The sequence below is a fragment of the Nitrospira sp. CR1.1 genome (assembly GCA_014055465.1).
In the GTDB taxonomy this organism is placed as follows: Bacteria; Nitrospirota; Nitrospiria; order Nitrospirales; family Nitrospiraceae; genus Nitrospira_A.
In genome coordinates, this window is sequence record WIAF01000003.1 from 403,701 (window position 1) to 495,847 (window position 92,147).

At 58.7% G+C, this 92,147-nt stretch carries 89 protein-coding genes, 2 rRNA genes and 1 CRISPR repeat array (1 of these 92 only partly in view); of the genes, 48 read left to right on the plus strand and 43 right to left on the minus strand.

All coding sequences use genetic code 11. The features are described 5' to 3' along the window. The 9 genes from lptD to moaC all read right to left on the minus strand — a co-directional run. Window positions 1–920: the 5' end (the start) of an LPS assembly protein LptD gene (gene lptD / locus GDA65_08595; protein MBA5862751.1), read on the minus strand. The gene continues 1,567 nt to the left of window position 1, outside the view; the window shows 920 of its 2,487 coding nt (coding positions 1–920); its start codon is at window positions 918–920; its stop codon lies off the left edge, out of view. A gap of 1 nt (window position 921) precedes the next feature. Next, window positions 922–2,226 (minus strand): bifunctional folylpolyglutamate synthase/dihydrofolate synthase, encoded by a 1,305-nt coding sequence (locus GDA65_08600; GenBank protein ID MBA5862752.1) that lies wholly within the window; start codon window positions 2,224–2,226, stop codon window positions 922–924. 163 nt (window positions 2,227–2,389) lie between these two features. Next, window positions 2,390–3,226 (minus strand): acetyl-CoA carboxylase carboxyltransferase subunit beta, encoded by an 837-nt coding sequence (locus tag GDA65_08605; GenBank protein ID MBA5862753.1) that lies wholly within the window; start codon window positions 3,224–3,226, stop codon window positions 2,390–2,392. Between the two features lie 10 nt (window positions 3,227–3,236). Continuing rightward, entirely contained in the window at window positions 3,237–4,025 is a 789-nt protein-coding gene (locus GDA65_08610; GenBank protein MBA5862754.1) for an MBL fold metallo-hydrolase, read from the minus strand. Between the two features lie 203 nt (window positions 4,026–4,228). Continuing rightward, on the minus strand, window positions 4,229–4,936 hold the full coding sequence (locus GDA65_08615) for an urease accessory protein (protein MBA5862755.1): 708 nt from the start codon (window positions 4,934–4,936) through the stop codon (window positions 4,229–4,231). A gap of 59 nt (window positions 4,937–4,995) precedes the next feature. Beyond that, complete coding sequence (gene moaA, locus GDA65_08620; protein MBA5862756.1) at window positions 4,996–6,060, minus strand: GTP 3',8-cyclase MoaA; 1,065 nt, start codon at window positions 6,058–6,060, stop codon at window positions 4,996–4,998. 48 nt (window positions 6,061–6,108) lie between these two features. Next, window positions 6,109–6,582: a molybdenum cofactor biosynthesis protein MoaE gene (locus GDA65_08625; protein ID MBA5862757.1), complete on the minus strand. Its 474-nt coding sequence runs from the start codon at window positions 6,580–6,582 to the stop codon at window positions 6,109–6,111. Between the two features lie 150 nt (window positions 6,583–6,732). After that, a complete protein-coding gene (locus tag GDA65_08630) occupies window positions 6,733–6,996 on the minus strand; it encodes a molybdopterin synthase sulfur carrier subunit (GenBank protein ID MBA5862758.1) in 264 nt (87 codons plus the stop codon). Window positions 6,997–7,031: 35 nt separating this feature from the next. After that, entirely contained in the window at window positions 7,032–7,532 is a 501-nt protein-coding gene (gene moaC / locus GDA65_08635; protein MBA5862759.1) for a cyclic pyranopterin monophosphate synthase MoaC, read from the minus strand. A 213-nt stretch (window positions 7,533–7,745) separates the two neighbouring features. Here moaC and GDA65_08640 point away from each other — a divergent pair, with 213 nt between their 5' ends. After that, the gene (locus GDA65_08640; GenBank protein MBA5862760.1) at window positions 7,746–8,057 is read left to right on the plus strand and encodes a hypothetical protein; all 312 of its coding nucleotides are present in this window, start codon (window positions 7,746–7,748) and stop codon (window positions 8,055–8,057) included. A 201-nt stretch (window positions 8,058–8,258) separates the two neighbouring features. Here GDA65_08640 and GDA65_08645 read toward each other — a convergent pair whose 3' ends face one another. The 10 genes from GDA65_08645 to GDA65_08690 all read right to left on the minus strand — a co-directional run bounded on the left by GDA65_08645 (window position 8,259) and on the right by GDA65_08690 (window position 21,170). Then, the gene (locus GDA65_08645; protein MBA5862761.1) at window positions 8,259–9,290 is read right to left on the minus strand and encodes a hypothetical protein; all 1,032 of its coding nucleotides are present in this window, start codon (window positions 9,288–9,290) and stop codon (window positions 8,259–8,261) included. 521 nt (window positions 9,291–9,811) lie between these two features. Next, window positions 9,812–12,402: a CRISPR direct-repeat array (repeat unit 29 nt; unit sequence CGGTTCATCCCCACTCGCGCGGGGAACAC). An 80-nt stretch (window positions 12,403–12,482) separates the two neighbouring features. Continuing rightward, window positions 12,483–12,794, minus strand: coding sequence for a type I-E CRISPR-associated endoribonuclease Cas2 (locus tag GDA65_08650; protein MBA5862762.1), 312 nt, complete (start codon window positions 12,792–12,794; stop codon window positions 12,483–12,485). After that, complete coding sequence (gene cas1e, locus GDA65_08655) at window positions 12,775–13,695, minus strand: type I-E CRISPR-associated endonuclease Cas1 (GenBank protein MBA5862763.1); 921 nt, start codon at window positions 13,693–13,695, stop codon at window positions 12,775–12,777. The genes GDA65_08650 and cas1e overlap by 20 nt, the downstream gene beginning before the upstream one ends. A gap of 24 nt (window positions 13,696–13,719) precedes the next feature. Further along, the gene (cas6e, locus tag GDA65_08660; GenBank protein ID MBA5862764.1) at window positions 13,720–14,394 is read right to left on the minus strand and encodes a type I-E CRISPR-associated protein Cas6/Cse3/CasE; all 675 of its coding nucleotides are present in this window, start codon (window positions 14,392–14,394) and stop codon (window positions 13,720–13,722) included. Then, a complete protein-coding gene (cas5e, locus tag GDA65_08665) occupies window positions 14,381–15,076 on the minus strand; it encodes a type I-E CRISPR-associated protein Cas5/CasD (protein ID MBA5862765.1) in 696 nt (231 codons plus the stop codon). Before cas5e ends, cas6e begins: the two co-directional genes overlap by 14 nt. Window positions 15,077–15,079: 3 nt before the next feature. Then, window positions 15,080–16,240 (minus strand): type I-E CRISPR-associated protein Cas7/Cse4/CasC, encoded by a 1,161-nt coding sequence (gene cas7e, locus GDA65_08670; GenBank protein MBA5862766.1) that lies wholly within the window; start codon window positions 16,238–16,240, stop codon window positions 15,080–15,082. Further along, window positions 16,237–16,755, minus strand: a complete 519-nt coding sequence (gene casB / locus GDA65_08675; GenBank protein MBA5862767.1) for a type I-E CRISPR-associated protein Cse2/CasB — start codon at window positions 16,753–16,755, stop codon at window positions 16,237–16,239. Before casB ends, cas7e begins: the two co-directional genes overlap by 4 nt. Before the next feature lie 10 nt (window positions 16,756–16,765). Then, window positions 16,766–18,265 (minus strand): type I-E CRISPR-associated protein Cse1/CasA, encoded by a 1,500-nt coding sequence (casA, locus tag GDA65_08680; GenBank protein MBA5862768.1) that lies wholly within the window; start codon window positions 18,263–18,265, stop codon window positions 16,766–16,768. Next, window positions 18,262–20,904, minus strand: a complete 2,643-nt coding sequence (gene cas3, locus GDA65_08685) for a CRISPR-associated helicase Cas3' (GenBank protein MBA5862769.1) — start codon at window positions 20,902–20,904, stop codon at window positions 18,262–18,264. Before cas3 ends, casA begins: the two co-directional genes overlap by 4 nt. A 20-nt stretch (window positions 20,905–20,924) precedes the next feature. Then, window positions 20,925–21,170 carry a hypothetical protein gene (locus tag GDA65_08690; protein ID MBA5862770.1) on the minus strand — a complete coding sequence of 82 codons (246 nt, stop codon included), beginning with the start codon at window positions 21,168–21,170 and terminating at the stop codon, window positions 20,925–20,927. A 512-nt stretch (window positions 21,171–21,682) separates the two neighbouring features. On the opposite strand from GDA65_08690, the gene GDA65_08695 reads away from it, so the two are divergent. The 9 genes from GDA65_08695 to GDA65_08735 all read left to right on the plus strand — a co-directional run bounded on the left by GDA65_08695 (window position 21,683) and on the right by GDA65_08735 (window position 29,249). Then, complete coding sequence (locus GDA65_08695) at window positions 21,683–22,594, plus strand: caspase family protein (GenBank protein MBA5862771.1); 912 nt, start codon at window positions 21,683–21,685, stop codon at window positions 22,592–22,594. 45 nt (window positions 22,595–22,639) lie between these two features. Next, window positions 22,640–23,158, plus strand: coding sequence for a hypothetical protein (locus tag GDA65_08700; GenBank protein ID MBA5862772.1), 519 nt, complete (start codon window positions 22,640–22,642; stop codon window positions 23,156–23,158). A gap of 169 nt (window positions 23,159–23,327) precedes the next feature. Further along, window positions 23,328–23,567, plus strand: coding sequence for a hypothetical protein (locus tag GDA65_08705; protein ID MBA5862773.1), 240 nt, complete (start codon window positions 23,328–23,330; stop codon window positions 23,565–23,567). A 130-nt stretch (window positions 23,568–23,697) separates the two neighbouring features. Further along, window positions 23,698–24,183 (plus strand): hypothetical protein, encoded by a 486-nt coding sequence (locus GDA65_08710; GenBank protein ID MBA5862774.1) that lies wholly within the window; start codon window positions 23,698–23,700, stop codon window positions 24,181–24,183. 106 nt (window positions 24,184–24,289) lie between these two features. Beyond that, entirely contained in the window at window positions 24,290–25,228 is a 939-nt protein-coding gene (gene folB / locus GDA65_08715; protein MBA5862775.1) for a dihydroneopterin aldolase, read from the plus strand. Continuing rightward, window positions 25,225–26,073, plus strand: coding sequence for a PHP domain-containing protein (locus GDA65_08720; GenBank protein ID MBA5862776.1), 849 nt, complete (start codon window positions 25,225–25,227; stop codon window positions 26,071–26,073). Before folB ends, GDA65_08720 begins: the two co-directional genes overlap by 4 nt. A 186-nt stretch (window positions 26,074–26,259) precedes the next feature. After that, window positions 26,260–27,669 (plus strand): protein kinase, encoded by a 1,410-nt coding sequence (locus GDA65_08725; GenBank protein MBA5862777.1) that lies wholly within the window; start codon window positions 26,260–26,262, stop codon window positions 27,667–27,669. Window positions 27,670–27,677: 8 nt separating this feature from the next. After that, window positions 27,678–28,502 carry a SpoIIE family protein phosphatase gene (locus GDA65_08730; GenBank protein MBA5862778.1) on the plus strand — a complete coding sequence of 275 codons (825 nt, stop codon included), beginning with the start codon at window positions 27,678–27,680 and terminating at the stop codon, window positions 28,500–28,502. 21 nt (window positions 28,503–28,523) lie between these two features. Next, window positions 28,524–29,249 carry an FHA domain-containing protein gene (locus GDA65_08735; protein ID MBA5862779.1) on the plus strand — a complete coding sequence of 242 codons (726 nt, stop codon included), beginning with the start codon at window positions 28,524–28,526 and terminating at the stop codon, window positions 29,247–29,249. Here GDA65_08735 and GDA65_08740 read toward each other — a convergent pair whose 3' ends face one another. The 3 genes from GDA65_08740 to GDA65_08750 all read right to left on the minus strand — a co-directional run bounded on the left by GDA65_08740 (window position 29,250) and on the right by GDA65_08750 (window position 31,560). Then, window positions 29,250–29,858, minus strand: a complete 609-nt coding sequence (locus tag GDA65_08740; GenBank protein ID MBA5862780.1) for a hypothetical protein — start codon at window positions 29,856–29,858, stop codon at window positions 29,250–29,252. A gap of 125 nt (window positions 29,859–29,983) precedes the next feature. After that, a complete protein-coding gene (locus GDA65_08745) occupies window positions 29,984–30,997 on the minus strand; it encodes a hypothetical protein (protein MBA5862781.1) in 1,014 nt (337 codons plus the stop codon). A gap of 149 nt (window positions 30,998–31,146) precedes the next feature. After that, complete coding sequence (locus tag GDA65_08750) at window positions 31,147–31,560, minus strand: YjbQ family protein (protein MBA5862782.1); 414 nt, start codon at window positions 31,558–31,560, stop codon at window positions 31,147–31,149. Window positions 31,561–31,844: 284 nt separating this feature from the next. Here GDA65_08750 and GDA65_08755 point away from each other — a divergent pair, with 284 nt between their 5' ends. From GDA65_08755 to GDA65_08780, 6 genes are all read left to right on the plus strand, one after another. After that, window positions 31,845–32,510, plus strand: coding sequence for a hypothetical protein (locus tag GDA65_08755; protein MBA5862783.1), 666 nt, complete (start codon window positions 31,845–31,847; stop codon window positions 32,508–32,510). Between the two features lie 134 nt (window positions 32,511–32,644). Beyond that, window positions 32,645–33,373: an HAD-IA family hydrolase gene (locus tag GDA65_08760; protein MBA5862784.1), complete on the plus strand. Its 729-nt coding sequence runs from the start codon at window positions 32,645–32,647 to the stop codon at window positions 33,371–33,373. After that, a complete protein-coding gene (locus tag GDA65_08765; protein MBA5862785.1) occupies window positions 33,370–34,311 on the plus strand; it encodes an ABC transporter substrate-binding protein in 942 nt (313 codons plus the stop codon). Before GDA65_08760 ends, GDA65_08765 begins: the two co-directional genes overlap by 4 nt. After that, window positions 34,308–35,183: a presqualene diphosphate synthase HpnD gene (gene hpnD / locus GDA65_08770; GenBank protein ID MBA5862786.1), complete on the plus strand. Its 876-nt coding sequence runs from the start codon at window positions 34,308–34,310 to the stop codon at window positions 35,181–35,183. Before GDA65_08765 ends, hpnD begins: the two co-directional genes overlap by 4 nt. Further along, entirely contained in the window at window positions 35,180–36,490 is a 1,311-nt protein-coding gene (locus GDA65_08775) for an FAD-dependent oxidoreductase (protein ID MBA5862787.1), read from the plus strand. Before hpnD ends, GDA65_08775 begins: the two co-directional genes overlap by 4 nt. Before the next feature lie 94 nt (window positions 36,491–36,584). Beyond that, on the plus strand, window positions 36,585–37,256 hold the full coding sequence (locus GDA65_08780; protein ID MBA5862788.1) for a uracil-DNA glycosylase: 672 nt from the start codon (window positions 36,585–36,587) through the stop codon (window positions 37,254–37,256). A 60-nt stretch (window positions 37,257–37,316) separates the two neighbouring features. Here GDA65_08780 and GDA65_08785 read toward each other — a convergent pair whose 3' ends face one another. From GDA65_08785 to tldD, 4 genes are read right to left on the minus strand one after another with little or no spacing between them, the layout of a single operon-like run. Next, window positions 37,317–37,772: a hypothetical protein gene (locus GDA65_08785; GenBank protein ID MBA5862789.1), complete on the minus strand. Its 456-nt coding sequence runs from the start codon at window positions 37,770–37,772 to the stop codon at window positions 37,317–37,319. 35 nt (window positions 37,773–37,807) lie between these two features. Further along, window positions 37,808–38,362 (minus strand): YbhB/YbcL family Raf kinase inhibitor-like protein, encoded by a 555-nt coding sequence (locus GDA65_08790; GenBank protein MBA5862790.1) that lies wholly within the window; start codon window positions 38,360–38,362, stop codon window positions 37,808–37,810. Between the two features lie 18 nt (window positions 38,363–38,380). Continuing rightward, the gene (locus tag GDA65_08795) at window positions 38,381–39,739 is read right to left on the minus strand and encodes a TldD/PmbA family protein (protein MBA5862791.1); all 1,359 of its coding nucleotides are present in this window, start codon (window positions 39,737–39,739) and stop codon (window positions 38,381–38,383) included. 2 nt (window positions 39,740–39,741) lie between these two features. Beyond that, on the minus strand, window positions 39,742–41,178 hold the full coding sequence (gene tldD / locus GDA65_08800) for a metalloprotease TldD (GenBank protein MBA5862792.1): 1,437 nt from the start codon (window positions 41,176–41,178) through the stop codon (window positions 39,742–39,744). A 191-nt stretch (window positions 41,179–41,369) separates the two neighbouring features. Here tldD and GDA65_08805 point away from each other — a divergent pair, with 191 nt between their 5' ends. From GDA65_08805 to GDA65_08830, 6 genes are all read left to right on the plus strand, one after another. Next, complete coding sequence (locus GDA65_08805; GenBank protein MBA5862793.1) at window positions 41,370–42,155, plus strand: isoprenyl transferase; 786 nt, start codon at window positions 41,370–41,372, stop codon at window positions 42,153–42,155. 43 nt (window positions 42,156–42,198) lie between these two features. Further along, the gene (locus GDA65_08810; GenBank protein MBA5862794.1) at window positions 42,199–43,047 is read left to right on the plus strand and encodes a phosphatidate cytidylyltransferase; all 849 of its coding nucleotides are present in this window, start codon (window positions 42,199–42,201) and stop codon (window positions 43,045–43,047) included. Window positions 43,048–43,079: 32 nt separating this feature from the next. Then, complete coding sequence (locus GDA65_08815) at window positions 43,080–44,240, plus strand: 1-deoxy-D-xylulose-5-phosphate reductoisomerase (protein ID MBA5862795.1); 1,161 nt, start codon at window positions 43,080–43,082, stop codon at window positions 44,238–44,240. Window positions 44,241–44,265: 25 nt separating this feature from the next. After that, window positions 44,266–45,657: an RIP metalloprotease RseP gene (gene rseP, locus GDA65_08820; protein MBA5862796.1), complete on the plus strand. Its 1,392-nt coding sequence runs from the start codon at window positions 44,266–44,268 to the stop codon at window positions 45,655–45,657. A gap of 6 nt (window positions 45,658–45,663) precedes the next feature. Beyond that, window positions 45,664–47,370 (plus strand): proline--tRNA ligase, encoded by a 1,707-nt coding sequence (locus GDA65_08825; GenBank protein MBA5862797.1) that lies wholly within the window; start codon window positions 45,664–45,666, stop codon window positions 47,368–47,370. Window positions 47,371–47,619: 249 nt separating this feature from the next. Then, window positions 47,620–49,932 (plus strand): general secretion pathway protein GspE, encoded by a 2,313-nt coding sequence (locus tag GDA65_08830; GenBank protein MBA5862798.1) that lies wholly within the window; start codon window positions 47,620–47,622, stop codon window positions 49,930–49,932. A gap of 28 nt (window positions 49,933–49,960) precedes the next feature. Here the strand turns inward: GDA65_08830 and GDA65_08835 are convergent, their stop codons facing one another. The 9 genes from GDA65_08835 to GDA65_08875 all read right to left on the minus strand — a co-directional run bounded on the left by GDA65_08835 (window position 49,961) and on the right by GDA65_08875 (window position 56,673). Then, window positions 49,961–50,920, minus strand: coding sequence for a tetratricopeptide repeat protein (locus GDA65_08835; GenBank protein ID MBA5862799.1), 960 nt, complete (start codon window positions 50,918–50,920; stop codon window positions 49,961–49,963). After that, a complete protein-coding gene (locus GDA65_08840; GenBank protein ID MBA5862800.1) occupies window positions 50,917–51,906 on the minus strand; it encodes an MCE family protein in 990 nt (329 codons plus the stop codon). Before GDA65_08840 ends, GDA65_08835 begins: the two co-directional genes overlap by 4 nt. 36 nt (window positions 51,907–51,942) lie before the next feature. Continuing rightward, window positions 51,943–52,674, minus strand: coding sequence for an ATP-binding cassette domain-containing protein (locus GDA65_08845; GenBank protein ID MBA5862801.1), 732 nt, complete (start codon window positions 52,672–52,674; stop codon window positions 51,943–51,945). Beyond that, window positions 52,671–53,471 carry an ABC transporter permease gene (locus GDA65_08850; GenBank protein ID MBA5862802.1) on the minus strand — a complete coding sequence of 267 codons (801 nt, stop codon included), beginning with the start codon at window positions 53,469–53,471 and terminating at the stop codon, window positions 52,671–52,673. The genes GDA65_08845 and GDA65_08850 overlap by 4 nt, the downstream gene beginning before the upstream one ends. 177 nt (window positions 53,472–53,648) lie before the next feature. Then, complete coding sequence (locus GDA65_08855) at window positions 53,649–53,981, minus strand: hypothetical protein (GenBank protein MBA5862803.1); 333 nt, start codon at window positions 53,979–53,981, stop codon at window positions 53,649–53,651. Between the two features lie 55 nt (window positions 53,982–54,036). Further along, entirely contained in the window at window positions 54,037–54,414 is a 378-nt protein-coding gene (locus GDA65_08860) for a hypothetical protein (GenBank protein ID MBA5862804.1), read from the minus strand. Between the two features lie 146 nt (window positions 54,415–54,560). Further along, complete coding sequence (gene lpxL, locus GDA65_08865) at window positions 54,561–55,499, minus strand: LpxL/LpxP family Kdo(2)-lipid IV(A) lauroyl/palmitoleoyl acyltransferase (GenBank protein ID MBA5862805.1); 939 nt, start codon at window positions 55,497–55,499, stop codon at window positions 54,561–54,563. Window positions 55,500–55,681: 182 nt separating this feature from the next. Then, the gene (locus GDA65_08870; GenBank protein MBA5862806.1) at window positions 55,682–56,062 is read right to left on the minus strand and encodes a hypothetical protein; all 381 of its coding nucleotides are present in this window, start codon (window positions 56,060–56,062) and stop codon (window positions 55,682–55,684) included. A gap of 164 nt (window positions 56,063–56,226) precedes the next feature. Beyond that, window positions 56,227–56,673 (minus strand): hypothetical protein, encoded by a 447-nt coding sequence (locus tag GDA65_08875; GenBank protein ID MBA5862807.1) that lies wholly within the window; start codon window positions 56,671–56,673, stop codon window positions 56,227–56,229. A gap of 129 nt (window positions 56,674–56,802) precedes the next feature. Between GDA65_08875 and GDA65_08880 the strand changes: the two genes are divergently transcribed. Together GDA65_08880 and GDA65_08885 are read left to right on the plus strand one after the other, a co-directional pair. Then, window positions 56,803–57,672 (plus strand): acyl-CoA desaturase, encoded by an 870-nt coding sequence (locus GDA65_08880; GenBank protein ID MBA5862808.1) that lies wholly within the window; start codon window positions 56,803–56,805, stop codon window positions 57,670–57,672. A gap of 298 nt (window positions 57,673–57,970) precedes the next feature. Beyond that, window positions 57,971–58,291 (plus strand): RNA-binding protein, encoded by a 321-nt coding sequence (locus tag GDA65_08885; protein ID MBA5862809.1) that lies wholly within the window; start codon window positions 57,971–57,973, stop codon window positions 58,289–58,291. Between the two features lie 74 nt (window positions 58,292–58,365). Here GDA65_08885 and GDA65_08890 read toward each other — a convergent pair whose 3' ends face one another. Beyond that, window positions 58,366–58,782: an aminoacyl-tRNA hydrolase gene (locus GDA65_08890; GenBank protein ID MBA5862810.1), complete on the minus strand. Its 417-nt coding sequence runs from the start codon at window positions 58,780–58,782 to the stop codon at window positions 58,366–58,368. 402 nt (window positions 58,783–59,184) lie between these two features. Here GDA65_08890 and GDA65_08895 point away from each other — a divergent pair, with 402 nt between their 5' ends. The 8 genes from GDA65_08895 to GDA65_08930 all read left to right on the plus strand — a co-directional run bounded on the left by GDA65_08895 (window position 59,185) and on the right by GDA65_08930 (window position 65,256). Beyond that, window positions 59,185–59,427, plus strand: coding sequence for a hypothetical protein (locus tag GDA65_08895; GenBank protein ID MBA5862811.1), 243 nt, complete (start codon window positions 59,185–59,187; stop codon window positions 59,425–59,427). A 323-nt stretch (window positions 59,428–59,750) separates the two neighbouring features. Beyond that, a complete protein-coding gene (locus tag GDA65_08900; GenBank protein MBA5862812.1) occupies window positions 59,751–61,994 on the plus strand; it encodes a PAS domain S-box protein in 2,244 nt (747 codons plus the stop codon). 68 nt (window positions 61,995–62,062) lie between these two features. Next, a complete protein-coding gene (locus GDA65_08905; GenBank protein ID MBA5862813.1) occupies window positions 62,063–62,707 on the plus strand; it encodes a response regulator in 645 nt (214 codons plus the stop codon). Window positions 62,708–62,956: 249 nt separating this feature from the next. Beyond that, on the plus strand, window positions 62,957–63,232 hold the full coding sequence (locus tag GDA65_08910; GenBank protein MBA5862814.1) for a hypothetical protein: 276 nt from the start codon (window positions 62,957–62,959) through the stop codon (window positions 63,230–63,232). A gap of 27 nt (window positions 63,233–63,259) precedes the next feature. After that, window positions 63,260–63,688, plus strand: coding sequence for a hypothetical protein (locus tag GDA65_08915; protein MBA5862815.1), 429 nt, complete (start codon window positions 63,260–63,262; stop codon window positions 63,686–63,688). A gap of 65 nt (window positions 63,689–63,753) precedes the next feature. Beyond that, window positions 63,754–64,071, plus strand: coding sequence for a DUF2934 domain-containing protein (locus GDA65_08920; GenBank protein ID MBA5862816.1), 318 nt, complete (start codon window positions 63,754–63,756; stop codon window positions 64,069–64,071). 43 nt (window positions 64,072–64,114) lie between these two features. Then, entirely contained in the window at window positions 64,115–64,522 is a 408-nt protein-coding gene (locus GDA65_08925) for a hypothetical protein (GenBank protein MBA5862817.1), read from the plus strand. Window positions 64,523–64,539: 17 nt separating this feature from the next. Then, on the plus strand, window positions 64,540–65,256 hold the full coding sequence (locus GDA65_08930; GenBank protein ID MBA5862818.1) for a hypothetical protein: 717 nt from the start codon (window positions 64,540–64,542) through the stop codon (window positions 65,254–65,256). A gap of 154 nt (window positions 65,257–65,410) precedes the next feature. On the opposite strand, the gene GDA65_08935 is transcribed toward GDA65_08930, so the two are convergent. After that, complete coding sequence (locus GDA65_08935) at window positions 65,411–66,037, minus strand: hypothetical protein (GenBank protein ID MBA5862819.1); 627 nt, start codon at window positions 66,035–66,037, stop codon at window positions 65,411–65,413. A gap of 132 nt (window positions 66,038–66,169) precedes the next feature. On the opposite strand from GDA65_08935, the gene GDA65_08940 reads away from it, so the two are divergent. Further along, window positions 66,170–67,477, plus strand: coding sequence for a DUF3393 domain-containing protein (locus GDA65_08940; protein MBA5862820.1), 1,308 nt, complete (start codon window positions 66,170–66,172; stop codon window positions 67,475–67,477). Between the two features lie 195 nt (window positions 67,478–67,672). On the opposite strand, the gene GDA65_08945 is transcribed toward GDA65_08940, so the two are convergent. Continuing rightward, the gene (locus GDA65_08945) at window positions 67,673–68,389 is read right to left on the minus strand and encodes a hypothetical protein (GenBank protein ID MBA5862821.1); all 717 of its coding nucleotides are present in this window, start codon (window positions 68,387–68,389) and stop codon (window positions 67,673–67,675) included. Between the two features lie 748 nt (window positions 68,390–69,137). Here GDA65_08945 and GDA65_08950 point away from each other — a divergent pair. From GDA65_08950 to GDA65_09005, 12 genes are all read left to right on the plus strand, one after another. Continuing rightward, a complete protein-coding gene (locus GDA65_08950) occupies window positions 69,138–69,803 on the plus strand; it encodes a hypothetical protein (GenBank protein ID MBA5862822.1) in 666 nt (221 codons plus the stop codon). A 6-nt stretch (window positions 69,804–69,809) separates the two neighbouring features. Beyond that, a complete protein-coding gene (gene treS, locus GDA65_08955) occupies window positions 69,810–71,486 on the plus strand; it encodes a maltose alpha-D-glucosyltransferase (protein ID MBA5862823.1) in 1,677 nt (558 codons plus the stop codon). 48 nt (window positions 71,487–71,534) lie between these two features. Further along, window positions 71,535–72,734 (plus strand): glycosyltransferase, encoded by a 1,200-nt coding sequence (locus GDA65_08960; GenBank protein MBA5862824.1) that lies wholly within the window; start codon window positions 71,535–71,537, stop codon window positions 72,732–72,734. Window positions 72,735–72,751: 17 nt separating this feature from the next. After that, window positions 72,752–74,071, plus strand: coding sequence for a glycosyl transferase family 2 (locus GDA65_08965; GenBank protein MBA5862825.1), 1,320 nt, complete (start codon window positions 72,752–72,754; stop codon window positions 74,069–74,071). After that, entirely contained in the window at window positions 74,064–74,765 is a 702-nt protein-coding gene (locus GDA65_08970; protein ID MBA5862826.1) for a hypothetical protein, read from the plus strand. The genes GDA65_08965 and GDA65_08970 overlap by 8 nt, the downstream gene beginning before the upstream one ends. Continuing rightward, a complete protein-coding gene (locus GDA65_08975) occupies window positions 74,762–76,837 on the plus strand; it encodes a DUF3416 domain-containing protein (GenBank protein MBA5862827.1) in 2,076 nt (691 codons plus the stop codon). Before GDA65_08970 ends, GDA65_08975 begins: the two co-directional genes overlap by 4 nt. Beyond that, window positions 76,722–78,578, plus strand: a complete 1,857-nt coding sequence (locus GDA65_08980) for a phosphotransferase (protein MBA5862828.1) — start codon at window positions 76,722–76,724, stop codon at window positions 78,576–78,578. The genes GDA65_08975 and GDA65_08980 overlap by 116 nt, the downstream gene beginning before the upstream one ends. Window positions 78,579–78,589: 11 nt before the next feature. Then, window positions 78,590–80,518 carry a 1,4-alpha-glucan branching protein GlgB gene (gene glgB / locus GDA65_08985; protein MBA5862829.1) on the plus strand — a complete coding sequence of 643 codons (1,929 nt, stop codon included), beginning with the start codon at window positions 78,590–78,592 and terminating at the stop codon, window positions 80,516–80,518. A 284-nt stretch (window positions 80,519–80,802) separates the two neighbouring features. Next, window positions 80,803–81,294 (plus strand): hypothetical protein, encoded by a 492-nt coding sequence (locus tag GDA65_08990; GenBank protein MBA5862830.1) that lies wholly within the window; start codon window positions 80,803–80,805, stop codon window positions 81,292–81,294. A gap of 138 nt (window positions 81,295–81,432) precedes the next feature. Then, window positions 81,433–83,118, plus strand: a complete 1,686-nt coding sequence (locus tag GDA65_08995; GenBank protein MBA5862831.1) for a hypothetical protein — start codon at window positions 81,433–81,435, stop codon at window positions 83,116–83,118. A gap of 6 nt (window positions 83,119–83,124) precedes the next feature. After that, the gene (locus GDA65_09000; GenBank protein ID MBA5862832.1) at window positions 83,125–84,678 is read left to right on the plus strand and encodes a GAF domain-containing protein; all 1,554 of its coding nucleotides are present in this window, start codon (window positions 83,125–83,127) and stop codon (window positions 84,676–84,678) included. Between the two features lie 358 nt (window positions 84,679–85,036). After that, the gene (locus tag GDA65_09005) at window positions 85,037–85,318 is read left to right on the plus strand and encodes a hypothetical protein (protein MBA5862833.1); all 282 of its coding nucleotides are present in this window, start codon (window positions 85,037–85,039) and stop codon (window positions 85,316–85,318) included. Between the two features lie 281 nt (window positions 85,319–85,599). Here GDA65_09005 and GDA65_09010 read toward each other — a convergent pair whose 3' ends face one another. After that, entirely contained in the window at window positions 85,600–85,947 is a 348-nt protein-coding gene (locus tag GDA65_09010) for a hypothetical protein (protein ID MBA5862834.1), read from the minus strand. A 28-nt stretch (window positions 85,948–85,975) separates the two neighbouring features. Then, window positions 85,976–87,271: a DEAD/DEAH box helicase gene (locus GDA65_09015; protein MBA5862835.1), complete on the minus strand. Its 1,296-nt coding sequence runs from the start codon at window positions 87,269–87,271 to the stop codon at window positions 85,976–85,978. Window positions 87,272–87,574: 303 nt separating this feature from the next. Here GDA65_09015 and GDA65_09020 point away from each other — a divergent pair, with 303 nt between their 5' ends. Both GDA65_09020 and GDA65_09025 read left to right on the plus strand, forming a co-directional pair. Further along, a complete protein-coding gene (locus GDA65_09020) occupies window positions 87,575–87,862 on the plus strand; it encodes a hypothetical protein (protein MBA5862836.1) in 288 nt (95 codons plus the stop codon). Between the two features lie 20 nt (window positions 87,863–87,882). Continuing rightward, window positions 87,883–88,320: a DUF3574 domain-containing protein gene (locus tag GDA65_09025; GenBank protein ID MBA5862837.1), complete on the plus strand. Its 438-nt coding sequence runs from the start codon at window positions 87,883–87,885 to the stop codon at window positions 88,318–88,320. Window positions 88,321–88,554: 234 nt separating this feature from the next. On the opposite strand, the gene GDA65_09030 is transcribed toward GDA65_09025, so the two are convergent. Continuing rightward, window positions 88,555–89,259 carry a uracil-DNA glycosylase gene (locus tag GDA65_09030; GenBank protein ID MBA5862838.1) on the minus strand — a complete coding sequence of 235 codons (705 nt, stop codon included), beginning with the start codon at window positions 89,257–89,259 and terminating at the stop codon, window positions 88,555–88,557. A 393-nt stretch (window positions 89,260–89,652) separates the two neighbouring features. Here GDA65_09030 and GDA65_09035 point away from each other — a divergent pair, with 393 nt between their 5' ends. Continuing rightward, window positions 89,653–91,302: an alpha-glucosidase gene (locus GDA65_09035; GenBank protein ID MBA5862839.1), complete on the plus strand. Its 1,650-nt coding sequence runs from the start codon at window positions 89,653–89,655 to the stop codon at window positions 91,300–91,302. 425 nt (window positions 91,303–91,727) lie between these two features. Here GDA65_09035 and rrf read toward each other — a convergent pair. Both rrf and GDA65_09045 read right to left on the minus strand, forming a co-directional pair. Further along, window positions 91,728–91,844, minus strand: a 5S ribosomal RNA gene (rrf, locus tag GDA65_09040). 126 nt (window positions 91,845–91,970) lie between these two features. Then, a 23S ribosomal RNA gene (locus GDA65_09045) occupies window positions 91,971–92,147 on the minus strand; the annotation flags it as partial.

A 92,147-nucleotide genomic window follows, 5' to 3' on the forward strand; every position in this document is an offset into this window, starting at 1 on the left:
CGCCGCTCATCCGAGCTGACCTGATCCACGCCCGACACATTCGGCAGTTTGGTCTGCTGCAGGAAACTTGCAAACCACTGCCCGCTGGATCGCCGATCGAGGTAGTAGCGATAGGTGAAATCGCTGCCGTAGCCGAGGTTGTTGTAGTACGAAGGCGCGATGGTCAGATCCTGGCTGGGGTTGATCGCCCAGAAATACCCCTGCTGATAGTGCAAGCCGAACCGGTTATCGTAGCCGGGCGTAGGGATGAGAAAGCCGCTATGCCGGTTGCTCAGCGGATACGTCAGGGTCGGCACAGGAATGAGCGGCGTATCGTTCGCACAGAGCCACGCGCGCTTCATGCCGATGCTTTCCCCCGCGTTCACATCGAGGTCCTCGAAGGTGAATCGCCAGGCGGGCACTTCGCCCTCCTTCGCATCGCAATTGGTAAACGTGCCTTCCTTGATCCGGTAGTGATCTTCTGAGAGTCTTCGGATGCTCCGGCCGGTGAAAAACGAATTGCTCGGCCGGATAAACATCGAGCCGTTGGCGACGACGCCGCCTTCGGTGTTCACATTCAATTCCAGGCGTTCCGATTTGAGATCGGAGTTCGAATCCCAGAAATGCACGTGGCCCGTCGCGGTCAGCCTGCCGGGCAATGCGTTGATCGTCACGTGGTCGGCAGTCAGCCGTAACGTTCCTTGCGTGACCACCACGGATCCATCCGCCTCGTAGACCTCCTGTTCCTGCAGATGATCGATGCGCTCGGCGGTGACCGTGAGAGGCTGGTTTGCGGGCGAAGCCACGGTCGCAGTTGATTGTCCTCGCGCCAAAGGCGTGAAGAACACCAGCAGACCAATAAGAATGGACAGGCGCAGGATGGACGGGAAACGGCTAATCAGGCGCTTCCAGGGTGAAACCGGATGACGGTCTGGCCCCATCTCAACCACGAACAGGTGAGAGGGAGTCCCCTCGAAGAAGGGCCTTGATCTCGCCGACCAGCATCAAGGAGCCCGTGACACAAATCAGATCGGACGCAGCGGCTGAATGCTTGGCCATGGCCAAGGCATCCGACGGGGTCGGCGCGACCTGCGCGAACGGTGCGTCGTCTTCGAGCAATAGACGGAGTTCCGCCCCGGTCGCGGCGCGCGGCAGATCCGCCTGCGTGAGGATCAGTGTATCGATCAGCGGCAGGAGCGGCGCAAGAAATGCTCGCGGATGTTTATCGCGCATCATCCCCACGATCAGGCTGACGCGCGCCGCAGGCCTCACACGCCGCCACTCGGCCAGATATTCAGCAAGGACCGCCGCAGCGGCGGGATTATGCGCCCCGTCCACCATCACCGTCGGCTCCTGACCGACAATCTCCAACCGGCCTTCCCACACAACCTGCTGCAGGCCGGCACGTACCGCCGTCTCAGACACCGTGACCCCCTTCTCATGAGCGAGTTCGATCAGAGCCAGGGAGCAGGCGAGGTTGTCGATTTGAAATCGACCTTGTAAGGGACAGGTGAGATGCTCAGCCCGCAGCGAGAGCCCGGTGTACCGGCAATCGGCCGGGGAGGCTCCTTCACAACGGAAGTCACGTTCCAGACGAAAGACCGTGGCGCCGACCATCGCCGCGCGGTCCTCGATCACCCGACAGGCCGGCTCGCCGATGCGGCCCAGCACCACCGGTACTCCCGGCTTGATAATTCCCGCCTTCTCCATCGCAATGGCTTCAATCGTGGCCCCCAGATAGGCCTCATGATCGAGTCCGATCGTCGTAATGGCGGCTGCGAGCGGCTCCACGACGTTCGTGGCGTCGAACCGTCCCCCCAAGCCGACTTCGAGCACAACCACATCCACCTGACATTCCGCAAAATAGTGGAAGGCCAGCGCCGTGGTGAACTCAAAAAATGTCGGGGCCAGATCAGGCCGAGAGGCCGTGCGCAACAATTCCACCCCATCGATCACGCGCGACTCGGGGATCATCCCGCCATTGACGCGAATCCGCTCGCGAAAGTCGATCAGGTGCGGCGAGGTATAGAGCCCCACCCGACGGCCGGAGGCCTGCAGGATCGACGCAGCCATCGCGGCAGTCGAGCCCTTTCCGTTTGTCCCGCCGATGTGCAACACCGGATATCGACGATGGGGATCGCCCACCCGCCCGAGCAGGGCGCGAATCGTGTCGAGCCCCAACTTGATCCCGTGCTGTTGCAAGCCATACAGAAATTGCACAGTGGAGGAATAGGTCATCGTGGTCATTCGAGAGACTCACCTAGCATGGTGAAATCGAAGCTTCCATCAGGATGCGCAAAAAGATCCTTCAACAAGGCCGCAGCGAACATGGGGAGAGGCGTACGTTGTTGGTACGTCGAGCCGCCGCGCAGAGCAAGAACGCCGCTGGAGGATCTTGTTGCGCATCCTGCTAGAAATGTCCGACCAGCGTGCTCACCGCCTCTTTCAACTGCTTCCGTTCAACGATCATGTCGATCATCCCGTGGTCGAGCAAAAACTCGGCGCGCTGAAACTGATCCGGCAATTGCTGCTTGATGGTCTGCTCAATGACGCGGGGACCGGCGAATCCGATCAATGCTTTCGGTTCGGCAATGATCACATCACCCAGCATGGCAATACTTGCCGTCACGCCACCGAAGGTCGGGTCGGCCAGTATTGAGATGAAGGGTAGCTTGGCCTCGCCCAATTTCGCGACCGCCGCGGACGTTTTCGCCATTTGCATGAGCGACAGAATGCCCTCCTGCATACGGGCGCCGCCGGAAGCCGTCACGAGGATCAACGGAGTCCGCGCTTCCAAGGCGCGATCGACCGCGCGGCAGATTTTTTCTCCCACCACGGAGCCCATACTACCGCCCATAAACCCGAAATCGAACACGCAGAGCGCCACCTTCCGCCCATTGATGACACCCTGGCCGATGACCATGGCGTCTTTCCGCCCCGTCTTCTCCTGTTGCGCCTTGATCCGGTCTTTATAGGTGCGGGTATCCTGAAACTGCAGCGGGTCCTGCGGCTCCAGCTCGGGGTCCCACTCTTTGAACGTGCCGAGATCGACCAGCAGATTGATGCGTTCAATGACCGAGATGGGAAAATGATAATCGCACTTCGGGCAGACCTTGTTGTTGCGGTCAACCTCTTTGCGATAGACGATCTCCCGGCAATGATTACACTTCAGCCACATTCCCTCCGCCGTTTTCGAGCGTTTGGGGGGCTCTGCTTCCTCGGTTTTGCCTTTTTTAAACCAAGCCATCTGTGCTCACCTATAGTACGAGGGTTTGGCCCTCTTCAAGCGCGGTCAAATGCCGAATGCCGAGTCGTCCGAGCTCCTGCCGAATCTGTGCGCGAAACCGCGGCTTCAAATGGTACGCATAGACCGGCAACTCCGGTCTCGCCATCTTGGCGAACTCCTCAGCCAGCAATGCCGGTGTGAGATGTTTCGCAACCCGTGCCAAGTCGGCCATTTCGTCGGGAAACGAACTTTCGATAAAGGCCGCTTGCAATCCGTGCAGGCCCCCGGCCGCCTGCCAGAGCGCGTCCGTCTGATAGGTGTCGCCGCTAAAAAGAACCGTCCGGGTCCCCTCGCGGAGAAGAAACCCCACCGTCGGCACCACATGGTTCACCGGAATCGGCGTCACCCCCAGCCCGCCGAGCATGGTCTCCTGTCCTGGGGAAAGTTCGCGGGACACGAAAACAGGCCTGGCAGGATTGGGCAGTCGAAAAAAGTCCGGATAGACCGTATCGTTAAAAATGTGCTTGCGCAACCCGTCCAGAACTTCAGGAATCGCCGCGACGACGACCGGCTCTTCGATCTCGCCGACCAAATTGTCGGCCAATGTCGGCAACTCGCGAATGTGATCAAAATGCAGGTGAGTCAGCAGCACCCCCCGGATGCGCCGTTGCTCCTCCAGAAAAAGCCTGGACCCGACCGTTCCGGCATCCACCAGCAGCTCATCATTGATCAGAAAGCCGCAGGTCCCGCACTGAACCGGCCCCGTCTCGCCTGGGATCAGCTGCCCCGACCCATGGCACCCCAACACCCGAACATTCATGGCCGTGGCTTTCCGGACCTGCCCCGGCGTTTCGGCATTCCTTCACAGTCTTGTAGACGAGTCCTCCACACTGGGCGGCAGAATACCATACCTCTGAAAAAGGCGCACACAGATTTACAGAGGTCATTCTTCAACCGGGGCTGGTCAAGAAGAGAGGGAGCCTGCTTGCGCGAGCGCAGGAGACTCGTTGACAAACCGGGTGGCTACGACCAGCCACCGCCCAGGCCGATTCGAACCATCATCACCACACCCAGGCCGATGCTGGCGAGACAGGCGAGTCCCTGCACCATCCAATAGGCGCGTGGTCCGACGGTCACGGAATAGATCACCGGGAGGCTGAGCACCGCCCCGACCCCCGCCATGCCGAGAATGGACCCGACACCGAATACGACAATATAACCGATCCCCTGGCCGATGCCCGTGACCGTGGACAACACCACCAACATCAACGCGGCCGAACCGGCCAGTCCATGCGCCATCCCGATCACCAGGGGCCGCATCGATCCCTGATACCAATGCCCATGGGTGTGATCAGCCCGCACGTGGTGACTATGCAAATGCACGTGCGGCTGCCCCCCATGCTCATGTGTGTGCACATGCCACTGCTCACGATACATCCGGCGAGCCAAGGACAGTCCCAGCGCCACCAGCATCCCTCCGACGGCAAACTCAAACAGGTTCGCCATGGATTCGGGAATCGTGAGGTTCAAGGCCAGCAAGAGGGTCCCGACGCACAATAGCATTAGCGTGTGGCCAAGACCCCAGAACAATCCGATCGCCGTGGACGCCTGTACGGTGGGTCGCTCGGCCAGCACCGTCGAAAGCGCGGCTAGGTGATCCGCGTCCAGGGCATGACGAAGCCCCAGCACGAATCCAAGACTGAGTATGGTCAGGGTATGAGGATCAAACATCACTGCTCACGGAGAGGTGCGTCGGCCGATCCGGCAACGGGAGCAGCACACACGGACGGTCATCCCCCTCGCGCATGCATTTCCAGGTGGGGATCTTCACGGAGCCGGTTGATTTCAATGAGGCGTTGTTCACGCAGCCCCAACACTTCCAGCGCCTTGCGTTCTTCCGCGCCTCGATCAGCCCGTCCCTCCCAGGCCGCGATGATCAGCGCTTTCAGTTCGTCCCGGGTGCGGCCCTGCCGGAGCGGCGCGCGGAGATCCAGGCCGTCCTTCGCATAGAGACAGAGGTACCACATGCCGTCCGCCGTCAACCGGCTGCGATCACAGGAACGACAGAATGGCGTGGTGGTCGAGGGAATGATGCCGAAGGTGGTCCCATCCGGCAACACAAACCGCTCTGCCGGTGCGACGCTATTCTCCACAACCGGTTGGACGTCGCCATAGTGGCGGCCGATCAGGTCCAGCATCTCCGCCCTCGACAGCACTTGCTTCATGGACCAATCCGTCGCGCCGCCGACATCCATATATTCGATGAACCGCACCTCACCGCCAACCGTTTTTCCGTACTCGATGAGGTCGATGAGTTCATCGTCGTTATAGCCCTTGATGACCACGGTGTCGAACTTCAGCGATGGAAACCCGGCTTGCACCACCGCCTTGATGCCGTCAAACACCTGGTGATGGAGATCCCGCTTGGTCAGGGTCCGGAATCGGTCGGCGCGGAGGGTGTCCAGGCTGATGGTCACGCGATTCAGTCCGGCAAACGAGAGATCCGCGGCCTGGTCTGCCATGAGGACGCCGTTGCTGGTGAGGGCAATCTCGGTGATTCGGCGATTTTCTGACAGCTGCCTGACAAATCTCGGCAGATCCCGCCGCAACAGCGGCTCCCCGCCCGTGAGACGAACCTTGTCCACGCCTAACTCGGTAAAAACCGCCGTGAGCTCGGCCATCTCCTCGAAGGTCAGAATGGTATCGCGCGGCAACCAGGCGTAATCATCTTCGGGCATACAATACTTGCACCGAAGGTTACAGCGGTCGGTCACGGAGAGGCGCAGGCTGCGGAGCGGACGCCCCAACCGGTCGTAGATCGTGGGAGCGGGTGTATCGAGCGCGCTGTGGTCCATAGTAACTCGAGGGCGAAGGCCCCTTCCCCTGTGGCCGGTCCGGAGTGGCTACGGGTGCTCCTCGACCCACACCTCTCCTTCGGGGGTGTGTTCGAGTTTCCAAATCGGCGTGATTTGCTTCAATTCGTCAATAGCCCATTTACAGGCCTGAAAGGCCTCGGCTCGATGCTCCGCGCCGGCGATAATCAACACAATGTTGTCGCCGATGCCGATCTCGCCGTACCGGTGCAGGATCAACAGTTCGATGATGCCAAAATCCTTCAGCGCGCGTTCGCGAATCTCACGCAATTTTTTCTGCGCCATGCCCTCGTAATGCTCGAAGGTGATGCCATCGACATCCTTGCCCTTCGAACGATCCCTGGCAGTCCCGAGAAAAATCGCAATGCCGCCGATGCGCTTGGAACGCGCGCGCACACGGCGGAGTTCTTCGTCGATCGAAAAATCTTCGCGCTGTACCCGCACCAGCATTGCGTCATCGCCGGTAACGGGCTGGTCGGCTTTCGTGACCTGTTCAAGACTCATCGATTATGTCCCTCCGGTTTGCCATGGGTTCTCTCAGGAAGGATGCTCAACAAGCCTGTCCGGCAAGGCCGCAGCACGCGCAGAGGCCGAGGGTACGATTTGGGTACGTCGAGCCGACGCGCAACGCGCGAACGCCGCTGGCAGGCTTGTTCACCATCCGTCACTCCCACCGGCAAACGGCGGTAATAAAGCAATTTCATCCCCATCCTGCACTTCAAGGTCCTCATGCGCAATATCCTGATTGACCGACACGAGGACTTTCTTCTTCTGCAGCAATTCGCCGATCTTCGGGTAGGCGGCCTCGATCACCGCCACCAAATCCTTCACACGCCGGCCATCGGGCAAGGCCAGCGAGAGGGCGCCTTGATTGCCCGCCAACATTTTTGTCATCCCGAACAGGCGCACCGTCACCATGGTACCGCTCCATTCTGATAGGCAACGGCCGCCCCTTACACGGGAACCGGGCGTTGATAGGTGCCGGATTTCCCGCCGGACTTGGTCAATAAACAGATCTCGCCGAAGCTCATCCCTCGATCCACCGCCTTGCACATATCATAGATCGTCAACGCGGCCACCGAGGCGGCCGTCATGGCTTCCATTTCGACGCCCGTCGGCCCCGTGGTCTTGGCCGTGGCCGTAATCAGAATCGAGCAGCGTCCCTCGCGATCCGGCTGAGTGATTTCTTGAAAGGAAATATCGACGCTCGTCAACATAATGGGATGGCACATGGGAATCAGATCCGGCGTCTTCTTCGCCCCCATCACACCCGCCACCTGGGCAACGGACAACACATCGCCCTTGGTGATCTTTCCTTGCTGAATCTTTTCAAGGGTTTCCGGCTGAAGAAACACGATGGCTTGCGCGGTGGCCAGTCGCTCAGTCGAGGCCTTGGCCCCGACATCGACCATCCGTGCCCGCCCTGATTCGTTGAAATGCGTAAACTCGGCCATTCTTTATGCCAAATCAGCTGGTTGTCGCATCAAAACCGCCGAATTATAGGAGCCGGTGAAAATGGGAGTCAAGCCACGTGCGGGGAACACCCCTCGGTAACCATGTGCCACGAGGTCACTCTTCTCCCAGGAGCCACCGCCCCGGTGCAATGCCGTCCGGGATCGAGTACAGTGGGCCACTGCTACACACTTGTGTCGGGGGGTGAAAGACGCATGTCGATGTTGAAACGCCCGGAATTGGAAAAAGATAACCCCGTGGCTCCCCAGATCTATGTCGGGCCGCGAAGAAAGCGGGCCATGGCGCGCGCGGCTTCGTTCGAGCCAAGGGGGGAGCAAGACGGAATCACAGCCAGGCTGCAACGGTTGGTAGAGGCGGCGGAGCAATTCGTACACAGCATGCCGCCGGTGCAGGAAACAGACAGGGAACGCACCGCGCTGCTGGAAGCGATTTCCCACGCCCAAGGCTGTCTATCGATTGAGGACGGCCATGTGACGCGCTCACGGCGGGCTTCAAAAAAACGCTAGCCCATAAACAACGGGGGCAGCCACCCGTGTGACTGCCCCCAATAGCAATACCGATCCGTTCACAATTCTCGAGGCCCGCGGGATGTTCAAAAATCCGGTCCAGCAAGGCCGCAACGAGGGAAGAGGTGAGCCCTACTCGTGCCGTACGTTGATCCTCTGAACGACGTGAGAACGAAGCTGGCGGGCTGTTTCAACATTCCGCTATGACACCTGCTGAATGGCTGACAAGAGCCACTTCCCCGCCCCGAACCGCATGAAGGTCCACACTTCCGTCGTTTCGACCGGCAGTTCAGCATTACCCTCGACGATGTACCCCGGTTCACCCGGCTGCTTCGCGAGAGAAATGGTGTAATCCCTGGCGCTCCAGCCAAGACTGACCGTGGCATACTGCGTCGCGCCTTCGCTCCAGGACTCGCGGACTTCCGCCCGTCCCAGGACCACCTCTTCCACACGATTCGCGACACCCTCGCTGGCCTGCTCGGCCAGACCGGTGCTGAAATAGTCCAACATTTCGGGTGTGACCAGTCGCCGCAAGCCCGCCAGATCCTGTTGGCTCCAGGCCGTTTGAATATCCGTCAGCGCCTGCTGAAACGCCGCCTTATCTGCCGGGGTGATCTCGTCTTCAACAGCGGCCGCCCCGAATCCTGCGCGCGACGATTCGGCCAGCAGCGAGCCGCTCGCGGCACTGGTTCGAGAAAGACCGGAAAAATTGGGCGCCGGCGTCCGCCGTGGTCGCATGTACCACCAGAGCGCCGCGCCGCCCATCACCATCAGCAGCAACATCATGCCACTGGAGCTGGAGCCTGAGCCGCCCGCCGCCTGCTCCCCTTCACCACCTTCAGTTGTGCGCGCGCTTGTGTCGGTCGCGCCAAAAATCATGTGTCCCAGCCACGTTCCCGCGAGACCACCGGCGATGCCGGCGAGGAGCGGATTGCGCTGAATCCATGACGGCTGCGCCGCAGGCGCCGGTCGGGATGCACTTGAGGGGTTGCCAGCCATCGAAGGCGGCGGGGCTGTCGAAGGCCTGGCCGTGGTGGATTGCTCAATCGGCTTGGCGCCATTGTCCTGGTACGTTCGCGATCCGCGACTGCCCATGCTCCCTGACGAACCACTGCTGCGCGATCCGCTGGAGAATCCTCCACCTGATCCCCCTCGCGCCTTCGCGAAAGAAATCGTCGGCACGCCGACCAACATCACCACGAGACATGCGGCTAGAAGCTTGGTTGTGTTCAAGTTGATATCCTTTCGCCAAACGATCAAGTCATTTCCATGCTGACTACTCCATCATCCTAGCAGGCTGGAACGGAGAACACCAACCGGTCAGCCAGTCCCACGACGCGAAGGCATGACGCGTGGCGTTCCGGTAAGGTAGCCTACACGCATGGCATGCAGTCAAGAGCAGTGAGCCGCGCTGCGACATTCCCAGAGAAAGGTGACGTCGTGAAACCAGGGTATCGCCTGATCGTGGTGGATAAAGATGGGGTGCTGGTCTCAGAATTTCAACTGACCGAGCAGGCGCTCGCTAGGCCCGAAGCCTTCGTGGCCGCGCTCAAGGACTCCATCGAGGAGATCGAGAACGCGGAACCGTGAAGGCTAAGGCTGCATGATCATCTGACGATACTAACCTCGATCATTCTCTCGAACGCTCCATAAATCTCTGTGCTACCTGGTCTGGCTCCCGGTGGCTATATTAAAGTGCTTCCCACCAGCGTGAGGAACACGTGTGTCCTCCATGTACGGAATGACCCGCCAACCGGTTCATCCCCACTCGCGCGGGGAACACTAAAAAAACTCGTACGCTATCACCCCGAACTACGGTTCATCCCCACTCGCGCGGGGAACACAAGAGCGGCACCGGCAAAACCACGCCGATTGTCCGGTTCATCCCCACTCGCGCGGGGAACACAATTACATAGGGCGATACAAGAAAAAGAAAGCCGGTTCATCCCCACTCGCGCGGGGAACACATTCACCGCCTGCACCACAAGAATCTGGATCTCGGTTCATCCCCACTCGCGCGGGGAACACTCGTTCACGGCTCTCGCCTATACGTTCACGTACGGTTCATCCCCACTCGCGCGGGGAACACGGTTTTATCGAACACGATCTTGACGACATCCACGGTTCATCCCCACTCGCGCGGGGAACACGTTAACGGGCAGATCCCGCACTATGACCCGGCGGTTCATCCCCACTCGCGCGGGGAACACAGACAAGCGATGAGTTATCGCAATTCGAAACTCGGTTCATCCCCACTCGCGCGGGGAACACAAGGCCAAACCGAGAAGTGGTTAGGTGAGCATCGGTTCATCCCCACTCGCGCGGGGAACACTGGTGCCTGTTTACCGTGGAACGTTACGCGGGCGGTTCATCCCCACTCGCGCGGGGAACACTAAATTCCCTGGCGCTTGGCCATGCACGATCTCGGTTCATCCCCACTCGCGCGGGGAACACGCATATTCGCCGACTGGAATCCCGCCAAATCACGGTTCATCCCCACTCGCGCGGGGAACACGGATAATAATCGTTGCATACTCCACCGTTCGCCGGTTCATCCCCACTCGCGCGGGGAACACTCAGCGAACCCAAGCACCATCTCCCGAAAATCCGGTTCATCCCCACTCGCGCGGGGAACACAAATCCACGGTGTACTCGACTTCCCCGGTTTCCGGTTCATCCCCACTCGCGCGGGGAACACCAATCGCGAGCGCGCATCGAAGAGAACCGCGGCGGTTCATCCCCACTCGCGCGGGGAACACGTTCCATCCCCGCGACTTCAGTCCGAACGGGTCGGTTCATCCCCACTCGCGCGGGGAACACGGCAATGCGAATGGCTCCCGCGTAATCAGTGTCGGTTCATCCCCACTCGCGCGGGGAACACCTGGCCGTTGACCCGGGCAGTGAGTCGTGACACGGTTCATCCCCACTCGCGCGGGGAACACGGCCAGGACGCGAACGAGGTCCTAGAGGAAGTCGGTTCATCCCCACTCGCGCGGGGAACACGTACATACAAAGGCTCTCACGCGCACTCGCGTCGGTTCATCCCCACTCGCGCGGGGAACACCCTCGCACTGTTGCCCTATGAGGGAGAATATTAGGTTCATCCCCACTCGCGCGGGGAACACGTGGCCCCCAATTCGCCGAGGTACTGTTCGAACGGTTCATCCCCACTCGCGCGGGGAACACTACGCCGAGATAACCTGTGGTGGTTGCGCGATCGGTTCATCCCCACTCGCGCGGGGAACACATATGCAGAACTGGACAGAGAAAATACGGCAGCGGTTCATCCCCACTCGCGCGGGGAACACGCAATGTGCCCCTTGTCCGGGCGGTGTCGATTCGGTTCATCCCCACTCGCGCGGGGAACACGAGACGGTCAGCAGCTGGCGCGTCTGCAGATCCGGTTCATCCCCACTCGCGCGGGGAACACGTCAAGGACATATTTTTGACGCGTCAATAATCCGGTTCATCCCCACTCGCGCGGGGAACACATTCGAGACGCCTACGGGGTGCATCAGTACTACGGTTCATCCCCACTCGCGCGGGGAACACGGCAATGTTGCGGGAAAGGTGCTGAATCATGACGGTTCATCCCCACTCGCGCGGGGAACACGCCAGCAACAGGGCGCATAATAGTAACGCCACCGGTTCATCCCCACTCGCGCGGGGAACACCACCACGGCCGCAAGGTCATCCGTCACGATGCCGGTTCATCCCCACTCGCGCGGGGAACACAACGCGGAGATCATAGAAGGCCCGCTCCAAGACGGTTCATCCCCACTCGCGCGGGGAACACCCCATCATGATCGTGGTGATTTGATCCCAGGTCGGTTCATCCCCACTCGCGCGGGGAACACTTAAAAGCACAGAAGCCTGAAGAAAGGCGTCTCGGTTCATCCCCACTCGCGCGGGGAACACATCGTCTGCCCCGGCGTCACGAAGAGTACAGCCGGTTCATCCCCACTCGCGCGGGGAACACAAGGTCCAACCGTCTCAGTTCGCCATCGACGACGGTTCATCCCCACTCGCGCGGGGAACACTGGTGCCTGTTTACCGTGGAACGTTACGCGGGCGGTTCATCCCCACTCGCGCGGGGAACACACGGCTCCGGCGTTGCTGCCCGCTGACTGGCCCGGTTCATCCCCACTCGCGCGGGGAACACGGGAGGATTGCATGCGAGGACTCACCCGCCTACGGTTCATCCCCACTCGCGCGGGGAACACGACTAACGATTAGCCCACAGGAGGAACTATGGCGGTTCATCCCCACTCGCGCGGGGAACACTATATCCAGCCGGCCAAGTTTTTGGTGGGTGGCGGTTCATCCCCACTCGCGCGGGGAACACACTTCCTTCATCACATTGATCTACCAGGACAAATCATTGCCCATAAATTCTACCGACTAACTTCGCGGCAAGACCCCCAGTTACGATGACGGAGGGTTCTGAATACCGGGGTCGCTTTCAGGGAGAAAACTCACCAGCTTCGCACCATCAATTTCAACAGGAATTCGCCGGTTAATTCCCAACGTGACGAAGTCGAATCCCGCTTCGCTATTCGTACGCCAAGCCATGACGGCATTCCCCTCCCCGATGCCGGTTTCAACTTGGCTCCAAATATGATCCCGCACTTTTATCGAATAGTTGCCGACATAGACTCCGGCCCGGATCTCTAATAACCAGACTGCGAGCCGTCCACGGAGTCGAGGTGGCGCATTTTCAAGTACGATGACCAGCATCACCGATATTCTCCTGATTGGGGATGGCTGGAGGCACTTGCTCTTCAAACGGAGCAGGACGCGGGATTTCTCCCGCCGCCAGCATCTCCTCAATGCCGGGAATGATGCGTTCCAGCAGCTTGGTCTGGCGGAAGCTGTCGCGACAGGCCAAGCGCACTTGCTGCTCGGCATTCAGCGGATTCTTGGCGGCAATCCGAAAGGCCAACGGCACGACCGTTTCAAATTTATAGATGTCGGCCACATCGTAGACGAACGACAGCGGCTTCCCCGTGTGAATAAATCCAATCGCCGGAGCATAACCCGCTGCCAGTACCGCCGCTTCTGTCACACCGTACAGACAGGCCGTGGCAGCCGAAAGACAGCGATTCGCGATGTCGCCCTGATCCCAATCATCCACATCATAGTTCCGCGCTTTCCATTGGACACCCACTTGCGCCGCTACACGCTTGTAGGTTTCACGCACCCGAGCGCCTTCGATGCCGCGCAACTGTTCAACAGAACGACGCTGAGGTGGTTCCTCGCCGAACCTGAGTGCATACATCTTGCGCACGACTTTCAGCCGCAATTCATCATCCAGCGCCAACTTGGCTTGGTACAGGAGGCGATCGGCGCGCGCGCCGCCGGGCTGTCCGGCCGAGTACAGCCTCACACCCGCCTCCCCGATCCATACCAATAGGGTTCCGACGCGGGCTGCCAAGGCACAGGCCGCGTGAGAGACCCGCGTGCCCGGCTCCAGCATCAAACACACCACGCCCCCGACAGGAATATGCGTCCGCACCCCGTTCTTATCCACCACCACAAAGGCGCCGTCCAAGACATCAAGGTGGCCGTACTCGATGTAGAGGACGGACAGCCGTTCCTTGATAGGAATGGGTTTCAGCGGGGGCAGAATGTCAGCCATGCTGGGACTCCAACTTTCTTCGCCTCAAGGTAGCGGCGCCACGGACAGGAGCCCAAGTCCCAACGCTTTGCCATGTCCGATACCTGCCTGCAGCACTTTCACAAATGCATCCGCGTCGGTGACTGTGATCACACCATCATACAAGACCGAGAATATGCGGATACTGTTTCCGTGATGCTGTCGGCCACTCAGCATCCGTTCTTGAGAAACCCGTACATCAGCCCGCTCTTGCCCTGTTTCCGAAGAATCGAAGGAGTACGGTTGTGGAAGCACAAACCCATGCGATTGCCCTTTTCGCTGAATCCAGCGTTCCTGCTCCAGGAGCTGAAGCAACCCGAGCCGCTTACCATTTCGAGTAACGCACGGATTCGCCCGCAACCTAAATCGAAAGCGCTGGCCGACAGTGAGTGCGTCGAGCTTTAGGCGGCTCTTCAGATCAATGGGGGGGTCAGCATGGGACAGCCAACCTTTTACGCCAATGCCATCCCAGTCTGGAATCGTGCGGCTTTGGACAAGCACGCGCGGGCATCCATCGGACCCGGTTTCCGGCTCAAGTCGCCACAGAATTTCTCCTTCGGGACATTTTTGGTCTGGTGGACTGAATGCTCGGCACAAGGTCGCATGTAGCTGATAGGGGTCAGCCAAATCACGTCTGGCCTCACGGCAGCGTGGGTCAAGGTGGATTCTATGGAGAAACATGAGTCACCTCTTTCGGAAAAGGGATCCATTCCGAGCACACAAACCGAGCGCCGAATTGCCGTTCAGCAAAGGAGGACAGCAGCTGGTCCATTTTGAGGACACCAGAGCCATCCCCGGATTCCAGGGAGATCAATAGTTTCTCAGGAAGCGCTTCCCATTTCCGTGGTGTAGCAATCCACGGCCACCGTGCGAAAGCCTCGCTCAGCGGAGCATCCTGCACTCCATGCTCCATCCAGATCGGCTCGGAAGGCACATAGGATTTCCGCCCCAGAGCCAGCGGCCAGACAGGATCACGCAACGCAGCGTGAACTCTCTCTAGAAGCGCACGGTCATTACCAGCCAACCCAACTAGGAATGCGGCATCCGCAAGGTAAAACCGATGAGAGACGACTCCATCCTTGGACTGAGTTCCATCCGCCTTGATGATAGAGTCATTTCCAGCGCATCCCGCTGTCTGGTACTCTCGCTTAGGAACTCCAGGCCGGTCGTGACGAACCCCCATCGACAAATGAGTGAGCGGCTGAAGATCGTCCCAGTTCTCACGGTCAATTCCCATCGCAGCAGCGAGTAAACCCACGACACCAGACTTGCTAGGTTCCTTCCCAGTATCACGCTGGTCAAAACGGCTGGTGGTCCCCCACGACTGCATGGGGCCGACCAGTCGAAGCAACAGGGTGGGCATGATTTACTCCTTCACGGCAGCGAGACTTTTCTCCAGCAATTCCTTCAAGCTGTTCACCGAGGTTCCAAAGCCATCGAGTTTGGTCTCCGTGAGATTCAATACAAAGGTCTGTCCGTCACCGCCATACACAGCTCTGAGCTTCTTTGATTTATCGACCAGCTTCTCTGCGGACACCTTGGTAAGTGATTCATCCTTGCGAACACGAAGGGCTGTTTCAAAGGCATTGGCAAGATTAGACGGCGCCGTATTGCGACGAATGGACACCGCCACAAACTCAGGCTGATTGTGTGCTGCAAAGGTGTTTTGTTTGCCGGTCGGTTCGGCAACAACGAAACCTTCCAGAAATGCCTTCAACCCTTTCTCCGCAAGCTCTGCGTCACTTTGCAGATTGTCGTTTAGTTTCTCCCAATCGACCACGGCATAGCGATAAAAACAGGCCGAGTTGAACTCAACAGTTCCCATCATATCTGCGCCAGCCGTGTCCTCCGGCTTCAAATCATCCACGGCCGTATAAAAATCGAACTCCCGCTCGACCGCATGGGTCGAAATCGCGTGGGCCACTTGGCAGGCAGCGTGCTGATTCTTCTCCGGCATATCTGCAAGCATGCGCCCAAAGAGCGCCACATCAAGGGCCTGGCCGCCATCAAATACTTTGTCGAGCGCCTTCTTGAGTTCAGGATCAGCGCCTTGAGCAGCTTGCTTCTTAGCTTTTCCGGCCTTCTTGCCCTCTACAGGAGATGCATTGGTTGCACTAATGGACTTCCATTTCTCATGGATGATTTCGGCAATGCTGGAGATTTCTCGCTCTCCTAAAAACACCAGATACTCGCTTTTTCCATCCTCCTTGATAGAGAGCTCCATTGCGGCTAGGGCCTGGCGTGTTTTCTCGTCAGCCTCGGCTTCATTATGTCCTTTCTCGACAAGAGATTTGATTATTCGCTCCAGGATACGTTTTGTACGGTGGGCCAGATCATCTGAGACCAGAGCCCCATTCTCGACCAATCCTTTGAAGTGTTGACGCACCGCTCGCTTCAGACACTGGCTGGAGACGCGTGCACGGCGACTGCCACCAAACCAAGCATCTTTGGGAGCGCCGGTATCATCGCGGTTCAAATTTGAGGGAGCAAAATTTTGCAGCGCGTGAATCTCGACCAAGGTCTTCATGCTGGTAGTTCCTCCTGACTAATAGGTTGTGCTTCTGTGTTATCGTTCAAGGTTCGATAGAAATCTTGTGCCCAGGCATTCTGGGTTCGCTTTTGTTCATCGTTCCAACACAGAAGACCGGTTAGAAGCGCATCAAAATCTATGGACTGTTCTTTAAGCAGCGCCATCATCTGACGCAGATGGTGTGGCAGCTGATCGCCGTCGGAATCAAGCAGTGTGATAAAGCGTCGTTCTACGCTGGTGGACCCACTAGCCGCCTGGTAAGCCGCGCAGGCCGTTCCAACAGTCGTTCCGCCATCCAGCCGTCCTTCTCGTAAGTGGGCTGCCCAAAGACCTGCGACCAGGTAGTACATCTCTCTCCGCCATGAATTACTTTCGGCCTTTATAAACGGCTCAACATAAGGATAGGCAGGCACGAAAGTCCCCGGATCAAACGCCAAGCTACGCCGTAGCACGGCTCGAACTTTGGTGTCCTTTTTGTTCAGACCCTCCAACCACTCGATGAATCTGCTCATGCTCCCTCCATTACCGGTGTTTGAGGATTTCCTCGTCGAGTTCTCTTAGTTTGGCTCGTATAGGCCCTTCGGCTTTTACTAGCGCCCGTATGGCCCATGCATCGCCCATAGACACCGAAGCGCGATGCTGACCCCAGGATTGGGCCACGGCATCTCGCACTGACCTGAGCCACTGACAAAGAATTTCATCAGGTTCTCGGTTGAGCTTGTATTCTTGAAGCATCTCGTGGAAGCGTGATTCCAAAACAGACCAATACCAAGAGTGGATGGGCATCTGTTGCACAATGCTTTGAATGTCTTTCTTGTCAGGTAGCCTGTTGCCACGGCTCAACACATCCCGGGCAAAATTCCTTGACGCTATCCACAAAGCCTTCTGGGATTCCTCTGCCCATAGAAGGAGCGTTTTAATGTCATGTCGGATGGTCTTGTTAGATCCTATGGCTAAGGGAAGGATAAATTGTTCCATCCGCCAAAAATCTACGTTTGCATTGGGGGGCGTGTATCGCAACCCAAGCACGAACACTGTTTTCGGAAACCCATCAGGGTTTGGGCCTGCTAGACGAAGAGCGTGCTGGATCGTTTGAGGCGCTAAACCGATCTCATCAGGCAGTAGTGAATCAAAATCCCGCCAAGTTCCTCTATCGGTTCTAAATTGGACCGGCAACTTTCCATGCTCTTTATCGACCTTATAGGGTTGCATTGGATCTGGCTGCCTAGATGGATTATCAAATCCTAGTCCCGCAACAAACCTCACTGATGCCACCCTGCCTGATGGCAGTTCTTCTAGCAAAATGAGACGAGGTTGCCACGAATAGAGATCCGCGTATCCCATGGATGGCCGTTTCGGCCTGGCCAATGGAAGAGGCTCAGGATTGCGCTCCCAGAGAGCTGAGTCTGCCATCTGGACTTCTCGATTTGGATATGGAATGAGCGCATAGCAAAGTGTGTCATGGAGAGTTGATCCAAGAGGGATACACAACATTGCATTGGGTGACGGGGACGGGTAATAGCCTCTTCCTCCGGAAATTGAGAAACCCATGGTAGTAATCAGCCACCGGCCGCACTCCTCAGGCTCTCGTGAACCTGGGCGATTCGTATCTGTGTGATCAAACAATACCTTGTTAGATGTCGCATTAAATTCGACCGTGAGTTTCGTCCAAGGCTCAATCTCATCTTTAGAGACATGATGGTTTTGTCCAAACGGATACTTCTCATCGAACAGCCAAAACCGTTCACGCCATTTGTTTAGATACGCCGTGATTTTCTCCTTCGGTAGACCATCCTTAAACAACTTTTTGGCTTGATCAATATCGGTTGGCCCCTCAAGTGCACGGTACAGGACGGCGAGCAAGAATCGGTGCAGACCAGCCACAACCAGCGGTGATTGATGTTCGATGGCCGCAATCTCCTTGGCTCGGAGCAGAGCATCTTGGATGCCCAGTTCCACACTGTTTCCATCGAGAAATCGAACGGGAATCCATTTCTCATCAATCAGATTGAATCGGCTCATGCGCTCTCCTTCGGCTCATACACCAGTCCTACGTCGTTATCGAGTCGTACATTAGCATCCTCAATCCATCGTCCATCCGCGTTCAATTGCAGTGGGAAACAGTTGCGCAAGAGCGGCGACTCCTTCCAGCCTTCCGGCATTCCCACCTTTCTCAGTTTTTGAACTACACCATTGCGTGCGAGACTCAAGGCTCGTAGGAACCACATTTTGGATCGGTCGAAATCTGGGGTGATTTTGAGGTCGAAGCTGTCCTCTTCCCATAGGGGAATCACAACAACCGAATCTTCACCCAGCCTGGTCTGGGCCATGAGGGTTCGATGCACGCCAGGTTCATCTTCGTCGTAGAGTACAAATCGCGCAGGATCATTCCATGACGCGTCATCGGGAAAGCCTATGATGGCCTGATTCGCCTGCCCTGTATGAGCGATTGTCTTTCCATCACTGGTCATCAAGGCTTTGTCCAATCGCTCCTGCGTTAACTCCGGCACATCTACCTTCTCTTCGTAGACAGCTTCCACAAGATGATCGATCTCATCCGGAAGCGTGATTAGCTGCTTCCCTCTCATAAGACTCCACGTACGCAACAGAACATCTTCGCGATAGACCGCGCCCCACCAGAGAGGCTTTCCGAAGGAGGGTGGCTCACTGCCGGTTAACCCAGCGACCAGAAAGGTGGGTTCTGAGACTGGCCGATTTGGTCGCGCATGCCTCCACAAACGCCCAGCCCGCTGCAACAGGAGATCGATCGGTGCAAGGTCGGTCGCAATGACATCAAAATCCAAATCCAGGCTTTGTTCTGCGACCTGGGTAGCAATAAGGATTTTCCTGCCACTTCGAGCCCCCAGCCTCCCAAAAGACTCCAAAGCCTGTTCTTCTCGCTGTTGTCGTCTGTCTGCCGGGAAGCGTGCATGAAAGAGAATCACTTCTGTGCCGTCCAAGAGACGTTTGCCAGTACGCTGACCTTCGCGCATCAGCAGCTCACCGTCCGGAAATAGCCGATAGAGGTCCTGGGCTCGCTGTACTGTGTTGAGCAACGCCAAGCCCATCCCGCCCCGAGTAAGACGTGTTTCTAGCTCGATATGCATGGCGGACAAGTCTGGGTCGATGGCCTCTAGGCGCACCGCCTGCCGACGGGCTGGATCAGCCCGAAAGGACTTCTGCTGTACTTTGTGTCCTTGCTGAAAAACCGACAGTCGAGGGTATTCCGCCTCTTGCTCAGGCAACTTGCTAGTTACAACTGTCGCCAGCTTACGGCGAATGGATGGAGGTAGAGTGGCGGACAGAAGAATTATCGATGATCCTAGTGCAAGGAGCCAGCGAAGGAGATGGAGAAGCAATGTGCCGGTATAGGCGTCATAGGCATGGATTTCATCAAAGACAACGACCCTATTTGCAAGGCCCCAGAGACGCACGAAGTTGTGCCGAACCGGAAGAATCGGCAACAGCGCTTGGTCCACCGTCCCGACGCCATACTCAGACAGTAGTGCCCGCTTCTTGTTCGTGAACCATTCTCCGGCTCGAACTTGCCCCTCCTTCTCGTCCCATATGCCGGACGGCTTCAATTGTTGGAATGCTTCATTGAGTAATGTCCCGCCATGCACGAGCTGAAAATCAAGCTGCCGGCTCATTCCTTGACCATTTAGAAACTTCAGGGTTCGTTCAAACATGGCATTGCCAGTCGCCTTGGTCGGTAGGGCGATGTACAGCCCTCGATGCCCGAACCGGCGCTGAAGTTCTAGATGAGCAAAAAAGGCAGCTTCCGTCTTGCCTTCGCCCATCGGGGCCTCAAGCAACAGAATAGCGGGGGGCTTTAACTCGGTGAGCGCTTCGGCAACCGCCTGCTGTAAGGGACGTGGCGCGAAGCCAAATACATCCTGGAAGGATTGTGGTTTTGAAGCCAATGGGCATTTAGGTTCCCATCCGATTGCATTCAAGGCTTGCTCGGCACAGACTCTCCTCTCTTCAAACCAAGATTCCAGGTTGTCACAATCGGCAGGGCTTCCAAATGCAAACCACTCTTCATTCGAACCGATCCAATCGGCAAAACTGGTAAGTCCCGCCAGCAACATAAAGTCGGGACCGGAAAGGCTTTCTTTCATTGGGATGAATGTTGGCTTCAGGACTTCTATGAGCGCGTTTACAATTTCATGCCGCGCTTTAGTCCACCCATCTTTTCCAATGGCATGCCTGTCTCCACTCAAACGGTCAAGGGTGCTTGGGGACGCCCGTTCTCCATGATGACACCCAACCGCATCGGCTACTAACTCCGATAACTCGTGTGGCCACCCTTGTTCCTGAAGCCACCCTGACAACGCAATCTGGCTGACAAACGCATGGTTGATGTCAGTGTTTGGGCTTTTCCCTGCATCCAGTCCAGATAGGTTTCTCCATTTACATTGAAAACCCGGACACGCCTTCCCCAAGTCATGGCAGGCAATCAAAAACAACAACCACGGTCTGGCTTGCTCCCAATTCAGCCCCAAGACTGCCGCCATTCTTGCGCGAGTCGATTCAGGCTCACGGGCCAGAACTACCTCAGCACTTGCCGCTACATCCAACATGTGAAGAGGAAGAGGATGCCACCCACTCTCATCAGTCTTTGAAGATTTTGCCCAGAAATGTGTCAGCGCTTTGTCCATAGCTAATTGCCAGAATTGCATCACTCAGCAGAGATGTTCTCCCACAGCCCCGTGAGGTCTCCCTCAGAAAGTTCCGGCAACGTGCGACAGGCGTGAAAGTTTCGCATGCCCTTCTCGTCCAGCAGCGGTGGTACACGTGTCGTCTGTTTCGGTTTCGGCTTCGACTCTGCTGCGGCACTTGTTGTGATCGATTTCGAAATGCCGACGAGTATCACGGCAACTGCCGCGTTACAGAGGCGGCGCCGGTTGATGCCGTCTGCGTGCATGGTTCTCCTCCTGCTGTGAATGGGCGGCGATCCACTACCCAGCTTGTGTCTGCGGGAAAACGCCGCCGCACTGTAGCAAGAACCGCGACGCTCGTCTCGTGCAAAGTCCGTCATTTCATCCTAGATAAATGCCTAGGGGCCCCTCATCTAGTGAAGCGTCTCTCGTCTTGCAGGCAGATGTTCAATTGAACATTGAGAACTGAGCATTGAACATTTCGGGGAGGCCCGAACGACGCTTCACGACCTCCCCCCTCGTACCCTCGGCCATACGCTATCAGCTCTTCATCGTGGCTCCGCGACCTTAGCACTGCGGTGTGACATCCGGGGTCACAGTTTGGGGCAATGTCATTTTCTTCTCATGACACAGCTTTCCCAGCCCCGACCCGCATGAAATACCAGCATTCGCCCCGCTCACTCCGTTGACAGATTTCTGCTTAAGGGCTACCGTACCGCCATCTTTTTGGCTTCGTCCTATTCATCCTGACCGTGTCCCGCCGACCAAGGAGGTACGTATGGCAAAGACCACGTCGTCATCCAGCAGTAAACCGAAGGGCCTCTCCCTGCACATCGGCCTGAACGCCGTGAGCCCCGCCGCCTACGGTGGATGGAGCGGCGACCTGGCGGCCTGTGAGTTCGACGCCAAGGACATGGCGGCCATTGCCAAATCGCAGGGCATGAAGTCCACCGTGCTCCTGACCAAGCAGGGCACGCGGGCGAAGATGCTGACTGCGATGCGCAAGGCCGCCAAGCAACTGCGGAAAGGCGATCTCTTTTTTCTGACCTATTCGGGCCACGGCGGACAGGTGCCCGACGTCACCGGGGAGGAAACGGACAAGCAGGACGAAACCTGGTGCCTGTACGACGGCCAGTTGATCGACGATGAGTTGTATTTCGAATTGAGCCGCTTTGCGTCGGGGGTGCGAATCCTCGTGTTATCGGACAGCTGCCACAGCGGCACAGTCACCCGGGCCGTGCCGCCCCCGCTTGATCGGACCAACGTGGCGGGACGCTCAAAAATGATGCCCCCTGCCGTCGCCATCCGCACCTATCGCGAACATCAGGCGTTCTACAACAAATTGCAGCACGATGTGGCAAAGGCCGCCGGCAAGGCTGCCGCCGCGGATCCGGACAGTGTGCTAGCCCAACTGGCCGTGAGCCCGCGTTTGACCGCAATCGCGAAGAAATTCAACGCCTCCGTGGTCCTCATCTCCGGCTGCCAGGATAACCAGACCTCGATGGACGGCGAGCACAACGGCGCATTCACCGAGCAGCTACTGAAGGTGTGGAATCATGCGACCTACAAGGGGACCTATGCCAAGTTCCATGCGGCGGTGAAGGCGGGGCTTCCGGCCAGCCAGACACCGAACCTGTTTACGCTCGGGGCGGCGGCGCGCTTTCTCCGCCAGCAGCCATTCAGCGTATAAGGGCAGCCCGGCGCGCGACTCGCCATCGCACAGGAGGGCAGGCTCATGACCATGAGACACTTCGTGCACATCGCAGCGATCATTGGCGTGCTCGCCGTGTCTGGCTCCACTGAAGCCGCGGAATTGGCCGGCGCATGGAAAGGCGTGCTGAGCAGCCCGGACGGCAGCCGGGCTGAAGTCCAGATCGATTTCAGCCCGCAGGGCCTGCCCCTCTATTCTTATACCAACAACCAGGGCGTGACACGCCAGGTGGAATTATCACACGTCGGGCAAACGATAGAATACGTACCTCCCGGCGGGGGTGTGCAACGGATGACCGTGAAGCGATTCGAGCGGGGACCGGGGCGGGTGTCGATCAGCATGATCGGGTCCTTCGAACGCGCCAGTCAGGGCTATATGGACCAACGGCAGGAAGCCGCCTTATTTGAGTACACGCTGGTGCCGGAAGGGATGAACATGCGCGTGACCACGCGAACGGCTTCCCACTTCGGCGATAAGGATTTCATTGTCGGTGGAGACCCGAGCTCCGTCGTGGCCGAAGGCGTGCTGCAACGGCTGCGCTGAATGGCAGCGCACGACAGGCGCGTCGCCTGTTGGTGACAGCTGCCCGCCGCCGGCTGACCTATTCGGAACATGTCGATCTCAAGGTTCTTCCGTGACCGGTACGCCACGGCCTGAGTGCTTCCCCCCGTTCATACGCGCAATCCGCAGACGTTGAAGAGACGCAGCCCGAATGACTGACAAACCCGCACGCTCCTTGTCCGAATCACTCACCCTCGAACGACGCATGGCCTTTTACGAACGCCATAAGCCCGTCGCCGTCTTCATGATCCTCGTCGTGTTCCTGCTCCCCTTCGCCGGTCTGTTCGTGTATGGCCTGCTCGGCGCAGTGGTGAGCGTGATCATGTCCGTCTTGGGGTATTACCTGACCCCCTACTTGATGGAGCGTCTGGGCCTGTCGGCACACCGTTAGGCGCGCAGAACCCATACGGGTAAAACTACCGAGCCGGCGCCCGCAGAAATTCCGTCTTTTCTATTCTGATTCCGCAACCTGCCCTACAATGCCTCCTGAAGAAGATAGGGTCACCACTGGAGGTAGCCGAATGTTTTCCCCCGCGCGCGTCTTCACTTCGAAAAACCGTCGCACCCCTCTGCCGATCATTCCCCGCCGGCCGGCCGGTCAGTCGATAGACGAACAGATCCGGGCAGTACAATCGGCATGGGCTGATGTGTTGTCGCTGCCCCTGTGCCTGGCGGTCCTGGCATGCTATGAATGGTGGCGGTGGTTGTTCTCGCTTCCCCCGAATCCGTGGCTGCTGACCGTGGTCGCAGCCGTGGCCGTTCACGCCGCCCGTCGACGCCGCAAACTGTACCGATCGGAGCTGATGCACCTACGTCATGCCTCCCCCGCGCAACCGGCCACGAATCAATTGCGGGACCTGCTGCGCGCCGTGGGCCTTCGTCTCGCGCAGGACGTGACAGTGCGCCGTGCCCCTGCGGCCATGGCCGCCTCACTCCGTCGCTTCCTGTCACCGGCCAACGGTCTCGCCAAACGGCTCGCCACGGCATTCATGAATCATCCTGGATAGGCCCCGCAAGCTGCGTTTCACTTGTTACGTTCCCGTTTTTCGTTTCACGTCTTACGTCCCCCTACCTTGCTTGACAGTCCGAAAGCCCATCTACGACAATGCCGCCATGGCAGAGCGGATCGTCATCGAACGCCTGGAGTTCTACGGCCGTTGCGGAGTGACGGAAGAAGAACGCCAAAAACCCCAGCTGATCGCCGTCGATCTCGAACTGGACGCAGCGGTTGAGGCCGCGACCGTGTCGGATCGCCTGCATGACACGATCGATTACGCGCGGGTGGCTGAACGGATCGTAGCCCTCAGCACCAGCCACACCTGCCGGCTTCTGGAAACCCTTGCCGAGCAGTTGGTTGGAATGTTGTTCGACGAATTTCCGGCTGATCGCGTCCGCATCTGGATTCGAAAACTCCATGCCCCGCTGGCCATGGTCGCCGGGTCAGTCGGTATCCGGTTTGAGCGCACACGCGCCGCGCACCAGGCAAAGCATCAGCACCCGAGCCCTGCCCCCTTTCTCGTGCAGCAACTCGCGCGTCTGCCCAAGGGCGACATCCTGGATGTCGCCGCCGGTCGCGGGCGCAATGCCTTGTATCTCCTTGCCCAAGGATCGCAGGTTGAGGCCATCGACCGGGACGCCGACGCCCTGACCGCATTGGAAGCGGCTGCGGGAACGCAGCGTCTCTTCGGCCTCACGACGCGCATGCTCGATCTGGAAGCCTCGGCGGATCACCCGCCCAGCTTAGGCCGGCACCGGTATGATGCCATCATCGTCTTTTTTTACCTGCATCGCCCGCTGTTCCCGGTCATCCTTGATGCCTTGAAACCGCACGGCATCCTTCTGTACGAAACCTTTACCATCGACAATTACTTCCGCCATCAGCATCCCCGCCGGTGGGAGTTCTGCCTGGCGCAGAACGAACTCCTCCGTCTGACCTCTCCGCTACGCGTCCTCCACTACGATGAGGGCGAACATGACGGAGGCCATGGCAGCGGGCCATGCTACACCGCACGACTGGTCGCGCAGAAAGCGGGGCCGGAGACATCACCATGAGCCGCATCGATCTTCATCTGCACACCACCCACTCAGACGGCAGTTTTTCCACAGGCGAGGTCATGGCTTTTGCCAAGCAGGCGGGTCTCACGGCGCTTGCGATCACGGATCACGACATCGTCAACGGCATTCCCGAAGCCACCGCTCTCGGACAAGAGCTCGGCATCGAGGTGGTTCCGGGCGTCGAAATCAGTTCGCGGCTCGGGGACAACGAACTCCACATCCTCGGGTATTATTTCAACTGGACCGATCCCCTGTTGGCGCAACGTCTGCGGACCCTGCGCGAGAGCCGCCACTTGCGAAACCCCAAGATTGTCCAGCGTCTCAACGAGCTGGGTATTCCCATCACCTATGACGAAGTGCGGGCTCTGGCAGGCACGGAATCCGTGGGACGTCCGCACATCGCCCGACTTCTGATGGAGAAAAACGTCGTCACGTCGGCGAAAGAAGCCTTCGACCGGTATCTGGCCAACGGCCGCCCGGCCTTTGTCGACCGCGAATTACCCGAACCGGCCGAAGCGGTGCGATGGATTCGCGAAGCCGGCGGCGTGCCGGTGCTCGCTCACCCGACGTGGGTGAGAACATCGGCCGATGGGTTACGCACGTTGGTCCGCGAACTGAAAGCCGCTGGCTTGGGAGGGATTGAAGTCCATTACAGCACCCATACGCCCAGCCAAACCACCGAATACCTGGATCTGGCCAAACAGTGCGATCTGCTCGTGACCGGCGGCAGCGATTTTCACGGCGTCACCAAGCCGGATATCGACGTCGGGATCGGGCGCGGCCAGCTCAAAGTCTCCGGAAAGCTGCTCGATCCGCTCAGAAAAGACGCCACCTGGTCCTAACCCGCCTGATTCACGACGGTTCGTCATGAATCAGGCGGGCGAAGGTCTTCTCGCCGCTCCATACGCCGCTCGTTTCCCTGACGGGGCAGAGCCATTCCCCATCCTGCCGGTGCATGATTCCCTCGTTTCGTTGACAGGGTAAGACCTTCCGTTACACTGGGACACAACGACGCGTCGCGCCAACACATGACCACATCCTGGGGCTGGATCGGCCCGTATTTCATCGTCATTCTCCTTGCGGTTCTGGTCGGGCCCTTTCTCGCGACCCTCCCGCTGTTTACCCACACCTTCATCCGGCCCTTGGGCATGAATGCCGCGCAAGCCGTACGGTTGATCGCCGACGGTATTTGCCTGCTCATGATCTGGGGCGCGGCCTCGCGCGCCAGACACGATCTCAAAGACAACGGCAAGGGCCAAACATTTCTTCGCGCCATCCTGTTCCCATCGGCATTGTTTCTGATCGTCATCGCGGCGGGCCAGGCCTATGAAGCGCACGGCATTTCCGTACTCGGCCCGCCCCGACAGCCGCTCTACAATTGGTTGATCACAGGCGGCCTGATCGGCTCGGCCACATGGCTCACGTTTGCCTGGGTCCGGCATGTCGACGCCCTGACCAGAATGTTTGCCGGACGCCCCCGCCGCCGGCCAGCCGTCGAAGACCGGGCGCAAAACGGCAAGGCCGGCGATGTAGGCGCAGCCGATGAAGCCGTCTCACCCGCCCCAACCCGCCCCGGTGCCAGCGTCGCCCTGCGCAATGGAAGCGGCGTGCCCGCCACGTTGGGCCGATATCAGGTGCTCAAGGAACTGGGCCGTGGCGCCATGGGCGTGGTCTACCTGGGGAAGGATCCGACGATCCAACGTTTTGTCGCCATCAAAACCATGCGGCTGGACGACATCGACAAGGACGACGAACTGAAAGAATTCCGGGATCGGTTCTTTCGTGAAGCCGAATCGACCGGACGTCTCTCCCATCCGAATATCATCACGGTCTACGACGCCGGCGAGCAGGACGGCCTGGCCTACATCGCCATGGAGTATCTCGAGGGGGTGCTCCTCAACTGTTACTGCCAGAAAACGACGCTGGTGCCAGCCAAGCAGGCCCTGCAGATTGTCGCAACCGTCGCCGACGCGCTGGACTATGCTCACAGTCAGGGTGTCATTCACCGTGACGTCAAACCGCCGAATATCATGATCCTCAAGCAACGCCTGGTGAAAGTCATGGACTTCGGCATCGCCAAGATGGCCAGCGCTTCGAAAACGCAAAGCAGCATGATTGTCGGGACGCCGCGGTACATGTCGCCGGAACAGGCCACCGGGAAAGATGTGGACGGCCGGTCCGATGTCTTTTCCCTGGGTGTCGTGCTCTTCGAACTCTTGAGCGGGGAACGGCCATTCGACGCCGAGAACATGCCGGCGCTGGTCATGCGCATCGCCAAGGCCCCGCACGCTCCGTTGATGAAATACCGCCGCGACCTGCCGACGCGCGTCCAAAGTATTCTGGACCGGGCGCTGCAGAAAGAGATTCAGAACCGCTACCGGTACGCCGGCGACATGGCGCAAGACCTCCGCGACGTCTTCCAGGTGATGCCGAGATAACCCCGCCTATGCACAGCTGGCACGTCACACATGGAGCAGCCTCGGATGTCGGCCTGGTCCGCCGCCTCAACGAAGACCGGTACCATGCCGATCCGGCCGCCGGGCTGTTTCTCGTATGCGACGGCATGGGCGGCCACCGGGCTGGCGAAATTGCCAGCAGCCGCACGGTTGAGATTATTCCCCGCCACTTGGCGGAAGCGGAGGCGGACCCGTCCCTGCCGCTGATCGGGCTGTCCCGACCAGAGTTCTCACCCGCCACCAATCGGCTGGCGAGCGCGGTGCGGCTCGCCAATCACCGGGTGCATCAGGAAGCGGCACGCCGCGCGGAATACGCCGGTATGGGGACCACGGTGGTCGCAGCCCGGCTCGCCGGGGCAACGCTGTCGATCGCCCACGTCGGCGACAGCCGGCTCTATGTGATTCGCGACGGCGCAGTGCGGTTGTTGACCGTGGATCATTCGCTGGTTCAAGAACAGGTACAGTCCGGGCTTCTGGCCGCCGCGGATTCAGCGCGCGCCGCACACCGGCATGTGCTCACCCGCGCGGTCGGCGTGCATCCCCTGGTGGACGTCGAATTGGGAGAACTTCCGGTATTGACCGGCGATATCCTGCTGCTCTGTTCGGATGGATTAACCGCCGGAGTGTCCGCCGAGGTCCTCCTGCGCGTCACCCAGGAATCGACCGACCCGCAGGTCATCGCAAACCGTCTTATCGCTCTCTCGAATGCCGCCGGCGGCAGCGACAATGCCACCGTCATCGTGGCGCTGGTGACGCAGCGGCACACAGGCTTCTGGAATCGCATCTACGCGCAGTTGCTCTCGCCCCCTGCATAAACAGTCTGTGAAGGAGCCTCCATGTCCCGGCAGCACCAGGCACCACCCCTACTCCTCGTGAGGGCGCCCCATGGCGGCACGAGAGAATGCGAGATTACCCGCACGCCCTTCACGATCGGGCGAACGCATGACAACGACCTCTGCCTGGAAGATCCGGCGGTCTCCGCCCACCATGCCCGCATCGTCAACATTCAGGACGTACTGTTTCTCGAAGACCTCAAGAGCACCAACGGGAGTTTCGTGAACGAACAGCCCATCGACCGACGGCAGCTTCAGGATGCGGACGGCATTCGGCTTGGCGCCCACCGGTTGATGTTTCGTGACAAGCAGGGAACCGCAACGGAACAGGCGATCGCCGGCGAAAGGCTCGTAGCCGATGAGACGATCGTCGTGCCATCCCCGGCTGGAAGCGAACCTCCGGCCCCCGCCTGCAAGGTGGGTATCGTGGAAATTCTCTCGGGCAAGACCGGGCAGTCTCACTACCCCCTGACCAGACATGTCTCACTGATCGGCGCGCAGGATGATGCCGTGATCACCCTCACGGGCTGGTTTGCCCCGAAAACCGCCGCCGTGATCAGTCGCCGGGGAGAGGCGTATGTGGTCAGCCAGACGGAAAGCGGGAAACGGATTCTGGTCAATGGCCGGCTAATTCAGCGGGAACATGCGCTTCGCCATGGAGATGTGGTGGAAGTCGCGGGGATTACGATGCGCTTTGTGCTGCGCGACGAACGGAGCCACGCCGCCTGACTAATTGAGCAGACGACCGCGCTTGGGGAGGAATTGAAAACATTGATCGGACACTTCCTGCGCATGCGACTCCAGGCATTGAAGCAGGATCTCCCCGCCCTCTGACGTCGCCTCGCGACAAAACTGCCGCCGGTCCGCTTCGCACGCCATCCGAAGGTGCTGCCAGTTCTCCTTCATGCGCGCCAGCTTGTCGCGCAGCATCGGCCGGCACGGCAGCGAGAGCTGAGCCGCCTTCCGTTGCAAACACGCACGCCGGTCCCCCTCCTCTTCGGGACAGAGCGCATCCATTTCGAGATCGCATTTGACCTCTCGCCCGATCGGCGCCCGTACAACCTCGGCGGCGGGTGGAGCTGAGGGTTGGGGCTGAACGACTGGCGGCTCCACCGGCCCAGTTCCCGGCTGAGGAGACCCGTCAATGACAGTCCGGACAGGAAGAGACGTGGTCGAAGGAGAGGAAACCGGAGGCGAGGGATTCGAGACCGGCATGGCCTCCGGCAGAGCCTCGCTTTGCGGCAGGATAAAAATGACGAGTCCCCAGACACCGCCCAGGACCAGACAACTGAGGAGGGTCACCAACACGACAGCGCCGATTCGCGATGGGCCAGCCAAGCAACTCCTCTATGAGAGTGTCCGAACCCGATCCGTCAGCAGAACGCTGCGGCGTGGAGCGGCCCTCTTACCGTCTGCCCGAGATGGAGACGGCGCTGCGAACAGTCGTCCCGCTCCAGCGGGGGTCAGTTCTCCGGCGCTTCGACGATGTGATTCTCAAAGCGGGTGCAGCCCTCGGCAAGCAGACGATTCGTCAGCATTTCCCCCGGCCACTCGATCGGAAGGTCGGCCGTAAAGACCCAGACGTCGGGCGAGGTCCATACCGGACCGTGGTCCTCCGGCAACTCGGGATCGAAGAGATCGGTCCAGACCGGCATATACACCCCGTTCCCGCATTGCGTGTGCAGGTGAACGATGGTGCGGGCCCGCACCATCGGATCGAGGTCACGCCAGACGGCAGCGGTTTCGTCAGCCAGCCGGTGCAGCCGCACGGCATTCTGGGCATCGAACAGCGCATACGACGCGTAGACCGGCACCTCCAGGGTGTCCGGGGCCAGCGCCAGCTCGGCACATTGCGCCACGAGGCCTTCGAGCAAAGCGCGCCGTTCCGGTTCTTCCAACGAATCGGGCAACCCCGGATCAGGCATCCCGATCAGCTGGAAAAAGAGGAACGCCGTGTTTTCAACCGGGGGATAGAGCCGCGAGGCAATGGCCTGGGTGCGTTGGGAATCGGCAATACTCGCGAGATGCTCGTTCAACGTTTGCAGCGTCAATCCTTCGAGCGTCGCGTCGGTCAGCAGGCGGGGCTCGACACGCACCACCACGCCGGCCGGAATCTGGAGATGCCGATGGAGCAGATCGGCCGTCGCCACGGGGTCGATCTTCAACCCGAGCGGTTGTCCCAGGTTGGCCTGAAGCGGCAACTCCAGGGCCGCCATCAATGCATAGGCGGTTTTATCCTCATCGGGTCCGTCCATGATCACGGCGCAGGACGCCTCCGCGACCAGATCGAACATCCATTCGGCCATCTCCTCGTCGAGCGCGGCCAGCACGGTCAGGAGATCCTGCTCCCGCCCCTGCTCGATGAATGCTTGCAGGGTATCGATCGCGGCGTCGGTATCGCCGTGATCATGGCGCCGGGCGTTGATGAGGTGGATCAAATCTCGCGTCAGCGGGTCCGGTCGTGACCAACTCAACATAGCTGGCCTCCCAGGTCGATGCGAGTTTGCGTTGCGAGGTCGTCGTTCATCCTGTTGTCCATGTTGCCAAACTTTCCAGAACGTGGCAAGCGCGAATGCGGTTCTTCATCGCTCGGAGGGAGCATCGCGACCCGATGAGGGTCGGGCCGTCATTCTCCGATCACCTTCACTAGTACGCGCTTGCGCCGCCGCCCGTCAAACTCACCGTAAAAAATTTGTTCCCAGGGACCGAAGTCCAGTTTCCCGTCCGTGATCGCGACCACCACTTCCCGCCCCATCAGCTGTCGTTTGATGTGCGCATCGCCGTTGTCCTCACCCGTGTTGTTGTGACGATAGGTCGCCTCGTGCGGCGCGAGCCGTTCCAGGAAGGTGTCATAATCGTGCAACAATCCCGCCTCGTCGTCGTTGACATAGACGCTGGCGGTGATATGCATGGCATTCACCAGCACCAGACCTTCGCGCACGCCGCTCTTCCGCACGGCGGCCTCAACCTGTGCCGTGATATTCAGATAGGCGCGCCTGGTGGCCGTCTCAAACCAGAGCTCTTCCCGATAAGATCGCATCTGCCTCCGCGCACGGGTGGAGCGCGATTCTGCAACGGGGATGTTCGAACTTGCAAGCCCTTGTGCCTCTACGCGGCGGCCTGGCGGACGTGCCTCGGGAACCGTCGCCGGCTCGCCTGCACATCGTACTCGTCGCTCTCCGGAGATCCCGCATATGATGCACAGGGAAAGGGATGACGTCCTGCCGTCGTTTTTTCAAACACAATTGACAGGCTGGGAAACGGGTGATAAGTACCTACGATTAGACCGATTCTTGTTATGATTCCGAATGAGGAGGTCCTCCGATGGCAAGCCAGCCCGAACCTGATTTGGAATTCACCGATGAAGACTTGGATCAACCCGTGCCGCCTCCGACCCCTCCGATGAATGCGCCCAAGCGATCGAACAAAGGTCCGCTCATCTGGATACTTCTGTTCTTGCTGGTGGGAGGCATCGGCTATGTGGCCATGGATCCAGACGCGGCTATGCAATTGATCCAGCCGTATCTGGACGGCGTGACGGAAACCAGCCAACCGGTGGCTCAGCGACCGCCTGCTCCCGCCCCGAAACCGGCCGCGGACCCGGTGCCCACACCGGCGCCGGCGGCTCCCCCTGCGGTGGTCGATAGCGCGCCGCCTGCGGCAATGGAAACGCCTGCTCCGATGCCGGCTGCCGCGGTGCCCGCTCCCGCTCCGGCGGGTAAACCGGCGCCCTCGCCAGTGAGAGTCGCCGCTCCGTTGTATGCAGAGGGCCAGCGGGTGATGGTCATCGCCAATCCCAACCGGCCCAAGTCCCCCATGCCCCTGTTCCTTGATTCAGCCGGCACCACAACCAGCACGACCGTCCCAGCCAACACTGTCCTCACCATCCTGGATGGCGAGCATCAGACAACCGGCTGGGTGTATGCCGTGCGAACCCAGGACGGACGAAAAGGGTGGATTCCTGAACGCAGCCTCAGGCTGAAACGCTAAGCCTCTCTCTGCCACTCGCGTCGCGACGGCGGCCCGTTTCCCCCCGGAACGGGCCGTCGTCTTTTTTTGCCCGGCCGCCCTTGCTATAATGCCGCGCCCGCAGAACCGGCAACCCGGTTTCAGACGATCTCCGCATGAGGATATGCCCGGACACTATGAGCGAATTGCGCGCCATCATTTTTGATTTCGACGGAGTCATCGCCGATACGGAGCCGCTGCATTTCGCCGCCCTTCGACAGGTTCTGGCCGGCATTGATATTTCCCTGACAGAAACCGAGTACTACACCGATTACCTCGGCTTTGACGATCGCGGCTGCTTCCTGGCGGCATTGCAGTCACACCGGCGGCAGGCGTCGCCGACGCTCCTTGGCGAATTAATGGACCGCAAGGCTCAGGCCTACCTGTCCGCCGTCAAGGAACATCTGGCTATTTTTCCGGGCGTGCGCGAGCTGGTGCATGATGCCGCCGCCCGGTATCCGCTGGCCATTGCCTCAGGCGCGCTGCGGAACGAAATCGAATTGATTCTTGAAGAAGCCGGGCTCCGGAAAGCCTTTCTCCATATCACCAGCGCGGAGGACGTGACCCGGGGCAAACCCGCGCCGGAACCGTTTCTTCACGCCATGGCCGCACTGAATCGGCAACCGGCGCAACCGTCATTAACCTCGGACGACTGCCTCGTCATTGAAGATTCCCTGCCCGGGATCAGGGCGGCGCGGGCGGCCGGCATGAAAGTCCTGGCGGTCGCCAACACCCACACGGTGCAGGATCTCGGCGAGGCCGACGCCATCACGCACTCACTGGCAGACACCAGCATCTCCGATCTCCGGACACGCCTCTGGGGACCGGTTCAAGGCCGCGCATGAACATCTGTTCGCTGGTGCCCGGAGCGACGGAAGTCGTTGCAGCCCTCGGGCTCGCAGACCAGTTGGTCGGCATCAGTCACGAATGTGATTTCCCTCCGGAGCTGCCCAACATCCCTGTTATGGTCCGCGCTCGAATCGAAAGCCAGTCCCTGTCCAGCGCTCAAATAGACGCGCAAGTCGGCGCGCTGCTCTCCGCCGGCGAGGCCTTGTATGAGTTGGACGAGTCGCGGCTCCTGGCGGCCAAGCCAGAACTGGTCATCACTCAAGACTTGTGCGATGTCTGTGCGATCACGCCGTCGCAGCTTACCGTAATCTTGCACAAGCTGGCCTCGCCGCCGCGCATGGTGACCCTCAATCCGCGGCGGCTGGACGATATCCTTCACGACATTGCGACGCTTGGCGCCGCCTTGGAGCGGGAAGCAGCCGCAAACCGGCTCGCTGCCCGACTTCGCAGCAGGCTCGAGGCGGTGCGAACGCGCGTGCAGACTGAATCGCCGCGCCCCAGAGTGGCCTGCCTGGAATGGCTTTCCCCCTTCTACACGGCCGGTCATTGGGTCCCCGACATGGTGGCGGCTGCAGGAGGCATCGATGCCCTGGCACAAGCCGGCGCCGCATCTCATCGAATCGACTGGGATACGCTGGCAGCTTCCGCTCCCGACGTGATCGTTCTGATGCCCTGCGGATTTACGGTTTCCCGCACACGAACAGAACTCGCTTCACTCACGAATCACCCGGCGTGGAAAGACCTTCCGGCCGTCCGGCGAGGTGCGGTGTATCTGGTCGATGCGCTCTCCTACTTCAGCCGTCCCGGACCAAGACTCATCGATGGCGTTGAACAGCTGGCGGCGGTCTTTCATCCGGCCTGCTTCAACCATGGTCTTCCCCCAGCCGTCGAACAACTCACCTTCGATGACATTCCGACACCGATGACACGATGATGACGCCCGCTGAAGCGCAAACCTATTGCACGACCCTCACCAAAAAAAGCGGGAGCAATTTTTATTATTCCTTTCTCTTCCTGCCGAAGGCCCGTCGCGACGCGATGTATACCGTCTACGCCTTCTGCAAGGAAGTGGATAATGCCGTCGATGAGCCGCCTCCCGGCAGCCATCCGCAAGAGGAGCTAGCACGCTGGCGCCGCGAGCTGACTGCGGCTTATGAGGGGACGCCGACCTTGCCGGTGACCATCAGCCTCGCCCGGCACGTGCGCGAGTTGTCCATTCCACACGCCTACTTCGAAGAATTGATCAAAGGCGTCGAGATGGACCTGACGACCACCCGGTACGCCACCTTCGACCAACTCTCGCTCTATTGTTATCGCGTGGCGTCAGTCGTCGGCTTGATCTGCCTCCACGTGTTTGGCACCACGTCGCCGCGCGCGCAGGATTACGCCGTCAACCTCGGCATGGCCTTTCAACTGACCAATATTCTGCGCGACCTCGGCAACGATGCGGAATGTGGACGCGTCTATCTGCCGCAGGAAGATTTTACCCGCTTCGGTTACCGGGAAGAAGATCTCCTGCACCGCCGGTATAAGCCTGAGTTTACGGAACTCATGGCGTATGAAGTCGGCCGCGCGAAAGAGTTTTACGCCAAAGCCGCGCGCGCGCTCGAGTCGCTGCCGCGCGAAGAACGCCGGGCGTTGACCGTGGCCGAAATCATGCGCGGCGTCTATAGCCGGATCTTGCAACGCATCGAGCAGTCCGGCTATCGCGTGCTGGGAGATCGCGTGACCCTCGCGCCCAGCCACCGCCTGGCGGTGGCAGCCGGAGTCTGGCTGCGTTCCCGCCTTCCCTCGTCCGCTCCATGAGCCAATCGGCGCTCATCCTCGGCGGCGGAATCGCCGGCCTCACCGCGGCCTTGTCCCTCGCCGCCAAGGGGCACTCCGTCACCGTGATCGAGCAGGCCGACCATCTGGGGGGCCGCATGTGGCACGCGCCGCCGCCTGTGCTCCTCGAGGCACATGAAGCCACCTGGTCCTTGATCAAGACGCTGGGCCGGGAGGCCGTGACCGGATCGCTCCGGCATACCCCGCTGGAATTTCTCCAATCCAGCGGCGCCCGCATCCAATTCCTGCATCTCCCTCTCCCTTCTCCGCTGAATACGCTCCTGGGGACCACGCTGTTCCAGGGCCTGTCCATGCGCGACCGCTGGCACCTGCTCTCGTTCCTGGAACGAACATGGGAGCAGGATCCTCCTTTGCCGAATGATCTCGACTCGCGTGTGGCCGACGAATGGCTCGCCAGCATCGGCCAGTCGGAGACGGCGCGGCACGGTGTCTGGAACAGCCTTGCCAGACTGTTATTGGGAGCCGCGCTCCCGGAAATTTCCGCCGGCCTGTTTATGCGCACCTTACGCCGCTGCTTTTTGACCGGGGCCCGGGCGACGAGGCTGATCGTGCCGCCCCACGGCCTGGATACATTTCTGCTCGCGCCGCTGACGACAGAACTCGACCGGCTCGGCGTTCAAGTGAAACTGAACGCCACGGTGACCCAGCTCCGTTTCTCTCACAACCGCGTCACAGACGTTGAATTGGCGGATCGCACCAGGCTCACCGCCGACTGGTACCTCTCCGCACTTCCGCCCCAGCGGCTGACACCGCTTCTTCCGGAGCGGGTTGTGACCCACTATGCCTATTTCCAGCAACTCAGCCGCCTGAGCGAATCCCCGCTCGTGGTGGTTCGCCTGCACCTCGATCAGCCTGCTCGACAGACGCAGCTCATCCTCCTTGAAGGGAAAACATTTCACTGGATGATTCGGCATCCCGAGAAAGAACGACACGAGCAGACGTCCGTCGTCTGGGCTCAGGTAGTCGGCGAGCCGAGCCTGTTACCCCAGTCGAAGGAGGAACTCGTTCGCCTGGCAGTGGAAGACATGGCGGCTGCGTTCCCGACGACTTCCTCTCCACGCATTCTCGACTTCGACGTGATTCGCCTCGCCTCCGCCATGCTGGCGAGCAAACCGGGCGCGCATCAGTATCGACCGATCCCGACCAGCCCGTTCAGCAATTTTTTGGTCGCCGGAGCCTGGACGGACACGGGCTGGCCGGCCAATCTGGAGTCGGCCATTCTGAGTGGCCAACGTTGCGCCGAAGCGATCGCTACCCGACCTTCCTAACGACTTGAACACCTGCCCTCCAGCGCGCCACGCAGCGTTGACAAGCCCTGATGGCGCGACTAAGATTTGGCGCTCCACGCGAGAGATCCTGTCCATGTCTTCACCGCACATCGAACTGCAGGGGCTAGCCGATTCACTTCACGACTGCCAACGATGCCCGCTCGCCAAATTAGGCCGGCGTCAGGTGGTATTCGGCGTCGGCAATCCGCAGGCGTCCGTCATGTTTGTGGGTGAAGCACCGGGCTTTCACGAGGACCAGAAGGGGGAGCCGTTCGTCGGTGCGGCGGGGCAATTGCTCAACGACCTCTTGCAGTCGGTTGGACTGTCCCGGTCGGATATCTACATTGCCAACGTCATCAAGTGCCGTCCGCCGAATAATCGCGATCCCGAACCGACGGAAGTCGACACCTGCAAACCGTTTCTGCTGAAACAGATTGCCTTGATTCGACCGAAGCTAGTCTGCTCGCTCGGAAATTGGGCTACGCAAACGCTTTTGGAACGGAAGGTGGGCATTACGCGCGTACGCGGGCAGGCCTTTTACCTGAAGGACTTTGTGCTCTTTCCTCTGCTCCATCCCGCTGCGGCCCTGCACCAGGGCAGCATGTTGCAGCTCTTGCGGGAAGATTTTCAGAAGCTCAAGGATTTTCTGGATCGGCACAGTCAAGCGGCCGCGGCGAAGGAAGGAGAGGGTTCCGGCTCTCCACGCACGCTCGACATCGAACGTCCGCCTTCAGTCGCACAGCAAATGGATTTGTTCGGATCCTAACAGAGCCGCCGGACCCGGCCGCCTCGCCAACAGGCGAGGCAGCCGGACGGCGCAGATCGTTCACGTACGGGCAGGATGGTTTTCGGCAGCAGTTTCGGACGGAGATTCCTCCTCCGTCGGCTCACCCGCTTCCTCTTCTTCCGGAGCGCCAAACCAGGCGACCAACATGTCTTCCCACCAGGCTTCATCGATTTCTGGGCCGGGATCGACGCCGAGAAACGCAACGTCCTCCGACGTCATTCCCTGCCCGACCAGATGCGGCTGGAACTTCGCCCGATCGATGACTTCCTTCGTGGCGTATCCCCCTAAAATCCAATCATCGGGGTCCGCCCGTCTGGACTTGTATGCCTTCAGATTTAGCTTCAGATACAGGAATATCTGCTGCTGACGTTCGTCTCCCACTCCGCTCTGCGGCAAACTGAGCGTCTTCTCGATTTTTTTGCGCCAATGTCGATCCTCGTATCGCGACGTGATCAACTGCAGCATGGTTTTTCCCTGTTCGGCATCAAGAGCCATGGTGTGTTCCTTACTCTGTTCTGATAATTGCCAGCCTACCGCCCATACAGTCCGGTGAACGATGCTTTTTCAATGGCATTCTGATTGAGGTAATACCCGACCATCGCTCCGGACGCCTCCTTCTTGAGCGGCAACTGGTCTATCTTCAATGCAAACACGGTAAAGATATACCGATGCGGCTTATCTCCCGGCGGAGGGCATGGCCCCCCGAAACCCGGCTGTCCGAAATCGGTCGTGCTCTGTATGCTGCCCGCCGGAGCACCCGCGCTATCCGGGTTTCCCGCGCCAGCCGGTAAACCGGTGGTCCCCGGTGGAATATTGAAGACGAGCCAATGCCACCAACCGCTCCCGGTGGGAGCATCGGGATCGTAGACCGTCACGGCAAAACTTTTCGTGTCCTTCGGGGCATGGGCCCATTGGAGCGCAGGCGAGACGTTGCGGCCTGCGCAGCCAAACCCGTTGAACACATGTTCATTGCCGATCGTGCCATGATCGTTGATCGTCGGACTGGTCACCTGAAACTCCGCCGCCATGCCAACCGTTGGGATCGTCAGTAGAGCGCCGAGCATTGAGACCATCAATCGTCGCATCACTCCTCCCCTTTATGTCTAATTCCCCGCCACCATCATTTCGGCAATCTTCACCGTCGGGCTGGCAATGCGTCCGCGGAATACGAGATCCGACCCAATGGTCTCAATGGTCGAGTACATCTGCTTGAGATTGCTCGCGATTGTGATCTCCTCGACCGGATAGGCCAACTCGCCGTTTTCGATCCAGAACCCGCTTGCCCCGCGGGAATAATCCCCGGTCACCATATTGATGCCGAAGCCGATCAAATCCGTGACATACAAGCCTTGCTTCACCGACGTCAGAATGTCTTCCGCCCTGGTCATGCCCGGCACCATATAAAAATTCGTCGGCCCCGCAGAAGGACTTTCGCCGATGCTGCGCGCCGCATTCCCGGTCGAAGGCAAGCCCAATTTTTTGCCCGAGTACGTATCCAGCAAATAACTGGTCAACCGCCCGCGTTCTACCACGGCTTGTTTCCTTGTGGGCAACCCCTCACCGTCAAACGGGCGGGTGCCGAGCCCCCCGGGCATCCGCCCATCGTCGTAAATGGTCACAAAGTCCGGCGCGATCTGCTGGCCCAATTGTCCGATCAGAAAGGAAGCCCCCTTGTACAGGGCATAACCCGAAAGCGCACTGCAGAGATGGCTGAGCAGGCTACCCGCCACTTCGGGATCAAAGATCACCGGTACCCGACCCGTGGCCGCCTTACGCGCGCCCAATTTCCGGACCGTCCGCCTCGTAGCCTCCTGCCCAATGGCTTCCGGACTCTCCAACTTCGCGAACGCTCGATTCACGCCATACCAATAATCTCGCTGCATGCCGGCCGCATCCGACGCGATCGGCGAAACCGACAGGGAGAAAGAGCTGTTGGCGTACTGCCCGTGAAATCCATGGCTGTTGGCCAAGACGATGCGGCCGGACGAGGAGTCGCATTCGCCCCCTTCAGAGTTCGTAATGCGGGAATCGGCCGCAAATGCAGCATGTTCAGCACGGAGCGCGAGCGCAATCTGCTCATCCGTCTGCAATGTCGTGCTGTCGTGGATGTGCAACTCTGGAAACTCGGTCGCCAATTGACCCGGTTCAGGAAGACCGGAGACAGGATCTTCGACCACCGCTTGCGCCAGCGCACAGGTTTCTTCAACGAACCGTTCCAATGAACCGCGGGAAAAATCGGACGTGGACGCGCTAGCCGATCGCTGACCGAAGAAGACCCGCAATCCCAAGCGCTTTTCACGCGCCTTCGTCAATCGATCGACGGCCCCCATTCTGACCTGTACCGAGAGGGTTTCGCCGTCGGCCACCATGACATCCGCTGCCGTCGCGCCCTGCTTCGAAGCCCGCGTCAGCAGATCCTGCGCGATATTCGTATAGTCTTGCTCGCCGATCATACGTGTCATGGTTATGCTTTCGTCCCGCCGACGGTGATTTCATCGATGCGTATGGTGGGCAGTCCGACGCCGACCGGAACCGACTGCCCTTCTTTTCCGCACGTGCCGATGCCTTCGTCAAGCTTCAAATCATGGCCCACCATGGAGACCTGCTTCAAAATGTCCGGGCCACTGCCGATCAACGTGGCCCCCTTCACGGGTCTCGTGATCTTCCCGTCCTCAATAAGGTAGGCCTCGCTGGCGGAAAACACGAATTTGCCGTTGGTGATATCGACCTGCCCGCCGCCGAACGACACGGCGTACAGGCCCTTTTTCACCGACTTGATGATGTCCTGCGGATCGGATTCACCGGCCAGCATGAAGGTGTTGGTCATTCGCGGCAACACCACACTCTGATAACTTTCGCGCCGCCCATTGCCGGTCACTGGAATGCCCATCAGGCGGGCATTTAATTTGTCGGTGATATAGCCGCGTAAAATCCCTTTTTCTATCAGGACCGTACGGCTGGTCGGGGTCCCTTCATCATCCACATTCAACGAACCGCGCCGGAATGGAAGCGTGCCGTCATCGACAATGGTGCAGACGTCGGATGCCACTTTTTTCCCCAGTAAGTTCGAAAACGCAGAGGTCTTCTTGCGATTAAAATCCGCTTCGAGCCCATGGCCGATGGCTTCGTGCAGTAAAATCCCCGGCCAGCCGCCGCCGAGCACAACCGGCATGACCCCGGCCGGTGCATCAACGGCGCTCAGATTCAAGATGGCTTCCCGCGCCGCTTCTCGCGCGAAGTGCAGATACCGCTGATCGTTCTGAAAATATTCCAAGCCAATCCGGCCGCCGCCGCCGAATGTTCCAACCTGCCGGTTGCCGTTTTCTTCCGCGATACAGGTCACCTGCAGCCTGGACAAGGGCTGGATATCTCCAACCATAAGCCCGTCGGAGGTCGCGACCAACATGACTTTATATTCGGTATTGTAGGCCGCCATGACGTTCTTGATCCGGGGATCATAGCGCCTGGCTTCCGCATCGATGGCATTTAAGAGGGTCACCCGCTCGCGGGTGGCCACTTCGATCGTGGCGCGGTCATGAGGGTACAGATCCCGGGCAAGAGCCGGCCGTTGGGTGACGGAAACCGGCACCGTGCCTTGCACCGAATTGGCGATATACCGTGCCGTATCGGCAGCGATGTTCAAATCTTTGGAGGTCAGTTCGTCGGAATAGGCAAATCCGGTCTTTTCCCCGGCGGTCGCCCGAACCCCCACGCCCTGCCCGACACTTTTTGTCGCCCGCTTGACGATCCCCTCTTCCATGGAGACCGATTCTGACTGGCAATATTCGAAATAGAGATCGGCGTAGTCGACGGCGGAAACCTTCACCCGTCCCAGCGCTTGCTCGATGTCTCGATCGGTAACCCCGAAACGCGCAAGCGCGCCGGACTCGTCCTTAGACATGGATCACTCCTCTCGTGCGGTGCGTGAGTATAACGCACTCTTTTCCGGAGGCGCAATGCACAGACACTCGAACCACCTGCAAATACAGCGAAATTGGGAAATATTGTTTGACATTCCCATACCCCACCGCTAGACTCGCGTTAGGTTTTTGAGGATTCACGTCGTACAAGAAAAGGTGCCCACGCCGTTCCATGAACGATTCTCGATCCCGCGACATCGAGCCTGCTCCCGACTCCGATCTGCTCTCGCAACTCGACCCGGACCTGCTGCCGAAACACCTGGCCGTCATTATGGACGGCAACGGCCGATGGGCCGAATTGCGCGGACTGCCTCGTATTGCCGGGCACCAGGAGGGCATTAAGTCCGTCCGGGAATTGATTTCGCTGTCGCTCGACCTCGGGATCAAGGTGCTCACCATCTATGCGTTTTCGCAGGAAAATTGGAATCGGCCGGCCCAGGAAATTACCGCATTGATGGGACTGCTGGAGCATTATCTTTCGACCGAACGGTCCAGCCTGGTCGAAAAGGGCGTGCGCTTCCAGACCATCGGTCGGGTCACCTCACTACCGCCATCGGCGCTACGCTGGGTGCGCACAACCGAACAGGAAACTGCGCATCTGGACAAGCTGATCCTCAACGTCGCCCTCAGCTACGGCGGCCGCGCCGAACTGGTTGATGCGGCGAGAGAGCTCGCGCGGGCGGTGCAGGAGGGGCGTCTATCTCTGGATCAAGTCGATGAACGCGCCATGCAGCAGGCCTTGTATACCCGCGACCTCCCCGACCCGGATCTGTTGATCCGCACGAGCGGCGAAACCCGCATCAGCAATTTTCTGTTATGGCAACTGGCCTATACGGAACTCTACTTCACCCCGACTCTCTGGCCGGATTTCCGTCGGCGCGAAACCTTGGTCGCGTTGATTGAATACCAGCGGCGCGAGCGCCGCTTCGGCCGAGTGTTCAGTAGCGTCTCCTCCTAGTCTCCGCGTGGTGAAACCGGGAACATGCCAGTGCGAGGAGACGATGTCGCCCACGGTGGACAAGGCTCGACCACGTTCCTCGTCGGAAACCGTTCGCCGTGTGATGGCCGCGGTCGTTTTTCTGCCGATCTTCTATATCCTGGTGCACGACCTCGGGCCGATCGCCTTCTTCGGGTTGGTTGCCCTCTCCGGTATGCTGGCGGTAGCAGAGTTCTACCGGCTCCACTTGGCTCAAGCACCTTGGCCTTGGTGGAGCTGGGTGGGAGTTGCCGCGACCGGGGTATTACTGAGCAGCATTCAATGGCCAGCATTCATTGCAGATCGGACAGTATTGTTGGGAACCGTCCTTCTCGCACTCTGCATGCCGCTGCTCTCCGGCAAACCATTGCGCGATTCGCTCACGGACGGCATGGTGCTGGTGATGGGCGTCCTGTATATCGGACTCTCACTCAGCCACCTCCTGCTCATTCGAGCATTGCCCGACGGAGCATTACTGATTTTCTTCGTCGTCCTGGTGACCTGGGCGGCCGATACCGGGGCCTATATCGCAGGAAAGGCCATGGGGCGGCACCCGCTGGCGCCGGTCGTCAGCCCGAAAAAAACCTATGAGGGCTTGGCGGGAGGCATTCTTCTGGCCTGCCTGGGAGCGATCGCGGCACGCGCCTGGTTCCTTCCCAGCATCTCACTCGTCGATTGTCTGGTGCTCGGCGTGATCCTCACCCTCGCCGGCCTCATCGGCGACCTGGCGGAATCAGCCATGAAACGCAGCACGGGATTCAAAGACTCCGGCGCCCTGATTCCAGGCCATGGAGGAATGTTGGATCGGCTGGATAGCCTCTTGTTCACTGGACCGGCCTTTTACTACTATGTCGGGATCGTCAATAATGTGTAACCGGTGATTGTTCGCCTGCTCTGGAGCATGCCATGAAGAACATCGTCATTCTGGGTTCGACCGGCTCAATCGGCACGAACACCCTCGATATCGTGGATCGGTTTCCCCAGGAGTTTCGCGTCATCGGCCTGACCGCCGGCTCGAATGCCGACAAGCTTGAAGCGCAAATCCGCCGTTTCCGTCCGGCATTCGCCGCCCTGGCCAGCGAACCAGCCGCAGAGAAATTGCGCCTGCGTTGCACCGACCTGCCGGTGAACATTCTCTCCGGCAACGAAGGGGTGGCCCAGGTCGCGCAATCCCCGGAGGCTGAATTGGTGATTTCTGCCATCGTGGGTGGCGCAGGGTTGCTCCCGACGCTGGCCGCGATTAAAGCCGGCAAACAAATCGCGCTCGCGAATAAAGAACCGATGGTCATGGCCGGCGCATTGATGCAGGCGGAAGCCCACAAACATCAGGTTCGCATTTTCCCGATCGATAGCGAACACAGCGCCATCTTTCAATCCCTTGAAGGGCATCGGCGCGAGGACGTCAAGCGTATCATCCTCACGGCCTCCGGGGGACCGCTCTGGGGCTTCTCCCGCGAGCAGCTACAGGATGTCAGCCCTGAACGAGCCTTGCAGCACCCGAACTGGAAGATGGGCTCAAAAATCACCATCGACTCGGCGACGCTGATGAATAAAGGGCTGGAAGTCATTGAAGCGCGTTGGCTCTTCGATATTCCGGAAACCCAGATCGAAGTCCTGGTGCATCGGGAGAGCATTATCCATTCTCTGGTAGAATACAGAGACCGGTCCGTCATCGCACAATTAGGCCTTCCCGATATGCGGACCCCTATTTCCTACGCCATGCGGTATCCTGAACGGATGCCATTGGATCTTCCGTCTCTGGATTTGAGCGAAATGAGCACCTTGACCTTTTTCAAGCCGGACCATGATCGCTTCCCTTGCTTACAACTCGGCTACGACGCGTTGCGGATCAGCGGAACCATGCCGGCCACGATGAACGCCGCCAATGAAGTGGCCGTGGAAGCTTTCCTCCATAACGGCATCCGCTTTCTCGATATTCCGGACATCATTCGGAGTACAATGGACGCTCATACGCCGCGACCAATCGATGGTCTGGATGATGCTCTGGAGGCTGACCGCTGGGCTCGGGAAAAAGCCGAGTCTCTCGTGCATGCCTTGACGCGGTAATACCCTGAACCCAAGGAGTGTTGTTGTGGGAACAACCTTTGCCTGGTCCCCTGACGTGGTGTCGATGCTGACTCACTGGGCCCTTCCGTTCCTGGTGGTCCTGGGCGTGCTCGTCGCCTTTCACGAAATGGGCCATTTTCTCGCGGCGCGCTGGGTCGGGGTGAAAGTCCTGAAGTTTTCGCTCGGGTTCGGGCCAAAGATTTTCGGGCGCCAGATCGGGGAAACGGAGTATCTGTTATCGGTCGTGCCCCTGGGCGGATATGTGAAGCTCTTCGGCGAAGACGAGCACGAAACCCTGACGCCGGAAGACAAAAAGCGGGCCTTTGTTCATCAATCCCTCTGGGGCAAAACACTCATTGTGGCAGCGGGGCCCATTTTCAATTTTATCCTCGCCTATCTGATCTATACGGCCTACATCGGGCTCGGCTACACCCTGCCCGTGCCAAGCTTTAAGGACATCATCCCTGAAATTGAAGCCGTGCTCCCCGGATCACCGGCCGATCTGGCAGGGTTGAAGCCTGGCGATCGAGTCATCCGGGTGAACGACAAAGAAATCTCAACCAACGCGGAACTGTTGAAATACATCTCCCAGAGCAACGGGAAACAACTCACGTTGGACCTCACGCGCGGCGAGCAGATCAAAACGGTGCTCGTTACGCCCAGCAAGACCACCATCCAGGACAACGGCAAGGCGACGACGATCTTCCAACTCGGGATCGAAGAACGCGCGCCGGTGATTACGGCCGTCATTCCGGGATCTCCCGCACAGGCCGCAGGGCTTGCTGCCGGAGACCGTGTCGTCCGCATTGACGGGCATGACATCTTCACGTGGTCGCAGATGACGGCGCTGGTGCGTGAGAATCCGAATCACGCGCTTCAGTTCGACGTTCAACGAGGCGGATCCGCACAGTCGGTTTCCGTGACTCCGATGGGTGAAAAGGCCACGATCGACGGAAAGCCGACCGAGGTCGGAAAAATCGGCATCTCCGCCCAGAACCAAACTATTCTGCAAACCAACGACCCCCTCAAAGCGCCTTGGTTAGGCGCGCAAGCAACCTGGGGCTGGACCGAACTCACGGTGGTCGGGATTTACAAGATCATCACCGGGGATATCTCCCGCAAGAATATCGGCGGCCCGCTCACCATCGCAAAAACTGCCGGAGATGCGGCCGAGCAGGGCACCTCCAGTCTGGTCTTTCTCATGGCGATGCTGAGCATCAACCTGGGGGTCCTGAACCTGCTGCCCATTCCTATTTTGGACGGCGGCCACTTGTTATTCTTCTTTATTGAAGCCATTCGACGAAAACCACTTGAAGATCGGCAGCGAGAACTGGCACAACAGGTGGGGTTGGTGCTGCTGGTCGGCATCATGATTTTTGCTTTCTGGAACGACATCGAGCGGTTGATTTCCCCATAGCCCCACATGCGCGTCTCCGAAACTCTTATTCCAACATTACGGGAAGATCCGGGCGAAGCTGAAACGGTCAGTCATCGCCTCATGCTGCGCGCGGGCCTGATCCGGAAAGTCGCCGCCGGCATCTATACCTATCTTCCGCTTGGACTGCGCGTGCTCCGGAAGATTGAACGCATCGTCCGCGAGGAAATGAATCGGGCCGGCGCGCAGGAAGTGCTCATGCCTGTCGCCTCTCCTGCCGAACTGTGGCGTGAAACCGGACGGTGGGATTTCTATGGCAAAGAGCTCCTCCGGTTCAAAGACCGGCATGAGCGCGATTTCTGCCTCGGGCCGACACACGAGGAAGTGATCACCGATCTCTTCCGCCGGGAAGTCCGCTCCTATCGGCAGATGCCGTTGAACTTCTATCAGATCCAGACGAAATTCCGGGATGAGATCCGTCCACGCTTCGGGTTGATGCGCGGCCGCGAGTTCATCATGAAGGATGCGTACAGCTTCGATCGGGACGAAGCCGGGGCCAGACTGAGTTATCAAAAAATGTACGATGCCTACAACCGTATCTTCGCTCGCTGCGGACTGACGTTCCGTCCCGTGGAGGCGGACACCGGATTGATCGGAGGAAGCTCCTCCCACGAATTCATGGTGCTGGCCGAAACCGGTGAGGAAACGATTGTCTACGCCGAGAACGGCGCCTACGCCGCCAACGTTGAACGCGCCGAGGTGCTTCCGCCCGAGGAATCCCCATTGCCGGCTCCCCGACCGCTGACCGCCGTCTCGACTCCAGGGCGACGGACGGTGGAGGAAGTCACCACGTTCCTGAACATTGCGCCAGATCAACTCGTAAAAACACTGCTCTACAGCACGGGCAAGGACGCTGTCGCCATCCTGGTTCGAGGCGATCATGACGTGAACGAAATCAAGGTCAAGCGGCTCCTCGGTGCAACCGATATCGAGCTCGTCGCGCCGGAGCTGATTCCCAAGTTGACCGGCGCACCCGTCGGCTTTGCCGGCCCAGTCGGTTTGAAACAGATTAGAATCCTGGCCGATTTGGCAGTAAAGACGATGGCGAACTTTGTCGTCGGAGGCAACCAGGCCGACACTCACTTCATCGATGCCAACTGGGCGCGTGATTTCACAGTCGACCAATTCGCCGACCTCCGCAATGCACAAGCCGGGGATGTCTCCCCGCGCAAAGACGGCATCCTGAGGACGGCGAAGGGGATCGAAGTCGGCCATGTCTTCATGCTGGGGACAAAGTATAGCCAGGCGATGAAGGCCACATTTTTAGATGCGCAGGGACAGGAACAGCTCGCCGTCATGGGCTGTTATGGAATCGGCGTGAGCCGGGTTTCTGCGGCATCGGTCGAACAGAATCACGACGCCAAGGGCATCAAGTGGCCGATTCCGATCGCGCCCTTTCACGTCACACTGTTGCCGCTGAGTCAGTCTGAACCGGTGACCCGGCTAGCCGACTCCCTGTATCGAACGATGGAACAATCCGGCATCGAAGTCCTGTGGGACGACCGCGACGAGCGGGCGGGCGTCAAATTCAACGATGCCGACCTGATCGGCGCCCCGTTCCACCTGGTCATCGGAGAAAAAGGGTTGGCGCAGGGACAGGTCGAGCTCAAACTGCGGCACACCGGCGAAACCAGGAAAATCGCTCCGGATCAAGTGATCCCGACCCTGACCGCGCTTCTGCAAGCCGCGTCCTAAACTCCCCTCCTGCTCCGCTCGTTCGCCACCATCACCAAGGCTGCATCAAGTTACTGCGGGCCGACACGATCCCCAGCACCAGCGCGGGTTTGAAAACGCGTTTTGCTTGCCTTGACTACGCATTGCGATACACTGACTCACACGGAAGACGCACCGTCCGAAGCTCGTTCACGGCAAAGATTTCCAGGCCGACATCGCGTTTCCGACCCTGCGCGCGAATCCCGGTTCAGCCCGTTTGGAGACACGTTGATGCAGCCCAAAGCTCCGCTGCCTGGTGTAGGCGATGCCGCTCTCAAGTCCGGGAACGCCGAACAGGTCAAGCGGATCAGCGCCCGGATTCTCGCCGCCGCCGACATAGACCAAATCCTGCTGGACCTGCGCCATGAAATTCTAGGCTGCTTCGACGCAGATGACCTCACGCTCTTCGTGGTGGATTCGGAAAAGAAAGAAATCTTCTCCAAGATTCCCCATCTCGACACTGTTCAGGAAGTGCGCACCCCGATCACCGAACAAAGCCTTGCGGGGTTCTGCGCCAAATACCTGCGCCCCGTCAATGTCGGCGATGCTTACAGCCTCGTGGAGCTCAGCGCGATTCACCCGGCGCTCACGCACGATGCCACCTACGACAAGAACACCGGCTTCAAAACAAAACAGGTCCTCGCCTACCCCGTCGTCGCCGAAAACAAATATCTCATGGGGGTGATTCAACTCCTCAACAAGAAAAGCGGCGGACGGTTCACGCGCAAAGATGAAGAGTGTGTCGCGGAAATCGCCAAATCGTTGGGAACCGCGTTCTACACGCTTCGAAAGACGTCAAAAAAACCGCCGTCCAAGTTTGACTACCTGCTGACCAATGGAAAGATTTCTCAGCACGATCTCGATGTGGCCCTCGCCGAAGCCAAAAAAGGCACGACGGATATCGAATCGCAGCTCATCGAAAAATATAAGATTCCAAAAGCCGAGATCGGCAAATCGCTCGCCAATTTCCACAAGTGCCCCTATATCGAATACAACGAACGCACGATCGTCGACATCGAGTTACTCAAAAACCTCAATGTTGATTACCTGAAAAAAAATCATTGGATGCCGCTCAAGCGGGATCGCGCCGCCATTGAAATTCTGACGGACGATCCCGGCGACCTCGACCGCGTCCAGGACATCAAGCGCACATTCCCCGGGCTCAACATTCGCTTTGCCGTCAGCCTTCGCCGCGATATCGCTCTGTTCCTGGCTAGCACCACCGGAACCCCCGACGTCAGCAACAAGATGAATGAGAATGTCTCTGACATTCTCGGCGAATTGGTCAACGAATCGCAGCTCGAAGCCCAGGAAGACGCGTCCAGTGCGGGGCTCGACGAAAACGACAATGCCATCGTGCGGCTGGCCAATCAGATCATCGCCGACGCCTTCCGGCAAGGCACGTCCGACATTCACATCGAACCCTATGGGGAAAAGCGCGATACGCTCGTCCGGTTTCGGGTCGATGGCGACTGCTTCGAGTACATGAAGATTCCGCCGAGTTATCGCCGCGCCATCGTGTCACGCCTGAAGATCATGGCCAGCCTCGATATCGCGGAGCGACGCAAGCCGCAAGACGGAAAGATCAAATTTAAAATCGGCGAGAACAAGGAAATCGAGTTGCGCGTCGCCACCATCCCGACTGCCGGCTATAACGAAGACGTGGTCATGCGTATCCTGGCCGCCAGTGAACCGCTGCCGGTCGATAAGATGGGCTTTTCGGAACGTAATCTGCGCGAGATCAAAAGCATCGCCGAGAAACCCTACGGCATCATTCTCTGCGTGGGTCCCACCGGTTCCGGAAAGACGACCACTCTGCACTCGGTGCTCGGCTACATCAACACGCCGGACATCAAGATCTGGACGGCGGAAGACCCGGTCGAAATCACGCAGTACGGCCTGCGCCAGGTCCAGGTGCATGCCAAGATCGGATTCACCTTCGCGGCGGCCATGCGCGCCTTCCTCCGCGCCGATCCGGACGTCATCATGGTCGGAGAAATGCGGGATAAAGAAACGGCGGATACCGGCATCGAAGCCTCGCTGACCGGTCACTTGGTGCTCAGCACGTTGCACACCAATAGCGCGGTGGAAACCATCACCCGCTTGCTCGACATGGGCTGCGACTCGTTCAGTTTCGCCGACGCCATGCTGGGCGTACTGGCTCAACGGTTGGCCCGGCGCATCTGCAAAGACTGCAAGGAGGCGTATCAGCCGTCGAAGGAGGAATACGAGGAACTGCGCCTGGGATACGGCCCTGAATATTGGGACGCCCTCAAAATCCCCTTCGACGCAAACTTCCGTCTCTATCGGGGCAAAGGGTGCGACACCTGTAATCGTACCGGACTGAAAGGCCGCGTGGCGCTCCACGAGTTGCTTCTGGGCACCGACAAAATGAAAAAGTTGATCCAGAACAAAGCGAAGACCGATGAGATGCTGAAGGCCGGCATGGAAGACGGAATGACCACCCTGGTCCAGGACGGCATCCAGAAGGTCCTGCAGGGACATACGACGTACAAAGAAGTCAAAGCCGTCGCCATCAAGTAGGCGGCCGGCCGCCCATCACCGGGACCGGCTACCGCGCAGGATGCAACGACGTGAGCCGGTTCAATTCTCTCTCCAACCGCGCAATGTCTCTGGTTCGTTCCAGTTTCTTCGCGCAGGCCACAGCCTGACTCAAGGCCGACCGCGCCTGGTCAAATGCTTCTTGTGCTAAATAGCTTCGATACGCCCGCTCCGAATAGGCCAACCCTTGATCGGGAAACCCCCGCCGGTCCGCAATCCGGCCCAGCCGTAGTAAATCAGCCGCGATGTCCGTCCGTTGTTCCGCCGCCTTATCCAACTCGAGGGCTCGCCCATATTCCCGTTCTGCCGCCTCATAGTCATGTCGTGCTTCGGCCAGCATGCCGAGATTCACATGATTACTGGCTTCGGATTCCGGATTTCCCATCGCCTGATTCAAGGCCATGGCCTGACGGAACAATTGCGCGGCCTGCGCCATCTCCCCTTTACCCTGCCGTACGAGTCCAAGGTTGTTCCGGAGCGTCGCTTCGACTGATCGACTGTTTCTCTGCTGAGCGAGCTCCAAGGCTTCTTCATACCGCCGCTCTGCATCCTGTATGTTTCCCGCTTGATGCTCCGCAGTGGCCAAGGCGGTCAGACTGTCCATCAAGAGATCGGGCTCTCCCAGTTGTTGCGCCAAGGTCACGGCTCGCACGTGAGACTCAACCGCCTGAGAAACATCTCCGCGCCTGAGAGCGACACGTCCGACATCATTGAGGGCGCCGATGAGACGCTTCGTGTCATCGAGGCTTTCCGCCATCCAACGCGCCGCCTCGTACTCTTCACCAGCGCGGGCCAGATCTCCTCGCATCATCAAACGATCACCCTGACGCCTCAAAGATTCACTTTGCGCGGCTAATGGTCCTGGTTGTGGCGCGGGAGGAGCCGGCGGCGGAGGACTCGCACATCCCGCCCACAGACACCACACCATGGCGCAGACTCCCGCCACTGAGGCCTGGATTGTCGCTCTCATCGATGCAACTGATCTCCTCTCAAACTCCGGGCTCCTTCCCGGGAGGGTGACGGTGGCTCCTTCGGCGCCGGCCCGGCGTTCTGCGCAAACCGGCTGAAAGGAAACGTCTGCTTGGCCCCGCGCACCAGAATGGACATGTCGGTCAGCGTGGTTTCAGCCGTGTGAATGACGGGCCCCAGTTCCTGACTCACTTCGCTCACAGAATCAGAGAGTCGCTTGACGCTGGTGAGCGTCAATTGCGCACTGTCGAGAATAGCCGGCAGCCGGCCGGTGGTCTGCTGGACATCGGCCGTCACCCGATCAACGATGCTCAGCGTGCGCTTGATGGAGCCGGTCATGGCCGGGAGCGCAGTGGCCGTCTGTTCGACCGACGCAATCGTCCGCTGCACCGAAGCAACGACCGCCGGCAGCTCTTGCGTGGCCAGTGCGACCTGTTCGAGCGCTTTGCCGCCGGCCTTCAGGCCGCCTTGCATATCCTGCGTAATGGTTTCGACGCGCAGCAGCGTTTGCTTCACGGCCATCAACACCGGTTCCACCTCGTTGAGCAGATCTTCGATGTCCCTTGGTTCAACGGCACGAATGATGGCCCCTTCGGCCAATACCGGACTGCTGGCGGTGCCCATGCCGATATCAACCTGTGTCTGCCCGACCACCACCCCGCTCTTGGTGATATGCAGGTCGGAATTGTCTTTCACCATGTCCTGATACCGCGTCAATAGCTGGAGGGTCAGATCGACCGTCCCGCGATCGTTGAGGTCCACCTGCTTGACCCGGCCGATGCGAATCCCCGAGACAACGACGGGCGCCCCCGGCTCAAGACCGTAGGATTTACTCAGGCTGGCCTTGAGCTGATACTTGGACTCGAAAAGATGTTCCGTCCTCGACATCCAAAAGCCTGCCACGGCGAGAATCAGCGCGGGAATCAGTACGAATGTGCCCACGATCTGCGCCAGCCGCCCGCTCGATAGACGATGAGAATAGTGCATCACCGATCACCTTTCCATCCGACAAGCCCGCACCGGCTATTCCACATACCGTTTCAGCGCTGCCGGGACAAGTTCACGCACCCCATCACGAGTTCCGTCCGCCTGCACACGCCCCTCGCGAAGGACCACCACCCGATCGACAGCTTCGACGAACGGTGACCAGGCGCGCAACACCGCCAGCACCGTCAAGGGATGATGGGCTCGCCACTCTTCGACATAACCTTTCAGTCCTAAGACCATGTCGGCGTCCAATCCAGCCACCGGATCATCGAGGAGCAGGACTTCCGGCGCCAACATCATGGCTCGCGCAATGGCTCCCCGGCGCGCTTCGCCCTGGTTGAGCTCAGCGGGAAAACGATCCCGCAGAGCGGCCAATCCTAACCGCTCCAACTGTCCCATGACCGCTTGTTCGCGATGCCGATCCGACATGCCTCCCCGGTGATAGCGAAGCGGCAGGAGCACGTTGTTGAACAGCGTCATATTGCTCAACAGCCCCGGTTGTTGCAGCACCACGCCGACTCGCAGCCGCACAGACTTCGTATCTTCGTCCGCAACCTCGCTCCAATCCTTCCCCAAGACAAGAACCCGTCCCGATTCCGGAGCAACCAGTCCGGCGGCAAGCTCAACCATCAAACTTTTCCCGGCACGACCCGGTCCGACACAGGCGACAAACTCCCCCGCCATAATTCTGAGATCTAGTTCCAACCATAGATCCCCGCCCAACATGGGCGCGCGGACGTTCTCAAACATAATGGCCGGCTCGGTCATAGATACAACGGCACCGTCACGACGACATCGATCAGCAGACAGAGAACGAACGAATTGATCATCGCTCGGGTCGTTTGTTGCGGCACCTCCGTGTAAGACGATCGGACGGCCAGGCCATGGTAACAACAGACGGCCGCGACCGCCGATCCAAATCCCAGGCCCTTGATGGCAGTCATGAGGACATCCGTCGTGGACAAGGCCCTGATCACACTTTCCGCGAACGCATCGAGAGGAATGGTCAATTGCGCATCGGCGACGAGGTAGCCTCCGAATACCGCCACCACATCGAAATAGAGTGTCAGGCACAGCATCGACAGCACCATGCCGACCATGCGCGGCATGATGACAAAACGGCTGATGGGAATACCCATGAGCCGTAGCGCGACGACCTCGCGCGTTACCGACATGTTGCCGAGCTCAGTCGCAATGGCCGACCCGGATCGCCCCACGACAATGAACGCCGTAACCAACGGACCGAGCTCCCGAATCACCGTGACCACGATGATGCTCCCCACCAGCCCGCCCGCTCCAAGCCTCGGAAGCTGCGTGCCGGCCTGAGTCACAATAATGATGCCCAGCAACAGCGCAATGACCGTGGTGACCGGCAGCGCATCGACCCCCGTGAAGAGAATCTGCCTGACCAGCACCCGGAACGTTTCCCCGCGCCCTTGCCGTGGACGAATGATCAGATCGAGCACGGCTTGCGCAAACAACGTCGCCAGCGCCGCCAGATAGGCGTATCCCGCGATGGTCTTGCGTCCTACCCACGTGATCATCCGTTCCGAACCGCCTTCCATTCAACAAGGGATGTCAGGGCACCTGAGGCTACGAGCGACGGCGAAATTGTAGGGGACCATTACCCGTAAAGCAACGCGTCTGGGGCGGGGCCGGCCGAGGTCTGGAAGCAAGGAGGCCGTAGAATACGGAAATGGTCAACTGACGGGGGAGAAGCCGCCTAATGCTTCAATCGCGGCTTATGCGCGTGGCCGGTGCTTGATCACGAACTGCTGGATGCGCTGGAGCTGCGGAGGACGAACGACCAAAAACTCAACCCCGAACTCACCGCCCCGCGCCCACCGGACGACGGCCTCCTCCACGCGCAGCGGCCACTCGTGTCCGTCGGATAGAAACAGTGAGACTTTCATGTGAAGTCCCGGCGGCATCGTCTGTTCGGATTTTGCCATACATCCGGTCGAGGAGAGATCCAGCAACTCCGCCTCCCCTTCGATTTCATCTTCGCCGATGAACTCGAGACGGCAATCAGCCGCAACTCGACTCGACTTACGCAACGTTTTTGTTTCTTCCACCTGACCTCCTCTTCGTCACCCGCACCGGACCGCCCTCATGCGCTTGACATCCGCCCTATTCGATCACCGGGGCCGTGGCGAGAAATTGGCGTAATCGATCCTGCTCGACGGTCCCCATCGACACGAACTCCACACCGAAATACGAGCCCTCCCCCCACCGAACCAGCGCCAGATCGACCGCCGTGGGACAGGTCTCGCCCGGGAGCAAGATAATCAGCGACATGGCATCCCCCACCTTCACCCCGGCCTCACTGCCGATCTTGCATCCACCGGGTGACAGATTGTGGACGACCCCCTCACCCTCCGCATCGCCATTAAAACTGAGGGTCGGGGCAAAGGGCGCGAATGATAACAGGCAGGTCCGGGAGACCATGCAGCGACGGTGCTGCCGGAGTTCAATACGAACGGGCGTAACCTTATTGTCTTGATCCATGGCGGAGCGGATGATGCGGTCGTCTTCTGGAACTAGCCAAAGTCAGTATACCGCAGGGGGCGGGAGACGCCGAATACTTCTCGTGATTTCGCCGGCCACCGCCCATGAGGTTTGAGGGAGGTACACCGGCGCTCCGGGAATGCAGCCTATCGCCGATAAATCGGCGGCTCGCCGGGGGGACGGCTCTTGAACCGGCGGTGCTGCCAGAAATATTGTTCCGGCACGCGGCGGACAGCCCCTTCGATCAACCGGTTGATGCGGGTGGCATCGTCCATCATTTCGCCGGATGGAAAATGATCCAGGGCTTCCCCCACTTCGATGTCATAACCGGATCCATCGGCTCGCCGGTAGTAAAAGCAGGGGACGACCGCCGCGCCGCTGACCTTCGCCAGGCGGGATGTCGCGGTCAGGGAAGAGGCCGGCACGCCGAAAAACGGGGCAAAGACGCTGCGCTTCGATCCGGCATCGATATCGGGAGCGTACCAGACCACCTGGTTCCTGGCCAACGCGCGCAGGATCCCTCGCATATCCCGATGTTGGATCAACTCCGAATAGTATCGACTCCGGCACCGGTTCGCGACCATATCCGCCACGACATCATTCTGCGGTCGATACACGATGGCCACCGGCTGCTCCATGGCCATGAACCGGCCGGCCAGTTCAGCCGCATGCAAATGCGCCCCGCAGAGCAGGACGCCTCGCCCCCGGCGAAGCGCCTCGCGGATATGCTCCAGCCCCTTGATCGTGCACTCGCAATGCGCCCGCGGATCTTTCGCCCACCAGGCCATCGCGATTTCCAGCACCCCCATTCCCATGGACTCGAACGAGTGCAGGGCGACCCTGTTACGCTCCTCGGACGACTGCTCCGGGAAACACAGTGCCAAATTCACGCGGACGATGTCGCGGCGCTTGGTGAGCAGTCCGTGTAAAATGCGCCCGCACCGGCGGCCGAATGCGAGTTGCAAACGATAGGGAAGCCAGGACAGCAGCCAAAACAGAGCAATGCCCACCCACGTCGGCCAATACACCGGATGATAGACGCTACGTGCCTGATGCCGCTTATGTTTTGCCTGAGTGCTGGACATGGCCAAACGGGTCAGCCATTGTAGGGAAACGGAGCGAGGAGCGCAATCTCGAACGATGCGTGGAAACGGAGGGCGAGGTAGACACCCGCGGCTTCCGGAGAGCGGGCCCGACGTGAAACGCGGCGAATCCTCCTCCAAGCAGGCTCTACCGGTCTGGATGAACGGCGCACCGCCCCGGCTCGTCAGGAGGCCGGTTTCGTGGACAGGGTGATGAACTTTCGCAAACGCATTTCAGCGACCGGCGACAAATCGACGAATTCCAGGCCATAGACTTGCTCTCGCTCCCAGCGCACCGTGGCTTCCTCGACCGTCATCGGCGAGACCTGATTGGGCAGGGAAAGGCTGACCGATACTCGATCGCCGCGCTGGATCACGGTTTCGCTCATCACCTTCGCTCCTCGCATCGACACATCAAAGACGACACCGATTCCATCACCGCCGCGACCGAGCCACTTAGCCAAACCCAACCGAGAAAACGAACAGGCAAACGGCGCCGGCACGCGCAACCGCGGATGCTGACGCAAGTCGACGGAGAATTGTTCCTGTCCCGTAGTGCCGCTCATACGTACCCTCCCGTATGGATTACGGCCACTGTACCGCACTCGCGACGCCTCGAAAAATAAAATATCGAAATCAACCGGCGGTAATGATACGGATTGGCGCGACCAATCTGGGACAGCCAACCGGGCGGTTCAGGTCTCCGCCCGGTGATCCTGCCGCGCAATGGTCACGGCCGATGCTTTCCCCGTTGCTGCATCATGTCGGCGCACGTAGGGCTCAGCTCCTGCGAATGTTCCCTCAAGCACTGCATAATCCGTCCTTCGCCCGCTTTTACCCCCGCGCACAATTTTTTCACATCTTCGGCGCAGGCCTTCCTTCCGTGACGCCCCCCACGCCCTTCCCCTTCCGGCCCCTTCCCGCCGCTGCCGGATGAATCGGGAGACATCGCCGGCTGTTCCTGACCGGAGGACGCTGGCGGATCCGATCCGGCCCTGGCCGGTTCATGCAGCCCCGACAGACCGATCACGAAACACATCCCGAGCACCATCGCCGTCGCCTTTCGCAAAGCGCCGCACGCAGTAGGCATAGATTCCCCCTTCTCTGTTGATGCCGTTGTCCGACCCCGGACAACAGATGGCCCCACAGTGGAGCCCCCTTCTACCGCACACTTCATTCAACGCGGTTACCGGTAGGCGGTTGACGACTGTCAGCGGCGGAGTTGACCTGCAGAGCCCCGCTCACACTCTTGTCGGGAGTCGGATAGGCCCTTGCGAAAAACCTTCCGCTTGACTATTGTAGCGGGATGCAACAAATTTCTCCGACCCGGATTCCGGTGGATGTTGTCCACCGCGTTCACCATAAGTTCTGGACCTACCTCCTATTCTGGTCGATCGTCGCAGGTTCGGTGATTGGCGTTCCAGCCTATGGAGTGTTCTACGGATATTCCTGGCTGGATTGGACGATGTTTGCCGTGCTGTATCTGGTCACCGGCCTTGGCATCACCGTGGGATACCACCGGCTATTGACGCATCGCAGCTTCGAATGTCCCGATTGGGTGAAAGCCTGCCTGCTGGTCGCCGGTGGCTGGGCCCTGCAGAATTCCGGTGCGAAATGGACGGCTGATCATTTGCGTCACCATGCGCATTGTGACGATCCGGCTGATCCATACAATGCTAAGCGTGGATTCTGGTATAGCCACTGCGGCTGGCTGCTCGATCCGGTTCCGTGCAACGATGAACGATTCGGCTCACGCGTCATGCAGGACCCGGTGGCAATGTGGCAACACCGCAATTATGCGGTAATCGTTCTCATCGGCCTCGCCCTGCCTTTTGTCGTGGGCTTCCTCCATAACGGATGGCAGGGTGGAATCGGAGGATTTATGCTGGCCGGCGTCGGACGGACCTTTGCCGTCCTGAATTCCACCTTCTGCATCAATTCAGTCTGCCACATATGGGGCGAGCAACCCTATGGCACGTCCGATTCAAGCCGCAACTCTTGGCTGGTTTCCTTGCTCACTTTCGGCGAGGGGTATCATAATTACCACCACACCTACCCGAGCGATTATCGTAACGGGCCGCTCTGGTACAATTTTGATCCGTCGAAGTGGCTGATCTATACCTTATCGAAGCTAGGGCTGGCCTCATCACTCCGGACAGCGTCCCCCGGTAACTGAACGCCTTGCAGCCGCCCTGAGTGGAGGGAGCTATTGCGGCTGAGGATTATTTTTCTCGCCCCGGTCAAACTGATAGCAATCCCCCTCACTCATCTGCTAGGATGAAGCGTGATCTTATGACGGGCCGCATAAGAATCACGGTTTCGAATGGCTCATCACCGATATTGTTTGTTACCGAGAAGTTGATCGGAAGTCAGACCCAAGTCGCCCCTACCACCGCGCCTTCGGCCCGCTCATTCCCCTCATATCCTTGTTCTCGTGTCGCCGACAATGTCACTTTTCAAAAGGAGAGACCCCTATGGGTAACAAATTGTATGTCGGCGGACTGCCGTATGCTGCCACTGAATCGCAACTGAGCAACTTGTTCTCCGCTCACGGCACCGTTGAATCGGCGCGTGTGATCACGGACAAGTTCACGGGGCAATCACGCGGCTTCGGCTTCGTGGAAATGTCCACGGCGGAAGAGGCGAAGGCGGCCATCACCGCATTAAACGGCTCGGACATGGATGGCCGGCAACTCACTGTCAATGAAGCGAAGCCCCAAGAGCCTCGCTCAGGTGGCGGCGGGGGCGGACGGTTCGGCGGCGGTGAAAACCGCGGCGGACGCAACCGCTTCTAAGATACGGCGAGAGTCGTCTCGGCTGCACAGGGGCGCTTCATCCGAAGCGCCCCTGTGTGTTTGCGCAGTAAGCCTCACTGTTCATCAGGCCGGCCCCGTAATGTTTTAAGCTGCCCTCGTTTGGATTTATCCTCCAGCCGTCTTTTCTTCGACCCTTTTGTCGGTTTGGTCGGTCGACGCGGTATCCGCGGAATCGCCGCCTGTTGAATCAATTCCACGAGACGCTCCAAAGCCAGCGCACGGTTCCGCTCCTGGCTCCGCGAGTCCTGCGCCTTGATGATAAGAATCCCCTCACGCGACACGCGATGATCCCGTAACTCCAACAACCGCTCCTTGTAAAACGGGGGAAGGGAAGAGGCCCGTATATCGAACCGGAGATGAATTGCGGACGAGACCTTATTCACATGTTGTCCGCCGGCGCCTTGCGCCCGCACAGCCGTCAATTCGATTTCCTCATCCGGAATCGACACATGTGTTGAAATGGCCACCATATCATCCTCTCCATCCGCAGATTGGGAAAACGTACCCGTATGCCGGCGAGGGAGTCAATCGAACACAGCCGGGAAGACACAGATCTCTGCTCATCGCGCATCTGGCTGCAAGAACAGGTTACGGTACGGAGGCGTTCCCCTTTTAATCATCTGACAGGTTTGCGCTCCCGAGCGTACCGTGCAGACCACAGCATTCCATACACGCAATCAGTGGACGGAACGCCTCTTGCCGATCCTGCGGCTTCCCTGCTTGTTTCTCGCCACCGCCTTGGAGCTGCATGCGCCTTCCCTTCTCCGCGCCATGCTGGTTGCGGAACGAGGAAACGAACTGGCCCTGAATGCCGCGGCCGTCGCTGACACTGTTGTTGATCGCGTCCTGTTCGAGCAGTATGACGATACCAGTTGTTCGCCAACGACTGTCCCCTCCTCAACGGCGCGTCCAAGGCGAGAACGGCCCGGCTCCTGCGATACCACACACTCTACCGGTATTACTCCTGGCTGGGAGTCACCGATGCCAGTGGAACGATTGTCGCCGCCACCAACGCGCGCCCTCCGCTGGGCGCGCCGGCAATCAATCGCGCAGCTTTCGATGCGGTGCGGCGATCAGGAACTACTCGCGTTGAACCGGTGTCCACTTCTGTCTAGGCACTGGCCTTCCTCCGGCGGCACCGATCGTACACTGCGGCGCCCCGGGCGCACCTCTTTGTGCCGGATCTGTACCCACCGAGAAAAGAGCGGCCACGAGGTCCTCGCCAGTCTCAATGCAGGGGACAGCGTGAAACAAATGCCGGGGGTTGTGTGGGCACTTCTTAGGATGAACAGGACGTACTCAACGTCTATAATGACTATGACACCCACTGCGGCTCGAAGCCAGACGACCTGGATCAGTTCCTCCAGGTGATACGATCCGTCGAAGACGTTTGGATGGAGCTCGTAGTGTTGCCAGCACCTGACAAGCAGGGAGTGGCATGAATATCCGCCCTATCCATGTTTTGTTGATTGAAGACAATCCGGGCGACATTCGCCTGGTGCGTGAATCCTTGGGACAAACACGGGACGGGCAATTCACGCTCACGCACGTCGACCGTCTCGATGCGGGCATCCGCTGTCTGAACGAGGCCCTGATCGATGTCATTCTCCTGGATCTCTCCCTGCCCGACAGTCAAAGCATCGAGACCCTGCTCAGGATGCATGCCGCGGCGCGTGGGATTCCGATCGTGCTGATGACCGAGCTGGAGGATGAAGAGTTAGGTCTGCACCTCATTCAGGCTGGAGCGCAAGATTATCTGATTAAGGGACAGACCTCGGCGCCCCTTCTCGCGCGCGCGTTACGGTATGCCGTCGGCCGCAACCGGCTTGAAGAAGAACTGCGCGAACAGACACGGTTTCTCCAATCGGTCCTCAATGGCATGGCCGACGGGGTGGTGATGGCCGATGAAACCGGCACGTTTCGAGTCTGGAACCCCGCCGCAGAGCACATCCTGGGAAGCGGTCATGCCCATAAGACAGTCGGCCGATGGTCCGACGATTTCTCCATGTTTCTCCCCGACCGGATGACACCCTACCCGCCGGAAGACATTCCCCTGGCACGGGCCATCCGGGGAGAATCCGTGACCGGCGCAACCATCTTTCTCAAACGCGGGACTCAGCGTGACGCCCTATGGCTTGACGTGTCTGCCCGGCCATTGCGGGATGAGATGGGACTGATCAAGGGCGGGGTGATGGTGTTTCGCGACATCAGCGAAACCACACGCACCGACGAAGCGCTGAGGGACAGCGAGGCCCGCTTCCGCGCGATCATGGACAATAGCCCTGCCCTGATTTTCCTCAAAGATCGCGAAGGACGATATCTCCAGGCGAACCGGCAATTTGAAACCATTTTCCATCTGGCGCAGAAAGATCTTGTCGGAAAAACCGACGACGAAATCTTTCCGCCCGCCCAGGCCGCGGCATTTCGCGAAAATGACCTGAAGGTGTTCGAGGCCGACGCCCCCATGCGATTTGAAGAATCGGCGCTCCATGACGATGGCCCCCACACCAGCATTGTGGTGAAATTCCCCCTGCGCAATGCTGCAGGCCGCTGTTACGCGCTCTGCGGAATCGCCACCGACATTACCGATAAGCAACGGGCGGAGGAAATCCAGCATCACCTCGACAAGGATCGCCTCCTCCTGCTGGAATCCACCGGTGAAGGAATTTATGGCCTCGACCGACAGGGCCGATGCACCTTTATTAATTCAACGGCCTCGCGCATACTCGGGTACCCGCCCAATGAACTCCTCGGCCAGGACATGCATGAGCGCATCCATCATTCGTTACACGACGGCGCGACACACCCCCGGACGCGCTGCCATATCCATGAAACGCTTGCGGATGGGAAAGGCCGCAAGGTCGATGATGAAGTGTATTGGCGCAGGGACGGGACCTCATTTCCCGTCCAATACTCCTCCTTCCCGGTCATAGAACAGAGACTCGTCACCGGGGCCGTGGTCGTCTTTCTTGACATTACCGACCGCAAACGGGCTGAGCAGCAACTGACCGCGTCGCATGACCAGCTCAGAATGCTGACCGCCCGCCTGGAATCGGTGCGGGAGGAGGAACGGATTCTTATCGCGCGCGAAATCCATGACGAACTGGGCCAGGCGTTGACCGGCGTGAAGCTTGAACTCTCCCTGTTGCGCGACCAGCTCCCTGATCTGGCCCCTGCGTTGCAGCATCGCCTGGAATCGATCTCCGGGCTCGTCGACGCCACAATCCAGTCAGTCCGAAGGATTGCCACGGATCTGCGCCCCATCGTGCTGGACCAGCTGGGCCTCATTCCGGCAATCGAATGGCAAACGCAGGAATTTCAATCACGCACCGGGATTCAATGTCGACTCGACATTTACCTTCGGTCCGCGCAGCTCTCGCAAACCGCATCGACCGCCATGTTCAGAATTTTTCAGGAGATCCTCACCAATGTGGTGCGCCATGCGAAAGCCTCTGTTGTCAAGATCACCCTTCAGGAGCAGGCCGGCGGGCTTATGCTTGAAGTACACGACAACGGGCGCGGCATCACCGAATCCGAGCTGGCCGATCCTCAGTCCCTGGGCTTGGTCGGAATGCGAGAACGCGCCTTACTGCTCGGCGGCAATATCACCTTCGTAGGCAATGCCGAATCGGGAACCATCGTGCGAGTCAGAATTCCTCTTGAGCACCCGCCCCAAGGCTGACGCGGGGAGCTGACGCGTGCCGCAATGACCGGTCCACCTTGGGCCAGACGCAACGCAGGGAGCACTTTGTGACTAAAATTCTGGTCGTGGATGATCACGCGGTCGTTCGGCAAGGCGTCAAACAAATTCTCAACGAGCAGTTTCAGGGCGTCGTGATCGGCGAAGCTCGGAACGCGGAGGAAATGATGGACCGGCTACGGAAGTTCGCCTGGGACATCGTGATCCTCGACGTCGGCATGCCGGGAAAGAGCGGCCTCGACGCTATAAAGGACCTCAAGCAGGTCTGTCCGAAACTTCCAGTCCTTGTGCTTAGCGCCTATCCCGAAGATCAGCTGGCCAGGAGAATGCTCAAAGCGGGAGCCGCCGGGTACCTCACCAAAGACAGCGCCCCGAACGAATTGGTGCACGCCCTCAGGAAGATCCTGGGAGGCGGAAAATTTGTGAGCGCCTCCATGGCTGAGTTACTCGTCGCCAACCTCAATGAGGATGCCGAAAAACCTCTGCACGAACTGCTCTCTGACCGCGAGTACCAGGTCATGTGTTTAATCGCGGTCGGCAAAAGCCTCAAGGAGATTGCGGATGACCTTTGCGTGGGAATCAGCACCATCAATACCTATCGCGCGCGCATCCTCGAAAAAATGCAGTTCAAGAACAACACCGAATTGACGCATTACGCCATCGACCATCGCCTTATCAACCGTCTCGTCTCCTGAGTCCGGTCGGCCGGCGTTCCTGCCCCTGGCAAGTTCGTAGCATAAACGGCGACACGCGCAACTCCACAAACGGCGACGCGCATTTTACGCAAAGGGCGATGGTGCGCCTCGCTCCCACGGGGTACACCTAGCACTGTCGCGTCACTGAGGTTCCTTGAGTCGCTTCGAAAAGCGGAGCGTCGGAGGCTGAACATCGGAACCATCCGACTCTTCCTGACGGTAATGCAGTTCATCACAAGGACCCACGGCATGACCACCCTTGCCGGCATCGAAGGGCTGATCACGCGAGAGCGCACCCGGCGCGGAGCCGGCGCCATGGAACTCTTGGCGCAGCGGGTTCACCTCTGTCCCTGGAATCAGATCTTCATGGCGAGCGACATCCGTTCACGGAGAGGCGCGACCGTTCTCCACTCCCTGCGTCGCTTCCCATACATGGTGTCCCTCTCTAGCACGGGTTCGAAAGCCGTTTGCCAGGTCGCCTCCATCACAGCTGCGGAAGGAATTCTCTGGAAGAGCTGCAATTGACCGGGTGATGCACAAGGAGGACCGTCGATGAATCCCACGATGCCCCATGCCAAACAACCGGGAAGATCGCGAGTCATGATTGTCGATGCCGAGCTGCAGTTCGGGCTCAAACTTGCCGATTGCCTGGCTACGAGCGGGTACCACGCGGTTCTCGTGCGAGACCTTGAGTCCACACTGGCGCAACTCGGCGAAATCCAGCCGGAGGCCATTCTTCTCAGTCAGGATTCCAGGGATTCACGTCGAGACACCCTTGGGGTTGATGCGCTCCGCACCGTCACTGCGCTCTGCCCGCAGGCCCCCGTTCTGGCGCTCACCCACCCTCAGCCTCGAACCATGAGCAGAATCTCCCAATCCATCGACACTCTCCCCGCAGGATCCACGAATCCGCCTCTGGAGCATTCTGTAGAAGAGGTGCTCCTGGCGACGCTCGGGATACCCTGCGTCCGACTTCATTGAGGCAACATTCCTAGGACACCACATCAGCAGCCGACCCGTATTCGGCAAGGAAAGGAGTGGTTACCATGACAGACCATAATGCACAGGCACCTGCGGCTGGCGACCCCATACGAGCCATTTCCCGAGGAGGGACAAGCCGATCGATACCAAAACGAAAGGATCGTGTCCTGTCATCCCCTCAGGCCAAGGCCTCGGATTCAGCCGGCGACATCAGAACAAGGATTGAAAAGCTGGCCTATGCGCTCTATCAGCAACGAGGACAACAGGACGGATATGACTGTGAAGATTGGCTGGAAGCCGAACGGATGGTACGGGCGGCATCCGCCCCTCAACACCGGGAAGGCTCTGGTCACTCCGGGATCCCATCACTTCATCGCGCCTGAACCGGCAGCTGAGCAATGCACCGACTATCTCGAGGAGAAGATCATGACGCTGTGTCCCGCGACTCATTGCGGCCATGTAATGGAAGCTGATATTCGTGGCGGGTATGACGCATGCATCGGTCTTGAATGCCTGTATTGTCCCCACTGCGGACATCGCGGCCTGAAAGCCCGAAACGGAGCGCAACTGCTCTTCACGGGACAGCATGAATACCTGTTCAGCTACGGCCCCTCCCTATCTCATCTCAAAGTGGTCCTCTCGACGGTCGCCATCAATTTGTTTCAAACCCAGGGGATGCCTCCGGCCCAACTGGCCGCTCATGTGGCAGACTGGGCACTCCTTATGGGACAGGTCTGCGGCACGGTGCGCTTCTCCGGCGACCTCGTCCATTCGAGTTGTTATGAATATTGCCGGCGCGAGGCGACGAAAAGCCCCGCCGTGTCCTCACTATAGATAAGGTCCTCACTCCCATGGACTCCTCCATGAGCGGCCTGCAGTCAAGCTCTGCCCTGATTTCGGTGGCGATTGTCAGTCACAACCACCTTGTGCGCATCGGGCTTCAAGCCGCGCTGGCCGGGCAGCAACATATGCGGCTAATAGGGGAATCCGCCAGCGTGCGGGACGCGGAAACCCTCGTGACTCGAGAGCGCCCTCAGGTGCTCGTCATTGATACGGAAAGCGACATCGATGTCAGAGAACTCATCCGAACGGTGAAGACATCCGTCCCGGCGACACGACTCATTTTCCTCAGCAGCATTGAGGACACTCCTCACAATCTAGGATCAATCTCATCCGAGATAGACGGCATCGTCCTGACCATCCAGCCGGCAGCGGTATTGTTGGCCACCATCAACCACGTCTGCGGCCTCACGGCAGCAACGTCCATGTACGAACATCGCGCGCGCAGCCGACCGGGGGGAACAGAATCCGCCACCGGCCACGATCCCACACACTGCTTGTCGACGAAATATCCTGCTGCTTCCTTAACCGGTCGTGAAGAGGAGATCCTCTTTTCAGTCGGCCAAGGGCTCTCCAACCGGGATATTGCCGAGCGTCTGCGCATTTCCAGCATCACCGTACGCCATCACCTCACGAGCATTTTCGGGAAGCTTGACGTGAACAACCGCCAGCAGCTTCTGTTGCGGGCGTATGAGTGCGGTTTCCTGAAGCTCAGGGCGCACCAGTAGCCCACGCGCAGCACAGTATTGGTATGCGAATCAGCCGGCCCTTGGAGGGCTTCTGTGAATCATGAATTTGTGGCCAGGCCGCTGGGTACCTGATGGCAGCCGACGGAATGCGGCAGATGACCGCAGAGGGACAGGGGAAAGTCTCACGGAAGGCTCAGGCGACAACCGCTTTCTGTTTGAGGAATTCCATCAGGTCTGAGAAGGAACCTTCGCGAAGGATGCGGGAAAACTGCGCGTGGTAGGTCGCGACAATGCTGGCACCGTCGATGCTGACGTCATTGACGAGCCAGCGTCCGGACCGCTGCACCACGGAAAACTCGATCCTGGTATCGACCTCCCTGCCGGCCGGCGCAACCAGTACCTGCGTTCCTGCGCCATCGCCTTGTTCGGAGAGATAGGCTACCTGGGGGACAGAATAATCGCGTAGCTTATCGGCCAAATCATCTCGCAGGACCTGCACGAAGAGCCGAGTGAACTGCTTGCGGTCGGCAATGGTCGTCTTCTCGCTTCCCTCACCCAATGCGCGCTCAGCCATTTCTTCATAATTGAACGAACGACGCACCACCTGCTCGATTTCCCACTGCCGCTGAGCGGATCGACTGGTCTCCTTGAGTTCGGTCAGCAGGTAGAGCAGATCTTTCATCGTGACCTGCACTGCCTCGGTGGGGGTCTGGGCTGCCCGGCTAAGGCTTGGCGCCAGCATGGTCACAAGACAGAATACCCAGCACCCGACAGCAACTGGCGAACGCCTCTGCATCACACCGACACGTCCGTTTCCCATACCCCACCTTTCCGTCCCGGGACTCCATCCATCAGATATGGTACTGACCCGGAAAACCAGGCGTCAAGCACGTGGATTTACTGGCATCTGACCAGCGGCCGGTCGAACACAATCTCTCCGCACGGGCTGAGCATGACGTTTTCAGAAATTCTCTTTTCCCCGCGGCCACACCTTCGGTATACTCGCGCCATGCCCACTCGACGACTGTCGCTCCTCCTGCTGAGCCTCGCCGCCCCGACGCTGTTTTCCGGCTGTGAAACCACCGACCACATGCTCGGCGCCGCCGAACGGGCTGTCGGGAGCACGACGGGAAGAACGGTGCTCGGCATCGTCGGCGGCAAGGATCCGGCCGACATCGCCCGGCAACGCGTCGAAAGCTATGGACGGGACCCTCAGGCGCTGCTGAGAGATCTGCGGGCAATGCAACGTGACTTTCAGGCCTTGATGGCGGCTCTGACCGGAGAGGTCGGAAAGAAATGGGGCACCAAGGAAGTCAAACTTCCCGAGCAGAAAAAGTACGTGAAATACACCCAGAACTACCGCAGCCGGGCGATTGTGGACTTCGACGCCGGAAACATCCTGATCGAGACGCTTGACGAGAAAGACCCTCGTGCGAGCTTGAAAAATGCCGTCGTCACCACACTCCTGACTCCTAACGACCCGCGCAGCGTCGACCTGTTTTCGGATAAGGAAATCACCCTGACCGGCGAGAAGGAGCCGTACCTCCTAGGCCTGGTACTGAATCAGGCCGGCAAGCCGGTACGTACGCCGACGGAGGCGGAACAGTTTGCAGACTTGCTCCTGGCCAAGAGCACCACAACCCGCACCGTCGAGCAGGAGAACGGCCCCAAAACGGCCCATGCGGTCCAGATTCCTATGGTGACCAACTTTGCCCACAAGCAGGCCGAAAAATATCGCGCCGTGGTCGGCCAGTTTGCGGAGCGGTACAAAATCAGTCCGAGTCTCGTCTTCGCCATTATACGGACCGAGAGCAACTTCAATCCCTTCGCCGTTAGCTCGGCACCCGCCTACGGGTTGATGCAACTGGTCCCCACTAGCGGAGGCCGGGATGCGTATCGCAAAGCGAAAGGCGAAGACAAAGCCCCTTCACGGGATTACCTCTTCGATCCGGACAATAACATCGAGTTGGGCACGGCCTATCTCAACGTGTTGACCTATTCTCAGTTAACCGACGTGACGGATCTGGTCTCCCGGGAATATTGCGTCATTTCGGCCTATAACACCGGCGCCGGCAACGTGTTCAAAACCTTTTCCAAAGACCAGCGCACCGCCGTGCAGCAGATTAACGGCCTTCAGCCGTCGACGCTCTATGACCGGCTTCGCAGCGGACTCCCCTATCAGGAAACTCGCGACTATCTTGCCAAAGTCGTCGGGTTTCGCAAACAGTTCGTCAGCGTCGGCGAGACCGGCGCCCCATAACCGCGCGCCGGTTCCACCAACTTGCCGCAATAGCCGAATTCTTGCCGTTCCCGCCGTCACCGGCTCGCAACAACACGTCAGGCCATGGACAGTACCCAAGCACGACACACCCTGTGATCGAATCTGTCTCGTGCTGAAGGGTGCGTCGATCGGGCCCACGAGGCGGGAAGATTGTTTCTTGACACCAGGGTGGCGCTAGACGCCGATGACGAGCCGTACGGGATTCACCCGCTCGCTCAGACCAAACTTCAATTCACCGGTGAGATCGTCAGGATTATAGTAGGTACCGAATATCCGATCCCAAATCGTCAACAGCGCACCCAGGTTTTTCATTTGATGCGCAGGGTCGCTGCTATGGTGAATGTGGTGATAGCGGGGCGTCACGAAGACCCATTCCAGCCAGGATGATTTCCAGGTCACATTCAGGTGCATCCAGTTATTTCGCACAATATGTTCAACCATGATCACCTGGAACGCCCAGCCAGAGGCGTCATGAAGGAGCGGAAGGGCCGCGACATAGGTCAGATTGAAGAGCGCAATGTGCGGGATCGTCGTGCGAATCCCGGCTAACCAGTACAGGGACGTTGGTGAGTGATGCCATCGGTGAACGGGCCAAACCGGGTTGGTGTGCATCAGCCGGTGGACCCAATAGAGCCCAAAGTCTTCCACGATGTAAAACAGAACCAGTTTTCCGGCGGTGGGAAGATTATACAGAGCGGCGGGAAGATACTGGGGAACCGGTATTCGATCTGTGACCTGTACGACCAACAGAAACGAGAGGTTGTAGGCTCCCAGTGCCAAGAGGTCACGCCAGAAGACTGAACGATAGGCAATCGGACGCGCCGGATAGAGCCACTCGGCGGCAAAACATAGCAGCCCGATACTCCAAAACAACAGATAGGGGTTGAACATGTCTCCCGCCTAGAGCAAGGACTGGCACCAGTGCATGAAACGGACTCCATCCTCAACACAACAGGTTTGGAACCGGTCTCTGTACGGTACACGACGTTGGAAATTTTGTGAAGACAATCGAAACTACCAAACGATTGTGGTTACGGTAGGTCTGCCGGCATCGGCGCTCCCGGTAGGCCGACATGCCTCACCAGGCCGTGACTGCGGGGAGACCGTTTCAGCTTGCAGGGCTACTCAGAGCCTGGTGGTCGGGGAGAGCGATGGATGTCGTTCTTTGATTTAATCCTTGGACAGAGACCGTGACCGATCCGGCCGCGCGTAACGCGGCCGACAATCACACTCGAAATAGTATCGGCAGGTTTCATCGGAGTGGAATACATGTCCCGCCTCGCATTCGAAATGGCACAGCGCCTGGCCGTCATGTGTACACTTCGCAACCCGACGTCCCGCGGCATTCTTGCCGCATCGTTTGCGTAGTAAGCCGTCAATCGGAACAAGACATGGTGTTCGTAAAGCCATGGCGGAATCATCACTCCTCTGCCATACCACCGCACCCGCGGTCATACGGCAACTATGCCGCGTGACCGGGTCCCGGCCATCTAGGTGTTTCCCTAGTAAAGATCTCGCTCCGAACGATTTATACTGAGCCGGTGCATGGGGGGCATCATGTGATTCGATGTTGGCCTATGGACAGAGGATGCGTGTTACCTGCTACTGAACATAGAGAGAGTGGAGATCCGTGGCGCACATGGCTGATGTTCCATTTGCATTTATCGGTTGCAGCGAACTACAGGAGAGTATCGCCCACCAGGCCGATGACGAAAAGGAGTTAGCGGAGCTCATCGAAGAAGTCCCGCTGGACTCCATCCATTTCCACACCCACAGCTATTTCCTCCGTCATGGATTGATCGAAGGAACCTACCCCAACGACTTTGCGCAGTGGGTCGTGATGGAAATCGGGGATCACGTTCTAGGAGAGCGTCTCGCGGTCCTTGACCCCTTCGACTACCCCGATTTAGAGAACTTACGAGAAGAACTCATTTCCATCATTGACGACCATCTCTCTCGCACCCCGATCATTCCGAGAGTCGTGTTCGGCCAGCCATTCCATTTTAAACGCTCCAGAATTCTTGAAGTGCCCATCGGATTGGAGGCGCACTCGCTGCAGGACTTTCGTGACATTGTGGCCGACATCGACGTGAGCTCCATCTATTACCATATGTTCGAAGCGCATTTTCGTCTGCGCCGTGCAGAGAACGATTTCTCGGCATGGATCCGGACCAGTCTGCACCTCACGAATCTGGCTGATCGCATCCGCTCGATCAATCCCTATCAGGGCAGCCTGGAGCGGCTCCGTTCAACACTCATTAGCACATGTGACGATTTCCTGACCGGTGAGTCAGCGAAGGCTTGAGCGATGCTGAATCAAGACCCACTTTGGTACAAGGACGCTGTATTTTATGAACTCCACGTCCGCGCCTTTTACGACGGCAACGACGACGGCGTCGGAGACTTTGCCGGCCTGATCCAGCAGCTGGATTACCTCGAATGGCTCGGTGTGGACTGCCTGTGGCTACTGCCCTTCTATCCATCGCCGTTGCGGGACGATGGCTACGATGTCGCGGACTTTTGCAACATCGCCGCGTCATACGGCACGACCGAAGACTTTCGGCGTCTGCTGGAGGAGGCGCATCGCCGTGGCATGCGGGTGATCGTCGACCTGATCCTCAATCATACCTCTGACCAACACGCGTGGTTTCAGGCGGCCAAAGCCTCCCCTGACGCACCGACCCGGCACTATTACGTCTGGAGCGACACGGATCAGAAATACCCTCGCGCTCGGGTTATTTTTGTCGACACAGAGAAATCCAATTGGACCTGGGACCATGAGGCACAGGCCTATTTCTGGCATCGTTTTTTCAGCCACCAACCGGACCTCAACTACGACAACCCCGAAGTCCGCCAGGCCATGATTCACGTGATGGAATATTGGCTCGACCAGGGGCTCGACGGGTTTCGCTGCGATGCCGTGCCCTACCTCTTCGAGCGGGAAGACACCATTTGCGAAAACCTGCCGGAAACCCATCGTTACCTGAAGGAGATCCGAAGCAGTATCGACCAGCGGTATAAAGGCCGGGTGTTATTGGCTGAGGCCAATCAATGGCCGAGCGACGTACGTCCCTACTTCGGGGACGGCGACGAATTCCACATGGCCTTCCATTTTCCGCTGATGCCTCGATTGTTCATGGGGGTCCGAAGCGAGGACCGCCAGCCGATTATCGACATGTTCAAACATACGCCCGACATCCCTCCAGCCTGCCAGTGGTGCCTTTTTTTACGGAACCATGACGAACTGACGCTGGAGATGTGCACCGGCGAAGAGCGCGATTATATGTATTACGCCTATGCTCGCGATCCGCAGATGCGGCGCAATATCGGCATAGCCCGTCGATTGGCTCCGCTCCTGGATAACGATCGCCGGAAGGTCGAGCTCTTGAACAGCATTGTCTTCACCCTCCCCGGCAGTCCGATCATCTATTACGGAGATGAAATCGGCATGGGCGACAATATTCACCTGGGCGACAGGAACGGCGTGCGCACGCCGATGCATTGGACCGCTGATCGCAACGCCGGCTTTTCCAAAGCCGACCCGTCAAAACTCTTTCTTCCCGTCGTGGCCGATGCGGTCTACGGATATCAGTCCGTCAACGTTGACGCTCAAAAACAAGCCACGCATTCGTTATTGAATTGGATGCGCCGAATGATCGCCATCCGGAAGAAGCACAAAGTGTTCGGCCGCGGGACGTTGCAATTTCTCAGTCCGGCAAACGAAAAAATCCTGGCGTATATCCGTGCCTATGAACAGGAGACGCTCCTGCTCGTGCACAACCTGGCGGGATCGTCCCAGGCCGTCGAACTTGACCTCAGTCGTTACAAAGACGTCGTGCCCGAAGAGTTGCTCGGAGAGTCGCGCTTCCCCACCATCCACGAGCAACCCTATGTGCTGACGTTAGGGCCCTATAGTTCGTATTGGTTGCACCTGCCCCCCGTGCGGCCGGCGACGAGCGCCTACAGTATGGAATGGAGTGCGATCTGATACAGGTGAGCCCTTCCGTGGGCTGCTCCAGATGAGGAGACTGATCGAGTGAACTCGGCATTGGATGAATATCGCGAGGTGTCGCCGAAGGGTACGGTCGATTTTCTGTACCGGTTGAGTGATCTCGTGCAGGGAAAAAGCTTCCTTCACCTGAACGCCGTCAGATATGGAGGCGGGATGTCCGAAGTCTTGCGGCGTTTGGTTCCAATGATGGTGTCCTTGGGCGTTGAGGCACGATGGGAAGTTCTGGCCGGGTCACAAGAGTATTTCGTGGTGGTCACCCGCATGCTCAACGCGTTGCAAGGTCGCGATGACAAGCTCACCGACGAGATGTATCAGACCTATGCCAGTATCATGGAGCGGAATGCCAAGGCGCTGAAACTCGAGGCTGACATGGTGATGGTTCATGACCATCAGCCGGCTGGGCTGGTGGACTATCGCACCAATGGTTGTTGGCTTTGGCGGTGCCACCTGGATCTGGCTCAGCCTCAACGTCCGGCTTGGGCCTTTCTTCGCCGCTACGTCCTTAAATATGATGCCGCCATTTTTTCGCTGTCCGGGTTCGCCCAACGATTGCCGATTCCAAAATTTCTGATTTATCCCTCCATCGATCCCCTGAGCCCGAAAAATCGCGACATGAGCCGATCGGAAATCGCGCAGGTGCTCGACCGGCTCGGCATTCCCCGCGTAAAACCCATGCTGTTACAGGTTGCCCGTTTCGACCGGTTTAAGGACCCGTTGGGCGCCCTTCAAACCTACCGGCTCGTCAAACGGCACCATGATTGCCAACTCGTCTTGGCCGGATCCGGAGTGCTGCACGATCCCGAAGGCGAAGCGGTGCTCACGGAACTGCGCGAGGCTGGGGCGCGCGATCCCGACATCCATGTCATTCAGCTTCCCCCTGAAGCGGATCTGGAGATCAATGCGCTGCAGCGGAGCGCCACGGTCGTGCTTCAAAAGTCCGTCAAGGAGGGGTTTGGGTTGACCGTGTCGGAAGCCATGTGGAAAGGGAAACCGGTCGTCGGCAGCACGGCCGGAGGCATTGCCGCGCAGATCGTGGACGGAGTCACCGGCTATGTGGTCCATTCCGTAGAAGGCGCGGGCTTTCGCATCCGGCATCTGCTCAACAACCCCGGACTGGTGAGCCGGATGGGAGCGATGGCACGGGAACACGTACGGCGCAACTTTCTCATTACCCGGCAGCTGGGTGATTACCTCACGTTGCTCAAACTCCTGCCGGCAGCCTGAGAATGACGTGGTGACGAATGACGACGGTCCTTTCAACGCCGCCAGGCGGAAACAGCGACACGGAGATGATGCCCCCAAGCCAGGCGCTCAGCGCGCCGGGTACCGGCATGGAACGCCCGGCTGACACCGTGGATATCATGATCGGCTTACTCACCCTCAACAATGCCGGATCGATCGAAGCCGTGGTGAAATCAATCCTGGAAGGATTGCGGCAGTTCTTCCCGAACGCGTCTGCCCTGCTCGTCAATTGCGATGCGGGCTCGCAGGACGACACCTCCGGCATCATCACTCGGCTGGCGGCCGGCATGATTCCAGTCCGGATTGTATCCAATGCGGCTGGCTCCTTTGCAAATCTCACCAGGGAAGCGGGCTTTCCCGGGCGGGACGAAACCATCCATAACTTTTGCCTGACAGCGCGCCGGCTGCAACCCAAGATATGCCTGATCGTCGAAGGCCAGCTACGCTCGCTCAGCTCAGGCTGGATCAATCATCTAGGCAGGCCAATCCATGAACACGGTGAGGATTATGTCGTCCCGCTCTATCGCCGCCACCGGTATGAGGGCACACTCGCGACCAACCTGCTATACCCTTTGACCCGCGCGCTGTATGGCAAACGATTACGGTATCCGAGCGGCGGGGCGTACGGCCTGTCCGGGAAATTCGCCGGCGATTTGATCTCCCAGCCGACCTGGACGGGAGCCGCGGCCAAATACAGTGTGGATAGCCGGCTCATCACCGCTGCTCTCGCCGGCGGCTATCGCGTGTGCCACACGTATCTCGGCACCAGGGATCAGGAGACCAGAATGGGAACGGTGGATCTGTCGGTGGTGCTCGCGCAAACCGTCGGCGGCATCTTTCACTCGATGGAAGAATACGAATCTTCGTGGGAGACGATCAAGGGGTCGAGCGAGGTGCCGGTCTATGGCGACTCTGAGTCGGCACCCGATCCAGGGCCCTTGCACACCGGCCGGATGGTGAGCGGGTTCAAGCAGGGGTTGCGCGATCTGCTGCCGCTCTGGGAACTGATCCTGTCTCGAGACACGTTAGGGCAAATCATCGCGCTCGACATACAAGACCCGGAGGAATTCCGGTTTCCGCCCTCCCTGTGGGTGCAAACCGTCTACGACTTTTCCCTGGCCTATCACAACCAGACGCTGCACCGGGAACACATGCTGAAGGCGCTGACGCCTCTGTACTTGGCGCGGACGGCCTCCTTCGTCCTGGAAACTCAGCATGGGGATTCCGCGGAGGTCGATCAAACAGTGGAGAGCCTATGCCGCGAGTTCGAATTGTCGAAGTCGTACCTCGCGGAACAATGGAGGTGGCGCGATGAGTGACCTGTGGAGAGATACGATGGTCGCCGGCTTTCGTGACACCGTGATGCAGATCCTGCTCGTGTTACCGCGGCTCCTGGCCTTGCTCACCTTTCTGGCACTGGGCCTCTTGGCCGCCTGGTCGGTGAAAATGCTCACGCTGCGGCTGCTCCGGACCTTCGGGTTCGATGCGTTCTGCGAACGATTGGGCATTGCCCAGCCGCTCTCACAAGCAGGTGTCCGTCGCCCGGTCTCCCTCGTCGTCAGCGGAGTCCTGTTCTGGATTGTCTTTTTATTGTTCGCGTTTATGGGCGTCGATGCCATGAACCTCCCGGCAACGGCCAATTTGATCAGTCAGATCGTCGCCTTTTTGCCGAACGTGCTGGCCGCGTCCCTCGTCCTCCTCGTGGGGGTGCTCTGCGCCAATTTCTTTGCCGAGGCCGCGTTGATCGCCGCCGTGAACGCTCAGGTGGAGGAAGCCCGAGTTGTCGCTGGGTTGGTGCGTTGGGGGCTGTTACTGTTCACCTGTGCGATGGTGCTGACCCAGTTAGGGATTGCGAAGGAAATTGTCATCGCGGCCTTTTCCATTACGTTCGGTGGCGTGGTGCTTGCGCTTGCCCTGGCCGTGGGTTTGGGCGCGCGACATCTCATGCGGGAGATCCTTGAACGCCGCTTCAACCATCACGAACAGAAGACCGATCAGTTATCACACTTATGAAGAACATCACACGCACAGATACGCCGCGGAATGCCCCGCCCGATCAATCGAGCCGGGAAAACCAGCTGTCGTCGCAGGCCTTGACGAACGAACGACGTCTGCGAGTCGCCATTGAACACGTTGAGCCGGAAGTCGACGGCGGCCGATATCCGATTAAGCGAGTGCTCGGAGACACGATCGTCGTTCAAGCGGACCTCTTTGCGGACGGACACGACGTGATACGAGGCGTGCTGCGTACCCGCCATGAGAGTCAGGACCAGTGGCTGGAAACACCGTTGAGCGCATTAGGAAACGACCGGTGGCAGGCCTCGTTCGACGTGACCGAGCTGGGACAATATCGTTATTGTATCGTGGGATGGGTGGATCACTTCGCCACGTGGCAGCGCGACATGCGCAAACGGTTGAGCGCGCAGCAGGATGTCACGGTAGACATTCTGATCGGCACACAGCTGATCGAACAGGCGGTCCGCCACGCGTCGGATGTCTCAGGGCGTCGCCTGAAGGACATACAGGCACTGCTGTCTCGTTCTGATCCCGGTTCTCAGGCGCACCTGGACCTGCTGCTGGGGCAAGATGTGGAAGAGGTGATGGCGCACAGTGTTGATCGTCGCCTGAGCAGCTCCTACGATCGGGAACTCATCGTCGTGGTCGATCGTCCCAGAGCTCGGTTCAGCGCCTGGTACGAAATGTTTCCGCGTTCTGCGACAGGCGAAGACCAGCCTCATGGTACATTCAAGGATTGCGAGGCGCGGCTGCCATATATCGCGGAGATGGGCTTTGATGTGCTCTACCTTCCCCCCATTCATCCTATCGGCGAAACTCACCGGAAGGGACGAAACAATAATCCGCAAGGTGACTCGACATCGGTAGGCAGTCCCTGGGCCATCGGCGCGCGCAGCGGCGGGCACACGGCTATCCATTCTCAATTGGGCAGTCTGGACGACTTCAAGCAACTCGTGGCTGCTGCCCGAACGAAGGGAATCGAGATTGCCCTCGATTTGGCTTTTCAATGCTCGCCAGACCATCCCTACGTCAAGAAGCATCCGGAATGGTTCATGACCCGCCCTGACGGCACCATCCAATTTGCGGAAAATCCGCCTAAAAAGTACCAGGACATTTTCCCCTTACATTTCGAGACCGACGCGTACCTTCAGCTGTGGAAAGAGCTTCGAGCAGTTGTTCAGTATTGGATCGATCAGGGGATACGGATTTTTCGCGTGGACAATCCTCATACCAAACCATTTCTATTTTGGAAATGGCTGATTGGCGACGTGAAAGCCTCCTACCCGGAGACCATCTTCCTGGCCGAGGCCTTTACCAGGCCCAAGGTCATGTACCATCTGGCCAAGGCAGGCTTCACCCAGTCGTATACCTACTTTGCCTGGCGAAACAGCAAGCCCGAACTCACCGGCTATTTTACCGAGCTCACCCAGTCGCCCGTACGGGAATACTTCCGCCCCAACCTGTGGACCAACACACCCGACATCCTCACCGAGCATTTACAGCACGGAGGACGCCCGGTGTTCATGGCGCGGCTGGCGCTCGCAGCAACCCTGGGGGCGAGTTACGGAATTTATGGTCCGGCCTTTGAATTGTACGAAAACCGCCCGCAGAAACCAGGCAGCGAAGAGTATCTGGACTCTGAAAAATATGAAGTGCGGCGCTGGGATATCTCCCGACCGGATAGCCTGAAGGAATTCATCGGCCTGATCAATCGTATCCGTCGTGAGAATCCTGCCCTGCACAGTGACGGGAGTCTGGAATTTCATCCCATCGACAACGAGTACCTCTTGGCTTACAGCAAGCAATCGCCTGACGGCTCGAATATTATTCTCGTCGTGGCGAACCTCAGTCCGCACCATGTCCATTCAGGATGGCTGGAACTGAACCTGCCGGCTCTCGGAATTGACGCCGACCGTCCATTTCAGGTTCATGACTTGCTCACGCAGGCCTATTATGTGTGGCAGGGGCCGCGGAATTATGTGCAGCTCGATCCCCATTCAGTGCCGGTCCAAATTTTTGCTGTGCGCCGGAACCTTCGGCGCGAACAGGATTTCGACTATTTCCTCTAACCAGTCGCGAAGGCATCACGGCCCTATGATAACCGTGCAAGATAACTGGACAGCGGCGTTCGATGGCCCCCTCCGCGCGGAGGTCGAAGAGAGGCTGCCGGCCTTCCTCATGGCATCTCGATGGTTTGGCGGCAAAGCAAAGACGATTCGTTGCACAAAGTTTGCAGATATTCTTCAGGGGCACAGCGGGGACGGCTCCATGGTTCTGGGATTGATCGACGTGTCCTATGATGAAGGCGGGATGGATACGTACACCCTTCCCATGACGGCCGCCTTCGATACGGAAGCAGACCGCATTCAACATGACCATCCGCAGGCCATCATTGCGCCATTGACTGTCACCCATCTCCAGAAGGAGCGGTCCGGAATTCTGTATGATGCCGTATGGGATGCGGACTGCGCCTATTCGCTCCTCACCAGCATGGGCCGGCGCGCGCAATTCCTGGGTGCGTCTGGCACATTGGCCGGATCGGCCACAGAATTGTTTGACGAGGCGGCCAGCCGCGCACAGGCCGCGCCCAGCTCCGTGCTGAAAGGCGAACAGAGCAATACGTCAGTGAAATTCGGCGACTGCGCGATCATGAAGCTGTACCGCCGTGTCGAGCGTGGGATAAACCCCGAATTGGAAGTCGGGCGCGCCCTCACGGCACGGCGCTTTCCTCATTCACCCGCCCTCATAGGCGCGCTGGAATATGTACGGGAACATGCCGAACCCATGACTGTCGCCCTGGCGCAATCCTTCATCGCCAATCAAGGGAATGCCTGGGATTATACGCTGACACAGCTGTCCCACTATCTTGCTCGTATCCTCACGCTCGATGACAAAGGGCGGGTGAGTGAACGGGAAGCGCATGAACGGTCGAATCAGGCACCCACGGCCAGTGATCTCATGTTTGACTACCGTGATGCAGCCAACTTGTTGGGACGGCGGACGGGTGAACTCCACATGGCGCTCGGACAACCCAGCGACGCGGCCGCCTTCGCTCCTGAAATCTGTTCTTCCTCGTATGTGCAGTCTCGTGTGTCTGCGATGCAGCAGTCCGCCACCCGGGCATTGTCATTACTGCGACGCCGATTGCCCGCCCTCGCTGACACCGACCGGGAACTGGCCAACACGGTCTTGCAACAGGAACCTATCCTTCTCGATCGGTTGGGAACACTGGCCAGGCAACCCTTGAGCGCCCTGCGCATTCGATGCCATGGCGATTATCACCTGGGACAGGTTCTGTACACGGGCAATGACTTTGTCATCATAGATTTTGAAGGCGAACCGGCAAAACCTTTGGCGGAACGTCGAAGCAAATGTCTTCCCATCATAGATCTGGCCGGCATGATTCGGTCCTTTCACTATGCCGCGCATGTGGCGCTGCGCACAGTGTATGGGCAGCAGCCTATCCCGCCGACCTCGCTAGACCTGAATTCCCGGGTCGAGCAGTGGTATCGAACCGCCTGCACCGCATTTCTGAGAGGATATCGGACCACTGCCGGCGAGGCAGACTTTTCGCCCCGGTCGCCACAAGAGTTCAATCTCCTGCTGGATGTGTATGTTCTCGATAAGGCTTTCTACGAACTGACCTATGAATTGAATAACCGACCGGATTGGGTCGGACTCCCCCTGGCCGGCCTCCTGCAATCTATAGAGACTTCATTGATCAGGGACGACATGGATAACGGAGTACCCGTCAAGAACGAGCCTGCTCCGAGCGCTACAGGGCAGGCGAGAGATGAGGTGAATCAGTGAGCAAGCAGAGGATCTCGCAGAAACCCGGTCCTTCGGCCATCAGCAGACTGACTGATCATGATGTGTACCTCTTTAATGAGGGAACCCACTTTCAACTGTATGACAAACTTGGCGCGCACCCCATGGCGCGTCAGGGACAGCAGGGAACCTCTTTCGCGGTGTGGGCGCCGAACGCGGAACAGGTATCCGTCATCGGCTCGTTCAATGACTGGAACCGCGATGTGCACCATCTCCATCAGCGGGGAGAGTCAGGCATTTGGGAAGGATTCATCGCGGAGTCCGTGAAGGGCACGTTATACAAATACCATGTCCACTCGCGCCACTCCGACTATCGAGTCGACAAAAGCGACCCGCTCTCATTCTTTAATGAAATTCCGCCGAAATCGGCCTCCATCGTCTGGGATCTCGATTACGAATGGACGGACCGCGAGTGGCTGCGCACGCGCCAGCGTACCAATGCCTTGGATGCGCCGATGGCCATTTACGAAATGCATATCGGATCATGGAAACGCATCGCTGCCGAGCAGAATCGATCGCTCAGCTATCGTGAACTCGCGCTCCCGCTGGCCGAATATCTGCAGCAGACCGGGTTCACCCATGTGGAATTCATGCCGCTGACCGATCATCCGTTTTTTGGCTCTTGGGGCTATCAGACCACCGGTTATTTTGCCCCGACCGGCAACTACGGCACGCCACAAGACCTGATGTATCTGATCGATACGTTGCACAACCACGGCATCGGGGTCTTGCTGGATTGGGTGCCTTCGCATTTTCCGACCGATGAGCAGGGGCTGGGATTTTTCGATGGCACGCACCTGTATGAACATGCGAATCCTCAGCAGGGATTCCAGCCGGATTGGAATACCTTTGTCTTCAATTTCGGACGCAACGAGGTGCGAAGTTTTCTCATCAGCAGCGCCCTCTTCTGGCTCGACAAATATCACTTCGACGGCCTGCGTTTGGACGCAGTGGCATCCATGCTGTATTTGGATTATTCGCGGAAGGAAGGCGAATGGGTGCCCAATCAGTACGGCGGCCGGGAAAATCTTGAGGCCATTGAATTCCTCAAACGATTGAACGAAGAGGTATACCGGCACTTCCCGGATGTTCAGACCATTGCCGAAGAATCCACCGCCTGGCCGCTAGTATCGCGACCGACGTATCTCGGCGGCTTGGGGTTCGGATTAAAGTGGGACATGGGCTGGATGCATGACACATTGACCTACATGCAAAAGGACCCGATTGATCGGAAGTACCATCATCACAATCTGACCTTTCGGATGCTCTATGCCTTCCACGAGAACTTCGTGCTTCCTCTCTCCCATGACGAGGTGGTGTATGGGAAAGGCTCTTTGTTAGGGAAAATGCCGGGGGATGAATGGCAGAAATTCGCCAACCTCCGCCTGCTGTTCGGGCACATGTACTCCCAAGCCGCCAAGAAGCTCTTGTTCATGGGAGGGGAATTCGGCCAGCCGGCTGAATGGTCCCACGATGGTCAGCTGGAGTGGAGCGCGTTGGAACGTCCACTCCATCGAGGCATGCACCAGTGGGTCACGGATCTGAATAACCTGTATCGTCGAGAATCTTCACTCCACGAAGGCGATGTCGATCCCTCCGGCATCGAATGGATCGACTGTCAGGATGCCGAATCCAGTGTCATCAGCCTGATACGGAAAGGACGTGCAACCGACGACATCATTCTCGTGGTGTGCAACTTCACCCCGGTCCCCCGTCTCAATTATCGAATCGGGGCGCCGCGAGGAGGATACTGGAAGGAACTGTTGAACAGCGATGCCGCCATCTATGGGGGACACGACTGGGGAAATGGCGGAGGGGTGGAAGCGACACCCATACCGTTACATGGACGCACCCATTCGGTAACCTGCACGTTGCCTGCTCTGTCTGTCATCTTTCTCAAACATACCCGGTCAGGATCGTGACTTCGTCGAAACGATAATCCGGGATCTCCCAGGGTTCATGCCCTCCGTTCCGCTCGCGACATTTCCGTTGTATTTCACCTCGCACCGTTGCCATTCACGACGCGTATACGCGCCGGATCGCCACTCACTCACGGTTGCGTAAAAAATCAACTGGTTACATCCGACAATCCATTCGTTCTCCGAGGCATGGGTGTTGCTGATGTATGGAAACAAGAACGGTCAGCCAGCATCTCATTCATGCACATCACTCCGGCTGAGAGGTCGGACTACTCGAGGAGGACAAGATGAAAAGAGCCATCGCATTGTATTCGACAACATTCGTGCTCGGAGCCTGTTCCCTGCTGGGGTTCCCCCCTGCTCAGACATGGTCCATGGGTCTCGAACCAGTCGCCTGGAATAACAATCAGAAATCACCCGCGTGGGCTGAGGAATTACTCGGTCAGGTGGTGACCTACCAGACCATGGCCGAGAAAAGCCTGATTCCAGGGAGTTTTCAACCCTATGTCGAGCACATGAGCAAGGTTCGAGAGTTGCACCGGTCCGGAAATCGACGTGCCACGTACGACGGCGTCAATGCCTTGATGGTCATGCTCGAAGCTCGGGTTGGTGGCATTGACGAGCACAGCGCCGATGCCTTGTGGGATTTTTGCTACCGAGTGACGCCCGATGAGTTCCACGCGCGTGATCGACACATCCGCGCGAAGGGTGCAGACACGGTCAAAGAGCACGAAGAATTCATGCGCAATATGGAAGAACGGGCGGGCATGAGTTTCTAGTCGTCGTTCGATTCGTCGAACAGTGAATCTGTCACGGGCCGGGGTAGATCGATCGCACAGACCTCGGCCCACCCGCCCCAGGCCCGGGAAAATGGAGGATTCTATGTTCCATGACTTCCGAGACGCCGCGCCATCGCCATGTGGAAATTCCTCCTGCTGTGTGTTGCCCTCACCATTTCATTGGGGACTGTTCTCGCGACGACTTCTCTTTGGGCACAAACCGAGGAGGTCGGCTATGGGCCGATGTCACCTGCACTCGTTTCCCCGGTCGAACGAAACATGATAGAGAGCGACCCAGTTTCGATGCTCTCTCCCCCTTCGATCTTCGACATTCAGAATTTCTGGATGCGCGCCGACCTTCGTGTGAGACCGGAATGGCGCAACGGAGTCTGCTTTGGAGGCGGGCCCCCGGTGAATGGAGCGTGCAACAGCCTCAATCTCTCCGGATCTGGCACTCCAGCTCATCATGGTTCCAAGGCCAGCGACTTTTTTGTTCAGCAATGGGCACGGGTTGGCATTGGTTATGATCCATCGCCCAATCTCAATTTTTACCTTGAGGTCCAGGATTCGGCGACATGGGGAGCCAGCGGCAATCCGCTCGGCGGAAGTCAGGGGGGAGACGCATCCAACCATCACTGTGGCACTCAACGACCGGGACAATGCCGTCTGGGAATCCGGGCGGGCTACGCGCTTGTCCGCAATCTCGCCGGAGTCGAGGGACTCAGTGCGAAGGTTGGCCGTCAATACGTCGTGTTCGGCAATCAACGGTTGTTCGGCCACTTTGATTGGGCGAATACCGGCTACTCCCACGATGGCATCATGTTGAGTTACACTCGAACCGATTTCGACGTGAAGCTCGGCTGGTTCCGAAATTCTGAGACTGACCTTGGTCAAGCTGACCCCGGTGGAAGTCTGACCCCGAATCTGATGACCTGTAACCAGCACGTCGCGTCCCAGTCCGTCTGCAATCCAGCCCTCGCACAACATGCGACCGACGCGGGGAGCGACGTCGACATGGTGGTGCTCTACAATCAAATCCGGAGCTTCCCTCGAATAGTTGTCGAACCCTATTACGTCCTCTACTCCAACCGTCTTCCGGAACGAGCCAACCCGGGGCAATACCTTCCCAAATCGGCCTCCCAGCTGCGACATATGGTCGGGCTTCGTATCGAAATGCGTGAGGGCAATTGGGATGTTGTGCATGAATCCGCCTACCAGTTCGGGCGGACCGCGGATGGATTCGATTTCGACAATCAACGCAACCTGAGGATCAATGCCTGGGCCTCGGGGACCTGGCTTGGCCACACCTGGTATACACATCCGTGGAAACCGCGGCTCGCCATCGGCTTCGACTATGCCTCCGGAGACGGCGATAGCAACTGCGTCACACCAGGTGGGAATCTCGCACGCAGCTGTGGCGGCAATGCCAACACGTTCGAGAATTTCTTTCCGACCAATTTCCTGCACGTCGGGTACATGCTCAACGGCGCCTGGCGGAATACGGTTCAGCCCCAGGTGAATATACAAGCGAGGCCGACCGGCCGGGATCACATCGAAATCTGGGCGTTGCGCAAGTACTTGGCAAGCGCTCGCGACAACTGGTACCGTGGATCGCAGGGGCCGCTTATTTTTTCCCGGTCCGACAACCAGGCAACCCATGTGGGCGACGAAGTGGATTTCGCATGGAGCCATATGTTTGCAGACGGCAAAGTGTCGTTGGCTGTCATCTATGGTCATTTTTTTTCAGGACCCTATATCCGCCACCAGCTCGGCGCCTCCGCAGATCAGAATTGGGGCATCATACAACTGTGGACAAATTTCTGATTCGCCATGCAACGCGCAACTCTGAATTTTGAGACACTCCTCGAAGTCACCAATGCCCTGAACTCGCAGCGAGACATTGAGAGTCTCTGGCGAGTCATCGCCGACCAAATCCAAAAGGTGATTCCCTGGGATCGTGCAGGCATTACCTTGTACGAATCCACTACCGATGCCTTTCGGTTTTATGCCGTCATCACCAATATGGCCACCCCGGCCCTGGCGCATGACAGCGTCATTCCCCGCGAGGGCAGCGCGGTGGGGTGGGTGCATGACCATCGGCGGCTGCACATTCGTGGCAACCTCCAGAAGGAACAAGTATTTCTCGAAGACCGCTTTTACGCTCAAGAAGGTTTGGGACGCATGATCAACCTGCCGCTCCTGGTCCGGGAGCATTGTCTCGGCACACTCAACATCGGCAGTGTGCGAGAGGGCCATCCCGACCCGGACGACTGCAAATTCTTACAACAAGTCGCCACTCAAATCGCCTACGCCATCGATCACGTGCTGGCGTACCAGCAGATCAAACAACTGAGCGAGCGCTTGCGCCGCGAGAACGAGTATCTCGCCGAAGAGGTGAAAGCCAGCCGGAATCAACGCCTGCTCGTCGGCGCATCTTCGTCATTCAGCCAAGTAGTCGAGCTCGTGAAAGCCGTCGCTCCGACAGACACGACCGTCCTCCTTCTTGGGGAAACCGGAACAGGCAAGGAAGTGTTGGCCCAGGCGCTTCATGACTTGAGCGCGCGAAGCCAAAAGCCATTTATTCGCGTCAATTGCGCAGCCCTGCCCTCCGGGCTGATTGAAAGCGAATTATTCGGGCATGAACGCGGGGCCTTTACCGGAGCTCAACTTCGCAGGGCGGGACGTTTCGAACTGGCCCATACGGGCACGTTGTTTTTGGACGAGATCGGCGAAATGCCCTTAGAGACCCAGGCCAAACTGCTGCGTGTCCTCCAAGACGGCATGGTGGATCGAATCGGCGGAACGCGGCCGGTCTCCGTGAATGTTCGCTTGATCGCCGCAACCAATGCCGACCTGCCCGCCGCAATTCAACAGGGAACCTTTCGCGCCGACCTCTACTACCGGCTCCACATCTTTCCCATCGCCGTGCCTCCCCTCAGGGAACGCCGTGAGGATATTCAGCTCCTCGCGCAACATTTTCTCGCACAGATCGGCGCCAAGCATAAGCGACCGCATCTCACCTTTGAGCCACAGTCGATGGCACGCCTCCTCACCTATAACTGGCCCGGGAACGTCCGTGAGCTTCAAAACGTGATCGAGCGAGCCGTGATCCTCTCCAGCTCATCCCAAGTCACCGTGGACGAAATGTTGCTTCCGATCCTACAGGCGGGTCCCGCCGCCCCGATGAGCCAGACCGACAGCCTCCAGGAACTCGAACGACATCACATCATCATGATGCTCGAACGGACCAAATGGCGAATCTACGGCGACCAGGGAGCGGCCAATCTCTTAGGACTCAACCCGGAAACGCTGCGAAGCCGCTTGCGAAAGCTCGGTATTCGCCGTCCCGTCCCAAGATCGCCCGCACCCAGCCCGATGCGCTAACCCATTCACATCACGAGATTCATGCCGTTTGGCTCCACGGGCGACAAGTACGCAGAGACCAGCGGAGACAATGTGTCGCCTTGACGCCCGAACATTCCTGAACACCGGACCGCTCATTTGACCAAGCGATCACAGGCATGATAAGTTGCTAAACCGTACGAGTCACGAGCGAGATCCCACGCTTCGCGTTTCCGTCATCGCCGCGCGATCGCTTCCTCTAGTTACGCTCCTCCTACGGCCCGTTTCCCAGATCCGACCAGGAAATGGGCAAAGCATGGGGGCCAGAGCATCGCTGCCCCACTGCCCCCAGTTTGATGGCCTGGACATCGCCATCCTGTTGTTCTGAAAGGAGTGTACGATGAAAATAACGTCTGTCTGGCGTGGCAACAAACCCAATCACAAAAAGAAGCGGACCGTGCCCAAGCTGAGAATACGGTGGACAGAACTCGGCCTGGTTGATCCTTCTGTAGAATCGCACGAAACGCCGATGGATCAGATCCGTCGTGAAGTTTCGGCACTAGCCAGTTCAGGATTTGGGGCAGAGACCCGCGCCCGCTCGGAACAGACGCAGGCGCGCCCTGCCCGTTCTCACGCGCGGACCAACACGACCCGTACCGCGCGTCGACCAGCCGGTTCATAACGAAACAGCCCTATTTGCTTTCCGGTCAGGGAAGACGAATAGAAGGAGGGAACCATCGCACGAGCAGGCAAAACGACCATCGCGAAACGTGATCGAGAAAAAGCCAGACAGGTGAAGCAGCGGGAGAAAGAAGCCCGTCGCGTGCAACGCAAGGCCGAGAAACCCGAGCGGCCCGCGACACCTGGAGGAGAAGATCCCGATCTGGAAGGATTGCGGTGGGGCCCCCAGGAACCCCTGTATTGAACAGCGGTTCCTGGGTCAACCTCGAGGCGGCATCGTCGTTAGGGTGCTTTGACGATAAAGCGGTCTTCTCCAAATACCCCGCGCAACTGCTTGCTGACGAGGGAACGATATTCCCCCTTCTCTTTTGCCATTCGTACCATTCCCTCGGAATCCGTCAAAATCAGAAGATCCTCCTCCGCAATCAGCACTCGATCTCCCTTCCCGACGTTAATTCGATACTGCGTCCGTCCGTCGGGATTCCGACTTGGTCCGGTGACAATTTCCGTCAAGCCGTCAATATGCCCCTTTTGTCCGTCCAAACGATGCTGCACCATCGTCCCATCCGGAATTCTGACCCACTGACTCGCAGCTCGCGGTGCATCCTGGTTCTGATCACTCACCTTGATTCCTCCTTGCAACGTATACTCGCCCAAATTAAGAGACCGGCCCGAGATCGCTTCCGTTCTTGATTCCCCCATTGGCCTCCCGGGATCCGCCGTCAGCAGTCTGACGCCATCCCTGGGCAGACCCGCCGCGCCTCCGCCGCCGCTCCGGTTCATTCCGTGGTGCGTGACCATCCGGTCGTGACGAAGGCGTCAGTGAAGCCGGGCTTCCTTCTGCGCGAGGCACGGCTTGACCGAGCAATCGCTCGATGGCGCGCAGCTGCTCCTGATCTTCCGCCGTCACAAACGTCGTTGCGCGGCCGGTGGTTCTCATCCGAGCCGTGCGGCCGATCCGGTGGACATAGTCTTCCGGACAATTGGGCACGTCGTAATTGATCACATGCGCAATATTTGCCACATCGATGCCCCGTGCGGCAATATCCGTCGCAACCAATACTCGATACGTTCCCCGCCGGAACCCTTCCAGCGCGGCTCGCCGTTGCGGCAGCGTACGTCCGCCATGGAGCACCGCCACCCGATGACCGGCCGTATCCAACAGATTGCCGAGTCGATCCGCCCGGTGCTTCGTCCTGGCAAAGACCAGCACGGTATCACCCTCAGACTGCAGGAGCGACATCAGGAGCGCATTCTTGCGGTCATGCGTGGTGTGATGGACAGCCTGTGACACGCCGTCGGCAGTCGTCGCAGACTTTGTGACCATGACGCGCACCGGATCCTTGACACTAGCCTGCGCCAACCGGGCCAAATCCATGGGCATCGTCGCAGAGAACAGCAACGTCTGCCGCTCTTCGGGCATGGCATCCAGAATCTGATTGATCTGCTGAGCAAACCCCATATCCAACATCCGATCGGCCTCGTCGAGCACCAATACGGTCATCGCGAGCAGACTGATCGTCCCGTTCCACATATGATCAAGTAACCGCCCCGGAGTAGCCACGATGATATCCGGACGTTGCCGTAATCCCCTGACCTGGGCCTGCATGTCCGCCCCGCCGACGACCGTGGTAGCAAATAGCTGGAGGTCGCGGCCCAATGTATCGATCGTCGATTGAATTTGGATCGCGAGTTCACGGGTCGGAGCCAAAATCAGCGCCCGTGGCTGCCCCTTGGGTGCACCGGACAACCGCTCCAGCATCGGAATCACAAAGGCTGCCGTTTTTCCCGTCCCGGTCTGCGCACAACCCAACACGTCCCGCCCAGCTAACGCGAAGGGAATAGCCTGAGCCTGAATGGCCGTGGGTTGGGTAAAGCCGGCTTTGGTTAAATTTCTCAGAAGGGTAGGAGACAAACCAAGGGTATCAAAACTCGTACACGCAGTCGTCTGCACGCAGCTATCCTTTCGTTGTGGATCGCATTAAGACGGGATCAGAGAACCAAGGGGAGGGTGAATCCGGAGGGAGTCAGCTCCAAACTGGACCTGGTCGCGATGCGATCGCGCGGTCCACGTTGAGGAATACAGCATTGGTGGACCGATACAATGCTGCAGTAGACCATACTCTACCGCATGGCTCCCCTGTCGGTCAACAGGTCGGGAAGTTCCTGCGAAGGCGCCGTTGTCACTTAATCTGCGAGCTGTGTTTGCCGAGCACCAAGAATACCCTATACTATTCTTCAGGAAGGGAGGTCCATCTTGCCAGCAGCGATTGTCGTCCTTTTACTTTTGCTTGTCACTGACCTACCTATTCCTCTCGCAACGGCGACATCCGATTCCTCCGACAAGAGCAAGACCGGATCGAATCAAGGGTTGACCCTCAACGAAATCGGCCGTGGACTAAAGAGTGCCGCGAAAAACATCGAAGAGGAAATCCCGAAAATCGGACCGGCCATCGGGAAAACATTCAAGCAAGTCACCGGCAGCGGCAAAGATGCAGGCACATCCAAAGAGACAGCGCCAACCTCCCCGCGACCGAAGAAGTAACTGCGCCTACCGGACATGTTATGCTGCGTACCACGAGTTCCATACCCATGCGATTGAGCCGGCTCTTCATACCCTCCATCGCATTAGCCATCACCGCGGGATGCGCATCCACATCGGTGGTCCCCTGCCCTACCGGAGAACAACCAGTCGTGCTCGACTCTCTCTACTTCGGCGCCGCTAAATCAGGCGGAGTTGTGACAGCGGAGGACTGGATGGGTTTCCTCAACGACATAGTCGTCCCGAATTTTCCCGAAGGGTTGACATCCTGGTCTGCCGCCGGCCGGTGGAGAAACTCGGCAGGACTGGTTGAACACGAAACCTCGTACGTGCTGCAGCTCGCGCATCACGGAAGTGAGGAGAGAGACCTTGCGGTACAACGGATTATCCATCGCTATAAGCGCGACTTTCAGCAGGAAAGTGTCATGCGGATTCGATCACGCGCCTGCCGCTCATTCTGAGGATTTCGTTCTACGGACAGCATATCCGAGCAGGACCGGTATTAGCGAACGGGAACCAGGAGGGAACAGACCGGGCCGGGAAGTCTGCGTCAGAAAGAACTGCCTCGAATGAGATACGCCGATTCAAAACAGGAGAAAACTGAGGCATGACAGCCGCCTGGGCAATGCCGTGCATCCGGACTTATGCTTCGTCAATTTTCCGTTCATTGAGAGGCTGAACCGGTGCAGGACAGTTCATACATCGGGGATTTGCCAATCAATGGCTGATAAACCAGCCGCAGTCAGTGAATGATTGATCCTGGAAAAACAGCGACAACCAAAAAACTTTCTTGCCGATAGAGGGGACGGATGCGCAGAGGAAATGACCACGTGGTGCGGATTAGTAATGAGGGTCTGTTTTTTTTGAGCCTCGGCGCCCCAGAGCACAAATACTACCCTGGTTGCCTTGGCATCCACCAGTTGGATCACTCGATCCGTGAGGCCCTGCCACCCGCAGTTCCTGTGTGAATTTGGCATATGCGCGCGAACCGTCAACGCAGTATTTAGTAGAAGGACACCCTGCTCAGCCCAAGGCTCCAGGCAACCATTATTGGGTATGCGGCATCCCAGATCCTCATGCAGTTCTCGATAGACGTTCTTGAGCGAGGGAGGCAGCCGTTGTACGTGACGGGGCACGGAAAAGCAAAGTCCATGCGGCATACCCGGAGTATGATAGGGATCCTGGCCGAGCAACAGCACTCGGACCGACTCATATGGTGTCGCCCGTAACGCCCGGAAGATGTCCGATCGCGGCGGCAGGATCACCTGCCCACCGGCAGCTTCCTGCTCAAGAAATGTTTCGAGCCTGCGATAGGACTTGCTGCTCGTCTCTGTCTTGAGTAATTGCTTCCAGCCGGAAGGAATGGGCGGCAATCTAGCCACGGACGGGCATAACCTCATTTCGCGGGAACATGACCGAGCGCGCGCTTCGCATGGCTCCCTCGTTTCCTGGATCGCCTGGTAATACCCATCGTACCTTCGAGCTACACCCGCACTGCGTTGGATGCTGCTCGATGTACGGATTATTCCGATTACGAATCACTCAGGCCTCCCGCCGAAACCTCCGATAGTCAACAACGCCTAATCGAACCTTCACCCGCCACAGACCTCCGTGTACCATGCCTCCACTGACGTCACGGATGAGATCAGTGAGCCGTGGCAAGTCCGAACGGATGGACTGTGTCACCACGCACCCGGCAAGTCAACCGCCGCATCCTGTGCCTCCCCGGTTGTGGAGATGTTAGCCGACGCTTGTTGGCACGGATAGATCTGGGGTAGTGTGGGAACAACGCCATGTCCTTGATTCATGCAGCCCCGCCTTGGTGGCACTCAGCCGTCGTCTATCAGATCTACCCCTGGTCTTTTCAGGATTCCAACGGGGACGGGATCGGCGACCTCCCTGGCATCATCAGCCGGCTGGATTACCTGAAAGGCACGCCCGACTCGCTGAACATCGATGCCATCTGGCTGTCTCCGCTCTATCCCTCGCCCATGCATGACTTCGGCTATGATGTCATGGATTACTGCGCCATCGATTCGCGTTTCGGAACGCTCGAGGACTTCGATCGTCTCACGGCAGAAGCCCACCGCCGCGGCATCCGCGTCGTCATGGACCTCGTCCTGAATCACACATCCGACCAGCATCCCTGGTTCATCGAATCACGGTCGTCCCGCAGATCTGAGAAACGCGACTGGTATTACTGGGCCGACGGGACGGCACATCATCCCCCCAGCAATTGGGCCGCGCGCTTCGGAGGATCGGCCTGGACCAAAGACAAGCACACAGGTCAGTACTATCTGCATTCGTTTCTGCCGGAGCAGCCGGACCTGAACTGGACCAATCCTGCCGTGCGCGACGCGATGTTCGGCGTGGTGCGCTTCTGGCTCGAGCGTGGCGTGGATGGATTCCGGCTCGACGCCATCAACTGGCTCGGAAAAGATACCAGCTGGCCTGACAACCCGCGCCGGCTCGCCTGGCGAAGCTACTACCGTCAGGTGCACCGCTACGACCGTGACCAACCCCAGGCCCACGAAACGCTTCGAGCCTTGTGGGTTGCGGTGAAAAACTATCCCGACACCATGCTCGTCGGCGAGGCCTCATCGGATACCCCTGGCGGGCCTGCGGCATTCTATGGAAGCGGGACAAATGAACTGCATGAGGTCTTCGATTTCCGCCTGCTCCGTTCGCCGTGGCAAGCAGATGTGTTTCGCCGCCTGATTCTGGAGAGCGACCGGGCCGTACCGGGCGGCGGCTGGCCTCCAATCGTCTTCAGTAACCATGATCAATCCCGGCATATCGATCGCTACGGCAAGGACGGAGACCCCGTGCGTCGCGCCAGGGCTGCCGCCCTGCTGCTTTTCACGCTCCGCGGGACGCCCTTTGTCTATTACGGGGAGGAATTGGGACTGCGGGATGGAAGGCTCCGGCGGTCGGACTTACGCGATCCCTACACCATTCGCTATTGGCCATGGAAAAAAGGGCGCGATCCGGCGAGAACGCCGATGCCGTGGGATACTTCTCCGCATGCCGGATTCACAACCGGCACACCCTGGCTGCCGCTCTCGGCTGATTGGCGACGGACCAATGTCGTCCAGGGACAGCGGGATACCGGATCGATGTTGTCGCTCTATAAGCGGCTCATTCGAGTGAAGAAGGGATCTCGGGCACTCACGGCAGGGAGCTATGAACCGATTGATGGCGGCCCGAACGACTGTCTCTTGTTTCATCGCCGGGTTCAAACAGATACCCATCAGGAAGCCATGCTGGTTGCAATCAACTTCAGCACCCATGCGCAGACCATTTCACTCCCGACATCGGCTTCCCTGCCGCAACGAAGCGGACGTCTCGTTCTCTCCACCGATCCTCAACGAAGCGAAGGACGCTGGAGCGCAGACCGATTCTCGCTCGGCCCGGAGGAGGGGATGATGGTGGAGATCGAGTAGGCGAAGATCACGAAGGACTCGGGCATAGGCAACAGTATCCGTCGATCAGGGCAGCGTCAGGAACCCCTCGGGTGATGGGTCCCCTCCTGCGGCTTTCAACCTTCCTCGACATGCCATCGCCTAAGATGAATCCTGGGAGGGAGTCGTTGCTCCCTGGTACTCGTGACGAGGCGTTGGCCGTTCAGTGGGAGACATACCCGCCCGCGCCAGCGAGGGCAACCGGATGGGCTAACGTGACAATAGCTATAACGCAACGCTCGTCCAGCGGCACGCCTGCCTTGCGCAACAGTTGAAAAATCGACCACGGACCTTTCTGGGATAGCAAACCGAAGCACATAGCATGCGACTGAGCATCGATCAGTTGAACTGCTAAGGGCCACAAAATAAAAAAGCCTGCTCGAGAAATCGAGCAGGCTTTTTTTGTAACCCGGCAGCGTCCTACTGTCCCACTGCCTCACGGCAGCAGTATCATCGGCCTTGGAGGGCTTAACTTCCGTGTTCGGTATGGGAACGGGTGTGACCCCTCCGGCAAGGCCACCGAGAACTTCTGAAGAATCTAGCCCATGAGTTATTACGTCAGGCGACCATGTGGGATTTCTCCCTGATCTACGAGGACGCAATTGGCCATTCGCTAGTTCTTGTTAAGACCACGTCTATCAGGAGCAAAGGATGTTAAGCCGCACGGACGATTAGTACTGGTTAGCTACAGCCCTTACGAGCCTTCCACACCCAGCCTATCAAACTCGTAGTCTACAAGTGTCCTTTAGGGGGCTTGCGCCCCGGGAGAGCTTATCTTGAGGCAGGCTTCCCGCTTAGATGCTTTCAGCGGTTATCCCAACTGAACA

Bases quoted from the DNA above. Each gene is read 5' to 3' on its own strand.
- GDA65_08870 (MBA5862806.1), bottom strand. From the start codon at position 56,062: ATGAGCGGCACTACGGGACAGGAACAATTCTCCGTCGACTTGCGTCAG.
- GDA65_08950 (MBA5862822.1), top strand. From the start codon at position 69,138: ATGGCTGATGTTCCATTTGCATTTATCGGTTGCAGCGAACTACAGGAG.
- GDA65_08790 (MBA5862790.1), bottom strand. From the start codon at position 38,362: ATGCGACGATTGATGGTCTCAATGCTCGGCGCTCTACTGACGATCCCA.
- GDA65_08750 (MBA5862782.1), bottom strand. From the start codon at position 31,560: ATGCGATCTTATCGGGAAGAGCTCTGGTTTGAGACGGCCACCAGGCGC.
- GDA65_08780 (MBA5862788.1), top strand. From the start codon at position 36,585: ATGTCTTCACCGCACATCGAACTGCAGGGGCTAGCCGATTCACTTCAC.
- GDA65_08940 (MBA5862820.1), top strand. From the start codon at position 66,170: ATGACGTTTTCAGAAATTCTCTTTTCCCCGCGGCCACACCTTCGGTAT.
- cas3 (MBA5862769.1), bottom strand. From the start codon at position 20,904: ATGGACAAAGCGCTGACACATTTCTGGGCAAAATCTTCAAAGACTGAT.
- GDA65_08805 (MBA5862793.1), top strand. From the start codon at position 41,370: ATGAACGATTCTCGATCCCGCGACATCGAGCCTGCTCCCGACTCCGAT.
- GDA65_08720 (MBA5862776.1), top strand. From the start codon at position 25,225: ATGAGCCGCATCGATCTTCATCTGCACACCACCCACTCAGACGGCAGT.
- GDA65_08850 (MBA5862802.1), bottom strand. From the start codon at position 53,471: ATGGAAGGCGGTTCGGAACGGATGATCACGTGGGTAGGACGCAAGACC.
- GDA65_08910 (MBA5862814.1), top strand. From the start codon at position 62,957: ATGACCACCCTTGCCGGCATCGAAGGGCTGATCACGCGAGAGCGCACC.
- GDA65_08615 (MBA5862755.1), bottom strand. From the start codon at position 4,936: ATGTTTGATCCTCATACCCTGACCATACTCAGTCTTGGATTCGTGCTG.
- lpxL (MBA5862805.1), bottom strand. From the start codon at position 55,499: ATGTCCAGCACTCAGGCAAAACATAAGCGGCATCAGGCACGTAGCGTC.
- GDA65_08935 (MBA5862819.1), bottom strand. From the start codon at position 66,037: ATGGGAAACGGACGTGTCGGTGTGATGCAGAGGCGTTCGCCAGTTGCT.
- hpnD (MBA5862786.1), top strand. From the start codon at position 34,308: ATGATGACGCCCGCTGAAGCGCAAACCTATTGCACGACCCTCACCAAA.
- GDA65_08700 (MBA5862772.1), top strand. From the start codon at position 22,640: ATGACCATGAGACACTTCGTGCACATCGCAGCGATCATTGGCGTGCTC.
- folB (MBA5862775.1), top strand. From the start codon at position 24,290: ATGGCAGAGCGGATCGTCATCGAACGCCTGGAGTTCTACGGCCGTTGC.
- moaA (MBA5862756.1), bottom strand. From the start codon at position 6,060: ATGGACCACAGCGCGCTCGATACACCCGCTCCCACGATCTACGACCGG.
- GDA65_08755 (MBA5862783.1), top strand. From the start codon at position 31,845: ATGGCAAGCCAGCCCGAACCTGATTTGGAATTCACCGATGAAGACTTG.
- cas7e (MBA5862766.1), bottom strand. From the start codon at position 16,240: ATGAAGACCTTGGTCGAGATTCACGCGCTGCAAAATTTTGCTCCCTCA.
- cas5e (MBA5862765.1), bottom strand. From the start codon at position 15,076: ATGCCCACCCTGTTGCTTCGACTGGTCGGCCCCATGCAGTCGTGGGGG.
- GDA65_08640 (MBA5862760.1), top strand. From the start codon at position 7,746: ATGTCGATGTTGAAACGCCCGGAATTGGAAAAAGATAACCCCGTGGCT.
- GDA65_08710 (MBA5862774.1), top strand. From the start codon at position 23,698: ATGTTTTCCCCCGCGCGCGTCTTCACTTCGAAAAACCGTCGCACCCCT.
- GDA65_08990 (MBA5862830.1), top strand. From the start codon at position 80,803: ATGAAAAGAGCCATCGCATTGTATTCGACAACATTCGTGCTCGGAGCC.
- cas1e (MBA5862763.1), bottom strand. From the start codon at position 13,695: ATGGCTGACATTCTGCCCCCGCTGAAACCCATTCCTATCAAGGAACGG.
- GDA65_08830 (MBA5862798.1), top strand. From the start codon at position 47,620: ATGCAGCCCAAAGCTCCGCTGCCTGGTGTAGGCGATGCCGCTCTCAAG.
- GDA65_08825 (MBA5862797.1), top strand. From the start codon at position 45,664: ATGCGCGTCTCCGAAACTCTTATTCCAACATTACGGGAAGATCCGGGC.
- GDA65_08785 (MBA5862789.1), bottom strand. From the start codon at position 37,772: ATGGCTCTTGATGCCGAACAGGGAAAAACCATGCTGCAGTTGATCACG.
- GDA65_08890 (MBA5862810.1), bottom strand. From the start codon at position 58,782: ATGGTGGCCATTTCAACACATGTGTCGATTCCGGATGAGGAAATCGAA.
- GDA65_08840 (MBA5862800.1), bottom strand. From the start codon at position 51,906: ATGCACTATTCTCATCGTCTATCGAGCGGGCGGCTGGCGCAGATCGTG.
- GDA65_08775 (MBA5862787.1), top strand. From the start codon at position 35,180: ATGAGCCAATCGGCGCTCATCCTCGGCGGCGGAATCGCCGGCCTCACC.
- cas6e (MBA5862764.1), bottom strand. From the start codon at position 14,394: ATGTTTCTCCATAGAATCCACCTTGACCCACGCTGCCGTGAGGCCAGA.
- GDA65_08900 (MBA5862812.1), top strand. From the start codon at position 59,751: ATGAATATCCGCCCTATCCATGTTTTGTTGATTGAAGACAATCCGGGC.
- GDA65_08995 (MBA5862831.1), top strand. From the start codon at position 81,433: ATGTGGAAATTCCTCCTGCTGTGTGTTGCCCTCACCATTTCATTGGGG.
- GDA65_09025 (MBA5862837.1), top strand. From the start codon at position 87,883: ATGCTGCGTACCACGAGTTCCATACCCATGCGATTGAGCCGGCTCTTC.
- GDA65_08860 (MBA5862804.1), bottom strand. From the start codon at position 54,414: ATGGATCAAGACAATAAGGTTACGCCCGTTCGTATTGAACTCCGGCAG.
- GDA65_08610 (MBA5862754.1), bottom strand. From the start codon at position 4,025: ATGAATGTTCGGGTGTTGGGGTGCCATGGGTCGGGGCAGCTGATCCCA.
- GDA65_08745 (MBA5862781.1), bottom strand. From the start codon at position 30,997: ATGTTGAGTTGGTCACGACCGGACCCGCTGACGCGAGATTTGATCCAC.
- casA (MBA5862768.1), bottom strand. From the start codon at position 18,265: ATGAGCCGATTCAATCTGATTGATGAGAAATGGATTCCCGTTCGATTT.
- GDA65_08795 (MBA5862791.1), bottom strand. From the start codon at position 39,739: ATGACACGTATGATCGGCGAGCAAGACTATACGAATATCGCGCAGGAT.
- GDA65_08915 (MBA5862815.1), top strand. From the start codon at position 63,260: ATGAATCCCACGATGCCCCATGCCAAACAACCGGGAAGATCGCGAGTC.
- GDA65_08970 (MBA5862826.1), top strand. From the start codon at position 74,064: ATGAGTGACCTGTGGAGAGATACGATGGTCGCCGGCTTTCGTGACACC.
- GDA65_08725 (MBA5862777.1), top strand. From the start codon at position 26,260: ATGACCACATCCTGGGGCTGGATCGGCCCGTATTTCATCGTCATTCTC.
- GDA65_08605 (MBA5862753.1), bottom strand. From the start codon at position 3,226: ATGGCTTGGTTTAAAAAAGGCAAAACCGAGGAAGCAGAGCCCCCCAAA.
- GDA65_08845 (MBA5862801.1), bottom strand. From the start codon at position 52,674: ATGACCGAGCCGGCCATTATGTTTGAGAACGTCCGCGCGCCCATGTTG.
- GDA65_08625 (MBA5862757.1), bottom strand. From the start codon at position 6,582: ATGAGTCTTGAACAGGTCACGAAAGCCGACCAGCCCGTTACCGGCGAT.
- casB (MBA5862767.1), bottom strand. From the start codon at position 16,755: ATGAGCAGATTCATCGAGTGGTTGGAGGGTCTGAACAAAAAGGACACC.
- GDA65_08975 (MBA5862827.1), top strand. From the start codon at position 74,762: ATGAAGAACATCACACGCACAGATACGCCGCGGAATGCCCCGCCCGAT.
- GDA65_08945 (MBA5862821.1), bottom strand. From the start codon at position 68,389: ATGTTCAACCCCTATCTGTTGTTTTGGAGTATCGGGCTGCTATGTTTT.
- GDA65_08875 (MBA5862807.1), bottom strand. From the start codon at position 56,673: ATGAAGTGTGCGGTAGAAGGGGGCTCCACTGTGGGGCCATCTGTTGTC.
- GDA65_08630 (MBA5862758.1), bottom strand. From the start codon at position 6,996: ATGGTGACGGTGCGCCTGTTCGGGATGACAAAAATGTTGGCGGGCAAT.
- GDA65_09030 (MBA5862838.1), bottom strand. From the start codon at position 89,259: ATGAGGTTATGCCCGTCCGTGGCTAGATTGCCGCCCATTCCTTCCGGC.
- GDA65_08920 (MBA5862816.1), top strand. From the start codon at position 63,754: ATGACAGACCATAATGCACAGGCACCTGCGGCTGGCGACCCCATACGA.
- GDA65_08925 (MBA5862817.1), top strand. From the start codon at position 64,115: ATGACGCTGTGTCCCGCGACTCATTGCGGCCATGTAATGGAAGCTGAT.
- GDA65_09000 (MBA5862832.1), top strand. From the start codon at position 83,125: ATGCAACGCGCAACTCTGAATTTTGAGACACTCCTCGAAGTCACCAAT.
- moaC (MBA5862759.1), bottom strand. From the start codon at position 7,532: ATGGCCGAGTTTACGCATTTCAACGAATCAGGGCGGGCACGGATGGTC.
- GDA65_08880 (MBA5862808.1), top strand. From the start codon at position 56,803: ATGCAACAAATTTCTCCGACCCGGATTCCGGTGGATGTTGTCCACCGC.
- GDA65_08690 (MBA5862770.1), bottom strand. From the start codon at position 21,170: ATGCACGCAGACGGCATCAACCGGCGCCGCCTCTGTAACGCGGCAGTT.
- GDA65_09035 (MBA5862839.1), top strand. From the start codon at position 89,653: ATGTCCTTGATTCATGCAGCCCCGCCTTGGTGGCACTCAGCCGTCGTC.
- GDA65_08695 (MBA5862771.1), top strand. From the start codon at position 21,683: ATGGCAAAGACCACGTCGTCATCCAGCAGTAAACCGAAGGGCCTCTCC.
- GDA65_08765 (MBA5862785.1), top strand. From the start codon at position 33,370: ATGAACATCTGTTCGCTGGTGCCCGGAGCGACGGAAGTCGTTGCAGCC.
- GDA65_08760 (MBA5862784.1), top strand. From the start codon at position 32,645: ATGAGGATATGCCCGGACACTATGAGCGAATTGCGCGCCATCATTTTT.
- GDA65_08650 (MBA5862762.1), bottom strand. From the start codon at position 12,794: ATGCTGGTCATCGTACTTGAAAATGCGCCACCTCGACTCCGTGGACGG.
- GDA65_09005 (MBA5862833.1), top strand. From the start codon at position 85,037: ATGAAAATAACGTCTGTCTGGCGTGGCAACAAACCCAATCACAAAAAG.
- GDA65_08930 (MBA5862818.1), top strand. From the start codon at position 64,540: ATGGACTCCTCCATGAGCGGCCTGCAGTCAAGCTCTGCCCTGATTTCG.
- GDA65_08735 (MBA5862779.1), top strand. From the start codon at position 28,524: ATGTCCCGGCAGCACCAGGCACCACCCCTACTCCTCGTGAGGGCGCCC.
- GDA65_08835 (MBA5862799.1), bottom strand. From the start codon at position 50,920: ATGAGAGCGACAATCCAGGCCTCAGTGGCGGGAGTCTGCGCCATGGTG.
- GDA65_08600 (MBA5862752.1), bottom strand. From the start codon at position 2,226: ATGACCACGATGACCTATTCCTCCACTGTGCAATTTCTGTATGGCTTG.
- GDA65_08705 (MBA5862773.1), top strand. From the start codon at position 23,328: ATGACTGACAAACCCGCACGCTCCTTGTCCGAATCACTCACCCTCGAA.
- tldD (MBA5862792.1), bottom strand. From the start codon at position 41,178: ATGTCTAAGGACGAGTCCGGCGCGCTTGCGCGTTTCGGGGTTACCGAT.
- GDA65_08965 (MBA5862825.1), top strand. From the start codon at position 72,752: ATGACGACGGTCCTTTCAACGCCGCCAGGCGGAAACAGCGACACGGAG.
- GDA65_08885 (MBA5862809.1), top strand. From the start codon at position 57,971: ATGGGTAACAAATTGTATGTCGGCGGACTGCCGTATGCTGCCACTGAA.
- GDA65_08980 (MBA5862828.1), top strand. From the start codon at position 76,722: ATGTGTGGCAGGGGCCGCGGAATTATGTGCAGCTCGATCCCCATTCAG.
- GDA65_08810 (MBA5862794.1), top strand. From the start codon at position 42,199: ATGTCGCCCACGGTGGACAAGGCTCGACCACGTTCCTCGTCGGAAACC.
- GDA65_08730 (MBA5862778.1), top strand. From the start codon at position 27,678: ATGCACAGCTGGCACGTCACACATGGAGCAGCCTCGGATGTCGGCCTG.
- GDA65_08815 (MBA5862795.1), top strand. From the start codon at position 43,080: ATGAAGAACATCGTCATTCTGGGTTCGACCGGCTCAATCGGCACGAAC.